This window comes from Pseudomonas sp. 32_A, from assembly GCF_017490905.1.
Classification (GTDB): domain Bacteria; phylum Pseudomonadota; class Gammaproteobacteria; order Pseudomonadales; family Pseudomonadaceae; genus Aquipseudomonas; species Aquipseudomonas inefficax.
Genome location: NZ_JAFGYI010000008.1, coordinates 1 through 114169, shown reverse-complemented (window position 1 = coordinate 114169; position 114169 = coordinate 1). Strand labels below are relative to the sequence as shown.

At 63.2% G+C, this 114169-nt stretch carries 103 protein-coding genes and 1 pseudogene (1 of these 104 cut by a window edge); 48 read left to right on the top strand and 56 right to left on the bottom strand.

All coding sequences use genetic code 11. The annotated features are described in order from the left end of the window. The 9 genes from J5M58_RS07435 to J5M58_RS07395 all read left to right on the top strand — a co-directional run. Positions 1-6: the 3' end of a RodZ family helix-turn-helix domain-containing protein gene (locus J5M58_RS07435; RefSeq protein ID WP_112250707.1), read on the top strand. 1056 nt of this gene lie to the left of the window's left edge; only the last 6 of its 1062 coding nucleotides appear in the window; its start codon lies off the left edge, out of view; it ends in the stop codon at positions 4-6. A gap of 2 nt (positions 7-8) precedes the next feature. Then, positions 9-1118: a flavodoxin-dependent (E)-4-hydroxy-3-methylbut-2-enyl-diphosphate synthase gene (gene ispG / locus J5M58_RS07430; protein ID WP_003257869.1), complete on the top strand. Its 1110-nt coding sequence runs from the start codon at positions 9-11 to the stop codon at positions 1116-1118. A 25-nt stretch (positions 1119-1143) separates the two neighbouring features. After that, the gene (hisS, locus tag J5M58_RS07425; protein WP_075043833.1) at positions 1144-2433 is read left to right on the top strand and encodes a histidine--tRNA ligase; all 1290 of its coding nucleotides are present in this window, start codon (positions 1144-1146) and stop codon (positions 2431-2433) included. A 39-nt stretch (positions 2434-2472) separates the two neighbouring features. After that, positions 2473-3111, top strand: a complete 639-nt coding sequence (locus J5M58_RS07420) for a tetratricopeptide repeat protein (protein ID WP_013971027.1) — start codon at positions 2473-2475, stop codon at positions 3109-3111. Continuing rightward, entirely contained in the window at positions 3112-4254 is a 1143-nt protein-coding gene (gene bamB, locus J5M58_RS07415; RefSeq protein ID WP_087503092.1) for an outer membrane protein assembly factor BamB, read from the top strand. A 117-nt stretch (positions 4255-4371) separates the two neighbouring features. Next, positions 4372-5835, top strand: coding sequence for a ribosome biogenesis GTPase Der (gene der / locus J5M58_RS07410; protein WP_114167747.1), 1464 nt, complete (start codon positions 4372-4374; stop codon positions 5833-5835). A gap of 295 nt (positions 5836-6130) precedes the next feature. Continuing rightward, positions 6131-7153: an RHS repeat-associated core domain-containing protein gene (locus J5M58_RS07405; RefSeq protein ID WP_207877714.1), complete on the top strand. Its 1023-nt coding sequence runs from the start codon at positions 6131-6133 to the stop codon at positions 7151-7153. A gap of 165 nt (positions 7154-7318) precedes the next feature. Then, on the top strand, positions 7319-8467 hold the full coding sequence (locus tag J5M58_RS07400) for a pyridoxal phosphate-dependent aminotransferase (RefSeq protein ID WP_112250711.1): 1149 nt from the start codon (positions 7319-7321) through the stop codon (positions 8465-8467). Beyond that, positions 8455-9246 (top strand): amidohydrolase, encoded by a 792-nt coding sequence (locus J5M58_RS07395; RefSeq protein WP_087503096.1) that lies wholly within the window; start codon positions 8455-8457, stop codon positions 9244-9246. Before J5M58_RS07400 ends, J5M58_RS07395 begins: the two co-directional genes overlap by 13 nt. A 130-nt stretch (positions 9247-9376) precedes the next feature. Here J5M58_RS07395 and J5M58_RS07390 read toward each other — a convergent pair whose 3' ends face one another. Together J5M58_RS07390 and J5M58_RS07385 are read right to left on the bottom strand one after the other, a co-directional pair. Beyond that, entirely contained in the window at positions 9377-11932 is a 2556-nt protein-coding gene (locus tag J5M58_RS07390; protein ID WP_207877738.1) for a sulfite reductase flavoprotein subunit alpha, read from the bottom strand. A gap of 274 nt (positions 11933-12206) precedes the next feature. Further along, the gene (locus J5M58_RS07385; RefSeq protein WP_207877712.1) at positions 12207-14519 is read right to left on the bottom strand and encodes a TonB-dependent siderophore receptor; all 2313 of its coding nucleotides are present in this window, start codon (positions 14517-14519) and stop codon (positions 12207-12209) included. 221 nt (positions 14520-14740) lie between these two features. On the opposite strand from J5M58_RS07385, the gene J5M58_RS07380 reads away from it, so the two are divergent. Together J5M58_RS07380 and J5M58_RS07375 are read left to right on the top strand one after the other, a co-directional pair. Then, a complete protein-coding gene (locus tag J5M58_RS07380; protein WP_133978441.1) occupies positions 14741-15421 on the top strand; it encodes a Fe2+-dependent dioxygenase in 681 nt (226 codons plus the stop codon). 3 nt (positions 15422-15424) lie between these two features. Beyond that, a complete protein-coding gene (locus J5M58_RS07375) occupies positions 15425-16174 on the top strand; it encodes a tetratricopeptide repeat protein (RefSeq protein WP_112250715.1) in 750 nt (249 codons plus the stop codon). A gap of 157 nt (positions 16175-16331) precedes the next feature. Here J5M58_RS07375 and J5M58_RS07370 read toward each other — a convergent pair whose 3' ends face one another. Then, positions 16332-17495 (bottom strand): type III PLP-dependent enzyme, encoded by a 1164-nt coding sequence (locus J5M58_RS07370; RefSeq protein ID WP_043208127.1) that lies wholly within the window; start codon positions 17493-17495, stop codon positions 16332-16334. Positions 17496-17988: 493 nt separating this feature from the next. Here J5M58_RS07370 and J5M58_RS07365 point away from each other — a divergent pair, with 493 nt between their 5' ends. The 3 genes from J5M58_RS07365 to J5M58_RS07355 all read left to right on the top strand — a co-directional run bounded on the left by J5M58_RS07365 (position 17989) and on the right by J5M58_RS07355 (position 22006). Further along, on the top strand, positions 17989-18486 hold the full coding sequence (locus J5M58_RS07365; protein ID WP_112250717.1) for a sigma-70 family RNA polymerase sigma factor: 498 nt from the start codon (positions 17989-17991) through the stop codon (positions 18484-18486). Positions 18487-18506: 20 nt separating this feature from the next. Next, complete coding sequence (locus tag J5M58_RS07360; RefSeq protein WP_112250719.1) at positions 18507-19469, top strand: FecR family protein; 963 nt, start codon at positions 18507-18509, stop codon at positions 19467-19469. A 107-nt stretch (positions 19470-19576) separates the two neighbouring features. Continuing rightward, positions 19577-22006, top strand: a complete 2430-nt coding sequence (locus J5M58_RS07355; protein ID WP_112250721.1) for a TonB-dependent siderophore receptor — start codon at positions 19577-19579, stop codon at positions 22004-22006. Positions 22007-22111: 105 nt separating this feature from the next. Here J5M58_RS07355 and J5M58_RS07350 read toward each other — a convergent pair whose 3' ends face one another. The 4 genes from J5M58_RS07350 to J5M58_RS07335 are packed head-to-tail and all read right to left on the bottom strand — an operon-like array spanning position 22112 to position 25557. Beyond that, positions 22112-23269: a betaine/proline/choline family ABC transporter ATP-binding protein gene (locus tag J5M58_RS07350; RefSeq protein ID WP_207877710.1), complete on the bottom strand. Its 1158-nt coding sequence runs from the start codon at positions 23267-23269 to the stop codon at positions 22112-22114. Next, on the bottom strand, positions 23266-23919 hold the full coding sequence (locus J5M58_RS07345; RefSeq protein ID WP_112250725.1) for an ABC transporter permease: 654 nt from the start codon (positions 23917-23919) through the stop codon (positions 23266-23268). Before J5M58_RS07345 ends, J5M58_RS07350 begins: the two co-directional genes overlap by 4 nt. After that, positions 23916-24830: a glycine betaine ABC transporter substrate-binding protein gene (locus J5M58_RS07340; RefSeq protein ID WP_133970423.1), complete on the bottom strand. Its 915-nt coding sequence runs from the start codon at positions 24828-24830 to the stop codon at positions 23916-23918. Before J5M58_RS07340 ends, J5M58_RS07345 begins: the two co-directional genes overlap by 4 nt. A gap of 13 nt (positions 24831-24843) precedes the next feature. Beyond that, positions 24844-25557, bottom strand: a complete 714-nt coding sequence (locus J5M58_RS07335; RefSeq protein WP_133970422.1) for an ABC transporter permease — start codon at positions 25555-25557, stop codon at positions 24844-24846. A 560-nt stretch (positions 25558-26117) separates the two neighbouring features. Between J5M58_RS07335 and J5M58_RS07330 the strand changes: the two genes are divergently transcribed. Beyond that, positions 26118-27701, top strand: a complete 1584-nt coding sequence (locus J5M58_RS07330; protein ID WP_003257876.1) for a peptide chain release factor 3 — start codon at positions 26118-26120, stop codon at positions 27699-27701. A 156-nt stretch (positions 27702-27857) separates the two neighbouring features. Here J5M58_RS07330 and J5M58_RS07325 read toward each other — a convergent pair whose 3' ends face one another. From J5M58_RS07325 to J5M58_RS07265, 13 genes are all read right to left on the bottom strand, one after another. Next, positions 27858-28937 (bottom strand): polyamine ABC transporter substrate-binding protein, encoded by a 1080-nt coding sequence (locus tag J5M58_RS07325; protein WP_207877708.1) that lies wholly within the window; start codon positions 28935-28937, stop codon positions 27858-27860. Between the two features lie 52 nt (positions 28938-28989). Next, positions 28990-29331, bottom strand: a complete 342-nt coding sequence (locus J5M58_RS07320; RefSeq protein WP_112250733.1) for a cupin domain-containing protein — start codon at positions 29329-29331, stop codon at positions 28990-28992. Between the two features lie 32 nt (positions 29332-29363). Next, positions 29364-30770, bottom strand: coding sequence for an FAD-binding oxidoreductase (locus tag J5M58_RS07315; protein ID WP_207877707.1), 1407 nt, complete (start codon positions 30768-30770; stop codon positions 29364-29366). Between the two features lie 64 nt (positions 30771-30834). After that, on the bottom strand, positions 30835-31644 hold the full coding sequence (locus tag J5M58_RS07310) for a nuclear transport factor 2 family protein (RefSeq protein ID WP_207877705.1): 810 nt from the start codon (positions 31642-31644) through the stop codon (positions 30835-30837). Between the two features lie 369 nt (positions 31645-32013). Further along, positions 32014-32982 carry a peptide ABC transporter ATP-binding protein gene (locus J5M58_RS07305; protein WP_112250739.1) on the bottom strand — a complete coding sequence of 323 codons (969 nt, stop codon included), beginning with the start codon at positions 32980-32982 and terminating at the stop codon, positions 32014-32016. Then, positions 32982-33950 (bottom strand): ABC transporter ATP-binding protein, encoded by a 969-nt coding sequence (locus J5M58_RS07300; protein WP_003257886.1) that lies wholly within the window; start codon positions 33948-33950, stop codon positions 32982-32984. The genes J5M58_RS07305 and J5M58_RS07300 overlap by 1 nt, the downstream gene beginning before the upstream one ends. A gap of 10 nt (positions 33951-33960) precedes the next feature. Further along, positions 33961-34887 carry an ABC transporter permease subunit gene (locus J5M58_RS07295; RefSeq protein WP_025337799.1) on the bottom strand — a complete coding sequence of 309 codons (927 nt, stop codon included), beginning with the start codon at positions 34885-34887 and terminating at the stop codon, positions 33961-33963. 10 nt (positions 34888-34897) lie between these two features. Continuing rightward, entirely contained in the window at positions 34898-35908 is a 1011-nt protein-coding gene (locus J5M58_RS07290) for an ABC transporter permease subunit (protein ID WP_012316108.1), read from the bottom strand. Positions 35909-35999: 91 nt separating this feature from the next. Beyond that, complete coding sequence (locus J5M58_RS07285; RefSeq protein ID WP_207877703.1) at positions 36000-37610, bottom strand: ABC transporter substrate-binding protein; 1611 nt, start codon at positions 37608-37610, stop codon at positions 36000-36002. Between the two features lie 77 nt (positions 37611-37687). Further along, positions 37688-39067 (bottom strand): OprD family porin, encoded by a 1380-nt coding sequence (locus J5M58_RS07280; protein WP_207877701.1) that lies wholly within the window; start codon positions 39065-39067, stop codon positions 37688-37690. Positions 39068-39300: 233 nt separating this feature from the next. After that, positions 39301-40893 carry an ABC transporter substrate-binding protein gene (locus J5M58_RS07275; protein ID WP_207877699.1) on the bottom strand — a complete coding sequence of 531 codons (1593 nt, stop codon included), beginning with the start codon at positions 40891-40893 and terminating at the stop codon, positions 39301-39303. A 146-nt stretch (positions 40894-41039) separates the two neighbouring features. Continuing rightward, positions 41040-42665: an ABC transporter substrate-binding protein gene (locus tag J5M58_RS07270; protein WP_207877697.1), complete on the bottom strand. Its 1626-nt coding sequence runs from the start codon at positions 42663-42665 to the stop codon at positions 41040-41042. Positions 42666-43136: 471 nt separating this feature from the next. Continuing rightward, positions 43137-43853 carry an SIMPL domain-containing protein gene (locus tag J5M58_RS07265; protein ID WP_015269044.1) on the bottom strand — a complete coding sequence of 239 codons (717 nt, stop codon included), beginning with the start codon at positions 43851-43853 and terminating at the stop codon, positions 43137-43139. 202 nt (positions 43854-44055) lie between these two features. On the opposite strand from J5M58_RS07265, the gene J5M58_RS07260 reads away from it, so the two are divergent. The 4 genes from J5M58_RS07260 (at position 44056) to J5M58_RS07245 (ending at position 48436) form a co-directional block, all read left to right on the top strand. Continuing rightward, positions 44056-45312, top strand: coding sequence for an ATP-binding protein (locus tag J5M58_RS07260; RefSeq protein WP_025337805.1), 1257 nt, complete (start codon positions 44056-44058; stop codon positions 45310-45312). After that, complete coding sequence (locus tag J5M58_RS07255; protein WP_025337806.1) at positions 45312-45872, top strand: response regulator transcription factor; 561 nt, start codon at positions 45312-45314, stop codon at positions 45870-45872. Before J5M58_RS07260 ends, J5M58_RS07255 begins: the two co-directional genes overlap by 1 nt. Before the next feature lie 207 nt (positions 45873-46079). Further along, complete coding sequence (locus J5M58_RS07250; RefSeq protein ID WP_112250747.1) at positions 46080-47021, top strand: AEC family transporter; 942 nt, start codon at positions 46080-46082, stop codon at positions 47019-47021. A gap of 56 nt (positions 47022-47077) precedes the next feature. Then, entirely contained in the window at positions 47078-48436 is a 1359-nt protein-coding gene (locus tag J5M58_RS07245) for an amino acid permease (protein ID WP_112250749.1), read from the top strand. Positions 48437-48556: 120 nt separating this feature from the next. Here J5M58_RS07245 and J5M58_RS07240 read toward each other — a convergent pair whose 3' ends face one another. The 6 genes from J5M58_RS07240 to gatC form a co-directional block, all read right to left on the bottom strand. Next, positions 48557-48928, bottom strand: a complete 372-nt coding sequence (locus J5M58_RS07240) for a carboxymuconolactone decarboxylase family protein (protein WP_207877696.1) — start codon at positions 48926-48928, stop codon at positions 48557-48559. 10 nt (positions 48929-48938) lie between these two features. Next, the gene (locus J5M58_RS07235; protein ID WP_112250753.1) at positions 48939-49982 is read right to left on the bottom strand and encodes a calcium/sodium antiporter; all 1044 of its coding nucleotides are present in this window, start codon (positions 49980-49982) and stop codon (positions 48939-48941) included. 60 nt (positions 49983-50042) lie between these two features. Further along, entirely contained in the window at positions 50043-50423 is a 381-nt protein-coding gene (locus tag J5M58_RS07230) for a septal ring lytic transglycosylase RlpA family protein (RefSeq protein WP_207877694.1), read from the bottom strand. A 143-nt stretch (positions 50424-50566) separates the two neighbouring features. Beyond that, the gene (gene gatB / locus J5M58_RS07225; RefSeq protein WP_207877692.1) at positions 50567-52012 is read right to left on the bottom strand and encodes an Asp-tRNA(Asn)/Glu-tRNA(Gln) amidotransferase subunit GatB; all 1446 of its coding nucleotides are present in this window, start codon (positions 52010-52012) and stop codon (positions 50567-50569) included. An 11-nt stretch (positions 52013-52023) separates the two neighbouring features. Next, positions 52024-53475 carry an Asp-tRNA(Asn)/Glu-tRNA(Gln) amidotransferase subunit GatA gene (gatA, locus tag J5M58_RS07220; RefSeq protein ID WP_112250758.1) on the bottom strand — a complete coding sequence of 484 codons (1452 nt, stop codon included), beginning with the start codon at positions 53473-53475 and terminating at the stop codon, positions 52024-52026. A 15-nt stretch (positions 53476-53490) separates the two neighbouring features. Next, positions 53491-53778 (bottom strand): Asp-tRNA(Asn)/Glu-tRNA(Gln) amidotransferase subunit GatC, encoded by a 288-nt coding sequence (gatC, locus tag J5M58_RS07215; RefSeq protein ID WP_056795914.1) that lies wholly within the window; start codon positions 53776-53778, stop codon positions 53491-53493. Between the two features lie 205 nt (positions 53779-53983). Between gatC and mreB the strand changes: the two genes are divergently transcribed. The 8 genes from mreB (at position 53984) to tldD (ending at position 65081) form a co-directional block, all read left to right on the top strand. Beyond that, positions 53984-55021: a rod shape-determining protein MreB gene (gene mreB / locus J5M58_RS07210; protein WP_003255163.1), complete on the top strand. Its 1038-nt coding sequence runs from the start codon at positions 53984-53986 to the stop codon at positions 55019-55021. A 165-nt stretch (positions 55022-55186) separates the two neighbouring features. Continuing rightward, positions 55187-56242, top strand: coding sequence for a rod shape-determining protein MreC (gene mreC, locus J5M58_RS07205; protein WP_207877736.1), 1056 nt, complete (start codon positions 55187-55189; stop codon positions 56240-56242). Beyond that, on the top strand, positions 56242-56730 hold the full coding sequence (gene mreD / locus J5M58_RS07200) for a rod shape-determining protein MreD (RefSeq protein WP_207877691.1): 489 nt from the start codon (positions 56242-56244) through the stop codon (positions 56728-56730). The genes mreC and mreD overlap by 1 nt, the downstream gene beginning before the upstream one ends. Before the next feature lie 33 nt (positions 56731-56763). Next, positions 56764-57363, top strand: a complete 600-nt coding sequence (locus tag J5M58_RS07195) for a nucleoside triphosphate pyrophosphatase (protein ID WP_112250762.1) — start codon at positions 56764-56766, stop codon at positions 57361-57363. Positions 57364-57417: 54 nt separating this feature from the next. Next, the gene (gene rng, locus J5M58_RS07190) at positions 57418-58875 is read left to right on the top strand and encodes a ribonuclease G (RefSeq protein ID WP_112250764.1); all 1458 of its coding nucleotides are present in this window, start codon (positions 57418-57420) and stop codon (positions 58873-58875) included. A gap of 82 nt (positions 58876-58957) precedes the next feature. Further along, positions 58958-62779 carry a YhdP family protein gene (locus tag J5M58_RS07185; RefSeq protein WP_207877689.1) on the top strand — a complete coding sequence of 1274 codons (3822 nt, stop codon included), beginning with the start codon at positions 58958-58960 and terminating at the stop codon, positions 62777-62779. 8 nt (positions 62780-62787) lie between these two features. Beyond that, positions 62788-63639 (top strand): carbon-nitrogen hydrolase family protein, encoded by an 852-nt coding sequence (locus tag J5M58_RS07180; protein ID WP_207877687.1) that lies wholly within the window; start codon positions 62788-62790, stop codon positions 63637-63639. 2 nt (positions 63640-63641) lie between these two features. Next, entirely contained in the window at positions 63642-65081 is a 1440-nt protein-coding gene (gene tldD / locus J5M58_RS07175; protein WP_112250770.1) for a metalloprotease TldD, read from the top strand. A gap of 139 nt (positions 65082-65220) precedes the next feature. On the opposite strand, the gene yjgA is transcribed toward tldD, so the two are convergent. Continuing rightward, the gene (gene yjgA / locus J5M58_RS07170; RefSeq protein WP_085623972.1) at positions 65221-65742 is read right to left on the bottom strand and encodes a ribosome biogenesis factor YjgA; all 522 of its coding nucleotides are present in this window, start codon (positions 65740-65742) and stop codon (positions 65221-65223) included. Positions 65743-65850: 108 nt separating this feature from the next. Between yjgA and pmbA the strand changes: the two genes are divergently transcribed. The 4 genes from pmbA (at position 65851) to J5M58_RS07150 (ending at position 69900) form a co-directional block, all read left to right on the top strand. Further along, on the top strand, positions 65851-67197 hold the full coding sequence (pmbA, locus tag J5M58_RS07165; RefSeq protein WP_207877685.1) for a metalloprotease PmbA: 1347 nt from the start codon (positions 65851-65853) through the stop codon (positions 67195-67197). 245 nt (positions 67198-67442) lie between these two features. Further along, positions 67443-67844, top strand: coding sequence for a hypothetical protein (locus J5M58_RS07160; RefSeq protein WP_025337819.1), 402 nt, complete (start codon positions 67443-67445; stop codon positions 67842-67844). Then, positions 67837-69213: a lyase family protein gene (locus J5M58_RS07155; RefSeq protein WP_112250774.1), complete on the top strand. Its 1377-nt coding sequence runs from the start codon at positions 67837-67839 to the stop codon at positions 69211-69213. Before J5M58_RS07160 ends, J5M58_RS07155 begins: the two co-directional genes overlap by 8 nt. A gap of 75 nt (positions 69214-69288) precedes the next feature. Continuing rightward, positions 69289-69900: a superoxide dismutase gene (locus tag J5M58_RS07150; RefSeq protein WP_112251137.1), complete on the top strand. Its 612-nt coding sequence runs from the start codon at positions 69289-69291 to the stop codon at positions 69898-69900. 445 nt (positions 69901-70345) lie between these two features. Here J5M58_RS07150 and J5M58_RS07145 read toward each other — a convergent pair whose 3' ends face one another. The 10 genes from J5M58_RS07145 to J5M58_RS07100 form a co-directional block, all read right to left on the bottom strand. After that, positions 70346-70618 (bottom strand): HPr family phosphocarrier protein, encoded by a 273-nt coding sequence (locus tag J5M58_RS07145; protein WP_112250776.1) that lies wholly within the window; start codon positions 70616-70618, stop codon positions 70346-70348. 19 nt (positions 70619-70637) lie between these two features. Further along, entirely contained in the window at positions 70638-71492 is an 855-nt protein-coding gene (rapZ, locus tag J5M58_RS07140) for an RNase adapter RapZ (RefSeq protein ID WP_112250778.1), read from the bottom strand. Between the two features lie 2 nt (positions 71493-71494). After that, a complete protein-coding gene (gene ptsN / locus J5M58_RS07135; protein WP_015269060.1) occupies positions 71495-71959 on the bottom strand; it encodes a PTS IIA-like nitrogen regulatory protein PtsN in 465 nt (154 codons plus the stop codon). Positions 71960-71971: 12 nt separating this feature from the next. Continuing rightward, complete coding sequence (raiA, locus tag J5M58_RS07130; RefSeq protein WP_003255135.1) at positions 71972-72280, bottom strand: ribosome-associated translation inhibitor RaiA; 309 nt, start codon at positions 72278-72280, stop codon at positions 71972-71974. A 79-nt stretch (positions 72281-72359) separates the two neighbouring features. Further along, positions 72360-73853 (bottom strand): RNA polymerase factor sigma-54, encoded by a 1494-nt coding sequence (locus J5M58_RS07125; protein ID WP_112250780.1) that lies wholly within the window; start codon positions 73851-73853, stop codon positions 72360-72362. A 175-nt stretch (positions 73854-74028) separates the two neighbouring features. After that, positions 74029-74754 (bottom strand): LPS export ABC transporter ATP-binding protein, encoded by a 726-nt coding sequence (gene lptB / locus J5M58_RS07120; RefSeq protein ID WP_003255132.1) that lies wholly within the window; start codon positions 74752-74754, stop codon positions 74029-74031. Further along, complete coding sequence (lptA, locus tag J5M58_RS07115) at positions 74755-75279, bottom strand: lipopolysaccharide transport periplasmic protein LptA (protein WP_112250782.1); 525 nt, start codon at positions 75277-75279, stop codon at positions 74755-74757. It lies immediately after the preceding gene. Further along, the gene (gene lptC, locus J5M58_RS07110) at positions 75266-75838 is read right to left on the bottom strand and encodes an LPS export ABC transporter periplasmic protein LptC (protein ID WP_046615766.1); all 573 of its coding nucleotides are present in this window, start codon (positions 75836-75838) and stop codon (positions 75266-75268) included. The genes lptA and lptC overlap by 14 nt, the downstream gene beginning before the upstream one ends. Before the next feature lie 8 nt (positions 75839-75846). Beyond that, positions 75847-76371 (bottom strand): HAD family hydrolase, encoded by a 525-nt coding sequence (locus J5M58_RS07105; RefSeq protein WP_207877683.1) that lies wholly within the window; start codon positions 76369-76371, stop codon positions 75847-75849. Positions 76372-76383: 12 nt separating this feature from the next. Next, positions 76384-77358 (bottom strand): SIS domain-containing protein, encoded by a 975-nt coding sequence (locus tag J5M58_RS07100; protein ID WP_003257920.1) that lies wholly within the window; start codon positions 77356-77358, stop codon positions 76384-76386. Positions 77359-77606: 248 nt separating this feature from the next. Between J5M58_RS07100 and J5M58_RS07095 the strand changes: the two genes are divergently transcribed. The 14 genes from J5M58_RS07095 (at position 77607) to J5M58_RS07030 (ending at position 88738) form a co-directional block, all read left to right on the top strand. Then, positions 77607-78416, top strand: coding sequence for an ATP-binding cassette domain-containing protein (locus J5M58_RS07095; RefSeq protein ID WP_207877682.1), 810 nt, complete (start codon positions 77607-77609; stop codon positions 78414-78416). Beyond that, positions 78416-79213: a lipid asymmetry maintenance ABC transporter permease subunit MlaE gene (gene mlaE / locus J5M58_RS07090; RefSeq protein WP_013971083.1), complete on the top strand. Its 798-nt coding sequence runs from the start codon at positions 78416-78418 to the stop codon at positions 79211-79213. The genes J5M58_RS07095 and mlaE overlap by 1 nt, the downstream gene beginning before the upstream one ends. Then, the gene (mlaD, locus tag J5M58_RS07085; protein ID WP_003257921.1) at positions 79213-79698 is read left to right on the top strand and encodes an outer membrane lipid asymmetry maintenance protein MlaD; all 486 of its coding nucleotides are present in this window, start codon (positions 79213-79215) and stop codon (positions 79696-79698) included. Before mlaE ends, mlaD begins: the two co-directional genes overlap by 1 nt. Positions 79699-79707: 9 nt before the next feature. After that, entirely contained in the window at positions 79708-80355 is a 648-nt protein-coding gene (locus tag J5M58_RS07080) for a phospholipid-binding protein MlaC (RefSeq protein ID WP_196179828.1), read from the top strand. After that, positions 80352-80654 carry a lipid asymmetry maintenance protein MlaB gene (locus tag J5M58_RS07075; protein WP_207877681.1) on the top strand — a complete coding sequence of 101 codons (303 nt, stop codon included), beginning with the start codon at positions 80352-80354 and terminating at the stop codon, positions 80652-80654. Before J5M58_RS07080 ends, J5M58_RS07075 begins: the two co-directional genes overlap by 4 nt. 117 nt (positions 80655-80771) lie before the next feature. Next, positions 80772-81011, top strand: coding sequence for a BolA family protein (locus J5M58_RS07070; protein ID WP_003255121.1), 240 nt, complete (start codon positions 80772-80774; stop codon positions 81009-81011). 23 nt (positions 81012-81034) lie between these two features. Next, the gene (gene murA / locus J5M58_RS07065; RefSeq protein WP_112250789.1) at positions 81035-82300 is read left to right on the top strand and encodes a UDP-N-acetylglucosamine 1-carboxyvinyltransferase; all 1266 of its coding nucleotides are present in this window, start codon (positions 81035-81037) and stop codon (positions 82298-82300) included. Between the two features lie 167 nt (positions 82301-82467). Next, positions 82468-83103 (top strand): ATP phosphoribosyltransferase, encoded by a 636-nt coding sequence (gene hisG / locus J5M58_RS07060; protein ID WP_207877680.1) that lies wholly within the window; start codon positions 82468-82470, stop codon positions 83101-83103. A 134-nt stretch (positions 83104-83237) separates the two neighbouring features. Continuing rightward, positions 83238-84563, top strand: coding sequence for a histidinol dehydrogenase (gene hisD / locus J5M58_RS07055; protein ID WP_207877678.1), 1326 nt, complete (start codon positions 83238-83240; stop codon positions 84561-84563). A 2-nt stretch (positions 84564-84565) separates the two neighbouring features. Further along, a complete protein-coding gene (hisC, locus tag J5M58_RS07050; RefSeq protein WP_112250793.1) occupies positions 84566-85612 on the top strand; it encodes a histidinol-phosphate transaminase in 1047 nt (348 codons plus the stop codon). Between the two features lie 237 nt (positions 85613-85849). Further along, positions 85850-86500, top strand: coding sequence for a FadR/GntR family transcriptional regulator (locus J5M58_RS07045; RefSeq protein ID WP_112250795.1), 651 nt, complete (start codon positions 85850-85852; stop codon positions 86498-86500). A 13-nt stretch (positions 86501-86513) separates the two neighbouring features. Continuing rightward, entirely contained in the window at positions 86514-87794 is a 1281-nt protein-coding gene (locus tag J5M58_RS07040) for an MFS transporter (RefSeq protein ID WP_207877676.1), read from the top strand. 178 nt (positions 87795-87972) lie between these two features. Continuing rightward, the gene (locus tag J5M58_RS07035) at positions 87973-88449 is read left to right on the top strand and encodes a nuclear transport factor 2 family protein (protein WP_112250798.1); all 477 of its coding nucleotides are present in this window, start codon (positions 87973-87975) and stop codon (positions 88447-88449) included. Continuing rightward, entirely contained in the window at positions 88442-88738 is a 297-nt protein-coding gene (locus tag J5M58_RS07030) for a GIY-YIG nuclease family protein (RefSeq protein ID WP_112250799.1), read from the top strand. Before J5M58_RS07035 ends, J5M58_RS07030 begins: the two co-directional genes overlap by 8 nt. Before the next feature lie 137 nt (positions 88739-88875). On the opposite strand, the gene yejK is transcribed toward J5M58_RS07030, so the two are convergent. Then, entirely contained in the window at positions 88876-89883 is a 1008-nt protein-coding gene (gene yejK, locus J5M58_RS07025) for a nucleoid-associated protein YejK (RefSeq protein ID WP_085624016.1), read from the bottom strand. A 369-nt stretch (positions 89884-90252) separates the two neighbouring features. On the opposite strand from yejK, the gene J5M58_RS07020 reads away from it, so the two are divergent. Then, positions 90253-90534: an HU family DNA-binding protein gene (locus J5M58_RS07020; protein ID WP_112250800.1), complete on the top strand. Its 282-nt coding sequence runs from the start codon at positions 90253-90255 to the stop codon at positions 90532-90534. Positions 90535-90584: 50 nt separating this feature from the next. Here the strand turns inward: J5M58_RS07020 and rlmF are convergent, their stop codons facing one another. From rlmF to J5M58_RS06995, 5 genes are all read right to left on the bottom strand, one after another. After that, positions 90585-91535 (bottom strand): 23S rRNA (adenine(1618)-N(6))-methyltransferase RlmF, encoded by a 951-nt coding sequence (gene rlmF, locus J5M58_RS07015; RefSeq protein ID WP_207877674.1) that lies wholly within the window; start codon positions 91533-91535, stop codon positions 90585-90587. Positions 91536-91697: 162 nt separating this feature from the next. Next, a complete protein-coding gene (locus J5M58_RS07010; RefSeq protein ID WP_207877672.1) occupies positions 91698-94544 on the bottom strand; it encodes a valine--tRNA ligase in 2847 nt (948 codons plus the stop codon). Positions 94545-94755: 211 nt separating this feature from the next. After that, on the bottom strand, positions 94756-95121 hold the full coding sequence (locus tag J5M58_RS07005; protein WP_112250802.1) for a DNA polymerase III subunit chi: 366 nt from the start codon (positions 95119-95121) through the stop codon (positions 94756-94758). 5 nt (positions 95122-95126) lie between these two features. Beyond that, the gene (locus J5M58_RS07000) at positions 95127-95558 is read right to left on the bottom strand and encodes a DNA polymerase III subunit chi (protein WP_207877669.1); all 432 of its coding nucleotides are present in this window, start codon (positions 95556-95558) and stop codon (positions 95127-95129) included. 47 nt (positions 95559-95605) lie between these two features. Then, positions 95606-97099, bottom strand: a complete 1494-nt coding sequence (locus J5M58_RS06995; RefSeq protein ID WP_112250806.1) for a leucyl aminopeptidase — start codon at positions 97097-97099, stop codon at positions 95606-95608. Positions 97100-97400: 301 nt separating this feature from the next. Here J5M58_RS06995 and lptF point away from each other — a divergent pair, with 301 nt between their 5' ends. Both lptF and lptG read left to right on the top strand, forming a co-directional pair. Then, positions 97401-98516 carry an LPS export ABC transporter permease LptF gene (lptF, locus tag J5M58_RS06990; RefSeq protein WP_015269075.1) on the top strand — a complete coding sequence of 372 codons (1116 nt, stop codon included), beginning with the start codon at positions 97401-97403 and terminating at the stop codon, positions 98514-98516. Next, the gene (gene lptG, locus J5M58_RS06985; protein WP_025337842.1) at positions 98509-99570 is read left to right on the top strand and encodes an LPS export ABC transporter permease LptG; all 1062 of its coding nucleotides are present in this window, start codon (positions 98509-98511) and stop codon (positions 99568-99570) included. The genes lptF and lptG overlap by 8 nt, the downstream gene beginning before the upstream one ends. Positions 99571-99752: 182 nt before the next feature. Here the strand turns inward: lptG and J5M58_RS06980 are convergent, their stop codons facing one another. From J5M58_RS06980 to J5M58_RS06920, 13 genes and pseudogenes are all read right to left on the bottom strand, one after another. Further along, positions 99753-100241 (bottom strand): RDD family protein, encoded by a 489-nt coding sequence (locus J5M58_RS06980; protein WP_112250808.1) that lies wholly within the window; start codon positions 100239-100241, stop codon positions 99753-99755. 90 nt (positions 100242-100331) lie between these two features. Beyond that, positions 100332-100544 (bottom strand): cold-shock protein, encoded by a 213-nt coding sequence (locus tag J5M58_RS06975; RefSeq protein ID WP_028631500.1) that lies wholly within the window; start codon positions 100542-100544, stop codon positions 100332-100334. Positions 100545-100902: 358 nt separating this feature from the next. After that, entirely contained in the window at positions 100903-102024 is a 1122-nt protein-coding gene (gcvT, locus tag J5M58_RS06970) for a glycine cleavage system aminomethyltransferase GcvT (RefSeq protein WP_112250810.1), read from the bottom strand. A gap of 27 nt (positions 102025-102051) precedes the next feature. After that, on the bottom strand, positions 102052-103428 hold the full coding sequence (locus tag J5M58_RS06965; protein WP_207877667.1) for an L-serine ammonia-lyase: 1377 nt from the start codon (positions 103426-103428) through the stop codon (positions 102052-102054). A gap of 150 nt (positions 103429-103578) precedes the next feature. Further along, the gene (gcvP, locus tag J5M58_RS06960) at positions 103579-106434 is read right to left on the bottom strand and encodes an aminomethyl-transferring glycine dehydrogenase (RefSeq protein WP_112250814.1); all 2856 of its coding nucleotides are present in this window, start codon (positions 106432-106434) and stop codon (positions 103579-103581) included. Positions 106435-106445: 11 nt separating this feature from the next. Continuing rightward, positions 106446-106829, bottom strand: a complete 384-nt coding sequence (gene gcvH / locus J5M58_RS06955; RefSeq protein WP_112250816.1) for a glycine cleavage system protein GcvH — start codon at positions 106827-106829, stop codon at positions 106446-106448. Between the two features lie 278 nt (positions 106830-107107). Next, positions 107108-108313: a sodium/glutamate symporter gene (gltS, locus tag J5M58_RS06950; protein ID WP_112250818.1), complete on the bottom strand. Its 1206-nt coding sequence runs from the start codon at positions 108311-108313 to the stop codon at positions 107108-107110. 107 nt (positions 108314-108420) lie between these two features. Next, positions 108421-109929 carry a sigma-54-dependent transcriptional regulator gene (locus J5M58_RS06945; RefSeq protein ID WP_112250820.1) on the bottom strand — a complete coding sequence of 503 codons (1509 nt, stop codon included), beginning with the start codon at positions 109927-109929 and terminating at the stop codon, positions 108421-108423. A gap of 184 nt (positions 109930-110113) precedes the next feature. Further along, entirely contained in the window at positions 110114-110482 is a 369-nt protein-coding gene (locus J5M58_RS06940) for a DUF5064 family protein (RefSeq protein WP_063911394.1), read from the bottom strand. Between the two features lie 54 nt (positions 110483-110536). Next, the gene (arcC, locus tag J5M58_RS06935) at positions 110537-111466 is read right to left on the bottom strand and encodes a carbamate kinase (protein WP_063911395.1); all 930 of its coding nucleotides are present in this window, start codon (positions 111464-111466) and stop codon (positions 110537-110539) included. A 180-nt stretch (positions 111467-111646) separates the two neighbouring features. Next, positions 111647-112657 carry an ornithine carbamoyltransferase gene (locus tag J5M58_RS06930; RefSeq protein WP_112250822.1) on the bottom strand — a complete coding sequence of 337 codons (1011 nt, stop codon included), beginning with the start codon at positions 112655-112657 and terminating at the stop codon, positions 111647-111649. 69 nt (positions 112658-112726) lie between these two features. Further along, a complete protein-coding gene (arcA, locus tag J5M58_RS06925) occupies positions 112727-113980 on the bottom strand; it encodes an arginine deiminase (protein ID WP_207877664.1) in 1254 nt (417 codons plus the stop codon). Positions 113981-114013: 33 nt separating this feature from the next. Further along, positions 114014-114169 (bottom strand): annotated as a pseudogene (locus J5M58_RS06920) (arginine-ornithine antiporter); the annotation flags it as partial.

Sequence of the window (114169 nt, the reverse complement as noted above, 5' to 3'; positions counted from 1 at the left end):
CAGTAATCATGCACGGCGAATCTCCGATCAAACGTCGCGAATCCCGCAAAATCTGGGTCGGCAATGTGCCGGTGGGTGGTGATGCCCCCATCGCGGTGCAGAGCATGACCAACACCGACACCAACGATGTGGCCGCCACCGTGGCGCAAATCCAGCGCCTGGTCGATGCCGGCGTGGACATCGTGCGCGTCTCGGTACCGGACATGGACGCCGCCGAGGCGTTCGGCCGCATCAAGCAACAGGTCAGCGTGCCGCTGGTTGCCGACATCCACTTCGACTACAAGATCGCCCTGCGCGTGGCCGAACTGGGCGTCGACTGCCTGCGTATCAACCCGGGCAATATCGGCCGTGAAGACCGTGTGCGCGCGGTGGTCGATGCCGCCCGCGACCGCGGCATCCCGATCCGTATCGGCGTCAATGCCGGCTCCCTGGAAAAGGACCTGCAGAAGAAGTACGGCGAACCGACCCCGGCGGCGCTGGTCGAGTCGGCCCTGCGCCACGTCGAGCACCTCGACCGCCTGGACTTCCAGGACTTCAAGGTCAGCGTCAAAGCCTCCGATGTGTTCATGGCCGTCGAAGCCTACCGACTGCTGGCCAAGCAGATCGTGCAGCCGCTGCACCTGGGCATCACCGAAGCCGGTGGCTTGCGTTCGGGGACGGTGAAATCCGCGGTCGGCCTCGGTATGCTGCTGGCCGAAGGCATTGGCGATACCATTCGTATCTCGCTGGCGGCCGACCCGGTCGAAGAAGTGAAAGTCGGCTACGACATCCTCAAGTCGTTGCACCTGCGCTCGCGCGGCATCAACTTCATCGCCTGCCCGAGCTGCTCGCGGCAGAACTTCGATGTGGTCAAGACCATGAACGAGCTGGAAGGGCGCCTGGAAGACCTGCTGGTGCCGCTGGACGTGGCGGTGATCGGTTGCGTGGTCAACGGCCCGGGTGAAGCCAAGGAAGCGCATGTCGGCCTGACTGGCGGTACGCCGAACCTGATTTACATCGATGGCAAGCCGGCACAGAAACTGACCAACGACAACCTGGTCGACGAGCTGGAAAAGCTCATCCGCCAGAAAGCGGCCGAAAAGGCCGAAGCCGACGCGGCGCTGATCGTCCGTGGCTGACACACAGAATTCGTAAGGACTTTTCGTGAGCAAATCGCTGCAAGCCATCCGTGGCATGAACGACATCCTGCCAGAACAGTCGCCGCTGTGGCGCTACTTCGAAGGCACCGTGGCCGGCCTGCTGGACACCTACGGGTACAGCCAGATCCGCACGCCGATCGTCGAGTTCACCGAGCTGTTCAAGCGCTCCATCGGTGAAGTGACCGACATCGTCGAAAAAGAGATGTACACCTTCGAGGACCGCAACGGCGATTCGCTGACCCTGCGCCCCGAAGGCACCGCTGCCTGCGTGCGTGCCGTGCTCGAACATGGCATCACCGGTAACGGTCAGGTGCAGAAACTGTGGTACATCGGCCAGATGTTCCGTCACGAGCGCCCGCAAAAGGGCCGCTACCGCCAGTTCCACCAGATCGGCGTGGAAGTGTTCAACCTGGACGGCCCGGACATCGACGCCGAGCTGATCATGCTGACCTGGCGCCTGTGGGGCCTGCTGGGCATCCAGGATGCGGTCAAGCTGGAGCTCAACAGCCTGGGCACCAGCGAAGCCCGTGCACGCTACCGTGACGCGCTGGTCGAGTTCCTCTCGGCGCGCCTGGAGCAACTGGACGAAGACAGCCAGCGCCGCCTGAAGAGCAACCCGCTGCGCATCCTCGACAGCAAGGACCAGAACACCCAGGCGGTGCTGGTCGGTGCGCCGAAGCTGGAAGACTACCTGGACGAAGAGTCGCGCGTGCACTTCGAGGGCCTCAAGGCCCGTCTGGATGCTGCCGGCATCCCGTTCGTGATCAACACCAAGCTGGTGCGCGGCCTGGACTACTACAGCAAGACCGTGTTCGAGTGGGTCACCGACAAGCTCGGCGCCCAGGGCACCGTCTGCGCCGGCGGCCGTTACGATGGCCTGGTCGAACAGATGGGCGGCAAGCCGACCCCTGGTGTCGGTTTCGCCATGGGCATCGAGCGCCTGATCCTGCTGCTGGAAACCCTGGGCAAGGTGCCCGAGTCCATCAGCCGCCAGATCGACGTCTACCTGTGCGCCTTTGGCGAACAGGCGGAGCTGGCCGGCCTGCGCCTGTCCGAAGGCCTGCGCGACCGTTTGCCGGGCCTGCGCCTGGCAGTCAACGCCGGTGGTGGCAGCTTCAAGAGCCAGTTCAAGAAAGCCGACAAGAGCGGCGCGCTGTTCGCACTGATCCTCGGTGACGACGAGCTGGCCAAGCAAGAAATCGGCTTCAAGCCCCTGCGTGGTCAGGGCGAACAACAGAACATTGCCTGGGATGCTCTGGCAGAGCACCTGGAAACCGCGATCGCGCAGGCGTAACGCGGTTCAACAAGCGAATAGGCGAAAAGGAGTATTGGGGTGTCGAGTACCGATGATGAACTGGCAGGGGTCAAGGACTGGTGGAACCGCAACGGCAAGCCGCTGCTGACCGGTGCCCTGCTGGCTGGCGTGGTGGTGTTGGGCTGGAATACCTGGCACAAGTACCAGAACAATCAGTCGCAAGGTGCCTCGCAGCTGTACCAGGCCTTGCTGGAAACCAGCCTGACGCCGACCGGCCAGCCTGACGCGACCAAGGTCGCGGAACTGGCCGGCAAGCTCAAGAGCGAGTTCGGCGGTACCGCCTACGCCCAGTACGGCAGCCTGTTCGTGGCCAAGGTCGCGGTCGAGAGCGGCAAGCTCGACGACGCTGCTGCCGAGCTGAAGAGCGTGCTGGACAAGCCGGCTGATGCCACCCTGGGCGAAATTTCGCGTCAGCGCCTGGCTCGTGTGCTGGCCGCCCAGAACAAGGCCGAGGACGCCCTCAAGCTGCTTGACGGCGATGCCGACAAGGCCTTCCTGGCCAGCCGCGAAGAGTTGAAAGGTGACCTGCTGGTGCAGCTGGGCCGCGCCGACGACGCGCACAGCGCTTACGAGAAAGCCAAGGCTGCGCTGTCCGATGAGGCGGCGGTCGGTGGCCTGCAATTGAAGCTGGATGACTTGGCCAAAGGGGACGCGTAAGTGATCGGTTGGAAACATGCAGCAGTGCTGACCCTGGCCGTACTGGCCGCGGGTTGCAGCAGCAACAGCAAGAAGGAACTGCCCCCGGCCGAGCTGACCAAGTTCACCGAGGAAGTGGTGCTGAAGAAGCAGTGGAGCCGTTCGATCGGTGATGGCCAGGGCGAGACCTACAACACCCTGGTGCCGGCCATCGAAAACGACCGTATCTATGCTTCCGACGTCAACGGCGAAGTCTTCGCACTCGACCGCATCAACGGCGACGTGGTGTGGAAGAAGGACCTCGAGCTGCCGGTATCCGGCGCTGTCGGCGTGGGCTACGGCCTGGTCATGATCGGCACCCTCAAGGGTGAAGTCATCGCGCTGGACTCCAGCACTGGTGAGGAGCGCTGGCGCTCCCGCGTGACCAGCGAAGTGCTGGCCCCGCCTGCCAACAACGGTGACGTGGTGGTGGTGCAGACCCAGGACGACCGCCTGATCGGCCTGGATGCCGCCACTGGCGACCGCCGCTGGATCTACGAAAACACCCCGGCCGTGCTGACCCTGCGTGGTACCGGCGCACCGATCGCCACCAATCGCCTGGCCGTCGCCGGCCTGTCCACCGGTAAGGTGGTGGCGGTGGACATCAACAACGGCGTGCCGGTGTGGGAAAGCCGTGTGGCGATTCCGCAGGGCCGTTCCGAGCTGGACCGTGTGGTCGATATCGACGGCGGTCTTCTGCTGTCGGGTGGTACCCTGTACGTCAGTACCTACCAGGGCCGCGTCGCGGGCCTGGACCTGGAAAGCGGCCGTGTGCTGTGGCAGCGCGATGCCTCCAGCTATGTGGGTGTCGCCCAAGGCTTCGGCAACGTCTACGTCAGCGAAGCTTCGGGTACTGTCGAAAGCGTCGACGAGCGCTCGTCCAGCGCCCTGTGGACCAACGACACCATGGCTCGCCGCCAGCTGACTGCACCTGAGGTGTTCTCCAGCTACGTGGCGGTGGGTGACTTCGAGGGTTACCTGCACCTGCTGAGCCAGGTCGATGGCCGCTTCGTCGGCCGTGAGCGTATCGACAGTGATGGCCTGCGTGCCCGCCCACTTGTGGTCGGCGACACCATCTACGTCTTCGGCAACAGCGGTAAGCTCGAGGCACTGACCATCCGCTGAAGCTATGCTTGAAGCCTTGGCGGGCTTCAAGCCGCGGCGCAGGACACGCCGCCCGAACTCCGGCCGCTGCCTTGCAGCGGCCTTTGCATTTTCAAGAATTCAAGAGTGGAGAGCCGAATGGTTCCCGTAATCGCCCTGGTGGGCCGCCCGAACGTCGGCAAATCCACCATGTTCAACCGCCTGACCAAGACCCGCGATGCCATCGTCGGTGACCTGTCGGGCCTGACCCGTGACCGCCAGTACGGTGATGCCAGCTGGCAGGGTCGTTCCTTCATCCTGATCGACACCGGCGGTATCACCGGTGACGAAGTGGGCATGGACGAGAAAATGGCCGAGCAGTCGCTCATGGCCATCGAAGAAGCCGACTATGTGCTGTTCCTGGTCGATGCCCGTGCCGGCATGACCGCTGCCGACCAGATGATCGCCGAACACCTGCGCAAGCGGAACAAGGAAGCGATCCTGGTTGCCAACAAGATCGACAACATCGATGCCGACGTCGCCCGCGCCGAGTTCTCGCCGCTGGGCATGGGCAACGCCATTCCGGTGGCCGGCTCCCAGGGCCGTGGCATCAACGCGCTGATGGAAGCCGTGCTTGGCCACATCCCGCGTGACCAAGTCGAGGAAGCGCTGGACGCCGAAGTCGCCGAAGGCGAAGAAGCGGTGCGTATCCCGGGCCCGAGCGAGAAGGATGGCATCAAGATCGCCATCATCGGCCGCCCCAACGTCGGCAAGTCGACGCTGGTCAACCGCATGCTCGGCGAAGAGCGCGTGGTGGTGTACGACCAGCCGGGTACCACCCGCGACAGTATCTACATTCCGTTCGAGCGCGATGACGAGAAGTACACCTTCATCGACACCGCTGGCGTGCGCAAACGCGGCAAGATCCACGAGGAAGTCGAGAAGTTCTCGGTGGTGAAGACGCTGCAGGCGATCAAGGACGCCAACGTGGTAATCTTCGTCATGGACGCCCGCGAAGGCGTGGTGGACCACGACCTGAACCTGCTGGGCTTCGCCCTGGAAGCTGGCCGTGCCATCGTCATCGCCCTGAACAAGTGGGATGGCATGCAGCCGGGCGAGCGCGACTACGTGAAGACCGAGCTGGAGCGCCGGTTGTTCTTCGTCGACTTCGCCGACATCCACTTCATCTCCGCCCTGCATGGCACTGGCGTGGGCAACCTGTACAAGTCGGTGCAGGCCGCGTTCAAGTCGGCGGTAACCCGCTGGCCGACCAGCCGCCTGACGCAAATCCTCGAAGATGCCGTGAGCGAGCACCAGCCACCACTGGTCAACGGCCGCCGCATCAAGCTGCGCTATGCCCACCTCGGCGGTGCCAACCCGCCGCTGATCGTGATCCACGGCAACCAGACCGACAAGATTCCCAAGTCGTACTCGCGTTACCTGGAGAACACCTACCGCCGCGTGCTGAAACTGGTCGGTACGCCGATCCGCATCGAGTACAAGGGCGGTGAGAACCCGTACGAGGGCAAGAAGAACACCCTCACCGATCGCCAGGTCAACAAGAAGCGTCGCCTGATGTCGCACCACAAGAAGGCCGAGAAGAAGCGTCGCGACAAGCGCTGATTCCGCGTCGACTTCTTCGCGGGTAAACCCGCTCCCACAGGTCCCCACAGTTTTCGAATTCTGTGAGTACCTGTGGGAGCGGGTTTACCCGCGAAGAGGCCCTTGAACCAGTATAACTTCCACCATCTTCAATCCTCCCCTGACAGCTCGATTCGCTATGCTCGAGCTCTTCTTCTATTGTCTCATCACGCCCATAAGCAGGGGCTGCTGACCCTGCCTGGTAAAAATGCTAGTTGTCCGTTGCTGTAGTCTTTGAAAGACTTGGGTTAAGTTGTCTGTCAATCAGGGGCTAAGTATGGAACTTCAGCGTAAAGCTTTGAGGCTGTTTTATTGTGGTCGTAATGTGCATGCGATCCTTCGTGATCAAGGTAGTGGTACTGTTTTTCGGGTCGGAGGGCAATTATTGGCCGAGTCGAGGAACAGTGCTGTAGATAGCATTGCCCTATTATCGGTTGATAACTCTGGCTCTGTAGTTGGCGTGGCGCATGAGAGTGGTCGGGAGACGTTTGATTATACCGCTTATGGCCATTGTTCCTCCCTTTCTTCGGGGCGCTCCTCGCTAGGGTTCAATGGTGAGTATTATGATGACTTGCTTCAAGGGTATATGCTGGGGAATGGCTACAGATTATTTAACGGTATGAGATTTAACTCCCCGGACAGTTTTGCACCTTTCAGGGTAATGAACGCATATGGGTATTGCAATGGGGACCCTGTCAATTATGTTGATCCTAGCGGGCATGCTCCGTGGGGGCTATTTTCTCGCAGATCCTATTTCAAGATGAAAAACGTGTTTAAAGATGTCTCGCGCTCTACCAAATCGATGAACAGTTTTCCTTTGATCGATTTTGATGAATCTGTACATCCGAACCGTATTGCCAGGACCATTGAAAACCACATGAAGGGAGTTAAGGAGCTGGGGGCCAAGCTGGAAAGTATTGGGGCGAAGGAAGGGAGCACCGCATTTCGTGTACTTGACCGTAAGTATAAACTCGGGCTAAGGGCGGCTAATTTTAGTGAGGCAGCGGAAACATTTACGAGTAATATGAAGATGTTGCAGGGTCGCCATTTACGCGCTCATGAGGACTACATCACTCGGGGTAACCATAATGCGCCGATTTATGGTGAAATCGCGGGTCGCGAGAAGCATATTGCGGTCTTGAAGGGTAGACGAATGAATGGTAGTAAATTTGATTATGACCTTTCGGATGCTGATTTACATAGTCTTGAACGGAGAAGGGAAATTCACAATCGTCCATACGATCTACAGATAGCGGAGCTTCAAAATGAAGTATACATATTGCGAGGAAAATTGCTTTGAAGTGGATACTCAATTAGACCCGTAACCCTGATGTGGGGAGCCCTGTCCCACCTGTGCTGGCGCCGAAACCAGTTGTCATTGGAGCACTCTGCTTTTTCCTGACCGCTCGATCCGCTATGCTCGGACTCCACCCCGTGCCGGATACCCCCCAGGAAAGAGGGCTCCATGATCCGCAGCAAACTGCCGAATGTCGGCACGACCATCTTCACCACCATGTCCCAGCTCGCCGTGCAGACGGGCGCGCTCAACCTGTCGCAAGGTTTCCCCGACTTCAATGGCCCGCAGGCGCTGCTCGATGCAGTCGGCCGGCATGTGGCCGCCGGGCATAACCAGTATTCGCCGATGACCGGCCTGCCGGCCCTGCGCCAGCAGGTCGCGGCCAAGGTCGCGCGGCTGTATGGCGCGCAGGTGGATGCCGACCAGGAAGTGACCATCACCCCTGGCGCCACCGAGGCGATCTTCTGCGCCATCCAGGCGGTGGTGCATGCTGGCGACGAAGTGATTGTCTTCGACCCTTGCTATGACAGCTACGAGCCGTCCGTGGAACTGGCCGGTGGGCGCTGCGTGCATGTACAGCTGAGCGACGGCGATTTCCGCATCGACTGGCAGAAGTTCAGCGATGCACTCAGCCCGCGCACGCGCATGGTCATCCTCAATTCGCCGCACAACCCCAGCGGTGCGCTGATTACCCGCGATGACCTCGACCAGTTGGCGCGGCTGATCGCTGACCGCGATATCTACCTGGTCAGCGATGAAGTGTACGAACACCTGGTCTACGACGGTGTGCGTCATGCCAGCGTGCTGGCCCACGAGCAACTGTACCCGCGTGCCTTCGTGGTCAGCTCGTTCGGCAAGACTTATCACGTCACGGGCTGGAAGACCGGCTACGTGATCGCCCCGCCGACGCTGAGCGCCGAGCTGCGAAAGGTGCACCAGTACGTCAACTTCTGCGGGGTGACCCCGCTGCAGTGCGCCCTGGCCGATTTCATGGCCGAGCACCCCGAGCATATCGATGAACTGCCGGCCTTCTACCAGGCCAAGCGAGACTTGTTCTGCGGCTTGCTGGAAGGCTCGCGGTTCCGTTTCACCCGTACGGCGGGTACCTATTTCCAGCTGGTGGACTATTCGCAGATCCGCCCGGACCTGAACGATGTAGACATGTCGCTGTGGCTGACCCGTGAGCACGGCGTGGCGACCATTCCGGTGTCGGTGTTCTACCAGCAGCCCATCCCCGAGCAACGCCTGGTCCGCCTGTGCTTTGCCAAACGAGAGGAGACGCTGCGTCAGGCAGCGGAAAGACTATGCGCGATCTGAGCACACTGCCGAACCTGAAAGTCGCCCTGGTGCAGACCACCCTGGCCTGGCACGACCGCGAGGCCAACTATGCGCACTTCGAGGTGCTGCTGGAGCAGGTGGGCGAAGTGGACCTGGTGATCCTGCCGGAAATGTTCACTACCGGTTTCTCTATGCAATCGGAAAGCCTGTGCGAGCCGGAGAATGGCCCGACCTACAAATGGCTGAAGGCCCAGGCGAAGAAGTACGACACGGTGATTACCGGCAGCGTGATCATCCAGGCCGCTGATGGCAGCCACCGCAACCGCCTGCTGTGGGCGCGGCCGGATGGCGAGATCCTGCATTACGACAAGCGCCACCTGTTCCGCATGGCCGGTGAGCACAAGCATTACACCCCTGGCGAGCGCCAGGTGCAGTTCGAGCTCAAGGGCTGGCGGATTCGCCCGTTGATCTGCTACGACCTGCGCTTCCCGGTGTGGAGCCGCGATGCCCAGGACACCGACCTGTTGCTGTACACCGCCAACTGGCCGGCTGCGCGCCGCCAGCACTGGAACCGCCTGTTGCCGGCGCGGGGTATCGAGAATCTGTGCTATGTGGCGGCGGTGAACCGGGTGGGCACCGACGGCAAGGGCTTTGCCTACTCCGGCGACAGCCAGGTGCTGGACTTCCAGGGTGAGAGCCTGCTCAGTGCCGGGGAGGCCGATGGGGTGTTCACCGCGGTGTTGAGCGCGGCGGAGCTTGCGGCCTACCGGGCCAAGTTCCCGGCCAACCTGGATGCTGACACCTTCGAGCTGCACTGATAGCCAGTACCGGCCTATTCGCGGGTAAACCCGCTCCCACAAGGTCCTCACAGATTCCGAAACCTGTGCAATACCTGTGGGAGCGGGTTTACCCGCGATGAGGCCGGTGCGGGCCTGCATCAACTATGAATCAGTACACATCCCGCCGATACCGCCCATCCTCGATCAGCTGCTGCACTAGCGCTTCACCGAGGACACCGTTGAGCGCCGCGTCCACCCCTGCCGCCATCCCTTGCAGGCTGCCGCAGACATACACACAGGCGCCTTCCGCCACCCAGCGCTTGAACTCTTCAGCCTGCTGCAGCAACACATCCTGCACATACACCTTCTCGGCCTGGTCCCGCGAAAACGCCAGGTCCAGACGTGCCAGGTCACCGCTGTCCAGCCAGCCTTGCAGCTCGCTGCCACATAGCAGGTCATGCGCCCGGTTACGCTCGCCGAACAGCAGCCAGTTGCGCTGCTCACCAGTATTCACCCGCGCGCGGAGCAGGCTGCGCAGGCCGGCCAGGCCGGTACCGTTGCCGATCAGTACCATTGGCGCAGCGCTTTGCGGCAGGTGAAAGCTGCTGTTGCGCCGCAAGCGCAGGCTCAGCATGCCATTCAACGGCAGGTACTCGGTCAGCCAGCCGGAACCCAGGCCCAGGCTGCCATCGGCATGGCGCTCCTGGCGCACGATCAGCTCCAGCACGCCATCGCTGGCGATCGAGGCGATCGAGTACTCGCGGCTGCCGATCGGCACCAGTGCATCGACCAGTGCTTGCGGCTGCAAGCCGACCAGGTGATCGCGCCGGGTCGGCAACTGGCGGCCGGCCAGGGCCTGGGCGAGGGTTTCGCCCAGGCCATTCACTTGCACCTTGGCCCCGGCGTCCAGCGCCATGCCATCGAGGAAGGTGTCGATCCTCGGCTGGCCATTGAGCGGCAGGATCTCCACCAGGTCGCCGGCTTCCCAGCTGGCGGGCTGTTCCGGTCGCAGGCCCAACAGGTACACCGGCTGGCCCTGGCTGCCCGGGTTGAGCAGTTCACGGTGCACCAGCGACCAGTTGCCGAAACCCGGCGGCTGCCAGGCGGTCACCGGCTGGGCACCGGTCAGTTGCGCCAGTTCCTGCTGCCACTGCTGCAGCGCGGCCTGGTCGGCGTTGTCCACTTCCACCGGGCTGAACGCACTGCTGGCACCGCGTTCACCCAGCCATGCCTGCAGGCGGCGGGCGAAGCCGCAGAAGTGCGGATACTGGCGGTCACCGAGGGCGAGCAGGGCATAGCTGAGGTTGTCCAGCGCCCAAGGCTGGCCGAGCACCTTGCGCTCGAAGGCGCGGGCGCTGTCGGGGGCTTCGCCGTCGCCGAAGGTGCTGACCACGAACAGCGCACGGCGGGCCTGGCGCAGGTCGCTTTCACCCAGTTCGGCCAGGGCGCGTACCTGCACTGGCAGGCCGGCGGCCTGAAGCTGCCCGGCGCTCTGCCAGGCCAGTTGTTCGGCAAGCCCGCTCTGGCTGGCAAAGCCGATCAGCCAGCTGTCGCCGCTGGCAGTGTTGCTGGTGACGTTGCCACGGGCCGCGCGTACCTGGCGCTTCTTGCGCCGGCGGTCGAGGTACAGCAGCCAGCCGGTGACGAAGAACAGCGGCATGGTCAGGCTGGCGATGGTGACGATGATGCGCCCCGGCAGGCCGAAGTATTCGCCCACGTGCAGGGCGTAGACGCTCTGCAGCAACTGGGCCTTGAAGGATTTGTCGGTGTAGCGGTCATGTTTTTTCACCTGGCCGCTGGCCGGGTCCAGCACCAAGGTATTGAAGGCACGCGGGTGGTCGGCGTTGTCCAGCAGGTAGAACAGGTTGGCTGGCCGGCCGCCTACCGGTGGCAGGCGCAGGTTGTACATGGCCAGGCCCGGGCCGGCGGCATCCTTGAGGTTGGCCCAGATCGCGTCGTAGTCGACCACCAGCGGCGGGGCGTTCTTGTCGATTTTCTGTGGCCCGTGGCGGCCACGGCCTTCGCCGTGCTTTTGCTGTTGGCCGGCGGCCGGCGCGTCGGCCAGCAGCTTGTTCAGGCCGTCGCGGTACCACTCGTAGGACCAGAACAGCCCGGTCAGGGCGAACAGCAGGTAGAACATCAGGCACCAGGTGCCGGCCACCGCGTGCAGGTCCCAGTTGAAGGCGCGGCCTTTCTTGGCCCAGTCGAAGGTCAGCCAGGTGCGCCAGTCCAGCGCCTTGCGCGGCCAGCGCAGGTACAGGCCGGAGAGGCAGAAGAACACCAGCATCAGGGTGCAGGCACCGGTGATCTGCCGGCCGCTGTCGCCCATGGCGAGGAAGCGGTGCAGGTTGAGCATGAGGTTGAAGAAGCCTTGCCCGGCCACTTCTCCCTTGAGTTCGCCGGTGTACGGGTCGGCATAGCGCAGCGGGCCGCGGCGCTCGCCTGGTGGCGGGGTGAAGGCGACCCGTGCGGCGTTGCCTTCGCGCACATCGACCCACAGCATCGCCACCTTGTCGTGTTGCTGGGCCTCGACCCGACGTACCAGCTCGGCCGGCGGCAACACGCCTTCGGCTCGCACTTCTATCTTGAGCACATCGGCATTGAACGCGCGCAGCAGTTCTTCCTGAAACGAGTACAAGGCCCCGGTGATGCCCATCAAGGCCAGCACCAGGCCAGCGGTGATGCCAAAGAACCAGTGCAATTGGAACAGCGTCTTCTTCACCACATGATCACCTTGTTTATGCCGCATGCCGCATGCCGCATGCCGCGCGGCGTGCATTATGCCTTGATACGCAAACGCCCCGCTCACGGGAATGAACGGGGCGGGGTGGGCTAGTCAGTCAGGCTTGTGTTGTCTGTACCGGCCTCTTCGCGGGTGAACCCGCTCCCACAGAGATATCACTGGACCTGAAGCCAGTGGAGTACCTGTGGGAGCGGGTTCACCCGCGAAAGGGCCGGCACAGGCGTAGCCCTCTCAAAAGATCAGCCCCGTCCTGAAATCAGAAGTGCACGCTGGTGGTCAGCAATGCCGTCCGCCCGGCCGCCTGGTTGGCGAAGTGGGTGGAGAAGGCCTTGTCGTAGTACACCTCATTGGTCAGGTTCTGCACGTTCAGCTGCAGGTCGACGTTCTTGGTCAGCTTGTAGGCGGCCATGGCGTCGTAGCGTACGTAGCTGTCGACCATGGTAGTGTTGGCCACGCTGCCGTACACGTCATCCACGTAGAACGCACCGCCACCAACGGTCAGCTTCGGCGTGATGGAATAGGTGGTCCACAGGCTGGCGCTGTTGTTCGGCGTGTTTGGCAGCTGGTTGCCGTCGTTGGCCTTGTTCACCGCGCCGCCGTCGATCTGGCGTGCTTCCATGTAGGTGTAGCCGGCGAATACCTGCCACTTGTCGGTAATCTTGCCGCTGGCCGACAGCTCGATGCCTTGCACGCGGGTTTCGCCGACGTTTTCGTAGGTGGTGGTGTCCACCTGGACACGGGCGTTTTCCTTCTCAGTGCGGAACAGTGCGGCGGCCAGGGACAGGCGCTGGTCGAGCAGGTCCCACTTGGTACCAATTTCGTAGTTGGTGGTTTCTTCCGGCTCCAGGTCGCTGCTCAGCAAGTTGCCGGCGCGGTCGGTGGTGTTGCCCAGCGGGTTGCCTTCCGTGCCTTCGCCCAGCATCGCACCGGGTGGCGTTGCCGAGGTGGCGTAGGAAACATAGATGCTGCCATTCTCGGTCGGCTTCCACACCAGGCCCAGTTGGCCGGTGACGAACTCGCTCGTATCCTTGCCTTTGGAAACCCCCCCCTTGCTGTTGACTACGGTGGCGCCGGTGGCGTCGTAGGTGCGGTACTGGGTATCGAAGTGGTCGTAACGCAGGCCCATGTTCAGCAGCCACTCGGGCGTCAGCTCGAGGGTGTCGAACACGTAGATTGCACGGGTGTTGCTTTTGGTGTCGGTGCCTGCGTAGTTGCGTGCGATGCTGCCGTTCCACGGATCATCCGGGTTCGGGTTGCTCAGCGAGGTGCAGTTGTAACCGCTGTTGGCACCGATCATGCCCGGGGTGCAGTTGGTGTTGGCAGCACCGCCCGGGACGGTGTCGGTATCGACGGTGTAGCTCGAACGCTTGCTCTCTTCACGGCTCAGCTCGATACCGGTCGAGAAGCTGTTCTTCATGCCGCCCAGATAGAACTCGCCGAACAGATCGGTCTGGTTGGTGGTGGTGGCGGTGTTGCCCACGCGGGTGTTGGCACGGCGCCAGACGCTGCCGTTGTTGACGTTGCCCTTGCTGTCGTCAGGCTGGGTCAGGATGTAGTCCTGCATGCTGTTGCCATGGCGCAGGGTGTTCTTGATGGTCAGCGAGTCTGTCAGGTCGTGTTCGATGGCGAAGGTGGCAATATCCACACGGCTCTTGCGGAAGTCGCGACCGGTCAGGCCATAGAAGTTGTCGCTGTCGCCGCCGTCGTACGGCTTGCTCGGGTGTGCCGAGGTGCGTGCGGCGCTGCCACCGGTTGGTATGGTGTACGGGATGCCGGAATCCGGCAGGTCGTCGCTTTCCAGGTGGTAGTAATCGAGGTTGACGCGGGTCGGCGTGCCCAGGCCGAAGGCCAGCGACGGGGCGATACCCCAACGGTCGTAGTTGACCTTGTCGCGGCCCGCGACGTTGCTTTCGTGGGTCATCAGGTTCAGGCGGCCGGCAACGCTGTCGCTGAACTGGTAGTTGCCATCGAAGGTGTAGCGCTGAGTCTGATCGCTGCCCCAGGTCCAGGCGCCATCCAGCGAGTTGCCCAGGTGCGCGCGTTTGCTCACCAGGTTGATGCTACCGCCAGCGGCACCACGGCCACCGATGGCCGAATTCGGGCCCTTGGCCACTTCCACCGATTCGATGGCGAAGATTTCACGGGTTTGCGCACCAGTGTCACGCACGCCGTCCAGGTAGGTGTCGCCCTGGGCGTCGAAGCCGCGAATGAACGGGCGGTCGCCTTGCGGGTTGCCGCCTTCGCCAGCACCGAAGGTGATGCCCGGCACGGTGCGCAGGGCATCCTGCAGGCTCAGGGCATTGGTATCTTTGATGACCTGCTGCGGGATCACGGTAATCGAGCGCGGGGTGTCTACCAGCGGCGCGGTGTACTTCTGCGAGGAGGCCTTGTCGACCTTGTAATCGGTGCTGGCCTGTTCAGCCTTGCCGTTGACGCTGGTGGCATCGAGGGTGATCGCGCTGCTGGCGGCCGGGTCGGCGGCGTAGGCCGACGAGGCGCTGAGGGCAACGCCGATGGCAGACACGATCAGGCGTGGTGAGCTCACTGCAGATGGTACGTACTGGCGCATTGCTAAGGCCTTCCCCAAGGTGTTAAGGCCGCGGATCTTAATGTAAGCAATAGTGAGTCACAATTGAGAGTCGTTACCATTCGTGAAGAATTTACAATCTTTACAATTTGCCTTTACGGTTTCATCAAGCTGAAACGTCTTAAGCGGCGAATGGGGCTTGTGAAGCGCAAAAGGGAATCAATATCATTGACGCCTTTACATTTTCCAACGGTAGTGCCGCCATGCTGCTTCACATCCCCGGCCTGTTCGACGCCGATGAACTGGCCCGTATCCGCGAGGCGCTGGAGCAGGCCGACTGGGCCGACGGCAAGGTCACGGCCGGCTACCAGTCGGCCAAGGCCAAGCACAACCTGCAGTTGGCCGAAGGGCACCCGCTGGCCAAGGAAATCGGCAGTGCGTTGATTGACCGCCTGTGGCAAAACCCGCGCTTCATGTCTGCAGCCTTGCCGCACAAGGTGTTCCCGCCGCTGATCAATTGCTACCGCGAAGGCGGCAATTTCGGCTTCCACATCGACAACGCCCTGCGCCAGCCCAAGGGCAGCCCGGAGCGGGTGCGTACCGACCTGTCCTCGACGCTGTTCCTCAGCGATCCGGACAGCTATGACGGCGGCGAGCTGGTGATCCAGGACACCTATGGCGTGCAGCAGGTCAAGCTGGCTGCCGGTGACCTGGTGCTGTACCCCGGCACCAGCCTGCACAAGGTCAACCCGGTGACCCGTGGCCAGCGTTACGCCGCGTTCTTCTGGACCCAGAGCCTGGTACGCGAGGACAGCCAGCGGGCGTTGCTGTTCGAGATGGACAATGCCATCCAGCAATTGACTGCCGATGTGCCGGACCACCCATCACTGCTGCAGCTGACCGGCACCTACCACAACCTGCTGCGCCGCTGGGCCGAGGTCTGAGCCGTGTCCTATCAGTTGCGGCGTGAAGAAGTGGTGGATGTGGCCGGTTTGCAGGCCATGCTGGAAGAAAGCCCTGGCAAGGCCGCCCAGGCGATCCTGGCTGCGGCGGGGCAGGGCGCGGTCGAGGCACAATTGCTGTTGGGGCAGATCCTCCTCGACGGGCGTGGCATCGAAGCGGACGCCAGCGTGGCCCGGCGCTGGTTCGGCATTGCCGCCCAGGGCGGCAGCGCAATGGCGCACAACATGCTGGGGCGTTGCCTGGAGCATGGCTGGGGTGGCAGCGCAGACCTTTCGCAAGCCGCCATCCACTATGCCCAGGCAGCCGATGCCGGGTTGGACTGGGGGCTCTACAACCTGGGCAACCTGTTCGCCACCGGGCGTGGCCTGCCGGCCAACCAGGCGCAGGCATTGGTGTGTTACGAGAAGGCCGCGCACATGGGGCATGCCAAGTCGATGAACCTGTATGGGCGTTACCTGGAGCAGGGTATCGCCACGGCGCCCAGCCCGGCTCGGGCGGTGCGCTGGTATCGGCGTTCGGCCGAGGCGGGGGATTTTCGTGGCATGTTCAGCCTGGGGCTGGTGCTGGTCGAGCGTGGGCAGGTGGCGGAAGCCGCGCCTTGGCTGGAGAAAGCACGGGTCGAGGGGAACATGAATTTCCTGCGCGCGGCACTGGTGACCTTGCAGGGTGCGGGGCCGGTGTTGATGGCCTTTGCGGGGCGGTATGCCGAGGAGATCGAACGGCGCGGAGCTTGAGGTTGCCTGTGCCGGCCCTTTCGCGGGTAAACCCGCTCCCACACGGTCCTCACAGATTCCGAAACCTGTGCAATACCTGTGGGAGCGGGTTTACCCGCGAAGAGGCCGGAACTGACAGCACACACATGAAAACGGGGCCTTGCGGCCCCGTCGTGCATTACAGGTAGTAGGCTTTCAGTGGCGGGAAGCCGTTGAATTCCACTGCGCTGTAGCTGGTGGTGTAGGCGCCGGTCGACAGCCAGTACAGGCGGTCGCCGATGGCCAGGTTCAGCGGCAGGCCATACTTGTAGTGCTCGTACATGATGTCGGCGCTGTCGCAGGTCGGGCCGGCGATAACCACTTCTTCGGTCTCGCCTTTCTTCTCGGTCCAGATCGGGAACTTGATGGACTCGTCCATGGTTTCGATCAGGCCGGAGAACTTGCCCACATCGGTGTAGATCCAGCGCTCGACGGCGGTGCGCGACTTGCGTGCGACCAGTACCACTTCGCTGACCAGGATACCGGCGTTGGCAATCAGCGAACGGCCCGGCTCGAGGATGATTTCCGGCAGGTCGTCACCGAAGTCTTCCTTCAGGAAGCGGATGATCTCTTCGGCGTAGGTTTCCAGGCTGTTGGTCCGGGTGATGTAGTTGGCCGGGAAGCCGCCACCCATGTTGATCAGCTTCAGTTCGATGCCGTCTTCTTCCTTCAGGCGCTCGAAGATCACCTTGACCTTGGCGATGGCTGCATCCCACACGCTGATGTCGCGCTGCTGCGAGCCCACGTGGAAGGAGATGCCGTAAGGCACCAGGCCCAGGTCGCGGGCGAGGATCAGCAGGTCCATGGCCATGTCGGTCTGGCAGCCGAATTTACGCGACAGCGGCCAGTCGGCGGTGGTGGAGCCTTCGGTGAGGATGCGCACGTACACTTTCGAGCCCGGGGCGGCCTTGGCGATGTTGCGCAGGTCGGCTTCCGAGTCGGTGGCATACAGGCGCACGCCTTTCTCGTAGAAGTAGCGGATGTCCTTGGACTTCTTGATGGTGTTGCCGTAGCTGATGCGGTCGGCAGTCACGCCGCGGCCCAGCACCTTGTCCAGCTCGTAGATCGAGGCGATGTCGAAGCTCGAACCTTTCTCTTTGAGCAGGTCGATGATTTCGACGGCCGGGTTGGCCTTGACCGCGTAGTACACCTTGGCGAACTCGAAGCCCGCGCGCAGGTCGTCATAGGCCTGGCTGATCATCTGGGTATCGATGAGTACGAACGGGGTTTCCTGCTTGTCGGCAAACGCCTTCATCTTCTGGAAGGTGTCACGCGCGAAATAGTCTTCGACCTGGATCGACATGCTCAGGGACTCCATGGGCAAACTGAAAATTTAAGTGGCTGCAAACTGAACGTCCTCCGTATCCCCACTTTGGTTCGCCTACTCAGTACTTGAGCCGGATGGATCGTTTCCAGCATGGACGTTCGGCGCGCACTTTAGGGCGTGAAGAATGCAGAATCAACAGGTAATCCGGGCCTGATCGGCGTCGATCGACGACCAGCCATTTGAATAACCGACTCGTGTGACCGGCTGATGTTCCCCGCAGTGTTTCAAGCGTAAAAAATTGTGGAATGGAACGCGTTGGCTCCTTCGCGGGTAAACCCGCTCCCACAGGGTTTCTGCTATCGCTGTGGGAGCGGGTTTACCCGCGAAAAGGCCTCAGGTGTTCATATTTATGGCCACATTCCCTGGCACTGCCGTGCATGAAAAAGACGATAAATTTTTTGTTACCGACTGGCGGAATTGCCGTACTTGATGAGAAACATTACTATTCGCACCCTTGTCTGCCTCCCTGATGACCCCGACCGTGTCCGGACCCAAAGGCTTCCTCGACCACTACCATGAGCTGATCGGCACCTGGACGCGCAAATTGCGCAGTCGACAGCAGGCCGAGGACCTCACCCACGATGCCTTTGTCCGGGTACTGGAAAACCCGCGCGAGCAGGTCGAACAGCCACGCGCCTACCTGCACCAGACCGCACGCAATATTGCCGTGGATGGTTTCCGTCGCGAGGACCGTCGCCAAGCCCTGGAGCTGGAAGCCTTCGACGAAGGCGTGGCCGGCCATGGTGACCCGGAGGCCTACATGCATGCCCTGGAACTGGCCGACAGCGTCGAGCGGGCGCTGGCGGAGTTGCCGCTCAATTGCCGGCAAGTGTTCATCTGGCAGAAGCTCGAAGGCCTGACCCAGGCCGAGATTGCCGAGCGCATGGGGCTGAGCAAGAACATGGTCGAAAAGTATATGATCCGCACGCTCCGGCATCTGCGTGAGCACCTGGATGTGTCGGCATGATGAGTCAGGAGACCTTTTCGATGAAACAGCACGGTACCGATACCGTCCGCGAGCAGGCAGCCACGTGGTTCGCCCGGGTGCAGGATGCGCCTCGCGATGCCGGGCTGCAGGCGCAGTTGCACGCCTGGCTGGAAGGTGATGCACGGCACCGTGAAGAGTACCAGCAGCTCGCCCGCCTTTGGCAGGCCGCCGGCTTCATCCCGCGCCAGCGCCTCGAAGCGCTGTGCCAGCCGGCCCCGGTACGCCAGTTGCCACGTCGGCGCTTCGTGCGCCAGGCCCTGGCTGCCAGCGTGGCCGCGCTGGCGTTGGGCCTGGGCTGGGGGGGCTGGCACTACCAGCAACTGAATCACCAGGGCAGCTTGCAGACCGCCTTCAACGAACGCCGCCAGGTCGAACTGCCGGATGGTTCGCACCTTGAACTCAACGGCGGCACCCAAGTGCAGGTCGCTTTCAGCGCCGGCCAGCGGCATGTCCGGCTGATTGCGGGTGAGGTGATGTTTACCGTCGCCCACGACAGTGGCCGGCCGTTCGTGGTCGACACTGCCCAGGGTAGCGTGACTGTCACCGGGACCCGTTTCGACGTTCGCCTGGACCCGGCCAGCACCCGCGTGGCAGTGGAGCAGGGCTCGGTGCGTGTGCAGGGCAAGGGCGCCTCGCTGGCGCAACTCACGACGGGCCAAGGCTCGCATATAGATGCGCAAGGCCAGGTGGCCGCGCCCTATGCGGTGAATACCGGTGCCCTGACTGCCTGGCGCAAAGGCAGGCTGGTGTTCGACGACGCCACCCTGGCCGAGGTGGTGGCCGAGGTTTCGCGCTACCGCAGTCAGCCGCTGCGGGTCGCCCCCGGCAAAGCCGCGCAGTTGCGGCTGTCCAGCACCTTCAGTACCGACGACACCGACGCGCTGCTGCGCGCCTTGCCGAGCATCCTGCCGGTGGCCATCAAGGCCCATGAAGATGGCTCGCGCGAAATAATCGCGAAATAGATTCAGGTTTTTTTCCGTTCGTTCGTCTTCCTCGCCAGCTGCAACTGCCAAGCATTTCCATTTGCATGCGGTTGGCGTTTATTCGGTATTCCAGGAAGTTCGACGACGTGAACAACAACAAGCCCTTCCCACGCTTCCGCGCCCTGGCGCTGGCCTTGGCGGTCAGTGCCGTGGCTGTCAACAGCCAGGCCGCAGAGGCCGGCAGCACCATCCAGATCCAGGCCCAACCGTTGGCTTCAGCGCTGAACCAGCTTGGCCAGCAGACCAACCTGCAGCTGTTCTTCAGCCCCGAGCTGGTGGCCGGCAAGCAGGCCCCGGCGGTATCCGGCCAACTGGCGCCCGAACAGGCGCTACAGCAGTTGCTGCAAGGCAGCGGCCTGACCTACGAAATGTCCCAGGGCGCCGTGATGGTCAAGCCGGCCCAGGCCGATGGCACCCTCACCACCGGCAGCCTGGAGCTGGCACCCACCGACATCAAGGTGGTGGGTGACTGGCTGGGCGATGCCCAGCAGAGCGTGGTGCAGAACCACCCCGGCGCGCGTACCGTAGTGCGCCGCGAGGCGATGGTGGAGAAGGGCGCAATGAATGTGCGCGATGTGCTGCGCGGCATCCCGGGCGTGCAGGTGCAAGACTCCAACGGCACCGGCGGCAGCGACCTGTCGTTGAACGTGGGCGTTCGCGGCCTGACTTCGCGCCTGTCGCCACGCTCCACGGTGCTGATCGACGGCATCCCCGCCGCCTTCGCGCCCTATGGCCAGCCGCAGCTGTCGATGGCGCCGATTTCCTCGGGCAACCTCGACAGCATCGATGTGGTGCGTGGCGCCGGCTCCGTGCGCTATGGCCCACAGAACGTCGGCGGGGTGATCAACTTCGTTACCCGGGCGATCCCGGAGAAGGCCTCGGCCGAGCTGTCCACCACCCTGGAAACCTCCCAGCATGGTGGCTGGAAACACACCGAGTCGGCCTTCGTCGGCGGCACGGCGGATAACGGCATGGGCGTGGCGCTGCTGTACACCGGGGTGAATGGCAACGGTTACCGTGAAAGCAACAACGGCAACGACATCGACGATGTCATCCTCAAGACCCACTGGGCGCCGACCGACGTTGACGAGTTCTGGCTCAACTTCCATTACTACGATGGCCGTGCCGACATGCCCGGCGGGCTGACCCAGGCCCAGTACGACAGCAACCCGTACCAGTCGTTGCGCGACTACGACTACTTCGCCGGCCGGCGCAAGGATGTGTCGTTCAAATGGCAACGGCAGCTCGATGACGCCACCCAGTTCGAAGTGCTGACGTACTACACCGACAGCTTCCGTGGCAGCAGCATTGCCTCGCGCGATATGAAGACCTTGTCGTCGTACCCGCGCAATTACCACACGTTCGCCATCGAGCCACGGCTGTCGCGGATCTTCTTCGCCGGCCCGACCACTCAGGAGGTCAGCGTCGGTTATCGCTACCTGAAAGAAGCGATGCGCGAGCAGACGACCCGCCTGGCGCTGATCGACAACGTGCCAACGCCAACCCCGAGCTCCGACGGCCATGTGTTCCAGGACCGCAGTGGCGGTACCGAGGCCAGCGCCTACTACATCGACGACAAGATCGATGTGGGTAACTGGACCATCACCCCGGGCATCCGCTTCGAACACATCAACACCGACTGGCGCGACCGCCCGGTGCTCGGCGCCAACGGCCAGCCGGTGGCGGAGAAGAAGCGCAGCATTACCAGCAACGAGCCGCTACCGGCGCTTAGCGTGATGTATCACATCTCCGATGCGTGGAAGGTGTTCGCCAATTACGAGACCTCGTTCGGCAGCCTGCAGTACTTTCAGCTGGGCCAGGGTGGTACTGGCAACAGCACGGCCAATGGCCTGGAGCCGGAAAAGGCCAAGACCTACGAGATCGGTACCCGCTATGACAATGGCGGCTTTGCCGGTGAGCTGACGGCGTTCTACATCGACTTCGACGACGAACTGCAGTACATCAGCAACGATGTGGGCTGGACCAACCTCGGCGCGACCAAGCACCAGGGTATCGAGGCCTCGGTGCGCTATGACCTGGACGGGCTGGACCCGCGCCTGGAAGGGCTGTCGGTGAGCGGCGGCTACACCTATACCCGCGCTACTTATGAAGGGGACATTCCTGGCTTCAAGGGCCGTGACCTGCCGTTCTATTCACGCCAGGTGGCCACTGCCGGCGTACGTTACGCGGTCAACCACTGGACCTGGAACCTGGATGCCTACGCCCAATCCAAGCAGCGCGCGCCGGGTACCGGGATCAATGCCGATGGCAGTTTCAACGGTGACTACATCACCGAGCCGAGTGCCGATGGCCAGTATGGAGATATTCCGGGCTACGTGACCTGGCATGCGCGCGGCGGGTATGAGTTCGGGCCGCAGATGTCCAACCTGAAGCTGGCGGCGGGGGTGAAGAACCTGTTCGACAAGCAGTACTTCACCCGCTCCAGCGACAACAATGCCGGCATCTATGTGGGTGAGCCGCGGACCTTTTATGTGCAGGCCAGTGTAGGGTTCTGACACCGCGTCGACTGCTTCGCGGGTGAACCCGCTCCCACAGGTACTGCGCAGGCCTTTAGTTTGCGCCGACCCTGTGGGAGCGGGTTTACCCGCGAAGAGGCCGGCTTAGGAAACCAGCGCCTCGGCCGGCGACACGATCGATGTCTTGGCCCCTCGCGAACGCCCCGAGCTCAGGTACGCCGCAATCGACTCCTGCGTCACCTCGCCCAAGAACACTTGCTCGGCATCCAGCACCGGCAGCCACGCCCGGTTGAACTCGTACATCCGCGACAACAGGATGCGCAAATGCTCATCATGCGCCGCCGTGGCATTGAACGGTCGCAGGAAGTCGCCACAGGTCCCTTGCTGGCGATGCATATCGCGCCGGCGCACGTAGCCCAGCGCCTTGTTCTGCGCATCGGTCACCACCACGTAGCGGCGGTCGTGCTCGTCCAGCAGCTCCAGCGCATCGCTTACCGGCGTCTGCGGGCTCACCGACGGCGCGTTGTCCGCCGCATCCTCCGCACGCACCAGCAGCAGGCGCTTGAGGGTGCTGTCCTGGCCGACGAAGTTGCTGACGAACTCATCCGCCGGGTGCGCCAGCAAGGTGTCCGGGTGGTCCAGCTGCAATAGCTTGCCGGCACGGAAGATGGCGATCTTGTCGCCCAGCTTGATCGCTTCGTCGATGTCGTGGCTGACCATGATCACGGTCTTGTTCAAGGCCCGCTGCATCTCGAAGAACTCGTTCTGGATCATCTCGCGGTTGATCGGGTCGACCGCGCCGAACGGCTCGTCCATCAGCAGTACCGGCGCTTCTGCCGCCAAGGCGCGGATCACGCCGATACGCTGCTGCTGGCCACCGGACAGCTCGCGCGGGTAACGCTGCAGGTACTGCTTGGGCTCCAGCTTGATCATGTGCATCAGCTCGCGGGCGCGCTCACGGCACTTCTGTTTGTCCCAGCCGAGCAGGCGCGGCACCACGGTGATGTTCTCCTCGATGGTCATGTTGGGGAACAGGCCGATCTGCTGAATGACATAGCCGATATGCCGGCGCAGGGTGACTTCGTCCAGCCCGGTGGTGTCTTCGCCATTGATGAACACCTGGCCAGAAGTGGGGGTGATCAGGCGGTTGATCATTTTCAGCGTAGTGCTCTTGCCGCAGCCCGAGGGGCCGAGGAACACGCAGATTTCCCCTTCGTTGACGGTGAGGCTTACCGAGTCCACGGCTTTGACGTCCTTGCCGTTGACGTTGAAGGTTTTGCTGAGGTTCTTCAGTTCGATCATGAGCGCAGTCCTTCTGGAGTCAGGGCACGTTGCAGGGTTTGCAGGAGCAGGTCGGCGATGATCGCCAGCAGGCTGACCAGCACGGCGCCGACCAGCAGCATCGACATGTCGCTGCGGCTGATGGAGGTGAGGATGAGTACGCCCAGGCCGCCGGCGCCGATGGTGGCGGCGATGGTCATCACGCCGATGTTCATCACCACGGCGGTGCGCACGCCGGCAAGTATCACCGGCACGGCGATGGGCAGTTCGACCATGCGCAGGCGCTGGCCGAAGGTCATGCCAATGCCGCGCGCGGCTTCACGGATGCCGGGTTCGACGTTGGTCAGGGCCAGGTAGGTGTTGCGCATGATCGGCAGCAGCGAATACAGGAACACCGCGGTAATCGCGGGTAGCGGGCCAAGCCCTTGGCCGAACCTGGAGTAGAACGGCAGCAGCAGGCCGAACAGGGCGATGGAAGGGATGGTCAGCAGCACGGTGGCGCTGGCCTGCAGCGGGCCGGCGAATGCCGGGAAACGGGTCATGAGGATGCCCAGCGGCACCCCGACCAGAATCGCCAGGCCCACGGCGACGCCCACCAGCATGATGTGCTGCCAGGTCAGTTGCAGCACCTGGGCCCAGTCCAGGTGGTTGAAAGTATCGATCAGGTTCATGGCTGGCCCTCGCTGTTCAGTGGGTGCTCACGCAGGAAGGTGGCGGCCACGGCAGTCGGGTTCTGGTGCTCGACATCGACCTTGGCGTTGAGCTGGCGCATGGTTGCGTCATCCAGCTGTTCGGCCAGTGGCTTGAGCAGGCCGGCCAGCTGCGGGTTGGCGTCGAGCACGGCTTTGCGCACCACCGGCGCGGCGGTGTAGTCGGGGAAGTAGTGCTTGTCGTCCTCCAGCAGCTTGAGGTCGAAGGCGTTCAGGCGGCCGTCGGTGGTGTACACCAGCCCGGCGAAAACCTGGTTGTTGCGCATCGCGGTGTACACCAGGCCACCGTCCATCTGGCGGATGTTGCGGCGGTCCAATGGCAGGCCGTACATCTCGCGCAGGCCGACCAGGCCATCGGGGCGGTTGGCGAACTCGGTATCCAGCGCCACCAGGTGGGTGTGCTGGCTTTCGGCTTGCAGTACCTCGTTGAGGTCGCTGATGGTGTTGACCTGTGGATAGGCCTCGGCCACTTGTTTGGGCAAGCCCAGCGCGTAAGTGTTGCTGAACTTCGACGGGGTCAGCCAGATCAGGTCCTTCTTCGCATCCAGCGCCTTCACCCTGGCGAAGGTTGCCTCGGCACTGGGCATGCGCTCGTCGATATGGTTGTACGACACCAGCGACACGCCGGTGTATTCCCACATCAGGTCGAGCTGGCCGGTTTCCTGGGCCTGGCGCGCGATATTGCTGCCAAGGCCGGTGGTGACGCGCACGTCATAGCCATTGGCGCGCAGGTATTGGGCGGTGATTTCGGCGAGTACGGTCTGTTCGGTGAACACCCGCGCGCCGATGCGGATCAGCGGTTTGTCCGCTGCCTGGGCAAATCCTGCGAACAGCAGGGCCGCGCCCAGCAGCAAGGCGATTCTCTTGTTCATACGTTCCCTATCTTTATTGGGCCAGGCCACGTTCCAGCCAGCGCTTGCTGGAGAAACTCACCGCCGCGTCCAGCGCCAGCGCCAGCAGGGCGGTGCAGGCGGCCCCCAGCAGCAGCTGTGGCTGGTTGTTCAGGGCGATGCCGGGGAAGATCAGGCTGCCCAGGCTGTTGGCGCCAATCAGGAACGCCAGGGGGGCGGTGCCGACGTTCAGCGCCAGGGCCACGCGCACACCGCCAACGATGATCGGCACGGCGTTGGGCAGTTCCACCTGCCACAGTTGCTGGCGCGGGGTCATGCCTATGCCGGTGGCGGCTTCCTTGAGCGAGGCGGGGACGTTTTTCAGGCCCTCGTAGGTGTTGCGCACGATGGGCAGGAGGGAGGCGAGGAACAGCGCGAAGATCGCGGGCCCGGCGCCGATGCCCAGGATACTCAGGGCGATGGCCAGAACGGCCAGGGGAGGGATGGTGTTACCAACGTTGAAGAACTGCATGAAACGCTCGGCTTTGTCGACCCGGTGCGGTCGACTCAAGGCAATGCCGGCAGGGATGCCCACGGCCAGCGCCGCCGCCATCGAAGCCAGCACCAGTACCAGGTGCGCTTGCAGGTAGAACCCAAGATCGTCGCGATAACGCGCGATCGTGTCGATGCCGATCCAATGGACCAGCAGGGCCAGGATGACGAGCACGGCGGCCCATCCCAACAGCCCTTTTCCGTAGCGTTTAGCCACAGGCGGACTCCTTGTGTAGTCGGCGAGCACACTTCTTGGTTGCCGACCAGTCCTGGCGGCGGGTGGTGTGTTCGCGAGTAGCAGCGTGACGCACGCCGAAGGCTGCGATCAGGCCATGAGCCGAACCCCGTCGGGCCCGAAAATGCTGATGAAAACAGCTCCCCAACCGAAGCGGGTTGCAGAGGAGTGGACGTCTCCGTGGGCGTAAAGGTTCCCATCTGGGGCGGCATTTGGCCAGCGTTAATCACTGCCCTTGCGGAAATTTGACGAGAAAAAACAGTGGCTTGATGCGCTGTAGGCGTTGAAACAACTGCCCTGTGGCCATTTGTCGTGATAAAGCGATTGCCTGGCGAACTTGTGGTGTCTGGACGGGCCCTTTCGCGGGTAAACCCGCTCCCACAGTGACCGCACCGCATTCGATACCTGTGCAGTACCTGTGGGAGCGGGTTTACCCGCGAAAGGGCCGGTACAGGCACCACGCATTCCTCAGGTTTTGGTCCCGGGCCCAACTTCAGGTATGATATCGCCCCTTTTTAATCCCCCAAGTCAGGCGATTTCCCATGACCAACCAGGCCGCCGAAGTCGCGAAGCGCCGCACTTTCGCAATCATTTCCCACCCCGACGCCGGTAAGACCACCATCACCGAGAAGCTGTTGCTGATGGGCAAGGCCATTGCTGTCGCCGGTACCGTGAAGTCGCGCAAGTCCGACCGCCACGCCACCTCCGACTGGATGGAAATGGAGAAGCAGCGCGGCATCTCCATCACCACCTCGGTGATGCAGTTCCCGTACCGCGAGCACATGATCAACCTGCTCGACACCCCCGGCCACGAAGACTTCTCGGAAGACACCTACCGCACCCTGACCGCGGTGGACTCGGCGCTGATGGTGCTCGACGGCGGTAAAGGTGTAGAGCCACGTACCATCGCCCTGATGGACGTGTGCCGCCTGCGCGACACGCCGATCGTCAGCTTCATCAACAAGCTCGACCGTGACATCCGCGACCCGATCGAACTGCTGGACGAGATCGAAGCGGTGCTGAAGATCAAGGCCGCGCCGATCACCTGGCCGATCGGCTGCTACCGCGACTTCAAGGGCGTGTACCACCTGACCGGTGACTACATCGTGGTGTACACCCCGGGCCACGGCCACGAGCGCACCGAAGCCAAGATCATCCAGAAGCTGGACTCGGACGAAGCCCGTGCCCACCTGGGCGACCAGTACGATTCGTTCGTCGAACAGCTGGAGCTGGTGCAGGGTGCCTGCCACGAGTTCAACCAGGAAGAGTTCATCAACGGCCAGCTGACCCCGGTATTCTTCGGTACCGCACTGGGCAACTTCGGTGTCGACCACGTGCTTGACGCCGTCGTCGACTGGGCGCCGCGCCCGCTGGGCCGTGTTGCCCACGAGCGCACCGTGGAGCCTGTGGAAGAGAAGTTCACCGGTTTCGTGTTCAAGATCCAGGCGAACATGGACCCGAAACACCGTGACCGCATCGCCTTCATGCGCATCTGCTCGGGCAAGTACGAGAAGGGCATGAAGATGCGCCACGTGCGGATCAACAAGGACCTGCGTATCGGTGATGCGCTGACCTTCTTCTCCTCCGAGCGTGAGCAACTGGAAGAGGCCTATGCCGGCGACATCATCGGCCTGCACAACCACGGCACCATCCAGATCGGCGACACCTTCACCGAAGGCGAGGCGCTGGGCTTCACCGGTATCCCGCACTTCGCCCCGGAGCTGTTCCGCCGCGTACGTCTGAAGGACCCGCTGAAATCCAAGCAGCTGCGCCAGGGCCTGCAACAGCTGGCCGAAGAGGGTGCTACCCAGGTGTTCTTCCCTGAACGCAGCAACGACATCATCCTTGGTGCGGTTGGTGTGCTGCAGTTCGACGTGGTCGCCAGCCGCCTGAAGGAAGAGTACAAGGTCGAGTGCGCCTACGAGCCGATCACTGTGTGGTCGGCCCGCTGGATTGGCTGTGACGACAAGAAGAAGCTCGAGGAATTCCAGAATAAGGCCATGGAGAACCTGGCCATCGACGGTGGCGGGCACCTGACCTACCTGGCGCCGACCCGCGTCAACCTGTCGCTGATGGAAGAGCGCTGGCCGGACATCAAGTTCCGCGCTACCCGCGAGCATCACTGATCTCGGGAGCTTGCTCCTGATTTCCAGGGCCTGCTCCTGGCTTCGAGAGTCTGCTACTGACCCTGTGGGAGCGGGTTTACCCGCGAATGCGATGTAGAATTTACCGACGCATTCGCGGGTGAACCCGCTCCCACAGGGGCCACGTTACGGCCGCATTCAATTCCCTGCCTTGATACTGGTCCAGATCCGCGTCCGAATACGGTCGATCTTGGCCGGCATTGCCTCCAGCGCATACAGCTTGCCCATCACCTCTTCGCTCGGGTAAATCATCGTGTTGCCCTTCATCGCCGGCTCAACCAACCCGTCCGCCTTGAGGTTGCCGTTGGCGTACTGCACATGGTTGCTAATGTTGGCCATCACCTCCGGCTGCAGCAGGTAGTTCATGTAGGCATACCCGGCCTTCTCGTCCGGTGCATCGGCCGGCATTGCCACCATGTCGAACCACATCGGCGCACCTTCCTTCGGGATCGAATACCCCACCTTCACGCCGTTGTTCGCTTCTTCGGCACGATTTTTCGCCTGCAACACATCCCCGGAGAAACCCACCACCACGCAGATATCGCCGTTGGCCAGATCGCCGGTGTACTTCGATGAGTGGAAGTAGCTGATGTATGGCCGCACCTGCATCAGCAGCGCCTTGGCCTTGTCGTAGTCCGCCGGGTTCTGGCTGTGGTGTGGCAGGCCCAGGTAGTGCAGGGCGATCGGCAACAGTTCGGGGCCGTTGTCCAGCACGGCGACGCCGCAGCTTTTCAGCTTGCTCATGTACTCAGGCTTGAAGATCAGGTCCCATGAGTCCAGCGGCGCGTGGTCGCCGAGCACCGCCTTGACCTTGTCGACGTTGTAGCCGATGCCGGTGCTGCCCCACAGGTACGGGAAGCCGTAATGGTTGCCCGGGTCGTTCACCTCCAGCGCCTTGAGCAGCACCGGGTTGAGGTTGTGCCAGTTGGGCAGCTGCGATCTGTCCAGGCGTTTCAGTGCCTTGCCCTGTATCTGCCGGGCCATGAAGTGGTTGGACGGAAACACCACGTCATAGCCGGAGTTGCCGGTCATCAGCTTGCCGTCGAGGGTTTCGTTGCTGTCGTAAACGTCGTAGGTGGGCACGATACCGCTGGCTTGCTGGAAGTTCTTCAGTGTGTCTGGGGCAACGTAGCTGGACCAGTTGTAGATCTTCACCGTTTCGGCGGCGCCGGCCACGCTGGCGGCCAACATCAGGGGGGCGAGAAGGAGCGTGCGCATGTCGGGGTTACCTTGCTTTGTCTGTTGTTATCGAAGGCAGGCGATCAGCGGATCAGAAAATAAGCACGTAGGTCTTGCGCACGGTCTCCTGGATATCCCAGGTGCCGGTGCTGTTGGCCGGTAGCATCAGTGCGTCTCCGGCTTCTATTGACAGGGGCTCGCCACCGTCCGGGGTGAAGGTGCAGCGCCCCTTGATGAAATGGCAGAACTCCTGCTGCACGATCTGCCGCCGCCAGCGCCCGGGGGTGCACTCCCAGATGCCGGTTTCGACGCCGTCGTTGCGCTCCACGCAGGTGACCGAGGTGATCGCCACGGGCTCGCAGAGTGGTACCGCAACGGGGTTGGAGCTATCGAGCACGGCGCTGTCGGTGTTCTTGAAATGGGTGATGCTCATGACCGGTAAATCCTGTGTCGGGAAAAGGGAAGTCAGTGCATGAAGCCTTCCATGAAGTCTGCGAGATTGCTGGCAAGGCGCCGCCTCCAAGGCGCACTTGCGGGGTTGGCGAGGGTCCGGTCCTCGTGGACGAAGCTCTGGATGATTGCGTTGTAGCCCAGCCAGCGGCAGGGCTCGGGTGGCCAACTTGCCAGGCTTGAAAGCGGGCGGTTGTCGAGCACCCAGGGTTGCGCGGTCAGTTCGTTGTGCTGGTTGAGGATCAGCGCCGCCAGGGTGCGCCCGCCCAGGTTGGTGGCGCCGACGCCTTCACCCCCGTACCCGCCCGCCAGGGCGATGCCGCGTTGACGGTCACAGAGCATGTGTGGGTGGAAGCGCCGCGCCATGCCCAGGTTGCCGCCCCAGGAATGGGTGATACGCACGTGCTTCAGTTGCGGGAACAGTTCGCTGAACAGGTAGCGGCGCAGTTGTATTTCCTGTTCGTCGAGGTTGAAGTTTTCGCGCAGGCGGCCACCGAAGCGGTAGCCACCACGGGCGCCGAATACCAGGCGGTTGTCGGCGGTACGCTGGCCGTAGGTGACCTGGCGACTGCTTTCGCTGAACGCCTGGCCCTGGTTCAGGCCGATCTGGTCCCAGGTAGACTCTGGCAGTGGCTCTGTGGCCACCAGCAGGCTCTGGACCGGCAGCTGATGTTTGCCCAATGGCGGCAGGCTGGCGGCGTAGCCCTCCACGGCGGGTACCATCCATTGGCAACGGATGCGCGCCAACGGCGTACGCACCTCACCCGGCTGCCAGTCGATGGCTGGGGTGTTTTCGTAGATGGGTACGCCCAGCGCTTCTACAGCCCGGGCCAGGCCACGCGCCAGCTTGGCGGGTTGGATGGTCGCGGTGTGCGGGCTGTAGATGGCGCCATAGGCATTGCTGACTCGCAATTGCGCGTCCAGCTGCTCGGGGCGTAGCCAGCGGTAGTCGTCCTCGCTCATGCCCTGACGGTAAAGATCGTCGAGGTAGGCGCGCAGGCTGCGCTCCTGTTCCGGGTAACGCGCGGCGCAGTACAGCACGCCGCCTTTGCGGTAGTCGCAGTCGATGCCTTCGCGTTGCAGCACGCTGTGCACTTCATCGGGTATGCCGTGCAGCAGGTCGATGCTGGCACGGCGTTGCTGCGGCGACAGGCTGGCCAACAGGCGGTCTTCGCCGAGCAGGTTGCCCATCAGCCAGCCGCCGTTGCGCCCCGAGGCACCAAAGCCGGCGATGTTGGCGTCGATCATGGCGATGTTCAGTTGCGGCGCCTGGCGCTTGAGGTAGTAGGCGGTCCACAGGCCGGTATAGCCAGCGCCGATGATGCACACATCCGCTACCAGGTCTTCACGCAGGGCCGGGCGGGTGCACAGTGGCTCTTCGAGCTGGTCCATCCACAGGCTGAGCGTGCGCAGGGGTTGCATCGGGTTCGGCTCCACATCCGTCAAGGTCTGTGGGCGATGCTAGTGGTGTCGGCAGGCGGCTGTCCTACGTGCGTGCACGCAGGGAAATTTGCTTCAGGTACGCCTTGGGCGTGAGCCCGGTATGTTCGCGGAAGCACTTGTAGAACGCCGACAGCGAGTTGAAACCTGCATTGAACGCCAGCTCGTCGATGGTGGCCTCGACGCTGTCGTCATCGAGGCTGGCCATCAGGTGCTGAAGGCGGGCCTGGTTGACGTAGCGGTAAAAGCTCTGCCCGAGCACCTGGTTGAGCAGGTAGGAGATCTGGTTGCGGCTGTAGCCACTGGCGTCGGCCACCTGCTGCAGGTCCAGCTCCGGGTCCAGGTAGGGGCGCTGACGCTGGAAGTAGTGTTCCAGGTCCTGGGCCATGGTCGATAGCTGTCGGGGAGACAGGCCCAGGCGGCTGGTCGCCGGGCGTGGGCCACTGCTGGTATGGCCACTGCCGTTCTGGCGAACCAGTGTGGCGTATTCGTTGACCCGCCAGATCAGGCCGTCCTTGACGGTGATCGCCTCACTGGACTGGAACGCCACCAGGCCATCGCCGCCCTGCACCGTGACCTGATACTGGATGAACGCGGTACAGCCATCGACGCGGATACGGTCGCTGTGGACGATGTCCTCGCCGGCTTCATGGGGCAGGCAGGCGCGTACATAGTCGCGCAGTTCCTGGTAGCCGAGCACGCGGTTCTGGAAGAAGTCGTGGTACTGGATGTCGGGATGGTAGAGCGCAATGACGCCGTCGAGGTCGCGGTGCTTCCAGCACAGGTGGTAGCGCAGCACGGTGTCGGCGGTGAGCGGAGCCTGCTCGGGGCCGTCGGGGAGGGTGGTGGCGGTCATGCGCCTGATAGTGCATTGCAGAACACCCAGCTGCAAGTGGGCGGATCCGGCATCTTGCACGGTTTTGCCAAGCGGCTTGGGAGGTAAGCTGTTGATTCGGCTGAGTATGATTTTTTGTCAGGGGTGGCATGGCGAGTGCACCGGTCTGTTCAACATCGAACAAGGAGAAAGGCCATGCGCTCGATACTACTGTGGATGATCGGGGTGCCGATTCCGGTGATTATCCTGATCTGGTTCTTTATGCATTGAAAAGCCGGGGCCGCTGTGCGGCCCTTCGCGGGTAAACCCGCTCCCACAGGGACCCCACAGATTTGAACACTGTGGAGAACCTGTGGGAGCGGGTTTACCCGCGAAGAAGTTCACGCCGCTCTAGAGAAACTGCTCCGCATAGTGACAGGCCACCTGCCGGGTACTCACCTGCCTGAGCGCCGGCACCTCCTTGGCACACCGTTCGGTCGCGTACGGGCAGCGCTTGTGAAACGCACATCCATCCGGCGGGTTCAGCGGGTTGGGCAACTCCCCGGCAATACGAATCTTCGGCTTCAGCGGATCAGGATGAATCGCCGGTGTCGCCGACAGCAGCGCCTGGGTATACGGGTGCAGCGGCTTCTCGTAGATATCTTCTTTCGGCCCCATCTCCGCCGGCCGCCCCAAATACATCACCAGCACCTGATCAGCCACATGCCGCACCACCGCCAGGTTGTGCGAGATGAACACATAAGCCGTGTTGAACTCCTTCTGCAAATCCATGAACAGGTTCAACACCTGGGCCTGGATCGACACATCCAGCGCCGAGGTCGGCTCGTCCGCCACCAGTACCTTGGGTTGCAGCATCATCGCCCGCGCCAGTGCGATACGCTGGCGCTGGCCACCGGAGAACATGTGCGGGTAGCGCTGGTAATGCTCGGGGCGCAGGCCGACCTGTTCCATCATCTTCTGCACCTTTTCACGCCGCTCGGCCTTGCTCAGCGAGGTGTTGATCAGCAGCGGCTCGGCCAGCTGGTCACCAATCTTCTGCCGTGGGTTGAGCGAGGCGTAGGGGCTCTGGAACACCATCTGCACGTCGCGGCGCAGTTGCTTGCGCTCGCTCTTGCTGGCGCCTTTCACTTCGGTGCCGGCAATTTGCAGCGAGCCGGACGACGGCTCTTCGATCAGGGTCAGGGCGCGGGCCAGGGTCGACTTGCCGCAGCCGGACTCGCCGACCACGGCCAGGGTCTTGCCGGCCTCAAGCTCGAACGACACGCCATTCAGCGCGCGGACCAGGGCATGGCCCTTGAACAGCCCGCGAGAGACTTCGTAATGCCGGGTCAGCTCCCGGGCGGATAGAACGACGGCCATCACGCCACCTCCTGGTTCAGCGGGTAGAAGCAACGCACCAGGCCATGGGCCTGCGGATCGAGGGGCGGGCGCTGGCGCCGGCAGTTGTCCTGCACGTACGGGCAGCGCGGTGACAGCAGGCAACCCACGGGGCGGTCGTAGCGGCCGGGGACGATGCCGGGCAGGGTGGCCAGGCGTTCGGCACCGATGCTGTGCTCGGGGATGGCCGCCAGCAACGCTTCGCTGTAGGGGTGGGCGGGCACATCGAACAGCTCCGGCACCTGGCCCACTTCCACGGCCTGGCCGGCGTACATCACGCACACCCGCCTGGCCGTTTCGGCGACCACGGCGAGGTCGTGGGTGATCAGGATGAGCGCCATGTTGCGCTCCTTCTGCAGGTTGACCAGCAGCTCCATGATCTGCGCCTGGATGGTCACGTCCAGCGCAGTGGTGGGTTCGTCGGCAATCAGCAGCTTGGGCTCGCCGGCAATCGCCATGGCAATCGCCACGCGCTGGCTCATGCCGCCGGACAGCTGGTGCGGGTAGGCGTCCAGGCGGCTTTCCGCAGCCGGGATCTCGACCTTCTTCAGCAGCTCCAGGGCACGCTGGCGCGCGGCCTTGCCCTTCAGGCCCAGGTGCTGGCGCAGCACTTCCTCGATCTGGTAACCCACGGTGTAGCTGGGGTTGAGCGCGGTCATCGGGTCCTGGAAGACCATGGCGATGTCCTTGCCCACCACTTTGCGTCGCTGGCGACCGCTGAGCTTGAGCATGTCGGTGCCATCGAAGGTGAGCGAGTCGGCGGTGATGCGCCCGGGCGCATCGATCAGGCCCATCAGGGCCATCATGGTCACGGACTTGCCCGAGCCGGATTCGCCGACGATGGCCAGGATCTCGCCGGCCTCCACCGTCAGGTCCAGGCCATCGACCACCGGTACCGCATTGGCGTCGCCGAAGCGCACGTTCAGGTTGTTGATCTGCAACAGTGACATGGCGTTCTCCTCAGGCGGCGTTCTTGAGTTTCGGGTCCAGCGCATCGCGCAGGCCGTCGCCCATCAGGTTGATTGCCAGCACACTGAGCAGAATGGTCAGGCCGGGCAGGCTCACCACCCACCAGGCGCGCTCGATGTAGTCGCGGGCCGAAGCCAGCATGGTGCCCCACTCCGGGGTCGGCGGCTGTACGCCAAGGCCAAGGAAGCCCAGGGCGGCGGCGTCGAGGATGGCCGAAGAGAAGCTGAGGGTGGCCTGCACGATCAGCGGTGCCATGCAGTTGGGCAGCACGGTGACGAACATCAGCCGTGGCAGCCCGGCACCGGCCAGGCGTGCGGCGGTTACGTAGTCGCGGTTCAGCTCGCCCATCACGGCGGCGCGGGTCAGGCGCACGTAGGATGGCAACGACACGATGGCGATGGCGATCACGGTATTGATCAGGCCTGGGCCGAGGATGGCGACGATGGCCACCGCCAGCAGCAGCGAGGGCAAGGCCAGCATCACGTCCATCAGGCGCATGATCGACGGGCCGAGCAGTTGCGGGAAGAAACCGGCCAGCAGGCCCAGCAGGATGCCAGGAATCAGCGACATCACCACCGACGACAGGCCGATCAGCAGCGACAGCCGCGCGCCCTGGATCAGCCGCGAAAGCAGGTCGCGGCCCAGCTCGTCGGTGCCGAGGATGAACTGCCAGCTGCCGCCTTCGAGCCACACCGGCGGGGTCAGCAGGAACTCGCGGTACTGCTCGCTCGGGTCGTGCGGGGCCACCCACGGCGCGAACAGTGCGCAGAACACCACCAGGCACATGAAGGCCAGGCCCATCACCGCGCCTTTGTTGCGCGCGAAGGCTTGCCAGAATTCTTTGTATGGCGAGGGGTAGAGCAGGCTTTGGTCCACCGGGCTGACCGGTGTGACGGATTTCGGAATCGGGCTAGTCATGGCGGGGGCCTCAGCGCTGATGACGGATGCGTGGGTTGGCCAGGCCGTAGAGGATATCCACGACGAAGTTGACCAGGATCACCAGGCAGGCGATCAACAGGATGCCGTTCTGGACCACGGGGTAGTCACGGGCACCGATGGCTTCGATCAGCCACTTGCCGATGCCCGGCCAGGAAAAGATGGTTTCGGTCAGCACCGCGCCGGCCAGCAACGTGCCGACCTGCAGGCCGAATACGGTCAGTACCGGGATCAGTGCGTTGCGCAGGCCATGCACGAACACCACGCGGGCCGGCGACAGGCCTTTGGCGCGGGCGGTGCGGATGTAGTCCTCGCGCAGTACTTCGAGCATCGACGAGCGAGTCATGCGGGCAATCACCGCCAACGGGATGGTGCCGAGCACGATGGCTGGCAGGATAAGGTGCATCACCGCGTCCTTGAACGCGCCTTCCTCGTCGCTGAGCAGGGTGTCTATGAGCATGAAGCCGGTCTTCGGCTCGATGTCGTAGAGCAGGTCGATGCGCCCGGATACCGGGGTCCAGCCCAGGCTTACCGAGAAGAACATGATCAGGATCAGGCCCCACCAGAAGATCGGCATCGAATAACCGGCCAGGGAAATGCCCATCACCCCGTGGTCGAACAGCGAACCGCGCTTGAGCGCGGCGATCACCCCGGCCAGCAGGCCGACGATGCCGGCGAACAGCAGGGCGGCGAAGGCCAGTTCGAGGGTGGCCGGGAACAGGGTGAGGAACTCGCTCCACACGCTTTCGCGGGTGCGCAGCGATTCACCGAGGTCACCCTGGGCCAGCTTGCCGACGTAGTCCAGATACTGGACCGGCAGCGGCTTGTTCAGGCCAAGGCGTTCCATGGCCTGGGCATGCATTTCGGGGTCGACCCTGCGCTCGCCCATCATCACTTCCACCGGGTCGCCGGGGATCAGGCGTATGAGCGCGAAGGTCAGCAAGGTGATACCGAAAAAGGTCGGTATCAGCAGGCCAAGGCGCCGGGCAATAAAGCTCAACATTGTCGGGGTTACCTCATCAGGCCGTGGGGCGATCAGCCCGCTACGGTGGTGCCGCCGGTTCCCGTGTGGGGTGCCGGCGGTCGTTGTTGTTCTACTTCACCTTGGTGGTGGCGAAGTTGTTGTTGGTCAGAGGGCTGACTACGTAGCCCTCCACGTTGTCACGCATGGCCGTGAACACCTTCGGGTGAGCCATGCTGATCCAGGGTTGGTCATCATCGTACACCTTCAATGCCTCGCTATAGAGCCTTGCGCGCTCGTCGTTGTCGATCACTTCGCGGGCTCGGCTGATCAGTTCCTGGAACTTAGGGTTGCACCAGCGCGCATAGTTCTCGCCGTTCTTGGCCGCCTCGCAACTGAGCAGCGGGCTGAGGAAGTTGTCCGGGTCGCCGTTGTCACCTGCCCAGCCAGTGGACACCAGGTCGGCTTCGCCCTTCTTGGCCCGGCGCAGCATTTCGGCCCACTCCATCACGCGGATATCCAGCTTCAGGCCTATCTGCTTCAGGTCGGCTTGCAGCATCTCGGCGGACAAGCGCGGGTTGGGGTTGGTCGGGCCGCCACCGTTGCGGGTGAACAGGGTGATCACTGTGCCTTCCGGCACCCCGGCTTCCTTGAGCAGTTCACGGGCCTTGGCCAGGTCGCGGGGCGGGTTCCTGTTCTCTCCGTTGTAGCCGATCATGCTCGGCGGGTACGGGTTCACCCCCACCTGAGCGTTACCTTTGCCAAACAGCTGGTCGACATGGGTCTGGCGGTCGAAGGCCATGTTGATGGCTTTGCGCACACGCACATCGCTCAGGTACTTGTGCTGGGTGTTCATCGAGATGTAGCCGGTGACCAGCGCTTCGGTCTCGGCAACCTTTAGCGTGGGGTCTGCCTTGATCGACGGCACATCCTCCGGCTTGGGGTACAACGCGACCTGGCATTCATTGGCGCGAAGCTTCTGCAAGCGCACATTGCTGTCGGTGGCGATGGCGAATATCAGGGCGTCGGCTGGTGGCTTGCCGCGGAAGTAGTCCGGGTTGGGTTTGAAGCGGACCTGGGCGTCTTTGTTATAGCGCTGGAAGATGAACGGGCCGGTGCCGATCGGTTTGCTGTTCAGCTCGGCGGTCTTGCCGGCCTTGAGCAACTGGTCGCCGTATTCGGCGGAGTAGATCGAGGTGAAGCCCATGGCCATGTCCCGCAGGAACGGTGCCTCGGGGCGGGTGAGGGTGATCACTACGGTGTGATCGTCGGTCTTGTCCACCGACTTGAGCAGGCTCTTGAAGGCCATGCTTTCGAAGTACGGGTAGCCGACACTGGTCTTGTCGTGCCATGGGTGCGCCGGATCGAGCTGGCGGCGCAGGCTCCACAGCACATCATCGGCGTTGAATTCGCGAGTGGGCTTGAAGTAGTCGGTGCTGTGGAACTTCACTCCCCGGCGGAGGTGGAAGGTATAGGTCAGTCCGTCCGGCGAGATGTCCCAGCCTTCGGCCAGCGCCGGCTGGACGTCGGTGGTACCAGGCTTGAAGTCGACCAGGCGGTTGAACAGCGTTTCGGAAGCGGCATCGAAGGTGACAGCTGTTGTGTACTGGACAACGTCGAACCCTTCCGGGCTGGCCTCGGTGCACACCACCAGCGGTTTGGCTGCCAGCTGCGTGGCGCCGCCCAGAAGCAGCGCGGTCAGGACCAGGCGCAGTGGACGCGATTTCATGAAAGCTCTCTGCATGGGTTGAAACTCCCTGCTTGCATTGATTCCAGCGTAGCCGCCACGGCCCGCAGCGAAGCAGGCCGTGGCGCCGGCGGTCAGAGAATGTTGAATGGAATGGTGGTAACCACCCGGAACTCGTCCAGGCTGCCATCGCCCTGGGCCTTGCTGGCGCGGTGCGCGGTGTAGGTGGCACGGATGCTGGTGTCTTTCAGCGGCCCACTCTGCACCGCATAACTGGTACCGAAGCCCCACTCGTAATGGGTTTCGCCATCCAGGCCGTTCACGTCATAGGCGGTACCGCGGTAATGGGTACCATCGATGCCCCAGCCGCGGGCGTTGTACAAGTTGAACTTCAGGCCCGGCACGCCGTACGGCGCCATGTTCAGCACGTAGGAAATCTGCAGCGATTTCTCGTTGGGTCCGTTGAAGTCCGACAGCAGCGAGTTGGCCAGGTAGATGCCGTTGGTTTCGTGCAGGTAGTCGAAGTACTCGTTGCCGTTGACCTGCTGCCAGGAGGCGCTGAGGGTGTGGGCCTGGTGGGTCAGGCCGAACGACAGGCTGTAGGTGTCGTTGTCGATCTCGCCCATCTTCTTGCTGCCGGCGTCGACGGTCTTGTAGTAGTTCAGGCCGGTGCTCAGGCTGAGCACCGCGCTGTCGCCGAGCACATGATTGGCGCCGAAGTAGTACTGGTTCCAGAAGTCGTCGACCTTGGTGGCGTACAGGCTGGTGCTCAGGCTCTTGAACGGCTGGTAGTTGATGCCGGCGGTGCTGGCGCGGTCGGTTTCCACGCCAGTGGCACTGTACTCGGTGCGGAACTTGCTGAGGCTCTGTTCGGTACGTGGCGAGACCCGGTCGAAAGTGCCCAGATCGAGGCTCAGGTTGTCGAATTCGGCACTGTGCAGGAATGCGCCCTGGAAGCTCGAGGGCAGGGCGCGGTTGCCGATGTAGGCGATCATCGGCGTGTCCACGGACTGGCGGCCGACGGTGAGGGTGGTGTTGGACACGCGCGCCTTGACGTTGGCAAGGCCCATCTTGCTCCACTGGCCGACCGGGTCGCCGTCGCTGTGGGTCAGGGTGCGGTTGTTGGGCCCTGCGATCGCTTCGCGGCTCTGCTGCAGGGCGATGGCGTTGTAGCCGGCGGCTTCGACGGCGAAACCGACGGTGCCCTGGGTGAAACCGGAGCTGTAGTTGAGGATGGTGCCCTGCACCCAGTTCTCGCGGCTGTGGGTGTCGTGGCGGGTGCCGTCGCTCTTGTAGTACTTCCACAGCGGGGCGCGTGCGGCGCGCTCGCGGGCGTACCAGTTGCGGGTGCTGCCGGACAGGCTCTGGCCGTCGACGAAGCCGCTGGCCTGCTCCTGCTCGCTGCTGCCTTTGAGGGTGATGGGCACGTAGTCCTGGCTTTGCGGGTCGGCCTGGGCCATGGTGGATAAGGCACTGATGGATAAAGCCAGTGCGGTCAAGGTGAATAGTCTCAAGGTTAAAGCTCCCTTTCTGTTCTTCTAGTTATTGCCTGGCCTTGTGGGCCGGGCTTCCTGCTGCGGTGTTGCCAGGGTTGCCCGGGGTCGCCGGGCAGAATCGGGGCGTTGTGTTGGCTGTGCCGGCCCTTTCGCGGGTAAACCCGCTCCCACAGGTGCACCACAGGTTTCGGCATGTGCGCCGTACCTGTGGGAGCGGGTTTACCCGCGAAGAGGCCCTTGAGGGCTAAAGATCAATCAACACTCACACCGGAAAAATCATTGCGCCCGAACGGGCTGACCTTGAACTCGGAAACCTTGACGCTGAGCGGTTGGTTGACCGTGGAGTGCGCCACCGGGGTAATCGGCACCTGTTGCTTGAGCCGCTGCTGGGCCTGCTGGTACAGGGCGGTGCGCTGCGTGCGGTCGGTGACTTGCTTGGCCTGCTTGACCAAGCTGTCGTACTGCGGATCGCACCACAGCGAGTAGTTGTTGCTGCCGATGGCATCGCAGTTGTAGAGGGTGCCCAGCCAGTTGTCCGGGTCGCCGTTGTCCCCGGTCCAGCCGATCAGGGCGATATCGTGCTCGCCGCTTTTCATGCGCTTGAGGTACTCACCCCATTCGTAGCTGACAATGCGCACCTTGAAGCCGAGCTTGCTCCAGTCGGCCTGGAGCATTTCCGCCATCAGCTTGGCGTTGGGGTTGTACGGGCGCTGTACCGGCATGGCCCACAGGGTGATCTCGGTGCCCGGCTTGACCCCGGCCTGCTGCAGTAGCTGTTTGGCCTTTTCCGGGTCGAAGGGCGCGTCCTTGAGGCTGTCGTCATAGGACCACTGGGTCGGCGGCATGGCGTTCACTGCCAGCTGGCCGGAATCCTGGTACACAGCCTGGATGATCGCCTGCTTGTTCACTGCCATGTCCATCGCCTGGCGCACTTCCAGGCGGTCGAACGGTGGGTGCTGGGTGTTGTAGGCGATGTAGCCGAGATTGAATCCAGGTTGCTGCAGCACCTGCAGTTTGCTGTCGGCCTTGAGCGCCGGCAGGTCGGCGGGGCGCGGGTGCAGGGTGACCTGGCATTCGTTGCGACGCAGCTTCTGGATGCGCACCGAAGGGTCGATGTTGATCGAGAACACCAGGTTGTCGATCTTCACATCCTGCGGTGACCAATAGGCCTTGTTGCCCTTGTAGCGGATCTGCGAGTCCTTCTGATAACGCTGGAACACGAACGGGCCGGTACCGATCGGTTGCTGGTTGATGTCGCTGGGGCGCCCGCTGGCCATCAGCTGTTCGGCGTACTCGGCAGAGAGGATGGAAGCGAAGCTCATGGCCAGGTTCTGGATGAACGCGGCATCGACGCTGTTCAGGGTGAACACCACGGTCAGTGGATCGGTCTTTTCGACACGGGCGATGTTCTTGTCCAGGCCCATGCTGATGAAATAGGGGAACTCGGTCGGGTAGGCCTGGCGGAACGGGTGGTTCTTGTCGAGCATGCGGTTGAAGGTGAACAGCACGTCGTCGGCGTTGAAGTCGCGGCTTGGTGCAAAGGCGTTGTTGCTGTGGAATTTCACCCCTTCGCGCAGGTGGAAGGTGTAGCGCAGGCCATCCTCGGACACTTCCCAGCGGGTCGCCAGGGCAGGGTGCACGGCGGTGCCGCCGCGTTCGAACTCGACCAGGCGGTTGTAGAGCGGTTCGGCGGCGTCGTTGTCGGTGGCGCTGGTGTACTGGGCGGTGTCGAAGCCGGCCGGGCTGCCTTCGGAGCAGAACACCAGGTTTTTGGCCAGCAGGGCCGGCGATTGGCTGATCAGGCCCAGGGCCAGCAGGGCGGAAAGGCGGGTGGTATGGCGCATGGAAAGTCCTTTTACGTCTGTTTGCGCCGCCTCGGGGTACGAATGGCGGCAACAGGTCGCCGACCCCGCTGCGGATGGCCGCGGGACGACATGAAGGGGTGCGAGGTTGGCGGGGCACCCGCCGCTCGGCGGGTGCCTTGGCTAGCCTATTTGTCCACGCTGACGCCGTAGAAGGAGTTCAGCGCGAACGGGCTGATCTTGAAGTCCTTCACCTTGGCGCTCATGGGCTGGTACACGGTGGAGTGGGCGATCGGGGTGATCGGCACCTGCTCCTTGAGGATGTGCTGTGCCTGCTGGTACAGCTCGGTGCGCTTGGCCTGGTCGGAGGTGGCCTTGGCCTGCTTGATCAGGTCGTCGTAGGGCTTGTAGCACCACTTGGAGAAGTTGTTGCCATTCATGGCGTCGCAGCCATACAGGGTGCCCAGCCAGTTGTCCGGGTCACCGTTGTCACCGCTCCAGCCAATCAGCATGGCGCCCTGTTCGCCGCTTTTGGAGCGCTTGATGTATTCGCCCCATTCATAGCTGACGATCTTCGCCTTGATGCCGACCTTGGCCCAGTCAGACTGCAGCATCTCGGCCATCAGCTTGGCATTGGGGTTGTACGGGCGTTGCACCGGCATCGCCCACAGGGTGATTTCAGTACCTTCCTTGACGCCGGCTTCCTTGAGCAGCTGCTTGGCTTTTTCAGGGTCGAACGAGGCGTCCTTGATGCTGTCGTCATAGGACCACTGGGTTGGCGGCATGGCGTTGACCGCCAGCTGGCCGGCACCCTGATAGACCGACTCGATGATCTTTTTCTTGTCCACGGCCATGTCCAGCGCCTCGCGGACTTTCAGCTGGGCCAGCGGGTTGGCCTCGTTGCTGCCCTTGACCTTGTCCATCACGTTGTAGGCGATGTAGCCGAGGTTGAAGCCGGCTTGCTGCGGCATCTGCAGCTTGGGGTCCTGCTTCAGCGGCTGGATGTCGGCCGGGCGCGGGAACAGGGTGACCTGGCACTCGTTCTTCTTCAGCTTCTGCATGCGCACCGAGGCGTCGGTGGTGATGGCGAAGATCAGGTTGTCGATCTTCACGTCATCGGGTTGCCAGTAGTCCTTGTTGCCCTTGAAGCGGATCTGCGCGTCCTTCTGGTACTTGCTGAACACGAACGGGCCAGTGCCGATCGGCTTCTGGTTGATGTCGGCGGCCTTGCCTTCCTTGAGCAGCTGGTCGGCGTATTCGGCGGACTGGATCGAGGCGAAGCTCATGGCCAGGTTCTGGATGAACGCGGCGTCGACTTCATTGAGGGTGAACTTGACCGTGTGTTCGTCGAGCTTTTCCAGCTTGGCGATGTTCTTGTCCATGCCCATGTCGGTGAAGTACGGGAACTCGGTGGGGTAGGCCTGGCGGAACGGGTGGTTCTTGTCGAGCATGCGGTTGAAGGTGAACAGCACGTCGTCGGCGTTGAAGGGGCGGGTGGGCTTGAAGTAGTCGGTGGTGTGGAACTTGACCCCTTCGCGAAGGTGGAAGGTGTAGGTCTTTCCGTCGTCGGAGACTTCCCACTTGGTCGCCAGGCCGGGGATGACTGCAGTGCCGCCGCGTTCGAACTGGGTGAGACGGTTGAACACGGTCTCGGCCGAGGCGTCAAAGTCAGTTCCTGTGGTGTATTGCCCCGGGTCGAAGCCGGCCGGGCTGCCTTCGGAGCAGAACACCAGGTTGGACGCGGCGAGGGCCGACGGTGCGGCGGAGAGCAAGCCTGCGCCTAGCAGGAACGGAATGACTGCGTGTTTGAGCATGGTGGCCTCATTGTTGTCATTTTTCGATTGAGGTGGCCTCGTGAGCCGACCTGCGGATACTTATGCAGGGGCTGTTCCCAATGCAATACGGGGAAGGATGATTGGCGCCAGAAAAGTGGTACGCGCGTACATGAATGTCGCATTGCTATAACTTTCAACGAAGTTGAACGTTTGCGCAGGCAAAATGATGGCTTTTTGCGGGAAATTTCGAGGCGGGGTTAGTGTAGGAAGCGCCTTTTTGGTGCGTAGGAAACTTCCGAAAATCCTAATTTGACGGACAACTGGATTCGCAAGCGATCCGCGTACCCTGTGGGAGCGGCTTTAGCCGCGAAGAATCCAACGCGGTGCATGGCACCGGCTGCGCCGGTGTTCGCGGCTAAAGCCGCTCCCACAGGGGTCCCTGCTAATTCAATGAGTTATGTGCCGTTCCATGAGAGCGGGCACGCCCGCTCCCACAGGTATTTCGTGGATCTAAGGCATCTGCACTTCGATCAGGCCATCGGCATTCATGCTCACTTCACTGGTCCCGGCCTCGATATCCGGCGCCGGCGCCGACTCATCAGCCCCCATGGCCTTCATTGCCATCGGCGCACTGCGCAGGTATGGGCGTGGGTAACCGCTGCTGTTCAGGTTCAGGCTGACCACTTTGTAGCCCTTGCCACCCAGCGCCTCGGTAGCCAATTGCGCGCGCGCCTTGAAGGCATCCACTGCATCCTTGAGCAGTGCATCCTCGCTGGCCTTGCGCGTAGCCGGGGCGATGGAGAAGTCCATGCCACCCATTTTCAGCTCCTGCAGCAGGTCGGCGGTCAACTGCGAGAGGGCCGGGAAGTTGGCGCTTTCCAGGCGCAACTCGGCGCGCTCGCGCCAGCCGGTGATCTTCTGGCCCTTGCTGTCATATACCGGGTAGCTGTTGCGGCTGCCCTGGCTGATCTTCACGTCCTTGACCTGGCGCGACTGCTGTACGGCCTTGTTCATGGTTTCGGTGATCTGTTTGGCGAGCTTGCCCGGGTCGGTGTTCTGCGCTTCGCTGTACAGGGTAACGACCATCAGGTCGCGCGCCACTTCCTTGCTGACTTCGGCACGCAGCGAGACCTGGTTGTAGCGCGGCTCATCGGCAGCCAGTGCCGGCAGGCTGGCGAGCAGGCCGCAGGAAAGGATCAGGGCGGTGCCGCGACGTGGGATTTGCATGTGGTACTCCTTGGCAATATAAGGCGTGGGTTGTGGTCATCCATTCCACGCATGGCCCATCAGACCGGCAACAGTGTAGTGGGTTCAAAAGTGCCATCATCAACCTGTGACAAAGTGTGGCGCTTTGCCGCATCGCTGCAGCAGGGCGCCCGGCTTCGGTATACTCCAGCCGATTTTTCTGGAGCACTCATCAGGAGAGCTCATGCTCGCCGCCGTACAACCGCTGTCTGCTACCCGCCAGAACCTCTGGCGCCTGACCGTCATTCGGGTCCTGGTCCTGGCTGCCCAGGCCGGCTCCGTGGGGGTCGCCTACTGGACCGAGCTGCTGCCCTTGCCCTGGCTGTCGCTGGCCGGCACCTTGGCCTTGTCTTCGCTGCTGTGCGCCTTCACGGCGCTGCGCCTGCGCCTGTCGTTGCCGGTCACCGAGCTGGAGTATGCCCTGCAACTGGCCTGCGACCTGCTGATCCACAGTGCCTTGCTGTATTACTCCGGCGGCTCGACCAACCCGTTCGTGTCGTATTACCTGGTGCCGCTGGCGATTGCCGCAGTCACCTTGCCGTGGTTGTATTCGCTGATCCTTTCCGGCATTGCCCTGACCGCCTACAGCCTGCTGCTGGTGCAGTTCTACCCGCTCGAAGGCCTGCCGATGGCGCGGGACAAGATGCAGGTCTATGGCATGTGGTTGAGCATTGCCCTGGCCGCCGCGGTGATCACCTTCTTTGCCGCGCGCATGGCCGAAGAGCTGCGCCGCCAGGAGCAGCTGCGTTCCGAGCGGCGTGAAGAAAGCCTGCGCGACGAGCAGCTGCTGGCCGTGGCCACCCAGGCCGCCGGTGCCGCCCATGAGCTGGGCACGCCGTTGGCGACCATGAGCGTGCTGCTGAATGAGATGCGCCAGGACCACGCCGACCCGTTGCTGCAGGAAGACCTGCAGATCCTTCAGGACCAGGTGAAGCTGTGCAAGGAAACCCTGCAACAGCTGGTGCGCGCCGCCGAAGCCAACCGCCGCCTGGCCGTGGTGGAGCAGGACGTGACGGCCTGGCTGGACGAAGCGCTCAACCGTTGGCACCTGATGCGCCCGGAAGCCAGCTACCGCTTCCAGCGCCTGCGTGACGGCCAGGTGCCGCGCCTGACCCCGCCGCCGGACCTGACCCAGGCGCTGTTGAACCTGTTGAACAATGCCGCCGATGCCTGCCCCGATGACCTTGAAGTGCGCCTGGACTGGGACGCCCATGACATCGTCATCAGCATCCGCGACCATGGCCCCGGCGTGCCACCGGCCATCGCCGAAGCCATCGGCAAACCCTTCATTACCACCAAAGGCAAAGGCTTCGGCCTGGGCCTGTTCTTGAGCAAGGCCAGCGTGACCCGTGCGGGCGGTTCGGTGAAACTCTATAGTCATGAACAGGGTGGCACCCTGACCGAACTGCGCCTGCCCTATGGCAAGCGAGGAGATGAATGATGAGCGAAGAAAACCAGGTCGAAGGCGAAGAGCTGCCGCACCTGCTGCTGGTGGATGACGATGCCACCTTCACCCGGGTCATGGCCCGTGCCATGAGCCGCCGCGGTTTCCGCGTGAGCACTGCCAGCTCTGCCGAAGAAGGGTTGATCCTGGCCCAGCAGGACCTGCCGGACTACGCCACGCTGGACCTGAAGATGGACGGCGACTCCGGGCTGGTGCTACTGCCCAAGCTGCTGGAGCTGGATCCGGAAATGCGCGTGGTGATACTGACCGGTTACTCGAGCATTGCCACCGCGGTGGAAGCGGTCAAGCGCGGCGCGTGCAACTACCTGTGCAAGCCGGCCGATGCCGATGATGTGCTGGCGGCGCTGCTGTCGGAGCACACCGACCTGGACACCCTGGTGCCGGAAAACCCGATGTCGGTCGACCGCCTGCAGTGGGAGCACATCCAGCGCGTGCTGAACGAGCACGAAGGCAATATCTCGGCCACCGCGCGGGCGCTGGGCATGCACCGGCGGACCTTGCAGCGCAAACTGCAGAAGCGCCCGGTTCGGCGCTGATTCAGTACCGGCCTCTTCGCGGGTAAACCCGCTCCCACAGGTATTTCACAAGCCTCCAGACCTGTGCAGTACCTGTGGGAGCGGGTTTACCCGCGAAAGGGCCGCAACTGACAGAAACTTCTCTTTATCACCCCGCGATCCCCGCAACTCCCGGCCGTTGGCGTATCATTAGCCCCCTAACGGCAACCCCTCCAGGATCGCTTGCGCATGCTTGCCCTTCTTATCCAGACACTGAACATCACGGCACCGGTCTTCGCCATGCTGTTCATGGGCGTGCTGCTCAAACGTATTCGCCTGATCGACGACAATTTCAACCGCGTTGCCTCACAGCTGGTGTTCAACGTGTGCATGCCGGCGCTGCTGTTCCTCGGCATCTATCACGCCGACCTGGCCACGGCGGTCAAGCCCGGTGTCCTTCTCTATTTCATCGTCGCCACCCTGGCCGGCTTCGCCATTGCCTGGGGCCTGGCCATCTGGCGCAGCCCGCTGGCCGACCGGGGCATCTATACCCAGGGCGCATTCCGCGGCAACAACGGAGTGATCGGCCTGGCCCTGGCCGCCAGTCTCTACGGCGACTACGGCATCTCCCTGGGGGCGGTGCTCGCCGGCCTGGTCATCCTCCTGTACAACTCGCTGTCGGCAGTGGTGCTGGCGGTGTACAGCCCGGACCTGAAGTCCGACCCGTGGAGCATCTGCAAAAGCATCCTCAGCAACCCGCTGATCATCAGCGTGCTGGTGGCCACGCCCATGGCCTACGGCCAGGTGCCGCTGCCCAACTGGCTGCTGACCTCGGGCGACTACCTGGCGCAGATGACCCTGCCGCTGGCGCTGATCTGCATCGGTGGCACGCTGTCGCTGGCGGCGCTGCGCGACAGTGGCAGGCTGGCCATCGACGCCAGCCTGGTGAAGATGGTCTGGCTACCGCTGTTCGGCACCCTCGGTGCCTGGCTGTGCGGCTTCCGCGGGGCCGAGCTGGGCATCCTGTTCCTGTACATCGGCAGCCCGACCGCAGCGGCCAGCTACGTCATGGCGCGGGCGGCCAACGGCAACCATGAGCTGGCGGCGTCGATCATCGTGATTACCACGCTGATGGCGGCGATCACCACCAACATCGGTATTTTCATCTTGCAGTGGGGCGGATGGATCTAGATCCTTGACTGCAAACAACACAAAAAACACAGCCTCACTGAGCTAAAGGACACTTCATGCAAGACCAGAGCACGCCCGAGCGGTTACAGCGCGGGCTGAAGAATCGCCATATCCAGCTGATCGCGTTGGGCGGGGCCATCGGTACCGGGTTGTTCCTGGGTATCGCCCAGACCATCCAGCTGGCCGGCCCCTCCGTCCTGCTGGGCTACGCCATTGCCGGCCTCATGGCCTTCCTGATCATGCGCCAGCTCGGTGAAATGGTGGTTGAAGAGCCGGTGGCCGGCAGCTTCAGCCACTTCGCCCACCAGTACTGGAGCGAGTTCGCCGGCTTCGTCTCGGGCTGGAACTATTGGGTGGTGTATGTACTGGTCGGCATGGCCGAGCTGACAGCGGTGGGTATCTACGTTCAGTACTGGTGGCCAGGCTTCCCCACCTGGGCGACGGCGGCGATCTTCTTCGTGGTGATCAACCTGATCAACCTGACCCAGGTGAAGGTATACGGCGAGATGGAGTTCTGGTTCGCCCTGGTCAAGGTGGTGGCCATCGTCAGCATGATCGGCTTCGGCGCCTGGCTGCTGAGCAGCGGCCATGGCGGCCCGGATGCCAGCGTGGCCAACCTCTGGCAGTACGGCGGCTTCTTCCCCAACGGCGTCACCGGCCTGGTGATGGCGCTGGCAGTGATCATGTTCTCGTTTGGTGGCCTGGAACTGGTGGGCATCACCGCCGCCGAGGCCGACAACCCGCGTCAGAGCATCCCCAAGGCCACCAACCAGGTGGTGTACCGCATCCTCATCTTCTACATCGGTGCCCTGGCGGTGCTGCTGTCGTTGTACCCATGGCAGAAGGTGGTGCAGGGTGGCAGCCCGTTCGTGATGATCTTCCACGAACTGGACAGTGACCTGGTGGCGACCATCCTCAATATCGTGGTGCTGACGGCTGCGCTATCGGTGTACAACAGCTGCGTGTACGCCAACAGCCGCATGCTGTTCGGCCTGGCCAGCCAGGGCGACGCACCGCGTCAGTTGCTGAAGGTAAGCCGTAGCGGCGTACCGCTGACCGCGCTGGGTGTGTCGGCTTTCGCTACCGGGCTGTGCGTGGTGATCAACTACCTGATGCCGGGCGAGGCCTTTGGCTTGCTGATGGCCCTGGCGGTGTCGGCGCTGGTGATCAACTGGGCGAGCATCAGTATTACCCACCTGAAGTTCCGCAAGGCCAAGCTGGCGGCCGGGATTACCCCGTTCTACAAGAGCTGGGGGCACCCGGTCACCAACTACCTGTGCCTGGCGTTCATCGTGCTGATCCTGGTGGTGATGTACCTGACCCCGCCGATTCGCATCTCGGTGATGCTGATCCCTGGGTGGATCCTGCTGCTGTGGGTGGCCTTCAAGATGAAGAAGGCTCGCCAGGCAAGGTAGGTAACACAGTACTGGCCTCTTCGCGGGTAAACCCGCTCCCACAGGTACCCCACAGGCCCTGAAACCTGTGCAGTACCTGTGGGAGCGGGTTTACCCGCGAAGAGGCCGGTACTGAAAAACCTATTTGTAACTGTCGATCACTTCCTGTGCCGCACGGAACGCATCGATCGCCGCCGGCACCCCCGCATACACCGCGCAATGCAGTAGCGCTTCGCGAATCTCCTCCACCGTACAGCCATTGTTCAACGCCCCGCGCACATGCCCCTTCAGCTCCTGCGGGCACTTGAGCGCTGTCAGTGTCGCCAGGGTAATCAGGCTGCGGGTTTTCAATGGCAGCCCGTCGCGGGCCCACACACTGCCCCAGGCATGTTCGTTGACAAAATCCTGCAGTGGCTGGGTGAAGTCGGTGGCATTGCCCAAGGCGCAGTCGACGAACGCATCGCCCATCACCTGGCGCCGAATCTGTTCGCCGGTTTTCTTGCTATCAGCCATGTTGTTTTCCTTAGTGTTGGCGGCGCCAGGCTCGTGCGGTGGTGTACAGCAACACCATGGCAAGCACCGGCAATACATAGAACAGCATCAACCGCTCCAGGCGGCCGGCCAGTGGCATGCCCATGGTAAACGCGGCTACATGCAGCCCATAAGCCAGGTACAGGCAGAGGAACACCAGGCCTTCGGCGCGGGTGATGCGGTAACCGGAATAGAACACCGGCAGGCTCAGCACAGCAACACCCAGCATTACCGGCAGGTCGAAGGCCAAGGCATTGGGTGAGATCGAAAGCGGCTCGGGCGTGACCAGTGCAGTCAGGCCCAGTACGGCCAGCAGGTTGAACAGGTTGCTGCCGATCACTGTGCCCACGGCGATTTCCCGTTCACCGCGCAGGGCGGCGATCAGCGCAGCGGCCAGTTCCGGCAGAGAAGTGCAGATGGCAACGACAGTCAGGCCGATGATGCGCTCGGACAGCCCCAGGTCGGTGGCCACCTCCACGGCGGCCTCCAGCAACAAGTGGCCTGCCAGGCTCAGCAGACCCAGGCCGGCCAGCACCTGCAGCAGCGTACCCGACCAGAAGCGCCCGGTACTGCTGGTGACGGTGGTCGGTGCGGGGTAGGTGCGGGCGTAGTGGCGCGACTGGTGCCAAAGCATTGCCAGGTAGCCGACCAGGCCGATCAGCAGTAGCCCTCCTTCGAGCCGGCCCAGGTGGCCGTTGGCGGATAACGCATAGACCAGGCCGCTGGCGACGATCATCAGGGGAATGTCCAGGCGCACCAGTTGCCGCGACACGCGCAGCGGGATTATCAGTGCGGCCAGGCCGAGAATGACCAGTACGTTGAAGATGTTGCTGCCGATCACGCTGCCCACCGCCACATCTGGCGCGCCCTGGTAGGCGGCCTGAAGGCTCACGGTCATTTGCGGGGCAGTGCTGCCGAAGGCCACCAGGCTCAGGCCGATGATCAGCGGGCGTACATGCAGGCGCTGGGCCAGGCGCAGGGATGCGCGCACCAGCAGTTCGGCACCGCCGATCAGCAACAGCAGCGCGATGCCCAGTTGCAGAAGGCTGAAGGTGGGAAGGGTAGCCAGGTCGAAAATGGTCGGACTCCTGTCGCGTCAGTCGCTAAGCCCTTGTAATCGCACGCGCGCGGTTCCGCTACGGATCATGCCGATTTTTTCTGCGGCGGCACGTGAAAGATCGATCAGACGGCCGCGGGTATGGGGGCCACGGTCGTTGATGCGCACCACGACGCTGCGTTGGTTGGCCAGGTTGGTCACTCGTACCCGGGTGCCGAAAGGCAGGCTGCGGTGTGCGGCGGTGAGGCCATGCTGGTTGAACGGTTCGCCGCTGGCGGTGCGTTTACCGTGGTGGCGAGCGCCGTAATAGGAAGCAGTGCCGGTCTTGTCGTAGCCGTCGGGGTCGACGTCGATGTCCTGGCTGGCGCAGCCGGCCAGCAGGGTGAAGAGGGCGAGGGTGCTCAGGGATCGCTTTAGCAACTCAGATGCTCCGATATGGCCCATTCGCGGCTAAAGCCGCTCCCACAGGTACACCACCGCTTCGAGAGCAGCGCTGTACCTGTGGGAGCGGCTTCAGCCGCGAACGAGGGCGAAGCCCTCGCAGGACTACAGGGATAAAACAATCACCCTTCGAGCTTGGCCTTGAGCAATTGGTTCACTTGCCCCGGGTTGGCCTTGCCTTTGGAGGCTTTCATCGCCTGGCCGACGAAGAAGCCGAACATCTTGCCGCGCTTGGCCTCGTCGGCTGCGCGGTACTGTTCGACCTGTTCGGCGTTGGCCGCCAGCACTTCGTCGAGCATCTTGTCGATCGCACCGGTATCGGTGACCTGCTTCAGGCCCTTGCTTTCGATGATGCTGTCGGCATCGCCTTCACCGGCGGCCATGGCCTCGAACACGGTCTTGGCGATCTTGCCGCTGATGGTGTTGTCGCGGATACGCAGCAGCATGCCGCCCAGCTGTGCGGCGCTGACTGGCGCCTGATCGATCTCGATGCCCAGCTTGTTCAGCAGGCTGCCCAGTTCGACCATGACCCAGTTGGCAGCCAGCTTGGCATCGCCACCGATCTTTACCACTTCCTCGAAGTAGTCCGCCTGTTCGCGGCTGGAAGCCAGCACGTTGGCGTCGTAGGCCGACAGGCCGTACTGGTTCTGGAAGCGCTCGACCTTCTGCGTCGGCAGTTCCGGCAAGCCGGCGCGGACGGTTTCGAGGAAGCTTTCCTCGATCACCACCGGCAGCAGGTCGGGGTCTGGGAAGTAACGGTAGTCGTTGGCTTCCTCCTTGCTGCGCATGGAGCGGGTCTCATCCTTGTTCGGGTCGTACAGGCGGGTTTCCTGTACCACCTTGCCGCCGTCCTCGATCAGGTCGATCTGGCGCTGGATCTCGCTGTTGATCGCGCGCTCGATGAAGCGGAACGAGTTGACGTTCTTGATCTCGCAGCGGGTACCGAACTCGGCCTGGCCTTTCGGGCGGATCGACACGTTGCAGTCGCAACGCAGCGAGCCTTCGGCCATGTTGCCGTCGCAGATGCCCAGGTAACGCACCAGCGCGTGGATCGCCTTGACGTAGGCCACGGCTTCCTTGGCGCTGCGCATGTCAGGCTCGGAGACGATTTCCAGCAGCGGGGTGCCGGCACGGTTCAGGTCGATGCCGGTGGAGCCGCTGAAGTCTTCGTGCAGGCTCTTGCCGGCGTCTTCTTCCAGGTGCGCGCGGGTTACCCCGATGCGCTTGATGGTGCCGTCTTCCAGGGCGATGTCCAGGTGGCCCTTGCCGACGATCGGCAGGTCCATCTGGCTGATCTGGTAGCCCTTGGGCAGGTCCGGATAGAAGTAGTTCTTGCGCGCGAACACGTTGCGCTTGCCGATCTCGGCATCGATGGCCAGGCCGAACATGCACGCCATGCGCACGGCTTCCTGGTTCAGTACCGGCAGTACGCCGGGCATGCCCAGGTCAACCAGGCTGGCCTGGGTGTTCGGCTCGGAACCGAATGTGGTGGCGCTGCCGGAGAAGATCTTCGACTGGGTGGCGAGCTGAGTGTGGATTTCCAGCCCGATCACAACTTCCCATTGCATGTGTGAATTCCTCAGAAGCCGTTGGGGGCGCGGGTGTGCCAGTCGGTCACTTGCTGGTAGCGGTGCGCGACGTTGAGCAGGCGGCCTTCCTGGAAGTATGGCGCCAGCAGCTGCACGCCGACCGGCAGGCCATCGACGAAGCCTGCCGGCATCGACAGGCCCGGCAGGCCCGCCAGGTTGGCGGTGATGGTGTAGACGTCTTCGAGGTAGGCGGCGACCGGGTCGCTGCTCTTGGCGCCGAGCTTCCAGGCCGGGTTTGGCGTGGTCGGGCCGAGGATCAGGTCGACGTCGTTGAAGGCGGCCATGAAGTCGTTCTTGATCAGGCGGCGGATCTGCTGCGCCTTGACGTAGTAGGCGTCGTAGTAGCCGGCCGACAGGGCGTAGGTGCCGACCATTATGCGCCGTTGCACTTCGACACCGAAGCCTTCGCCACGCGAACGCTTGTACAGGTCGGTGAGGTCTTTCGGGTTTTCGCAGCGGTAGCCGAAACGCACGCCGTCGAAGCGCGACAGGTTGGACGAGGCTTCAGCGGGGGCGATCACGTAGTAGGCCGGGATGGCGTGCTGCATGTTCGGCAGGCTGATTTCCTTGACCACCGCACCGAGCTTTTCCAGCTCCTTGACGCTGGCCTGAACCAGGTCGGCGATGCGTGGGTCGAGGCCGGCACCGAAGTATTCCTTCGGCAGGCCGATGCGCAGGCCCTGCAGCGAAGCATTCAGGCTGGCGCTGTAGTCCGGCACCGGCTCTTCGATGCTGGTGGAGTCCTTGGCGTCGAAACCGGCCATGCCTTGCAGCAGCAGGGCGCAGTCTTCGGCAGTACGGGCCAGCGGGCCACCCTGATCGAGGCTGGAGGCATAGGCGATCATGCCCCAGCGCGACACCCGGCCATAGGTTGGCTTGAGGCCGGTAAGGTTGGTCAGTGCCGCCGGTTGGCGGATCGAACCGCCGGTGTCGGTGCCGGTGGTGGCTGGCAGCAGGCGCGCAGCCACTGCCGCGGCCGAACCACCCGACGAGCCGCCCGGAACATGCTCGAGGTTCCATGGGTTCTTCACCGCGCCGTAGTGGCTGGATTCGTTGGCCGAACCCATGGCGAATTCGTCCATGTTGGTCTTGCCCAGGGTAACCATGCCGGCTTCGGCCAGCTTGGCGACCACGGTGGCGTCATATGGCGCCTTGAAGTTGTCGAGCATCTTCGAGCCGCAGCTGGTGCGTACGCCGTTGGTGCAGAACAGGTCCTTGTGGGCGACCGGGGCACCCAGCAGCGCGCCGGTTTCGCCAGCGGCGCGACGGGCGTCGGCGGCACGCGCCTGGCCCAGGGCCAGGTCTTCGGTGACGCTGATGAAGCTGTTGATCTGCGGGTCGAGCTGCTTGATGCGCGCCAGCAGGGCGCCGGTCAGCTCTTCGGAGGAAAACGACTTGTCGGCGAGTCCGCGGGCGATCTCGGCCAGGGTCAATTGATGCATGGCAGGCTCTATCCCTTACTCGATGACTTTGGGAACCAGGTACAGACCGCTTTCGGTCGACGGCGCGATAGCCTGGTAGGTATCGCGCTGGTTGCTCTCGGTGACCTGGTCGGGACGCAGACGCTGGCTGGCCTCCAGGGGGTGGGCCAGTGGCTCGATGCCGGTAGTGTCGACCGCTTGCATCTGGTCGACCAGCCCGAGAATGCTGTTCAGTGCGTCAGTAATGCGTGGCAGTTCGCCATCATTCAGGCCCAGACGGGCCAGATGGGCGATCTTTTCCACGTCGCAGCGTTCAAGCGCCATGGGGATCTCCAGGGGAAACAAAGACCGGAATTTGGGTCCGCAGTGAGGAACATGTCAGCTTTCTGGCGGTCTAACGGCCGCGAAATTCTGCTGGCTTGCTCGGAAAAACAGCCAATTTAACATATTGGCTCCTTGCCCAAAATCCCTGCCATTGTTAGAGTTTGCCGCACTTTTTTACCCACGCTTTCCCCAGGGTCACTTTCCCATGTTCAAGAAACTGCGTGGCATGTTTTCCAGCGATCTGTCCATCGACCTGGGTACTGCCAACACCCTTATTTACGTGCGTGAGCGCGGTATCGTCCTGAATGAGCCCTCGGTTGTTGCCATCCGTACCCATGGCAACCAGAAAAGCGTCGTCGCCGTCGGTACCGAAGCCAAGCGCATGCTGGGCCGTACGCCTGGCAACATTGCTGCCATTCGTCCGATGAAGGACGGCGTCATCGCCGACTTCAGCGTCTGCGAAAAAATGTTGCAATATTTTATCAACAAGGTTCACGAGAACAGCTTCCTGCAGCCGAGCCCGCGCGTGCTGATCTGCGTGCCGTGCAAATCGACCCAGGTAGAGCGCCGCGCCATCCGCGAGTCGGCCCTGGGTGCCGGTGCCCGTGAAGTGTTCCTGATCGAAGAACCGATGGCCGCCGCCATCGGTGCCGGCCTGCCGGTCGAGGAAGCCCGCGGTTCGATGGTTGTCGATATCGGTGGTGGTACCACTGAAATCGCGCTCATCTCCCTGAACGGCGTGGTCTATGCCGAATCCGTCCGCGTTGGCGGCGACCGCTTCGACGAAGCCATCGTCACCTACGTGCGCCGCAACTACGGCAGCCTGATCGGCGAGTCCACCGCCGAGCGCATCAAGCAGGAAATCGGTACCGCCTACCCGGGCGGCGAAGTACGCGAAGTCGATGTGCGCGGCCGCAACCTGGCCGAGGGCGTACCGCGTGCCTTCACCCTGAACTCCAACGAAGTGCTCGAAGCGCTGCAGGAATCCCTGGCGACCATCGTCCAGGCGGTCAAGAGTGCCCTGGAGCAATCGCCGCCCGAGCTGGCCTCGGACATCGCCGAGCGTGGCCTGGTGCTGACCGGTGGTGGCGCGCTGCTGCGTGACCTGGACAAGCTGCTGGCGCAGGAAACCGGCCTGCCGGTGATCGTCGCCGAAGACCCGCTGACCTGCGTCGCCCGTGGCGGTGGTCGCGCCCTGGAGATGATGGACAAGCACGCGATGGACCTGCTCTCCAGCGAGTGATCCCGCTCGCTGTCACGAGCGCCCGGTTTACAGGTAGCACACACAGTGCTACCTGTATGTGCTGGGCTGGCGCCCGTTCCGGGCGCCTTATCCGTCAACCCGCAACCAGGCTGGTGCGTTGTCCCATGTCCAATGACCTCCTGAGTCGTTCACGAGGAACGGCCCATTAAACCGCTTTTCTCCAAGGGCCCTTCGCTGGGCGTTCGCCTGCTCGTCCTGGTGGTGATGTCGGTCGCGTTGATGGTTGTCGACGCGCGCTTCGACGTGCTCAAGCCAGTGCGCAGCCAGATGGGCCTGGTGCTGATGGAGTCGTACTGGATCACCGACCTGCCGCAGCGTGCGTGGCAAGGTGTGGCCGGCCAGTTCGGCAGCCGCACGGAACTGATCGCCGAAAACGAAAAGCTCAAGACCGAAGCCCTGCTGCTGCAGGGGCGCCTGCAGAAGCTGGCGGCCCTGACCGAGCAGAACGTGCGCCTGCGCGAGTTGCTCAACTCCTCGGCGCTGGTCAACGAAAAGGTCGAAGTGGCCGAGCTGATCGGTGTCGACCCCAACCCTTTTACCCACCGCATCCTGATCAACAAGGGCGAGCGTGATGGCGTATTCCTTGGCCAGCCGGTGCTCGATGCCCGTGGCCTGATGGGCCAGGTGGTCGAGCTGATGCCGTACACTTCGCGGGTACTGTTGCTGACCGATACCACCCATAGTATCCCGGTGCAGGTCAACCGCAACGGCCTGCGCGCCATCGCCAGCGGCACCGGCAACCCGGAGCGACTGGAGCTGCGCCATGTGGCCGATACTGCCGACATCAAGGAAGGCGACCTGCTGGTCAGTTCCGGCATGGGGCAACGGTTCCCGGCCGGTTACCCGGTGGCCACGGTCAACGAGGTGATCCACGATTCCGGCCAGCCGTTCGCCATTGTTCGTGCCATCCCCACCGCCGCGCTCAACCGTAGCCGCTACATGCTGCTGGTGTTCAGTGACCGGCGTACCCCGGAGCAGCGCGCCACCGAGGCCGGCATGGCCCAGGAAGAAGCTGACCGCAAGGGCACTTCGGCCCCAGGCCAGCCGGCCACGACAGACGAGCAGGGTGCGCCTGCCGGTAGCGCGCCTGCCACACCAGCGTCCCCGGCAACCCCGGCTGCGCAGCCTGCAGTTCCGGTAGCCGCACCTGCCACGCCGGCTGCAGCGCCTGCCGCACCCGCCCAAACCCGGAGGCAATGATGGCTGCATCACGCCGCAACAACGGCTGGGTCATCTGGCTGACTTTCGCCATCGGCCTGCTGCTCAGCGTCTCGCCCATGCCGCAGTTCATGGAAGTGTTCCGGCCCATGTGGCTGGCCTTGCTGGTGTCGTTCTGGACCCTCGCCGTTCCGCACAAGGTCGGCATGACTACAGCGTTCGTGCTGGGCCTGGCCGAGGATGTGCTGTATGGCACCCTGCTGGGGCAGAACGCGTTGATCCTGACTCTCATCACCTTCCTGGTGTTGTCTCTGCAACAGCGCCTGCGCATGTTCCCCATGTGGCAGCAGAGCCTGGTGATCCTGGTAATCTTCGGCATCGCCCAGCTGATCCAGTTGTGGCTCAGCGCGCTCACCGGCAACCGCCTGCCCACCCTGGCGCTGGTCTGGTCGGCGGTGATCAGTGCCTTGCTCTGGCCGTGGATCAGTTTCGCCCTGCGCGACCTGCGTCGACGCTTGCATATCAACTGACGGCGCCGCCGCGACTGACAGGGAGATGTCTGCATGAACCCGCTATACCTGGCTTCCGGCTCGCCCCGTCGACGTGAACTGCTGACCCAGATCGGTGTGCCGTTCACCGTCATCAGTGCCCCCATCGATGAAACCCCGCTGCCCGATGAAGGTGTTTCGGCCTACGCCGTGCGTCTGGCACGTGCCAAGGCCGAGGCAGGCTTTGCCCGATTGCGTGGCCCTGGCGTGGTATTGGCTGCGGATACCGTGGTATCGGCACGCTGCCAGATTCTCGGCAAACCCCGTGATCGGGAACATGCCCTGGCCATGCTCGCCGAACTGTCCGATGACCATCATCAAGTGATCACTGCAGTGGCCGTGACCGATGGCACGCGCTGTCTCGACGTGTGCGTCGGCACCCATGTGTATTTTCGCGCTATCAGCCCACAGGAGGCTGAGCGCTACTGGGCTACCGGCGAACCGCTGGACAAGGCTGGAGGCTATGCAATCCAGGGCTTGGGTGCGGTTTTCGTCAGGGAGCTGATTGGCAGTTATTCAACCGTTGTCGGCCTTCCACTGTTCGAAACCGCCCGCTTGCTGGAGGCGTTTTCCATTCCATGCTGGCAGCAACACGAGGTATCAGCACCGCGCTAGCCAGCTACCCGACCGCGATCCATCATTACCGAATACCTTTGACGAGAGCCTGCCATGAGTGAAGAGATCCTGATCAACATCACCCCGATGGAGTCGCGCGTGGCGGTGGTGGAAAACGGGGTGCTGCAGGAAGTGCACGTCGAGCGCACCCAGCGCCGGGGCATCGTCGGCAATATCTACAAAGGCAAGGTGGTACGCGTGCTGCCGGGCATGCAGGCGGCCTTCGTCGACATCGGCCTGGAGCGCGCGGCGTTCATCCATGCCTCGGAAATATCCCAGCGCGAAGGCTCGGCGGTAGAGAACATCACCGCGCTGGTGCATGAGGGGCAAGCCTTGGTTGTGCAGGTGACCAAGGACCCGATCGGCACCAAGGGCGCGCGCCTGACCACCCAGCTGTCGATCCCGTCGCGCTACCTGGTGTACATGCCGCGCAGCAGTCATGTCGGCATTTCCCTGAAGATCGAAGACGAAGCCGAACGCGAGCGCCTAAAGCAGGTGGTCAGCGGCTGCATGGAAAGCGAGAACATCAAGGACGCCGGTGGCTTCATCCTGCGTACCGCCGCCGAAGGCGCACGCGCTGAAGAGATCCTGCAGGACATTCGCTACCTGCGCCGCCTGTGGGAGCAGATCGGCACCCAGATCAAGACCTGCGGCGCGCCGACGGTCATCTACGAGGACCTGGGCCTGGCCCTGCGCACCCTGCGCGACCTGGTCAACCCGAAGATCGAGAAGATCCGTATCGACTCGCGGGAAACCTTTCAGAAGACCACGCAGTTCGTTGGCGAGCTGATGCCGGAAATCGCCGACCGCCTCGAACATTACCCGGGCGAACGGCCGATCTTCGACCTGTACGGCGTCGAGGACGAGATCCAGCGCGCGCTGGAGCGCAAGGTGCCGCTCAAGTCCGGTGGCTACCTGGTGGTGGATCCGGCTGAAGCGATGACCACCATCGATGTGAACACCGGCGCCTTCGTCGGTCATCGCAACCTTGAAGAGACCATCTTCAAGACCAACCTCGAGGCCGCCACCGCCATCGCCCGGCAACTGCGCCTGCGCAACATTGGCGGCATCATCATCATCGACTTCATCGACATGGAAGACGAAGAGCACCAGCGCCAGGTGTTGCGCACCCTGGAAAAGCAGCTGGAGCGTGATCACGCCAAGACCAACATCATCGGCATCACCGAGCTGGGCCTGGTGCAGATGACCCGCAAGCGCACGCGGGAAAGCCTGGAGCAGGTGCTGTGCGAACCCTGCCTGGCCTGTCAGGGGCGTGGCAAGCTGAAAACCCCCGAGACCATCTGTTACGAAATCTTCCGCGAAATCCTGCGCGAGGCCCGTGCCTATCAGGCCGAGGGCTACCGCGTGCTGGCCAACCAGAAGGTGGTCGACCGGCTGCTGGATGAAGAGTCCGGTAACGTTGCGGAGCTGGAGGCTTTCATCGGCCGAACCATTCGTTTCCAGGTGGAGTCGATGTATTCGCAGGAACAATACGATGTGGTGCTGCTCTGAGGCCTTCTGAAATGCGCCGCGGGTGGCCCGGGCTGGAAAAACCGGGACGACGGGCCATCATGGATAAACGACCTGGAGGGCCATGGCCATGGGGCGTCTGACCCGCGTTCTTGTCGCCTTGACCCGCTGGGGGTTGGGTGCTTGCGCCCTGCTGGCGGTACTGGTGGCGCTGTATGTCAGCCTCGGCCGCGAACTGGTGCCGTTGGTGGCCGAGTATCGCGCCGATGTGGAGAGCAAGGCCGAGCAGGCTTTGGGCCTGCCCGTGCACGTGGGGGCCCTGGAAGGCCGCTGGAGCGGCCTGGCACCGGTGCTGCGGGTGCGCGACCTGCAACTGGGCGAGGGGGCCACGGCCCTGCGCCTGGACGACGTCAAGGTGGTACCAGATGTCTGGGCCAGCCTCACCGCCCGCGAAGTACGCCTGGCGCGTATTCAGTTGGGCGGCTTGCAACTGATCCTGCGCGAGAACGAGCAGGGCGCCTGGAGCCTCGAAGGCCTGCCGAAGAAGGACGATGCGGCGCTCGACCCTGCCGAGTTGTTGCAGCGCCTGCGCCAGTTGGGCCGCATCGATGTGTTCGACAGCCAGGTCACCCTGCACCCCTGGCAGCGTGACCCGTTGACCCTGACCTATGTGAGCGTCGGCCTGCAAGCCGGAACTTCGCGCCATGCCCTGGACCTGCGCGCGACCCTGCCCGATGGCCAACCCCTGTCGCTGAACCTGCGCAGTCGTGCGTCGGCCAACGCCTGGCGCGACGGCCAGGTCGAAGCCTACCTGAGCCTGCCACAGAGTGACTGGGCGCGTTGGCTACCGCCACGCCTGCTGGGCCAGTGGCATGCCGACGCCCTGCGGGCGGGAGGCGAGTTCTGGGTCGACTGGAGCAAGGGGCAGTTGCAGCAGGCCGTTGTACGCCTCAATGCACCGGAGCTGCACGGTGCCTATGCCGGGCGCAAGGCGGCCAAGCTGAACAACCTGGCCCTGGGCGCCTGGTTCCAGCGCCAGGAGCAAGGCTTCGATGTGGTGGTCGATTCCCTGGCCATGGATATCGGCAAGACCCGTTGGGAGTCGCATCTGCAATTGCAGCAGCGCCCCGGCGAGGATGCCGCTGCGGAAAGCTGGCAAGTGCAGGCCGACCGCCTGGACCTCACCCCGTTGACACCGCTGATCGATGCCCTGGCGCCGCTGCCGGACAAGGTCATGGCCGTGGTCGATGGCCTGAACGTGACCGGCGCGCTGCGCAATGTGCGCCTGGAAGCCCGGCCCAAGGCCGAGGGTGACCAGCGCCTGCAGTTCGAAGCCAACCTGGAGAAGGTCGGTTTCGATGCCTATCACAATGCTCCGGCAGCCGGTAACGTCAGCGGCAGCATCAGCGGTGACCTTGGCCATGGCGAACTGCGCCTCGATACCGATGCGTTCATGCTGCATCTGTACCCGATCTTCGCCAAACCCTGGCACTACCAGAAGGCCAATGCGCGCCTGACCTGGGCCTTGGACAAGGAAGGTTTTACCTTGGTCGCGCCATACCTCAAGGTACTGGGCGAGGAAGGCAAGATCGCCGGTGACTTCCTCATTCGCCTGCTGTTCGAAGAGGGCCGCGAGGACTACATGGACCTGCGCGTCGGCCTGACCGAAGGCGACGGCCGTTACACCGCCAAGTACCTGCCCGAGGTGCTCAGCCCCGCCCTCGACGAATGGCTGCGCAGTGCGATCGTCAAAGGCACGGTGGACGAAGGCTACTTCCAGTACCAAGGCTCGCTGAACCATGGCGTTGCGCCGGAAGCCCGCAGCATCAGCCTGTTCTTCAAGGTGCGTGATGCCGCCCTGGACTTCCAGCCGGGCTGGCCGCAGGTGCAGCACGTGGATGGCGATGTGTTCATCGAGGACAGCGGCGTGCGCATCAAGGCCCAGCGTGGCGTACTGCTCGACACCAAGGTCAGCGATGTGAGCGTCGATATCCCGCATGTCGACGAGGGCCAGCAAAGCCACCTGTACCTCGATGGCGACTTCGACGGCAGCCTGGGCGATGGCCTGAAGATCCTCAAGGAAGCGCCAATCGGCACTGGCGAGATCTTTGCCGGGTGGGAGGGCGAGGGGCCGCTCAAGGGCAAGGTCAAGCTCGACATTCCGCTGGCCCGCGGGCAGCGGCCGAAGGTGCAGGTGGACTTCGCCACCGACGATGCGCGGCTGAAGGTGGCGCCGCCGAGCCTGGAGTTGAGCCGCCTGAAGGGTGACTTCAGTTTCGATCTGGACAAGGGCCTGAGCGGCAAGGGCATCAGCCTGCAAGCGTTCGGCAAGCCGGTTACGGCGCAAATCACCGCCGAAGGCCAGCCCGGGCAGATGCAGACCCGCGTCAACGCCAGCGGCCAGGTGTCACTCAAGGCTCTGACCGACTGGCTGCAGTTCAAGCAGGCCTTGCCGGCTTCCGGCGACTTGCCGTACCAGTTGCAGGTCAGCTTGGGTAGCCGGGACAACCGCCTGCGTGTCGATTCCAGCCTCAAGGGCCTGGCCATCGACTTGCCGGCGCCCTTCGGCAAGGCAGCGGGTGATACCCGTGACACCCGTTTCAGCATGACCCTGCAGGGGCCGGAGCGGCGCTTCGATGTCGCCTACAGCGACCTTGCCCGCTTTGCCTACGCGGCACCGGCCGACAAGCTGGGCCAGGGCCGCGGCGAGTTGCTGCTGGGCACCGGCGACGCCCAGGTACCTGCCGGCCAGGGGCTGCGAGTGCGTGGGCACCTCGAGACGCTGGACCTGGCGCCCTGGCAGGAACAGGCAGCGCGCCTGGCCGGCGGCGACCCGGGCGGTAGCGCGCGGCAGAACCTGCAAGGCGTAGACCTGAGCATCGGCCAGCTGAAAGCTTTTGGCCTGGACCTGAACCAGGCTGTGGTGCGCCTGGCCCGTGGTGGCCCCGCCTGGGACTTGCGCCTCGACAGCAAGGAAGTCATCGGCAACGCCCGGGTGCCGGATGCCAAGGGCGCGCCAATGGTGGTGCGCATGCAGACCTTGCGCCTGCCCGCCGCCAGCGCCGAGGAAAAGCAGGCCGAGGAGGGTCCGGACCCGCTGGCTTCGTTCGACCCGCGCAAGGTGCCGGCGCTGGACTTGAGCATCGACAAGCTCTATCGCGGGGACGACCTTTACGGCAGTGCATCGCTCAAGCTGCGGCCGACCGCGCGTGGCGTGACCGCCAGTGATATCGACCTTGACTTCAAAGGCCTGCGTATTGATGGTGGTGGCGGCTGGGAAGGTGAGCCGGGCCGCACCAGCAGCTGGTACAAAGGGCGCCTGGACGGCAAGAACCTGGCGGACGTGCTCAAGGCCTGGGGCTTTGCCCCTACCGCAACCAGCCGCGACTTCCGTCTGGATGTGGATGGACGCTGGCCGGGTTCGCCAGCGTCGGTGAGCCTCAAGCGGTTCTCCGGCAGCATGGATGCAGCGCTGCGCACTGGCCAGTTCGTCGAGGTCGAAGGCAGTGCCCAAGCGCTACGGGTGTTCGGCCTGCTCAACTTCAACTCCATCGGCCGGCGCTTGCGCCTGGACTTTTCCGACCTGTTCGACAAAGGCCTGGCCTACGACCGGGTCAAAGGCTTGCTGGTGGCCAGTAACGGAGTCTACGTGACCCGCGAGCCAATCGCCGTGACTGGCCCGTCGAGCAACTTCGAGCTGGACGGTACTCTGGACCTGGTAAGCGACCGGGTCGATGCCAACCTGCAGGTAAGCCTGCCGGTGACCAACAACCTGCCGCTGGCGGCCCTGATTGTCGGCGCGCCGGCGGTGGGCGGGGCGCTGTTCCTGGTCGACCGGCTGATCGGGGACCGTGTGTCGCGCTTCGCCAGCGTGCACTACCGTGTCGAAGGTCCGGTGAAAGAGCCTAGAATCACATTTGTGAAACCTTTCGAGAAATCCCGCTAGGAGTGCCCATGAAGGCAGCTGTAATCCAGATGGTCAGCCAGGACGATGTGCTGGCCAACCTGCAGCGTGCCGGTGCCCTGCTGGAGCAGGCCGCGCTTGGCGGTGCGCGGCTGGCCGTGCTGCCGGAAAACTTCGCCGCCATGGGCCGCAAGGACGCCGCTGCCATCGGCCGCGCCGAAGCGTTGGGCGAAGGGCCGATCCTGCCATGGTTGAAACGCACCGCCCGCGACCTCAAGTTATGGATTGTCGCCGGTACCTTGCCATTGCCACCGGTCGGCCAGCCCGAAGCCAAGGCCCATGCCTGCTCGCTGTTGATCGACGAACACGGTGAGGTGGCGGCACGCTATGACAAGCTGCACCTGTTCGATGTGGACGTTGCCGACAACCGTGGCCGCTACCGCGAGTCCGATGACTACGCCCACGGCGCCCAGGTGGTGGTGGCTGATACGCCGGTGGGGCGGCTGGGGCTGAGCGTGTGCTACGACCTGCGCTTCCCCGAGCTGTACAGCGCACTGCGTGCCGCCGGCGCGGAACTGATCACTGCACCGGCCGCCTTCACTGCGGTAACGGGCGCGGCGCACTGGGAAGTGCTGGTACGCGCCCGGGCCATCGAGACCCAGTGCTACCTGCTGGCTGCGGCGCAAGGCGGGACTCACCCGGGGCCACGGGAAACCCATGGCCATGCGGCGATCGTCGACCCCTGGGGGCGCATCGTCGCGGAACAGGCGCAAGGTGGAGCGGTACTGCTCGCCGAGCGCGACATTGACGAACAAGCGTCCATCCGGGCGCGCATGCCGGTGGTATCGCACCGGCGCTTTTTCTCGCAGGGCGCGTTGCGGCCTGCGCACACCTCGGAGTGACTATGAGCCAGATGTTATCCACCGTCAGCGAGCAGCTCCTGGCCCCAGGCGGCTTGACCCTGGACAGCCTGCAGAGCGTGCTGGGTGAGTTGGCCGGCCCCGGCATCGACGCCGCCGACCTGTATTTCCAGGGGCAGATCTCGGAAACCTGGGCGCTGGAAGACGGCATCGTCAAAGAGGGCAGTTTCAACCTCGACCAGGGCGTGGGCGTGCGTGCCCAGTCCGGTGAAAAGACCGGCTTTGCCTACAGCAACGCGATCAACCTCGAAGCGCTGACCTCGGCCGCCCGTGCCGCCCGTTCGATCTCGCGTGCCGGCCAGAACGGCAAGGTGCAGGCCTTCCGCAGCCAGGATGTGGCCGCCCTTTATCCGGCGGACAACCCGCTGGATGTGCTCAGCCGTGCCGAGAAGGTCGAGCTGCTCAAGCGCGTCGACGCCGCCACCCGCGCCCTGGACCCGCGTATCCAGCAGGTCAGTGTGAGCATGGCCGGGGTCTGGGAGCGCATCCTGATCGCTGCGGCCGATGGCAGCCTGGCCGCCGACGTGCGTCCGCTGGTGCGCTTCAACGTCAGCGTCATCGTCGAGCAGAATGGCCGTCGCGAGCGGGGCGGGCAGGGCGGTGGCGGGCGTACCGACTACCGCTTCTTCACCGAAGAGCGGGTCATGGGCTATGCCCGCGAAGCGCTGCGCCAGGCCCTGGTGAACCTGGAGGCGATCCCGGCTCCGGCTGGTACCCTGCCTGTGGTGTTGGGTTCGGGCTGGTCGGGCGTGCTGCTGCACGAGGCTGTCGGCCATGGCCTGGAAGGTGACTTCAACCGCAAGGGCAGTTCGGCGTTCAGCGGCCGCATTGGTGAGAAAGTGGCGTCGAGCCTGTGCACCATCGTCGACGACGGCACCCTCGAAGGCCGCCGAGGCTCGCTGAGCGTGGATGACGAAGGCACCCCGACCGAGTGCACCACGCTGATCGAGAACGGAGTGCTCAAGGGCTACATGCAGGACAAGCTGAACGCACGCCTGATGGGCATGGCGGTGACCGGCAATGGCCGGCGCGAATCCTACGCGCACCTGCCGATGCCCCGCATGACCAACACTTACATGCGTGCGGGTGAAAGCGACCCGCAGGAAATCATCGCTTCGGTGAAGAAGGGCATCTACTGCGCCAACCTCGGCGGTGGCCAGGTGGACATCACCAGCGGCAAGTTCGTGTTCTCGACCAGTGAGGCCTACCTGATCGAAGACGGCAAGATTACCGCGCCGGTGAAAGGGGCAACCCTGATCGGCAACGGTCCGGAGGCGATGAGCCGGGTGTCGATGGTCGGTAACGACCTGGCGCTGGACAGCGGGGTAGGGACTTGCGGCAAGGACGGGCAGTCGGTGCCGGTGGGGGTCGGCCAGCCGACCTTGAAGCTGGATGCGATTACCGTGGGCGGTACAGGGGCGTGACGGCCATCTGGGACCGCTTTGCGGTCCTTTCGCGACGCAAGGCCGCTCCCACAGGGATTGCGCCATGCAGAAATGGCTGTGCACTTACTGTGGGAGCGGCCTTGTGTCGCGATTGGGTCGCAAAGCGGCCCCAGGGTGATCAGCGTAACCCGCGCTGCAGTTCGTCGAGGTCGCGGATGTACTTGAACACTTTGCGCGCGGCGGCAGGCGGCTTGTTCCGCGCCTTCTCGTGCTGGGCATGGCGTACCAGCGAGCGCAGCTGCTGGCGATCGGTGTCGGGGTACTCATTGACGAAGCGCTCGAGGTCTTCGTCGTTACCGTCGATCAGCCGGTCGCGCCAGCGCTCCAGGCTGTGGAAGCGCTCGTTGTACTGGCGAGTCGAGCTGTCCATCTGTTCGAGCAGGGCTTGGATGGCATCCAGGTCCTGCACGCGCATCAGCTTGCCGACAAACGACATGTGGCGTTTGCGGGCACCGTGAGCGGTGTGCTTGCTGGCTTCGGCCAGGGCCTTGCGCAGCTCGTCGGTCAACGGCAGGCGGGCCAGGGTATCGGCCTTGAGCGTGGTTAGGCGCTCGCCGAGTTCGACCAGCGCATGCAGCTCGCGCTTGATCTGGGTTTTGCTTTTTTCGCCGTCGAAGGCGTCGTCGTTTGAATCAACCATGGTGGCAGTCCGCTAGAAATCGCCGCCATGATAACCAGTCGGGGGCCGCTTGTCCGGCCCGGTCGTAGAATGACCCTCGCCGAACGCAGAATTTGAGTGGAGAGAACCATGAGTGCAGTCCAGAGCGTAGGTCCGAAAGACCTGCCAGCATTGCAGGAGCAGGTCGAGGCGATCATCGCCGAGGCGCGCCGCCAGGGGGCCAGTGCCTGCGAAGTGGCGGTGTCGCTGGAGCAGGGCCTGTCCACCACGGTACGCCAGCGTGAGGTCGAAACGGTCGAGTTCAACCGCGACCAGGGCTTTGGCATCACCCTCTATGTGGGCCAGCGCAAAGGCTCGGCCAGCACCTCGGCCAGTGGCCCGGAAGCGATCCGCGAAACCGTCACCGCCGCCTTGGCGATTGCCAGGCATACCTCCGAGGACGAATGTTCCGGCCTGGCCGACGCAGCGCTGATGGCCCGCGAGATCCCGGACCTGGACCTGTACCACGACTGGGACCTCGAGCCGGAGAAGGCCATCGAGATGGCCCTGGCCTGCGAGGCGGCGGCGTTCGACGCTGACCCGCGCATCCTCAACGCCGACGGCACCACCCTCAATACCCACCAGGGCTGTCGCGTGTATGGCAACAGTCATGGTTTCATCGGTGGCTACGCCTCAACCCGGCACAGCCTGAGCTGCGTGATGATCGCCGAAGGCGACGGGCAGATGCAGCGTGACTACTGGTACGACGTGAACCGCCAGGGCAACCTGCTGGCAGACCCGCGTAGCATCGGCGTGCGCGCTGCCCAGCGTGCCGCCAGCCGCCTGGGTGCGCGGCCGGTGCCGACGTGCGAGGTGCCAGTGTTGTTCTCGGCCGAGTTGGCCGGTGGCCTGTTCGGCAGCTTCCTGTCGGCCATCTCCGGCGGCAACCTGTACCGCAAATCCTCGTTCCTGGAGGGGACCATTGGCCAGCGGCTGTTCCCTGCCTGGCTGACCCTCGACGAGCGCCCGCATATTCCGCGGGCACTGGGCAGTGCCGCATTCGATGGCGACGGCCTGGCTACCTATGCCAAGCCGTTCGTCGACAAGGGCGAGCTGGTGTCGTACCTGTTGGGTACCTATTCCGGGCGCAAGCTGGGTTTGCCAAGCACCGCCAACGCCGGTGGCGTGCACAACCTGTTCGTCAGCCATGGGGTCGAGGACCAGGCGGCGCTGATCCGGCGCATGGGGCGCGGACTGCTGGTGACCGAGTTGATGGGACATGGCCTGAACATGGTGACGGGGGATTATTCCCGCGGCGCGGCAGGGTTCTGGGTCGAGAATGGCGAGATCCAGCACGCGGTGCAGGAAGTGACCATTGCCGGGAACATGAAAGACATGTTCCAGCAGATTGTCGCGATTGGCTGCGATCTTGAGACACGCAGCAACATTCACACCGGTTCGGTGCTGATCGAGCGGATGACCGTTGCTGGCAGCTGATCTTTAGCCTGTACCGGCCTATTCGCGGGTGAACCCGCTCCCACAAGTAATGCGCAGTCATCAAGTACGGCGCCGTCCCTGTGGGAGCGGGTTCACCCGCGAAGAGGCCGGTGCAGGCAGTAGAGATTTCTCAATGCAACAAAAAAGACCCGGCCCCCGCGCCGGGTTTTTTGTTTCATCATCTCCCTCTTGAAGTGATTATGTTTATCACTTAATAATGAATATCATTATCCAGTAACCCGGCGATGATGTTCATGAAACCCGTCCTCCGCGAACTGCCCTACCTGGAAAACTGGCGCTGGCTCAGCCGCCGCATCCGCTGTGCGCTCGAGCCCGACGAGCCGCGTCTGATCGAGCATTACCTGGCTGAAGGCCGCTATCTGGTGTGCTGCACCGAGACCTCGCCGTGGACGGTGGCACTGACCTCCTTCCGCCTGCTGCTGGATACCGCCTGCGACCGCATGCTGCCCTGGCATTGGCGCTGCCTGTGCCTGGACCAGGCCTGGCGCCCACTGCTGGACCTGCGCAACCTCGACCGCGAGGCGCAAAACCAGCGTTGGCAGCCCTATGCCCTGCAGTTGGCCAATTGCCGCCTGCTGCCGTCGATCTCTCCCGATGAACTGATGCAAGGATTTGATGATGAGTGATACCCGTATCGAGCGTGACAGCATGGGCGAACTGCAGGTGCCGGCCCAGGCCCTGTACGGTGCCCAGACCCAGCGCGCGGTCGACAACTTCCCGGTCAGCGGCCAGCGCATGCCGGCCCAGTTCATTCGCGCACTGCTGCTGGCCAAGGCCGCCGCAGCCAAGGCCAACGTCGAACTGGAGCAGCTGTCGAGCGCGCAAGGGCAGGCCATCGTAACCGCAGTCGAGCAACTGCTGGCGGGTGACTTCATCCAGCATTTCCCGGTGGATGTGTTCCAGACCGGCTCCGGTACCAGCTCGAACATGAACGCCAACGAGGTGATCGCCACGCTGGCCAGCCGCGTGCTGGGTGAGGCGGTCAACGCCAACGACCACGTCAACTGTGGCCAGAGCAGCAACGACATCATCCCGACCACCATTCATGTCAGCGCCGCTCTGGCCCTGCACGAGCAGCTGCTGCCTGCCCTGGCGCACCTGGTACAGGTGATAGAGGCCAAGTCGGCACAGGTGCATCAGTACGTGAAGACTGGTCGCACCCACCTGATGGACGCCATGCCAGTGCGCATGAGCCAGGTGCTCGATGGCTGGGCGGCGCAGATCAGTGGCGCCAAGGCACACATCGAAGCGACCCTGCCGAGCTTGCAGGCGCTGGCCCAGGGTGGCACTGCCGTGGGCACCGGCATCAACGCCCATCCACGGTTCGCTGCCGGTTTCGCCCATCAGCTCAGCGGCCTGACTCAGGTCGAGTTCACCCCCGGGCAGAACCTGTTCGCCCTGATCGGCTCGCAGGACACCGCCGTGGCCCTGTCTGGCCAGCTCAAGACTGCCGCCGTGGCGCTGATGAAGATCGCCAACGACTTGCGCTGGATGAACTCCGGCCCGCTGGCCGGGCTGGGCGAAATCGAACTGCAAGGTCTGCAGCCGGGCTCTTCGATCATGCCAGGCAAGGTCAACCCGGTGATCCCGGAGGCCACCGCCATGGTCGCCGCCCAGGTGATCGGCAATGACGCCACCATCGCCATCGCAGGCCAATCCGGCAACTTCGAGCTGAACGTGATGCTGCCGGTGATCGCCCGCAACCTGCTGGAGAGCATCGAACTGATGGCCAACGTCAGCCGCCTGCTCGCCGACAAGGCCATCGCCAGCTTCAAGGTCAACGAAAGCAAGCTCAAGGAAGCCCTGGCCCGCAACCCGATTCTGGTCACGGCGCTCAACCCGATCATCGGTTACCTCAAGGCCGCCGAAATCGCCAAGACCGCCTACAAGCAGGGGCGTCCGATCATCGATGTGGCGCTGGAGCATACCGACCTGTCGCGTGACCAGCTGGAAGCGCTGCTGGACCCGGAAAAACTCACTGCCGGTGGTATCTGACCCCGAGTCACGGCCCAAGCGCCAGCGATGGCCGCGTTGGTCATCGCCCAACCCATGCCTACGGAATTCACTGATATGCCCCATACCTTGCCTGCACTGCCTTACGCCTACACTGCGCTGGAACCGCACATCGACGCGCAGACCATGGAAATCCACCACTCCAGGCACCACCAGGCCTATGTCAATGGCCTCAACGCCGCCATCGAAGGCACCGAATGGGCTGAATGGCCGGTGGAAAAGCTGCTCGGCGCGGTCGGGCAATTGCCGGAAAACCTTCGTGGTGCAGTGATCAACCATGGCGGTGGGCACGCCAACCACAGCCTGTTCTGGACCGTGATGTCGCCGCAGGGTGGGGGAGAGCCGCAGGGCGCTCTGGCGCAGGCCGTCGACGCCCAGCTGGGCGGCTTCGCTGCCTTCAAGGAGGCCTTCACCAAGGCTGCGTTGACCCGCTTCGGCAGTGGCTGGGCCTGGCTCAGCGTGAGCCCGCAGAAAACCCTGGTGGTGGAAAGCAGCGGCAACCAGGACAGCCCGCTGATGCATGGCAACACGCCAATCCTCGGCCTGGACGTGTGGGAGCATGCCTACTACCTGAAGTACCAGAACCGTCGTCCGGAATACATCGGTGCCTTCTATAACGTCATTGACTGGGCGGAAGTGGAGCGCCGCTACCTCGAAACCCTGAAGTGAGTCTACCCGGTATGCGCTCTCAGATGATGTCTGTCAGCCGTGTGCGCCTGTTTCGCCTGGCGCTTGGGACTTTGCTGTTGCTGGCAGGCACTGCGCTGCTATTGGCGCGCGGCTTCGCCTGGTTGGACCTGGTCTGGCCAGCTTGGGGCTGTGCATCGGTTTGCGCCGGATGATGGGGTGTTCACCGGCTTCGCTGTGGGAGCGGCACATAACTCATTGAACTAGCGGGGACTCTGTGGGGGCGGCTTTAGCCGCGAACACCGGCTTAGCCGGTGCCATGCACCGCGTTGGATTCTTCGCGGCTAAAGCCGCTCCCACAGGGTACGCGTACCGCTTGCGAATTCAGTTCTCTACGCGATAGCGCAGCCCAAAGGACTGGGCAATCTCCCACAGGCGTTGTGCGCAAAAACGCTGTTCCCACACGGACCGTGCGGGCCAGCGAAATTCATTCGCCTTCGTCGAAGAAGTTGTTGATCAGCTCGACCAGCGCATCCATGGCTTCAACGTCCTGCTCACCTTCGGTATACAGGTGCACCTGGGTACCTTTGCCTGCTGCCAGCATCATCACCGCCATGATGCTCTTGCCATCCACCAGTTTGTCCGGTGCACGCCCAACCCTGACCTGGCAGGGGAAGCGGCCGGCAACGCCGACGAACTTGGCTGCCGCCCGGGCATGCAGACCCAGCTTGTTGATGATGGTGATTTCACGGGCGGGCATCGTGGGGCGGATCCTTGGGCTAGAGGTCGCGGTGGCGGACCTGGACGTTTTTCAGGGATTGCTGCAGCAACTGGCCAAGGCGCTCGGTGATGTACACCGAGCGGTGGTGGCCGCCGGTGCAGCCAATGGCAATGGTGACGTAGGCACGGTTGCTGGCGGCGAAGCGGGGCAGCCACTTGAGCAGGTAGCTGGAAATGTCGTTGAACATCTCTTCGACATCCGCCTGTGCGGCCAGGTAGTCGATCACCGGTTGCTCAAGGCCGGAGTGCTCACGCAGTTCGGGCTTCCAGTAGGGGTTGGGCAGGCAGCGCACATCGAACACCAGGTCGGCATCGACCGGCATTCCACGCTTGAAACCGAACGACTCGACCAGGAACGCCGTTCCAGGCTCGGGCTGGTTGAGCAGGCGCAGCTTGATCGAATCACGCAGCTGGTACAGGTTCAGGCTGGTGGTGTCGATCTTCAGGTCGGCCAGGTCTGCAATCGGCCCCAGTAATTCGCTTTCCACCCGAATCGCTTCCGCGAGCGAGCGGTCGGCATTGGTCAGCGGGTGGCGTCGGCGGGTTTCCGAGAAGCGCTTGAGCAGTACATCTTCGTCGGCATCCAGGTACAGCACGTCGCACTGGATATGCCGGGCGCGGGCTTCTTCGAGCAACTCGGGGAAACGCGTCAGGTGGCTGGGCAGGTTGCGTGCGTCGATCGACACGGCAACCTTGGGTTGCAGTAATTCGGTGTTGATCAGCGCATTTTCCGCCAGCTGCGGCAGCAGCCCGGCGGGCAGGTTGTCAATGCAGTAGAAACCGTTGTCTTCCAGGACATCGAGGGCGGTGCTCTTGCCGGAGCCGGACCGGCCGCTGACGATGATCAGGCGCATGTTCAGTGCTCGTTCTGTACGTCCAGGACAACCTGGAACAGGGCCTCGCTGCTGGTGGCCGCACGCAGGCGATCACGGACCTCCTTGCGATCGAGCATGCTGGCAATCTGGCGCAGCAGTTCCAGATGGGCATCGGTGGCGGCTTCTGGCACCAGCAGGACGAACAGCAGGTCCACCGGCGCGCCATCGATGGCGTCGTAGTCGATAGGCGCTTCCAGGTGCAGCAGGGCGCTGACCGGAGCGGAACATCCTTCAAGCCGACAGTGCGGGATGGCGATGCCGTTGCCGAAACCGGTCGAGCCGAGTTTTTCCCGGGCGACTAGTTTTTCGAAGACGTCCTGCATCTCCAGTTCGGGCACTTGTTCGGCGATGACGGTGGCGACCTTTTCCAGGGCGCGCTTCTTGCTGCCGCCCGGCACGTTCACGAGGGAACGGCCGGGGGTCAGGATGGTTTCAAGTCGGATCATGGATGAGGGGGATCAGCGGGCGGCTGCACCTTGCAGCAGGCTTTGCTGTTTTTCCTTGTGTTTTTTCAGTTGGCGGTCGAGCTTGTCGGCCAAGGCGTCGATCGCTGCATACATGTCTTCGTGTTCGGCGTTGGCAACCACTTCGCCGCCGGGAATCTGCAAGGTCGCCTCGACCTTCTGCTGCAGCTTCTCGACTTTCATGATGACCTGCACGTTGGTGATCTTGTCGAAGTGACTTTCCACGCGAGCGAGCTTTTCAAGCACATAATCGCGCAGTGGCTGGGTGACTTCTACATGCTGTCCACTGATATTGACTTGCATACAGCTTCTCCTTTGTTGCCCGTGCATAAAGAGGCAGGTCTTGCACCTGCCCCACAAACGCTGTGGCACATCTCAGGGGCTACATCAGTCGCTTGCGCTCGCTCGACGGTGCGATGCCGAGGGACTCGCGGTACTTGGCGACGGTGCGACGGGCTACCTGGATGCCTTGTGCCTCCAGTAAACCAGCGATCTTGCTGTCACTCAATGGCTTTTTCTGATTTTCCGCCGCAACCAGTTTCTTGATGATCGCGCGGATCGCCGTAGACGAGCATTCTCCGCCTTCGGAGGTGCTGACGTGGCTGGAGAAAAAGTATTTCAGTTCGTAGATGCCACGCGGCGTGTGCATGTATTTCTGCGTGGTTACCCGCGAAATGGTCGACTCGTGCATGCCCACCGCTTCGGCGATGTCATGCAGCACCAGAGGCTTCATCGCTTCGTCGCCGTGGTCGAGGAAGCCGCGCTGGTGCTCGACGATCTGCGTGGCCACCTTCATCAGGGTTTCGTTGCGGCTTTGCAGGCTCTTGATGAACCAGCGCGCTTCCTGCAGCTGGTTGCGCATGAAGGTGTTGTCGGCGCTGGTGTCGGCCCGGCGCACGAAGCCGGCGTACTGCGGGTTGACGCGCAGGCGCGGAATGGCCTCCTGGTTCAGCTCTACCAGCCAGCGGTCGCTGTCCTTGCGTACGATGACGTCGGGTACCACGTACTCAGGCTCGCTGGACTCAATCTGCGAGCCGGGGCGCGGGTTGAGGCTTTGTACCAGCTCGATGACCTGGCGCAGCTCGTCTTCCTTGATTTTCATGCGACGCATCAGCTGGCTGTAGTCACGGCTGCCGAGCAGGTCGATGAAGTCGCTGACCAGGCGCTTGGCTTCGGCCATCCACGGGGTGCTCGCGGGCAGCTGGCGCAGTTGCAGCAACAGGCATTCGCCAAGGGTGCGGGCGGCAACGCCGGCTGGCTCGAACTGCTGGATGCGGTGCAGTACAGCTTCGACTTCGTCCAGCTCGATATCCAGCTCCGGGTCGAAACCGGCGCAGATCTCCTCGAGGGTGTCTTCCAGGTAGCCCTGGCCGTTGATGCTGTCGATCAGGGTGACGGCGATCAGGCGGTCGGTGTCGGACATCGGGGCCAGGTTGAGTTGCCACAACAGGTGGCTTTGCAGGCTTTCGCCGGCCGATGTACGGGTGGTGAAGTCCCACTCGTCGTCGTCGTTGCTCGGCAGGCTGCTGGCACTGGTCTGGTAGATGTCTTCCCAGGCGGTGTCGACCGGCAGCTCGTTGGGGATGCGCTCGCTCCACTCACCGTCTTCCAGGGTGTCGGCACTGGTGGTGCTTTCCTGGAAGCTGTTGTCCTGGACTTCGGCGGCCGGCTTGTTTTCGGCGTTGTCCGCCATCGGGTCGCTGTTGTCGAAGTCGTCGCCGTCTTCCTGACGTTCGAGCATCGGGTTCGACTCCAGCGCTTCCTGGATTTCCTGTTGGAGGTCCAGGGTAGAAAGCTGGAGCAGGCGGATGGCCTGTTGCAACTGCGGGGTCATCGTCAGTTGCTGGCCCATTTTTAGGACGAGCGATGGTTTCATGGCTGGGGCTTAATACCTTGTTCGCCGGCGCGCATGCGCCATCCACTACACGAGGGCGCCGGGGCGCCGGATAAAGCAAGTTTTATGCCTTAAATTGTAGCGTTTGCCTAGAGTACCGTAACAACTTTACCCGGGTTGCAGGGCGATTTGCCGGTACTCCAGGCGCGTGCCGGGCTCAGAGCCGGAACTCGTGGCCCAGGTAAACCTCTTTGACCAGGTCGTTGGCCAGGATGGTTTCGGCGTCGCCTTCGGCGATCAGCCGGCCATCATTGACGATATAGGCGGTTTCGCAGATATCCAGGGTCTCACGCACGTTGTGGTCGGTGATCAGTACGCCGATACCCTTGGCCTTGAGGTGATGGATGATCTGCTTGATGTCGCCGACCGAAATCGGGTCGACACCGGCAAACGGTTCGTCCAGCAGGATGAACTTGGGTGCGGTCGCCAGCGCGCGGGCAATTTCCACGCGGCGGCGCTCACCACCGGAAAGGCTCATGCCGAGGTTGTCGCGAATGTGGCTGATGTGGAACTCCTGCAGCAGGCTTTCCAGCTCTTTGCGCCGGCCGTCGCGGTCGAGGTCCTTGCGGGTCTCGAGGATGGCCATGATGTTGTCGGCCACCGACAGCTTGCGGAAGATCGAGGCTTCCTGTGGCAGGTAGCCGATGCCGGCGCGGGCGCGACCATGCATGGGCTGGTGGCTGACATCGAGGTTGTCGATCAGCACGCGCCCCTGTTCGGCCTGGACCAGGCCGACGATCATGTAGAAGCAGGTGGTCTTGCCGGCGCCGTTGGGGCCGAGCAGGCCGACGATCTGGCCGCTGTCGATCGACAGGCTGACGTCACGCACGACCTGCCGCCCCTTGTAACTCTTGGCCAGGTGCTGGGCTTTGAGGGTTGCCATTTACTCGGCCTTCTTCTTGGGCTGGATCACCATGTCGATACGCTGACGCGGCGAAGTCACGTTGCCACCACGACCGGCGGTTGCCACCTGGGTCTTGGTGTTGTAGACGATCTTCTCGCCTTCGGTCGTGTTGCCTTCGTTCTCGACTTTGGCGCGGTCGGTGAGAACCACCAGGTCTTTCTGCGCCTGATACTGGATGGTCACGCCCCAGCCTTTCATCTTGTCCGGTTTGGCTGCGCTCTGCTGCTGCTCGAAGTAGGCCAGGTTGCCCACCGAGGTCACCACATCGATATCGCCGGAGGCGGAACGGGTGATGGTCACGGTGTTGCCTTTGATCATCATCGAACCCTGGGTGATGATCACGTCGCCGGTGTAGGTGGCCACACCCTGCTTGTCGTCCAGGTGGGCGTTGTCGGCCTGGATACGGATAGGCTGGTCACGGTCATTCGGCAGGGCGAGGGCGCTCGCGCTTCCCAGTGCTGCGCTCAGGCTGAGCAGAAGGGGGAGGGTTTTAACGAGCCTCATACTGTCCTCTTACGTTAGAGAGCAAGTCCATCTTGCCTTCTTTCAAATACGCTTTCATTCCTTTGCCCGTAGTTGTGCCACCGGCGCCGTCGATTCTAACGGCTTGCTCGGTCTGCGCATATTGCTTCTGCGGGAACACGGTCATGCGTGAGCTGGTAATGATCATTTCGCGTTGCTTTTCGTCGGTGCGGGCGACCCGTACGTTGTCGATCAGTTCGACTTCGCTGCCGTCCGGGTTGACTTCGGCGCGGGTGCTCTGCACATGCCAGGGGTATTCGGTGCCGCGATACAGGTGCAGGTCCGGCGTGGTCAGCAGAGTGATTTCACTGGCCTTGAGGTGCTCGACCTTGTCCGCGGTCATTTCGTACTGCAGCTTGCCGTCGGGCAGGAACTGCAGGCTGTGGGCGTTGACCGCATAGTAGTCGATGGCGCTTTCGTCGACCTGGGCCACCGGCTTGTCGAGGAAGCTTTCCGGGCTGACATTCCAGTAGCCGATCGCTACCAGCAGCGCGGCGATCACTGCGAGCAGCGCAATGTTGCGGGCTTTCTTGCTGAACATGGGCAGCCTTACAGGTAATTGGCGTTGGCAGCGTCCAGGGTGCCCTGGGCGTGCATGATCAGTTCGCAGAATTCACGGGCTGCGCCTTCGCCGCCACGTGCCTGGGTCACGCCATGGGCGTGCTGGCGAACGAACGGCGCGGCGTTGGCCACCGCCATGCCCAGGGCGACCCGGCGGATCACCGGGAGGTCGGGCAGGTCGTCGCCCAGGTAGGCCACTTGAGCATAGCTCAGGCCCAGTTCGGCGAGCAGGCCATCGAGCACCACCAGTTTGTCTTCGCGGCCCTGGTACAGGTGCGGGATGCCGAGGTTCCTGGCCCGGCGCTCGACCACCGGGGTCTTGCGCCCGCTGATGATCGCGGTGGTAACGCCCGAGGCCATGAGCATCTTGATGCCTTGGCCGTCGAGGGTGTTGAAGGTCTTGAATTCGCTGCCGTCCTCGAGGAAGTACAGGCGCCCGTCGGTGAGCACGCCGTCCACGTCGAACACTGCCAGCTTGATGTGCTTGCCGCGTTGCATGAGGTCCTGGTTCATTCCATTGCTCCTTTACATCACGCCGGCGCGCAGCAGGTCGTGCATGTTCAGGGCGCCGGTGGGGCGGTCCTCGCGGTCCACCACCACCAGGGCGCCGATCTTGTGGTCTTCCATGATCTTCAGGGCCTCGGCCGCGAGCATTTCGGCGCGGGCCGTCTTGCCGTGCACGGTCATGACCTGGTCGATCAGGGTGGTGTGGACGTCGATGTTGCGGTCCAGGCTGCGGCGCAGGTCGCCGTCGGTGAAGATCCCGGCCAGCTTGCCGTCGGCTTCGACGATCACGGTCATGCCCAGGCCTTTGCGGGACATTTCAAGGAGCGCGTCCTTGAGCAGGGTGCCGCGGGGCACCTGGGGCAGTTCGTCGCCGGCGTGCATCACGTTCTCCACCTTGAGCAGCAGGCGACGGCCCAATGCGCCACCCGGGTGCGAGAAGGCAAAGTCCTCGGCGGTGAAGCCGCGGGCTTCGAGCAGGGCAATGGCCAGCGCGTCGCCCAGCACCAGCGATGCGGTGGTGGAGGAGGTGGGGGCCAGGTTCAGCGGGCAGGCCTCTTGCTCGACGCGGGCGTCGAGGTTGACCTCGGCAGCCTGGGCCAATGGCGAGTCCGGGTTGCCGGTCAGGCTTATCAGCTTGATGCCCAGGCGCTTGATCAGTGGCAGCAGGGTGACGATTTCGGCGGTGCTGCCGGAATTCGACAGGGCAAGGATGACATCATCGCGGGTGATCATGCCCATGTCGCCATGGCTGGCTTCGGCCGGGTGCACGAAAAACGCCGGTGTGCCGGTGCTGGCCAGGGTGGCGGCGATCTTGTTGCCGATGTGCCCGGACTTGCCCATGCCGACCACGACCACCCGGCCCTTGCTGGCCAGGATCAGTTCGCAGGCCTTGACGAAATTGTCGTCGATGCGCGCCAGCAGGGCCTCTACGGCCTCGAGTTCCAGGCGCAGGGTGCGTTGGGCGGATTGGATCAGCTCGCTGGATTGGCTCATGTCGAAAAAGCAATGCCTGATGAAAAGGCGGCGATTATAGCTGCAATGAAAGAAACCCTCACGCTTTCGATTGCCGTGGTGAATGTCTCGCCAGCCTGTCGCAGGGCTGAACGAGTCGCTAGCCGACCTTGGGGCGGCGCTGTCAGCGGTGCTATAGTTCGCCGCTATTCGGCCTGCCAGGGGCGCTTGTGCCTTCCAGATGAAGGCCGACGTCCATTAGGACAAGGCTGCACTAGCAAGGAGTCTAGATGAGTGTGGATAGCGCCTACGCGGTCGAGTTGAAGGGGGTTACCTTCAAACGCGGTTCGCGCAGCATTTTCAGCAACGTCGACATTCGCATCCCGCGCGGCAAGGTCACCGGTATCATGGGGCCATCGGGTTGCGGCAAGACCACGTTGCTCCGCCTGATGGGCGCGCAGTTGCGCCCCTCCAGCGGTGAGGTCTGGGTTGCCGGGCAGAACCTGCCGACGTTGTCGCGCAGTGACCTGTTCGACGCCCGCAAGCAAATGGGGGTGCTGTTCCAGAGCGGCGCGCTGTTCACCGATCTCGATGTGTTCGAGAACGTCGCGTTCCCGCTGCGCGTGCATACCCAGCTGTCGGACGAGATGATCCGCGATATCGTGCTGATGAAGCTGCAGGCCGTGGGGCTGCGCGGTGCCATCGACCTGATGCCCGACGAGCTGTCCGGTGGCATGAAGCGCCGTGTGGCGCTGGCCCGGGCGATTGCCCTGGACCCGCAGATCCTCATGTACGACGAGCCGTTCGTCGGCCAGGACCCAATTGCCATGGGTGTATTGGTGCGTCTGATCCGCTTGCTGAACGACGCCTTGGGTATCACCAGCATCGTCGTTTCCCACGACCTGGCGGAAACTGCCAGCATCGCCGACTACATCTATGTGGTAGGTGACGGCCAGGTGCTGGGCCAGGGGACGCCTGACGAGCTGATGTGCTCGGACAACCCCCGTATTCGCCAATTCATGAAGGGCGACCCGGACGGCCCGGTGCCTTTCCACTTCCCTGCGCCTGACTACCGCGCCGACCTGCTGGGAGCGCGTTGATGCGCAGAAAATCCTTACTCGAACGCGTCCGCCTGCTGGGGCGCTCGGCCATCGACGTGCTGGCCGTGCTGGGGCGCTCCTGCCTGTTCCTGTTCCATGCGCTGATCGGCCGTGGCGGCATTGGTGGCGGCTTCCAGCTGCTGACCAAACAGCTGTACTCGGTGGGCGTGCTGTCGCTTGCGATCATCGTCGTGTCCGGGGTGTTCATCGGCATGGTGCTGGCGCTGCAGGGCTTCAGCATCCTGACCAAGTACGGCTCGGAGCAGGCAGTGGGGCAAATGGTCGCCCTGACCCTGCTGCGCGAGCTCGGCCCGGTGGTGACGGCGTTGCTGTTCGCCGGCCGTGCCGGTTCGGCGCTGACCGCAGAAATCGGCAACATGAAGTCCACCGAGCAGTTGTCGAGCCTTGAAATGATCGGCGTCGACCCGCTCAAGTACATCGTTGCGCCGCGCCTGTGGGCCGGTTTCATCTCGCTGCCGTTGCTGGCGCTGATTTTCAGCGTGGTCGGTATCTGGGGTGGCTCGTGGGTGGCGGTGGACTGGCTGGGCGTCTACGAGGGCTCGTTCTGGGCCAACATGCAGAACAGTGTTTCGTTCACCGACGACGTGCTCAACGGGCTGATCAAGAGCCTGGTATTTGCCTTCGTCACGACCTGGATCGCCGTATTCCAGGGGTACGACTGTGAGCCCACCTCAGAAGGGATCAGCCGTGCCACCACCAAGACCGTGGTCTATGCCTCGTTGGCAGTGCTGGGTCTGGACTTTATTCTGACCGCCTTGATGTTTGGAGATTTCTGATGCAAAACCGCACCCTGGAAATCGGTGTCGGCCTGTTCCTTCTGGCCGGGATCCTGGCGCTGCTGCTGCTCGCCCTGCGTGTCAGCGGGCTGTCGGCCAGCCCGAGCAGCGATACCTATAAAGTTTATGCCTACTTCGACAATATCGCCGGTTTGACGGTCAGAGCTAAAGTGACCATGGCCGGTGTGACCATCGGCAAGGTTACCGCCATCGATCTGGACCGTGATTCCTACACCGGTCGAGTGACGCTGCAACTGGACAAGTCGGTGGACAACCTGCCGACCGACTCCACGGCCTCGATCCTCACTGCCGGGTTGCTTGGCGAGAAGTACATCGGCATCAGCGTGGGCGGTGAGGACCAGGTGCTCAAGGACGGCGGGACCATCCACGACACCCAGTCGGCGCTGGTGCTGGAAGATCTGATTGGCAAGTTCCTGCTCAACTCCGTTGGCAAGGAACCGAAAGAAGCGCAACCGGCTAATTAAGGAGTTTCCATGATTTCGATCCTGCGACGTGGCCTGCTGGTCCTGCTGGCGGCCTTCCCCCTGATGGCAATGGCCGCGCAGTCGCCGCACGATGTGGTGCAGAGCACCACCACCGAACTGCTGGGTGAGCTCAAGGCCAACAAGGAGCAGTACAAGTCCAACCCGCAAGCGTTCTACGACACCCTTGACCGGATCCTCGCGCCTGTGGTCGATGCCGACGGTATTTCCAGAAGCATCATGACCGTCAAGTACTCGCGCAAGGCCACGCCTGAGCAGATGCAGCGCTTCCAGGAAAACTTCAAGCGCAGCCTGTTCCAGTTCTACGGTAACGCGCTGCTGGAGTACAACAACCAGGGTATCGTCGTAGACCCGGCCAAGGCCGATGACGGCAAGCGCGCCTCCGTAGGCATGAAGGTCACCGGCAACAATGGCGCCGTGTACCCGGTGCAGTACACCCTGGAAAATCTGGGTGGCGAATGGAAAGTGCGTAACGTGATCGTCAACGGCATCAACATCGGCAAGCTGTTCCGCGACCAGTTCGCCGACGCCATGCAGCGCAATGGCGGCGACCTGGACAAGACCATCGACGGCTGGGCCGGCGAAGTGGCCAAGGCCAAGCAGGCTGCCGACAACTCGCCAGAGAAGACCGTCAAATGAGTGAGGCCGGTGTAAGCATGGCCGAGCCGGGCGTGCTGCGCCTGGAAGGCGTGCTGGACTATCGCAGCGGGCCGGCCCTGCGGAAGCAGGGCAAGGCGCTGATCGCGGCCTGCCGCGAGGCGCAGATGGTGCTCGATTGCTCGGCAGTGCAGCGCTCCACCAGTGTCGGCCTGTCGTTGCTGCTGGCTTTCATGCGCGATGCCCAGGCCACCGGCAAGGGGTGCCTGGTGCGCGGCATGCCTGACGACATGCGGGAAATTGCCGAGGTCTATGACCTCGATGAAGTGCTGGCAACCTGATGGCCTGGCACGGATGATGGCCCCTCGGTCAGCGAAGCCCTCGTTGGGCTTCGCAGGCGAGGGGCTTTTTTGTATGATGGCCGACCCGTGCGCATCGGGCGCCGATTGAGGTTGAGCATGCAGGCCGTAGAAGTTAAAAGCTTCCTTGAAGAGAAATTGCCGGGTTCCCGGGTCGAAGTTGAAGGCGAAGGCTGCAACTTCCAGTTGAACGTGATCAGCGACGAGTTGGCTGGCCTGAGCCCGGTCAAACGCCAGCAGGCGATCTATGCTCACCTGAATCCGTGGATCGCCAATGGCAGCATCCATGCGGTAACCATGAAATTTTTCAGCAGCGCAGCCTGGGCTGAGCGCACCTGAGCCAACGTGGCGGCGAGATTCCAATGGACAAACTGATTATTACTGGCGGCGCTCGCCTTGATGGCGAGATCCGTATTTCGGGCGCGAAGAACGCAGCCCTGCCGATTCTGGCGGCGACCCTGCTGGCCGACGGCCCGGTCACCGTGGGCAACCTGCCGCACCTGCACGACATCACCACCATGATCGAGCTGTTCGGCCGCATGGGCATCGAGCCGGTGATCGACGAAAAGCTGGCGGTCGAGATCGATCCTCGCACCATCAAGACCCTGGTCGCGCCTTACGAGCTGGTCAAGACCATGCGCGCCTCGATTCTGGTGCTGGGCCCGATGGTCGCCCGTTTCGGCGAGGCCGAAGTGGCCCTGCCTGGCGGTTGCGCCATTGGTTCGCGCCCGGTCGACCTGCACATCCGTGGCCTCGAGGCCATGGGCGCGAAGATCGAAGTCGAAGGCGGCTACATCAAGGCCAAGGCGCCTGAGGGTGGCCTGCGCGGTGCGCACTTCTTCTTCGACACCGTCAGCGTGACCGGTACCGAGAACATCATGATGGCCGCAGCCCTGGCCAAGGGCCGCAGCGTGCTGCAGAACGCCGCGCGCGAGCCGGAAGTGGTCGACCTGGCCAACTTCATCAACGCCATGGGCGGCAACGTCCAGGGCGCTGGTACCGACACCATCGTGATCGATGGCGTCGAGCGCCTGGCTTCGGCCAGCTACCGGGTGATGCCGGACCGTATCGAGACCGGTACCTACCTGGTTGCCGCTGCCGTGACCGGTGGCCGCGTCAAGGTCAAGGACACCGACCCGACCATCCTTGAAGCAGTACTGGAAAAACTCAAGGAAGCCGGCGCCGACATCAACACCGGCGAAGACTGGATCGAGCTGGACATGCACGGCAAGCGGCCGAAAGCCGTCAACCTGCGTACCGCCCCGTACCCGGCGTTCCCGACCGACATGCAGGCGCAGTTCATCTCGCTCAACGCCATTGCCGAAGGCACCGGTGCAGTGATCGAGACGATCTTCGAAAACCGCTTCATGCACGTCTACGAAATGCACCGCATGGGCGCGCAGATCCAGGTCGAAGGCAACACTGCCATCGTCACTGGCGTCAAGGCGCTGAAAGGCGCCCCGGTAATGGCCACCGACCTGCGTGCTTCCGCCAGCCTGGTGCTGTCGGCGCTGGTAGCCGAAGGCGATACCCTGATCGATCGCATCTACCACATCGACCGTGGTTACGAGTGCATCGAAGAAAAACTGCAGATGCTGGGCGCGAAGATCCGTCGCGTACCGGGCTAGTAGCCCTTCGGCATACCGTGTGGGAGCGGGCTTGCCCGCGAATACCGGCAGAGCCGGTGCCATGCACCGCGCTGGTTGCTTTGCGGGCAAGCCCGCTCCCACAATGAATCAAATGCGGCCGGGCTCGACGCCCGGCCGGCAGTAGCCGCTTAAGGACCGACGTTCCAATGTTGACCATCGCGCTTTCCAAAGGCCGTATTCTCGACGATACCCTGCCGTTGCTGGCCGAGGCCGGTATCGTGCCGACCGAGAACCCGGACAAGAGCCGCAAACTGATCATCCCCACCACGCAGGACGATGTGCGCCTGCTGATCGTGCGTGCCACCGACGTGCCGACCTATGTCGAGCATGGTGCCGCCGACCTGGGTGTGGCCGGCAAGGATGTGCTGATGGAGTACGGCGGCCAGGGCCTATACGAGCCCCTGGACCTGCAGATTGCCCGTTGCAAGCTGATGACCGCTGGCGTAGTCGGCGCACCCGAGCCCAAGGGCCGTCTGCGCGTGGCTACCAAGTTCGTCAACGTAGCCAAGCGCTACTACGCCGAACAGGGCCGCCAGGTCGACATCATCAAGCTGTATGGCTCGATGGAGCTGGCACCGCTGATCAACCTCGCCGACAAGATCATCGACGTTGTCGACACCGGCAACACCCTGCGTGCCAACGGCCTGGAGCCCCAGGAACTGATCGCCACGATCAGCTCGCGCCTGGTGGTCAACAAGGCCTCCATGAAAATGCAGCACCCCCGTATCCAGAGCCTGATCGACACGCTGCGCGGAGCGGTCGAATCGCGACACCGCGGCTGACTCACTACCTTCTGTGCGCGACCTTCGCTGTCGCGCCCGTCTATCCGCGTCATAGCCATTTTTCTCGGGTGCCCGCGCGGATGGACTGGTAGCCTAGGGCGCCTGAGCATTCGCCATTAATCGAGGCCCTCGCCATGACCGTGTCCACTGCAATTGCCCGTCTCAACGCTGCTGATCCGGATTTCGCCCGACATCTGGATCATCTGCTGAGCTGGGAAAGTGTGTCCGATGACGCGGTCAACCAGCGGGTGCTCGACATCATCAAGGCCGTGCGCGAGCGTGGCGATGCCGCATTGGTGGAGTTCACCCAGCGTTTCGATGGTGTCGACGCCAAATCGATCGACGACCTGATTCTCGGTCGCGAGCGCCTGGAACTGGCCCTGACCCGCATTACCCCGGTCCAGCGCGAAGCCCTGGAAAAGGCTGCCAACCGTGTGCGCATGTATCACGAGCGGCAGAAACAGGACTCCTGGCAGTACACCGAGGCCGACGGCACCGTGCTGGGCCAGAAGGTCACCCCGCTGGACCGCGCCGGCCTGTATGTGCCGGGTGGCAAGGCGTCATACCCGTCGTCGGTACTGATGAACGCCATCCCGGCCAAGGTTGCCGGCGTGGCCGAAGTGGTAATGGTTGTGCCGACCCCGCGTGGCGAGATCAACGAGCTGGTGCTGGCGGCTGCCTGCATCGCCGGTGTCGACCGGGTGTTCACCGTCGGTGGCGCCCAGGCTGTCGCCGCGCTGGCCTACGGTACCGAAAGCGTGCCGCAGGTGGACAAGATCGTCGGCCCGGGCAACATCTACGTCGCCACCGCCAAGCGCCACGTGTTCGGCCAGGTGGGTATCGACATGATCGCCGGCCCGTCGGAAATCCTCGTGGTGTGCGACGGCCAGACCGACCCGGACTGGATCGCCATGGACCTGTTCTCCCAGGCAGAACACGACGAAGATGCCCAGGCCATCCTGGTCAGCCCGGACGCCGCCTTCCTCGACCGCGTTGCCGCCAGCATCGACAAGCTGCTGCCGACCATGGAACGTGCCGAGATCATCGAGAAGTCGATCAATGGCCGTGGCGCGCTGATTCAGGTGCGTGACATGCAGCAGGCCATTGAAGTGGCCAACCGCATTGCACCGGAGCACCTGGAGCTGTCGGTGGCCGAGCCGCAGGCCTGGCTGCCGCACATCCGCCACGCTGGCGCAATCTTCATGGGCCGCCACACCAGCGAAGCGCTGGGCGACTACTGCGCAGGGCCCAACCACGTGCTGCCGACCTCTGGTACCGCGCGTTTCTCGTCGCCACTGGGGGTGTATGACTTCCAGAAGCGTTCGTCGATCATTTTCTGCTCCGAGCAGGGGGCGTCCGAGCTGGGCCACACCGCCTCGGTCCTGGCCCGTGGCGAGTCGCTGACCGCACACGCCCGCAGCGCTGAATACCGCATCCTGACCCAAGAGAAGGGGAACTGAACATGAGTCGATTCTGGAGCCCCTTCGTCAAGGACCTGGTGCCTTACGTGCCGGGCGAGCAGCCCAAGCTGGCCCGCCTGGTCAAGCTGAACACCAACGAAAACCCCTACGGCCCGTCGCCCAAGGCCCTGGAAGCCATGCGCGGCGAGCTGAACGACAACCTGCGCCTGTACCCGGACCCGAATGGTGACCGGCTGAAGCAGGCGGTGGCCGAGTACTACGGCGTAACCCCGGCACAAGTGTTCGTCGGCAACGGCTCGGACGAGGTACTGGCGCACATCTTCCACGGCCTGTTCCAGCACGACGCGCCGCTGCTGTTCCCGGACATCAGCTACAGCTTCTACCCGGTGTACTGCGGCCTGTACGGTATCGCGTTCGAGCAGGTGGCGCTGGACCCACAGTTCCAGATCCGCATCGAGGACTACAACAAGCCCAACGCCGGCATCATCTTCCCCAACCCCAACGCGCCGACCGGCTGCCTGATGCCGCTGCAGGCGGTGGAGCAGTTGCTTCAGGCCAACCGTGATTCGGTGGTGGTGGTCGATGAAGCCTACATCGACTTCGGTGGTGAAACGGCGATCAGCCTGGTGGGCCGCTACGACAACCTGCTGGTTACCCAGACCCTGTCCAAGTCGCGCTCGTTGGCCGGGCTGCGGGTTGGCCTGGCGGTGGGCCACCCGGACCTGATCGAGGCGCTGGAGCGGATCAAGAACAGCTTCAACTCCTACCCGCTGGACCGTGCGGCGATTGTTGGCGCGGCGGCGGCGTTCGAGGACCGCGAGTACTTCGAGGAAACCTGCCGCAAGGTGATCGACAGCCGCGAGGTTTTGGTCGGGCAGCTGCAGGGCAAGGGCTTCGAAGTGCTGCCGTCGGCGGCCAACTTCATCTTCGCCCGCCATCCGCAAAAAGACGCCGGTGAGCTGGCTGCACGCCTGCGCGAGCAGGGCGTGATCGTGCGCCACTTCAAGCAGCCGCGCATTGCCCAGTTCCTGCGCATCACCATCGGCACGCCAGAGATGAACCAGGCGTTGATCGATGCGTTGAACTGACGGTATCGTCGCCGCTTCCACGGGGTAAACAGGCCCTGGAGAAGCAACTTTCTTTACTGACTGTGCTGGCCTCATCGCCGGCAAGCCAGCTCCCACAGGTACTGCACATGGCTTGAGGTCGGTGCGGTCAATGTGGGAGCGGGCTTGCCGGCGATTGCGTCAGTACAGGCAGCGCAATGACAAACCCCTTGCTCGCTAGTAAGCTAAGCTAATTCATCGGATGATTGGTTGAGTTACGTGAGCACCGAATTGAACAAGCGTTCACTGGTCGAGTTGGCCGTCGAGCGCATGCGCGAACGGATCATGCTTGGCGACTGGCAAGTCGGTCAGCGCCTGCCGACCGAGCCGGAACTGGCCGTGCAACTGGGCATCAGTCGCAACACAGTGCGCGAGGCCATGCGCGTGCTTGCGTTCAGCGGCCTGGTGGAGATCCGCCAGGGCGATGGCAGCTACCTTCGCACGGCCCAGGACCCGCTACAGGCGGTACAGGCGATGTCGCGCTGTACGCCCGAGCAGGCCCGTGAAACCCGGCACATCCTCGAAGCCGAGGCCATCGGCCTGGCTGCATTGCGCCGAACCGATGCCGACCTGCAGGCACTGCGTGATGCCCTGGCCAACAGTGCCGGGCATTTTCACGGTGATATCGATGCCTACGTGGCCTGCGACCTGGTGTTTCACCAGCGGCTGGTCGATGCCGCCCATAACCCAGCCTTGAGCGAGCTGTACCGGTACTTTTCCGGGGTGGTGGCGGCCGCGCTGCAGCACAACATGGCGACCGTGCCGCGCTGCCAGGCCACGTTCGACCTGCATGGGCAAATCCTTGCCGCCATCGAGCAACGCGATGCGGAGCAGGCCAAGCGCCTGAGCCGTACTCTTATCGAATCCTGACTCCGAGAAAGCCATGGCTGATTCCATCACCCGTAACACCCCGCCGAGCGAGCGGGACCTCGATGAGTTGCTGATCGACGCCGAGGCTGACGACGAGCAGGTCCAACAGCAGCCGGTACTACTGCAGCGGCCTTGGCTGTTGTTGCTGGGCCTGGTGCTGGTGGCATTGAACCTGCGCCCGGCATTGTCGAGCATGGCGCCGGTGCTGGGCCTGGTGTCCGAAGGCTTGGGGCTGAATGCCTCGCAGGCCGGTTTGTTGACTACCTTGCCAGTGCTATGCCTGGGCCTGTTCGCCCCGTTGGCGCCGGTGCTGGCGCGGCGTTTTGGCAGCGAGCGGGTGATTCTCGGCATCCTCGCCACCCTGGCGCTTGGCATCGTCGTGCGTAGTAGCCTAGGGGCTACCGGGGTGTTCCTCGGCAGCCTCATCGCGGGGGCCAGCATCGGCATCATTGGCGTGCTGTTGCCGGGTATCGTCAAGCGCGACTTCCCGCAGCACGCCGGCACACTGACCGGTGTCTATACCATGGCGCTGTGCCTGGGGGCGGCGATGGCGGCGGGGGCGACCGTCCCGCTGGCGCAGCATTTCGACGGCAGCTGGGCGCTGGGGCTGGGCTTCTGGGCAGTGCCGGCCCTGCTGGCCATGCTGGTATGGCTGCCGCAGGCCCGCCAGGGGCATGGCCTGCACAAGGTGGCCTATCGCGTGCGTGGGCTGTGGCGTGATCCGCTGGCCTGGCAGGTGACCCTGTACATGGGCCTGCAGTCGTCACTGGCTTATATAGTCTTTGGTTGGTTGCCATCGATCCTGATCGGCCGCGGCCTGAGCCCGACCGACGCGGGGCTGGTGCTGTCGGGGTCGGTGATCGTGCAACTGGTCAGTTCGCTCAGTGCGCCCTGGCTGGCCACTCGCGGCAAGGACCAGCGCCTGGCGATCGTGCTGGTCATGCTGATTACCCTGGCTGGCCTGTTCGGTTGCCTGTATGCGCCGCTTTCCGGGCTGTGGGGCTGGGCGGTGGTGCTGGGCCTGGGGCAGGGCGGTACCTTTGCCCTGGCGCTTACCTTGATCGTGCTGCGCTCGAAGGATGCCCATGTCGCTGCGAACCTGTCGAGCATGGCGCAGGGGGTGGGTTATACCCTGGCGTCGATGGGGCCGCTTGCGGTGGGGCTGGTGCATGACTTGACCGGTGGCTGGTCGGCAGTCGGGTGGATTTTTGCCGTGCTTGGGGTGGGTGCCATCGTGTTCGGCCTGGGGGCCGGGCGGGCGTTGCATGTGCAGGTGAGCAGCGAGAAAGTCTGAAGGGGGGGGTAGCAGTGCTGGCCTCTTCGCGGGTAAACCCGCTCCCACGGGAATCGCACACATCTTGAAGCAGTGTGGTACCTGTGGGAGCGGGTTTACCCGCGAAAGGGCCGGTACTGGCATAACCAACCGGGGCAGATTATCGTGCTGCTTTCATCCCCAGGACGGACCAGCCCCCATGAGCGACGCCAACCGCGACCTGATCACCCGCTTCTACCAGGCCTTCCAGCGCCTGGATGCCGAGGCCATGGTCGCCTGCTACAGCGACGATATCGTCTTCAGCGACCCGGTCTTCGGCACCTTGCGTGGCAAGGATGCAGGCGACATGTGGCGAATGCTCACCAGCCGGGCCAAGGACTTCACCCTGACCTTCGACAACGTCCGCGCCGATGAACGCACCGGGGCCGCACATTGGGTGGCCACCTACCTGTTCAGCCAGACCGGCCGCATCGTGGTCAACGATATCCAGGCGCGTTTCGTGATCCGTGACGGGCGGATCTGCCTGCACGATGACCAATTCGACTTGTGGCGCTGGTCGCGGCAGGCGCTGGGCGTGCCAGGCATGCTGCTGGGCTGGTCGCCGCTGGTGCAGAACAAGGTACGCCAGCAGGCGTTCAAAGGATTGCGCGCATACCAGCAGGCCCAGGGTGAGTGAATCCGTCCAGATCGCCGCCAGCAAACCTTGGTATGTCTACCTGGTAAGGGCGGCCAATGGTTCGTTGTATTGCGGCATCAGCGATGACCCGCAGCGGCGCTTTCTGGCGCACCAGAAAGGGCAGGGCGCGCGTTACTTCAAGACCAGCCCGGCCCAGGCGCTGGTGTATGTGGAGCAATGGCCGGACAAGGGCGAGGCGTTACGCCAGGAGCGGCTGGTGAAGCGGCTGCGCAAGTCGGCGAAGGAGGCGTTGGTTGCTTCCTATGGCGCAGTATTGGCTGCCAATTAGGGCCGCTTCGCACCCCATCGTCGCGGTTCGTCGCTGTGGCAAGCCAGCTCCCACTTCGACTGCATGGACCTCTGGCCTGTGCAGTACCTGTGGGAGCTGGCTTGCCGGCGATGGGCTGCCCAGCAGCCCCGGGGCCATCAGTCCTTGCGCCGCTTCAACTGATCCACCAAGGTGGTCGGAAGGCCCTTGATGATCAAGGTCCCTGCCTCTTCGTCATACTCGACCTTGTCCCCCAGCAGATGCGCTTCGAAGCTGATCGACAACCCCTCGGCACGCCCGGTGAAACGGCGGAACTGGTTGAGGGTGCGCTTGTCTGCGGGGATTTCCGGCGACAGGCCGTAGTCCTTGTTGCGGATGTGGTCGTAGAACGCCTTGGGCCGGTCCTCGTCGATCAGGCTGGACAGCTCTTCCAGCGTGACCGGCTCGCCCAGCTTGGTCTGGGTTGTGGCGTACTCGACCAGGGTCTGGGTTTTTTCGCGGGCGGACTCTTCCGGCAGGTCTTCGCTCTCGACGAAGTCACTGAAGGCCTTGAGCAGGGTGCGGGTTTCCCCCGGGCCGTCGACGCCCTCCTGGCAGCCAATGAAGTCGCGGAAGTAGTCCGAAACCTTCTTGCCGTTCTTGCCCTTGATGAACGAAATGTACTGTTTGGAGTTCTGGTTGTTCTTCCACTCCGACAGGTTGATGCGCGCCGCCAGGTGCAACTGGCCAAGATCCAGGTGGCGCGAAGGCATCACATCGAGCTCGGCGTTCACCGCCACGCCTTCGCTGTGGTGCAGCAGGGCGATCGCCAGGTATTCGGTCATGCCTTGCTGGTAGTGGGCAAACAGGATGTGGCCGCCGGTGGACAGGTTGGACTCCTCCATCAGCTTCTGCAGGTGCTCCACGGCCACGCGGCTGAAGGCGGTGAAGTCCTTTTCTTCGTCCAGGTACTGCTTCAGCCAGCCGCTCAGCGGGTAGGCACCGGACTCGCCGTGAAAAAAGCCCCAAGCCTTGCCTTGCTTGGCGTTGTAGCTGTCATTGAGGTCGGCCAGCAGGTTTTCGATGGCGTCGGAGGCGGCCAGTTCGGAATCGCGGGCATGCAGCACGGCGGGGCTGCCATCGGGCTTTTTGTCGATCAGGTGAACGATGCAATGACGGATTGGCATGGGATTCTCGGCGAGCTGCAAAAGTCGGCCAGTTTACCCCAGACGCAAGGCGATGCAGTGGCCGGATGTTGGCAGAAATATCGGTTGTTCGTTTTTTGTTCAAATTTGCGCGTTTTAAGCTAAAACCCCCGAAAAACCTGCATTAAATCGAAGCGCGCAGCGGATATTTATCCGTTCCTGTGGTAGCTTTGCGCGGTCTTGCGCCCTTGTGTGGCGCATTGCTGGCAGCGTGCTGTCGTCGTGTCGAACCAAACGTCGATTTGCGTATCTACATACGCGATTGGCGCGGCCCTCCACTTACAGGGGCTGGCCCGATAACGTCGTAGTTCGCTGCATAACCATCGAATTTGATAGGGAAGGAACACCACCATGGCATTGACCAAAGACCAACTGATTGCCGACATCGCCGAATCGATCGCCGCGCCAAAAGCCACCGCCAAGAACGCTCTGGAGCAACTGGGCCAGATCGTTGCCGACCAGCTGGAAAACGGCGCTGAAATCACTCTGCCAGGCATCGGCAAGCTGAAAGTCACCGAGCGTCCTGCCCGTACCGGCCGCAACCCTTCGACTGGCGCTGCCATCGAAATCGCTGCCAAGAAAGTCGTCAAGTTCGTTCCAGCCAAAGTGCTGACCGACGCCATCAACAAGTAATTGTTGAAGCTTTGACAAAACCGCGCCCGGCTTGCCCGGGCGCGGTTTTTTCATGCCTGGGTTTTACGCCCGGCGTGCCAGGCCTGGCGCGCGGCATCGTCGTGGAAGCTCCAGGCGACCATGCGGCTTTGCTTCTGCCCTTGGCCCATTTCGCTGATGCGCACGGCCTTGGCGCCCGCTTTCCTGAGCGCGGCCTCGATCCCCGGCAGGTTGCTGGCCTTGGACACCAGGCTGGTGAACCACAGTACCCGCTCGGCGTACTGCACGCTTTCACCGACCAATTGGGTGACAAAGCGGATCTCGCCGCCCTCGCACCACAGTTCGTTGTTCTGGCCACCGAAGTTGAGCACCGGCAGCTTGCGCCTGGGGTCCTGCTTGCCCAGGTTCTTCCACTTGCGCTGGCTGCCACGGGTGGCTTCGTCGCGTGAGGCATGGAAGGGCGGGTTGCACAGAGTCAGGTCGAAGCGTTCGCCCTCCTGCAGCAGGCCGCTGAGGATGTGAGCACGGTTGGCCTGCTGGCGCAGGGTGATGGCCTTGCCCAGGCCGTTGGCCTGGACGATGGCCTTGGCCGAAGCCAGGGCCACGGGGTCGATGTCCGAGCCGAGGAAGCGCCAGCGATAATCGCTATGGCCCAGCAGCGGGTAAATGCAGTTGGCTCCCACGCCGATGTCCAGCGCACGCACCTGGGCGCCCTTGGGGATCTCGCCGGCATTGTCCTCGGCCAGCAGGTCGGCAGCCACGTGGATGTAGTCGGCACGGCCGGGAATCGGCGGGCACAGGTAGTCGGCAGGTATATCCCAGTGCTGGATGCCGTACTGGGCCTTGAGCAGGGCACGGTTGAACACCCGTACGGCTTCGGGGTTGGCGAAGTCGATGCTGGGCTTGCCGTGGGGGTTGGTGATGGTGAAGCGCGCCAGGTCAGGGTGGGCCTTGATCAGGCTGGGGAAGTCGTAGCGGCCCTGGTGGCGGTTGCGCGGGTGCAGGGTGGGTTTTTCGGTCATGGTCGGTCCGGTGTTGCTGGCCGTGGGGCTGCTTTGCAGCCCTTTCGCGACACAAGGCCGCTCCTACAGGATTGCGGCGCCCTTCAGACCGGCGCCGTCCCTGTAGGAGCGGCCTTGTGTCGCGAAAGGGCCGCAAAGCGGCCCCAGCTTTTTCTCTAGTGATTAAAGCGCTGCAATCCGAGCATGCTGCTCGGTGAAGTTGGCCAGGGCCTGTTCGGACTCGGCCAGCTTGGCGCGCTCTTTTTCGATCACGGCAGGCGGTGCCTTGTCGACGAAGGCGGCGTTGGACAGCTTGCCACCCACGCGTGCCACTTCACCCTGCAGGCGCTGGATTTCCTTGTTCAGGCGCGCCAGCTCGGCATCCTTGTCAATCAGGCCGGCCATTGGCACCAGCACTTGCAGGTCACCGACCAGGGCGGTGGCCGACAGCGGCGCTTCGTCGGCATCGCCCAGTACGGTGAACGATTCGACCTTGGCCAGCTTCTTCAGCAGGGCTTCGTTTTCCTGCAGGCGACGCTGGTCGTCGGCGTTGGCGTTCTTCAGGAACAGCGGCAGCGGCTTGCCCGGGCCAATGTTCATTTCGGCGCGGATGTTGCGCAGGCCGACCATCAGTTCCTTGAGCCACTCGATGTCGCCTTCGGCGGCGGCGTCGATGCGGCTTTCATTGGCCACCGGCCACGGCTGCAGCATGATGGTCTTGCCTTCGATGCCGGCCAGCGGCGCGATGCGCTGCCAGATTTCTTCGGTGATGAACGGCATGAACGGGTGCGCCAGGCGCAGCGCCACTTCCAGCACGCGCACCAGGGTGCGGCGGGTGCCACGGGCGCGCTCGACCGGGGCGTTCTCGTCCCACAGCACCGGCTTGGACAGCTCCAGGTACCAGTCGCAGTACTGGTTCCAGATGAACTCGTACAGCGCCTGGCTGGCCAGGTCGAAGCGGAACTGCTCCAGCTGGCGGGTCACTTCGGCTTCGGTACGCTGCAGCTGCGAGATGATCCAGCGGTCGGCCAGCGACAGCTCGTAGGCTTCGCCGTTCTGGCCGCAGTCCTCGCCCTTGTCCAGCACGTAGCGGGCGGCGTTCCAGATCTTGTTGCAGAAGTTGCGGTAGCCTTCGACGCGGCCCATGTCGAACTTGATGTCGCGCCCGGTGGAGGCCAGCGAGCAGAAGGTGAAGCGCAGGGCGTCGGTGCCGTAGCTGGCGATACCTTCGGGGAACTCGGCCTTGGTCTGCTTGGCGATCTTCTCGGCAAGCTTGGGCTGCATCATGCCGCTGGTGCGCTTTTCCAGCAGGGCGTCGAGGGTGATGCCGTCGACGATGTCCAGCGGGTCCAGCACGTTGCCCTTGGACTTGGACATCTTCTGGCCCTGGCCGTCACGTACCAGGCCGTGCACGTACACGGTCTTGAACGGTACCTGCGGGGTGCCATCCTCGTTCTTGATCAGGTGCATGGTCAGCATGATCATGCGCGCAACCCAGAAGAAGATGATGTCGAAGCCGGTCACCAGCACATCGGTGGAGTGGAACTTCTTGAGGAACTCGGTCTGCTCCGGCCAGCCCAGGGTGGAGAAGGTCCACAGGCCCGAACTGAACCAGGTGTCGAGTACGTCGTCGTCCTGACGCAGGACCACATCGGCGCCCAGGCTGTGCTTGGCGCGCACTTCTTCCTCGTTGCGGCCGACATAGACCTGGCCAGCCTCGTCGTACCACGCCGGAATGCGGTGGCCCCACCACAGCTGGCGGCTGATGCACCAGTCCTGAATGTCACGCATCCAGGAGAAGTACATGTTTTCGTACTGCTTGGGCACGAACTGGATGCGGCCATCTTCCACGGCGGCGATGGCAGGTTCTGCCAGCGGCTTGGTGGAAACGTACCACTGGTCGGTCAGCCACGGCTCGATGACGGTGCCCGAACGGTCGCCTTTCGGTACTTTCAGGGCATGGTCGTCGATGCTCACCAGCAGGCCCTGGGCATCCAGGTCGGCGACGATCTGCTTGCGCGCGACGAAGCGGTCGAGGTTGGCGTACTGGGCCGGCAGGCGGGTGTCCACCTGCTCGTTGACGCTGCCGTCGAGGTTGAAGGCCTGCGCGCTGGCGAGCACGAAGGCGTTCTTGTCGAAGATGTTCAGCAGCGGCAGGTTGTGGCGTTTGCCGACTTCGTAGTCGTTGAAGTCGTGGGCCGGGGTGATCTTCACGCAGCCGGTACCGAACTCGGGGTCGCAGTAGTCGTCGGCGATGATCGGGATACGGCGGCCGACCAGCGGCAGTTCGACGAACTTGCCGATCAGTGCCTGGTAGCGCTCGTCGTTCGGGTTGACCGCCACGGCGGCGTCACCCAGCAAGGTTTCCGGACGGGTAGTGGCGACGACCAGGTAGTCCTTGCCTTCGGCGGTCTTGGCGCCGTCGGCCAGTGGGTAGCGCAGGTTCCACAGGTGGCCCTTCTCGTCGTGGTTTTCCACTTCGAGGTCGGAGATGGCCGTGTGCAGCTTGGTGTCCCAGTTGACCAGGCGCTTGCCGCGGTAGATCAGGCCGTCTTCATGCAGGCGCACGAAGGCTTCCTTGACCGCTTCGGACAGGCCGTCGTCCATGGTGAAGCGCTCGCGGCTCCAGTCGACCGACGAGCCCAGGCGGCGGATCTGACGGCTGATGTTGCCACCGGACTGGTCCTTCCATTCCCAGACCTTTTCCAGGAACTTTTCGCGGCCCAGGTCATGCCGGTTCTGGCCCTTGGCCTCGAGCTGGCGCTCGACCAGCATCTGGGTGGCGATACCGGCATGGTCGGTGCCAGGCTGCCACAGGGTGTCGCGGCCTTGCATGCGGCGGAAACGGATCAGGGCGTCCATGATCGCGTTGTTGAACCCGTGGCCCATGTGCAGGCTACCGGTCACGTTCGGCGGCGGGATCATGATGGTGTAGGACTCGCCTGCACCTTGTGGGGCGAAATAGTTCTCGGACTCCCAGGTGTTGTACCAGGAAGTTTCGATGGCGTGCGGCTGGTAGGTCTTATCCATGCGCGGCGGGACCCTGTGCATTTATTCGGGAAAGCCGGGAAGTATAACCAAGCTGGGGGCCGCAGGCGACAAGCTGCTGCTATCTGGCAGGGCAGGCATGGCCTCTTCGCGGGTAAACCCGCTCCCACAGAGACCTCACAAGTCTTAGGGCTCCTGCGATCCCTGTGGGAGCGGGTTTACCCGCGAAGCAGGCGCCGCCGAATTTTCAGGCTTACTCCGAACGCTTGATCAACCGCTCGATCCGCGCATCCAGCCGGCGCTTGATCTCGTTCTCGATATGCGGGGTAAAGTCATTGATCACATCCTGCATGATCATTTGCGCCGCCGCGCGCAGCTCGCTTTCCAGGTGCAGCAGGGTGTCCTGGCGGCGGGTCTGCGGGTCATCTTCGGGCTCGGCAGCTACCGGCTCGGCCGCTGGCGCGTGGTTGCCGGGCGCTTCTTCAAGCAGCAACGGGATCTGCTCCACCGTCTCGGTCAGCAGCGGTGGTTGCAGGTCGGCGTCGCCAAGCAGCTGGCGTATCGACTCGAGGTCATCGAGCAGATGGGCGGAGTCGGGCAGGGGGGAGGGCTTGTCCATCGTCGTCAAAGTCGCTGTAAGCGGTGGTCTTGCAGAGCATAGCCCTGTTCACGGTAGAAACGGAATCGTTCACGGGCCGATTGGCGGATGCCAGGCTCTTCAATGACGATTTCGGCCACCCGCTCGAACTGGCCGACAAAGCCCGGTACGCCCGTGCCCAGGTTGATCAACAGGTCGTGGTGGTCGCCCGCGCTGTCGGCCGCCAGGCCCAGTGCCACGCTGGCATCGGCATGCATTTCCGCGAGATCGTGGGGCACGAAGGCCTCGCCCTTGAAACGCCACAGGCGTTGATCCAGGTCGCTGCGCTGCTCGGCGTCCTGGCAGTGCAGGTAGACCCGGTGGCCGAGGCGCCAGGCCTTTTCGCACAGCTTGCAGGCGAAATCGAGCCGCGCCGACAGTGAGTCGGTTGGCAGGATGTAGAAATCTACTTTGCTCATGATGGTATCGCCGGCCGGTGGCGCGGGGCGCCACCGGCTTCATGGCGTCAGGCGCCGGCGCGGTCCAGCAGGTACTGGGTCAGCAGGGGCACAGGGCGGCCAGTGGCGCCCTTGTCCTTGCCACCGCTGACCCAGGCGGTGCCGGCGATGTCCATGTGCGCCCAGTCGTAGGCCTTGGCAAAGCGCGACAGGAAGCAGCCGGCGGTGATGGTGCCGGCCTTCGGCCCGCCGATGTTGCCCATGTCGGCGAACGGGCTGTCCAGTTGCTCCTGGTACTCATCGAACAGCGGCAGCTGCCAGGCACGGTCGTCGGCGCGCTTGCCGGCGTCGAGCAACTGGCCGACCAGGTCGTCGTTGTTGCCCATCAGGCCGGTGGTGTGGCTGCCCAGGGCGACGATGCAGGCACCGGTCAGGGTGGCGATGTCGATGACTGCCTGCGGCTTGAAGCGCTCGGCGTAGGTCAGGGTGTCGCACAGCACCAGGCGGCCTTCGGCGTCGGTGTTGAGGATTTCCACGGTCTGCCCGCTCATGGTGGTGACGATGTCACCCGGGCGGGTGGCGCCGCCGCTCGGCATGTTCTCGGCGCAGGCCAGCAGGCACACCAGGTTGACCGGCAGCTGCAGCTCGAGCACCGCACGCAGGGTGCCGAGCACGCTGGCGGCACCGCACATGTCGTATTTCATTTCGTCCATGCCGGCGCCAGGCTTGAGGCTGATGCCGCCGGTGTCGAAGGTAATGCCCTTGCCCACCAGCACGAACGGCTTGTCCGCCTTCTTGCCGCCCTGGTAGTTGAGCACGATCAGGCGTGGTGGCTGGTCGCTGCCCTGGCCGACGGCGTAGAACGCGCCCATGCCCAGGTCCTTGATCTTCTTTTCGTCCAGTACTTCGACTTTCAGCGCCTTGTGCGCCTTGCCCAGGTCCTTGGCCTGTTCGGCCAGGAAGCTAGGGTGGCACAGGTTAGGCGGCAGGTTGCCCAGGTCGCGGGTGAAGGCCATGCCGGTGGCGATGGCGCTGGCATGCTTGACGGCACGTTCGACCTCGGCCTGGCCGGCCTTGTCGGCCAGCAGGGTGATCTTTTTCAGCGCGCGCGGCTCGGCCTTCTGGCTCTTGAAGCGGTCGAACACGTATTCGCCGTCGAGCAGGGTTTCGGCCAGCAGGCGGTACTTGCCGTAGTGGGCGTCGCGGTTGCTGACCGCGATGTCGTCCAGGGCCAGCACGGCGTCGGTGCCGTTCAAGCCTTTGAGCACGCCGGCGACGCTGGCGACCAGTTTGCGCCAGGCGCGGTCGCCCAGGGCTTCGTCCTTGCCGCTGCCCACCAGCAGCACGCGCTCGGCCTTCAGGCCCGCGAGGTTCTGCAGGAGTAGGGTCTGGCCGGGCTTGCCGGCCAGGTCGCCACGCTTGAGCACGGCACTGATGGCACCTTCGCTGGCCTGGTCGACCGCCTTGGCCACGCTGCCGAGCTTGCGGTTTTCACCTACCGGGAGGACCAGGGTGGCGGTTTTTACGGATGCAGCAGCTACGCTTTTTACAACCAGTTCCATGTCAGGATCCCCGAATGATCGATACAGTCGGCGCTGTGTATTCCAGCGCTCTGGACGGGCCTGGCCGCGTAGTCGCGCGCCAGCGGAAAAGCTGCCAGTTTGAGCCTGCGGCAAGCGTGCTGACAACCCCGTTGTGCGCCTTCATGCGCGGCGAAGTGACAGGGGCGGTCAATCACAGGATAATGCGCGCACTTTACATGGAGGTTCGCCTTTGGCGAACCGGCATTGGTCTTGGCTGTACTAAGTCATTGTCTGGCGCCATTGATTGGCAGTCCGCCCTGACAACCCAGGAGTGTCTGGTTTGATCGTCTTTCGTTATCTGTCCCGCGAGGTCCTGGTGACCTTGAGCGCCGTCAGCGCCGTGCTGCTGGTGATCATCATGAGCGGGCGCTTCATCAAGTACCTGGCCCAGGCTGCCCAGGGTGTGCTCGACCCGAGCGTGCTGTTCCTGATCATGGGCTTCCGTCTGCCGGGCTTCCTGCAGTTGATCCTGCCGTTGGGGCTGTTCCTCGGCATTCTCCTGGCGTACGGGCGCCTGTACCTGGAAAGCGAGATGACCGTGCTGTCGGCCACCGGCATGAGCCAGCAGCGCCTGCTGGGCCTGACCATGGCGCCGGCCGCCCTGGTCGCCCTGCTGGTGGCCTGGCTGAGCCTGAGCCTGGCGCCGCTGGGGGTGGCCCAGGTGCAGCAGATCATCGCCCAGCAGGACGCCCTGACCGAGTTCGACACCCTGGTGCCGGGCCGCTTCCAGACCCTGCGCGACGGCTCGCGGGTGACCTACACCGAAGAGCTGTCGGATGACCGCATCAACCTGGCCGGGGTGTTCATTTCCGAGAAGCGCTTCAACCAGGACAAGACCAAGGACCGCGCCCCGTCGGTGCTGGTTGCCGAAAAAGGCCACCAGGAAATCCAGGCCGATGGCAACCGCTACCTGGTGCTGGAAAACGGTTACCGTTACGACGGCAACCCGGGCCAGGCCGATTACCGTGCGATCAAGTACGACACCTACGGCGTGCTGCTGCCCAAGCCGGAAGTCGCCGAGGAAGTGACCGACCGCGAAGCCATCCCCACTTCCGAGCTGATCGGCAAGAAGGGCCTGCGCGAGCGCGCCGAGCTGCAATGGCGGTTGTCGCTGCCGATCCTGGTGTTCATCGTCACCATGCTGGCGGTGCCGCTGTCCCGGGTCAACCCGCGCCAGGGCCGCTTCCTCAAGCTGCTGCCGGCAATTCTTCTGTACATGGCTTACCTGACAATGCTGATTTCCGTACGCGGCGCCCTCGAGAAGGGCAAACTGCCGATCGCCCTGGGCATGTGGTGGGTCCACGGCCTGTTCCTGCTGATCGGCCTGGGCCTGATGTACTGGGAGCCGCTGCGCCTCAAGCGCGCCGCCCGTCGTGCGGAGGTGGCCCATGGGTAAGCTCGACCGCTATATCGGCCAGAGCGTGCTGCTGGCCATCCTTGCCGTGCTGGGGATCATCCTCGGCCTGGCTTCGCTGTTTGCCTTCATCGACGAGATGAGCGACCTGAGTGACACCTACACGGTGATGGAGGCGGGCAACTTCGTCTTGCTGACCGCACCACGGCGCCTGTACGAAATGCTGCCGATGGCCGCCCTGATCGGCTGCCTGATCGGCCTGGGCAGCCTGGCCAGCAGCAGCGAACTGACCATCATGCGTGCTGCCGGGGTTTCCATCGGGCGCATCGTCTGGGCGGTGATGAAGCCGATGCTGGTGCTGATGCTGGTCGGCTTGTTGATCGGCGAGTACGTGGCGCCGGTGACCGAGAACAAGGCCCAGGCCGACCGTTCCCTGGCCCAGGGTGGTGGTGATGCGCAAAGTTCCAAGCGCGGCATGTGGCACCGCCAGGGCGAGGAGTACGTGCACATCAACGCCGTGCAGCCTAACGGCCTGCTGCTGGGTGTGACCCGTTACCGTTTCGACAGCGAGCGCAAGATTGTCACCTCGAGCTTCGCCCGCCGTGCACAGTACCAGGACGACCACTGGATGCTCAGCGATGTGCGCACCACATTCTTCCGTGGCGACCACACCGAAGTGGTGACCGCGCCGCAGGAGCGCTGGGACGTTTCGCTCACGCCGCAACTGCTCAACACCGTGATCCTGGCACCGGAGTCGCTGTCCATTACCGGGCTGTGGGACTACATCCACTACCTGTCCGACCAGGGCCTGAACAATGCCCGTTACTGGCTGGCGTTCTGGACCAAGGTATTGCAGCCGATGGTGACCGCGGCGCTGGTGCTGATGGCCATTTCCTTCATTTTCGGCCCGCTGCGCTCGGTAACCCTTGGCCAGCGCGTGTTCACCGGTGTGCTGGTGGGCTTCGTGTTCCGCATCGCCCAGGACCTGCTGGGGCCTTCGAGCCAGGTGTTCGGCTTCCCGCCGCTGCTGGCGGTGGTGATCCCGGCGGGCATCTGTGCGCTGGCCGGTGTGTGGTTGTTGCGCCGGGCCGGATAGTGGCCTGAGCTGCACAAAAAAGCCGACCTCAGGGTCGGCTTTTTCATGGGTGTTCGCTTGTGCTGGCCCCTTCGCGGGTAAACCCGCTCCCACAGGAATCGCACCGGTCGTGATGCCTGTGCTGTACCTGTGGGAGCGGGTTTACCCGCGAAGAGGTCAGCACAGGCAATACAAGTCTCAGCTCACTTCTTCTGCTTCGGCACCCGCACCAGCTGGCTTTCCGAATAGATGTCATGCCAACCGCGCTTGCGCTTGTCGACCAACACCCAGAAAAAACCCAACCCCAGGCACAGCCACGAGGCAATCGACACCACGAACCGCAGCAGCGCCTGCCACAGGCTGATGGCCGTGCCATCGGTGTTCTGCACGCGCACACCCCACACCTGCATGCCCAGGGTCTGCCCACCATGGGTCCAGAACTTGGCAAAGAAACCGAACAGGACGAACAGCAGCACGGTGGACAGCAGTGGGTCGCCGTCGAGTGCGCCAGCCTCGGTCAGCTCACGCATGCGTGCTTCGCCGATGATCGCCATCTGGATCAGCTTATAGGCGCCGGCCGTCACGATCAGTAGCGCCGTGCACAACAGGAAGTCATAGAACATCGCCGCCAGGCGCCGGCCCAGGCCGACCGGTGGAAAATCACCCTTGGGTGAAAGCAGAGGCTTGGACATGCAGAACGGCTCCAGAAGACGAAGCGGCTATTCTACGGGCAAAAAAAAGCCCCTGCACTTGGCAGGGGCTTTTTTGAAGTCGGGTTCGGCTTAGCCAAGAACCTGAACTTTGTCAGCTTGCAGGCCTTTCTGGCCCTGCACTGCTTCGAAGGAGACTTTCTGGCCTTCTTTCAGGCTCTTGAAGCCGTTGCCTTCGATAGCGCGGAAGTGCACGAACAGATCAGCACCGCTTTCTGGGGTGATGAAACCGTAACCTTTTTCGTCATTGAACCACTTGACGGTACCGTTCTGACGCTCAGCCATTGTCTTATTTCCTATGAAGCTTGAATTTTGATGACAGTTTCTTTTGCAATAACAGGAAGCAAAAGATTACTGGGCTGGGTTGCAGGAAAGTAAGAGACGTCGAACGGGTTGTAGCAGATTGCGGCTACTGGCCCAGGTCACGAACTGTTGCGACCCATGCAAACACAGTGCAGTGACTCTACGCCAACTCCCGAGCGAAAAACAAGCCCTTGGTCGTATGGAAAATCGGCCGTTTGCCGATAACCGACCGATTTGTCGGACACGGCATGGCGCCTGGCCTGGCGCCATGTTCCAAAAGTTATTGGACAGGTTCGAAAACGAATATGTCGAAGCTGACCGCAACCTTCACAAAGCAGCTTCAGCCCCGGTAGTAACGTTGTGTCACGAAAGGCATTTTGCTGACTTTCAAGGCAACCTTCTTTCCGCGCACAACGGCAAACAGTGGCGTGTCGATAGCAGTATGTTCACTATCGATATAACCCATTGCTACAGGTGCACCGAGTGTCGGGCCGAAGCCGCCGCTGCACACTTTGCCTACAGGTTTATCGCTTGCATCGACAATATCCGCGCCTTCACGTACTGGCGTACGCTCCTGCGGCAAAAGGCCCACACGTTTGCGCGCCACGCCATCGCGCTGGTGGGCGAAGATGGCTTCGGCACCCGGGAAGCCTGCGGCACGCGCGCCATCGGCACGGCGAACCTTGGAAATGGCCCACAGCAGGCTGGCTTCCACCGGCGTGGTCTCCGTGTTCATGTCGTGGCCATACAGGCACAGGCCGGCTTCAAGGCGCAGGGAGTCGCGCGCACCCAGGCCGATCGGCTGTACTTCGGGCTCGGCCAGCAGGCGGCGGGCCAAGGCTTCGGCGGCATGTGTCGGTACCGAAATTTCGTAGCCGTCTTCGCCTGTGTAGCCCGAGCGGCTGACGAAGCAGTCTTCACCGAGCAGTTTCACCGGGCGGAACTGCATGAAGGTCATGCCGGCCACTTCCGGCGCCAGGCGCTCCAGCACCTTGACCGCCGCCGGGCCTTGCAGGGCCAGCAGGGCGCGCTGCTCGAACAGCGACTGCACCTCGCAACGGCTGCCGATGTGCGCTTGCAGGTGGGCCAGGTCCTGCTCCTTGCAGGCGGCGTTGACCACCAGGAACAGCGTGTCGTCGCCCAGGTTGGCGACCATCAGGTCGTCGAGGATGCCGCCTTGCTCATTGGTGAACATGGCATAGCGCTGCATGCCCACCGGCAGGTCGATGATATCCACCGGCACCAGGCTTTCCAGGGCCTTGGCCGCATCGCCGCCGCGCAGGGTGATCTGGCCCATGTGCGAGACATCGAACAGGCCGGCCTGCTCGCGGGTGTGCAGGTGTTCCTTGAGCACGCCCAACGGGTACTGCACCGGCATGTCATAGCCGGCGAACGGCACCATGCGCGCACCCAGTTCCAGGTGCAGGGCGTGCAGTGGGGTCTTGAGCAGTGTTTCGGACATCGGTGACTCCTTGCTGTTGTTGTCGGGTCAACACTCGATGATGTTGACGGCCAGGCCGCCACGGGCGGTCTCTTTGTATTTGCTTTTCATGTCGGCGCCGGTCTGGCGCATGGTGCGGATGACCTTGTCGAGCGACACGTAGTGCTGCCCGTCGCCGCGCAAGGCCATGCGCACTGCGTTGATCGCCTTCACCGAGCCCATGGCGTTGCGCTCGATGCAAGGCACCTGGACCAGCCCGCCGATCGGGTCGCAGGTCAGGCCCAGGTTGTGTTCCATGCCGATTTCGGCAGCGTTTTCCACCTGTTGCACGCTGCCACCCATCACTTCGCACAGCGCCCCGGCGGCCATCGAACAGGCCACGCCGACCTCGCCCTGGCAGCCAACTTCGGCACCGGAGATGGAGGCGTTTTCCTTGTACAGGATGCCAATGGCTGCGGCGGTGAGCAGAAACCGCACTACCCCGTCCTCGTTGGCACCCGGTACGAAGCGCATGTAATAGTGCAGCACCGCCGGGACGATGCCCGCCGCGCCGTTGGTAGGCGCGGTGACCACACGCCCGCCATAGGCGTTTTCCTCGTTCACCGCCAGGGCATAGAGGTTGACCCAGTCGAGTACCGACAGGGCATCGCGCAGGCTGGCTTCGGGGTGGCGGCTCAGTTGGCGGTACAACGCCGGCGCCCGGCGCTTGACCTTCAGCCCGCCAGGCAGGATGCCTTCATGCTGGCAACCGGCTTCGACGCAATCCTGCATCACCTGCCAGATGCGCAGCAGCCCGGCACGGGTTTCCGCCTCGGGGCGCCAGGCTGCCTCGTTGGCCAACATTACCTGGCTGATCGATAGGTTTTGCCCGGTGCAATGGCCGAGCAGCTCCTTGGCGGTCTTGAAAGGGTAGGCCAGTGGTGTGCTGTCCTCGACGATGCGGTCGTGTCCGGCGGCGTCCTGGTCGACCACGAAACCGCCGCCCACCGAGTAGTACTCGCGGCTGCGGATTTGCAGGCCTGCCTCGTCGAAGGCGCGGAAGATCATGCCGTTGGGGTGGTAGTCCAGCGGCTTGCGGATCATCGCCAAGTGCTGCTTTTCGGTGAACGCGATGTCGTGCTCGCCAAGCAGGTTCAGCCGCCCGCTGTCGCGGATGGCCTGCAGGCGGGCGGGGATGGTGTCGGTGTCGATGACATCGGGGTGTTCGCCCTCGAGGCCCAGCAGCACGGCCTTGTCGCTGCCGTGACCCTTGCCGGTGGCGCCTAGCGAGCCGTAAAGCTCGGCCTTGACGCTGACGGTACGGGCAAGCAGGCCATCACGGCGCAGCCCTTCGGCGAAGCGCGCGGCGGCGCGCATCGGGCCGACCGTGTGGGAGCTGGAGGGGCCGATGCCGATCTTGAACAGGTCGAAGACGCTCAGTGACATGGGACCTCCTGCCAGAGATGCTGGGTGGACATTGAACCCTGTGGGAGCGGGTTTACCCGCGAATGCGGCGGTAAAGCCACAATCGTATTTGCGGGTAAACCCGCTCCCACAGGGCCCGCCATCCAAGGGTAGGTGGCGGGGGAGGGGCTATCAGGCGTCCTGATAGCTCTCGATCGACGGGCAGGCGCACACCAGGTTGCGGTCGCCGAACACGTTATCGACCCGGCCGACCGGCGGCCAGTACTTGCCTTCCACCAGGCTCGGCAGCGGGTACACCGCCTGCTCGCGGCTGTAGCCATGGGCCCATTCGCCAACCAGCTCGGCCGCAGTGTGCGGGGCGTTCTTCAGCGGGTTGTCGTCCTTGTCCAGGCTGCCGTTCTCGACCGCGCGAATTTCTTCGCGGATCTGGATCATCGCATCGCAGAAGCGGTCCAGTTCTTCCTTGGACTCGCTTTCGGTCGGTTCGATCATCAGCGTGCCTGCAACCGGGAAGGACATGGTCGGGGCGTGGAAGCCGAAGTCGATCAGGCGCTTGGCCACATCGTCTACGCTGATGCCGCTGGTGTCCTTCAGCGGGCGCAGGTCGAGGATGCACTCGTGGGCAACCAGGCCATTGCCGCCGGTATACAGAACAGGATAGTGCTCTTCCAGGCGACGGGCGATGTAGTTGGCGTTGAGGATCGCCATCTGCGAGGCACGCTTGAGGCCGGCACCGCCCATCATGCGGATGTACATCCAGGTGATCGGCAGGATGCTGGCGCTGCCGAACGGCGCGGCGCAAACCGCGCCCTCGGTGTTTTCCAGCTGCGCGTGGCCGGGCAGGAACGGCGCCAGGTGCGACTTGACACCGATCGGGCCGACGCCCGGGCCGCCACCGCCGTGCGGGATGCAGAAAGTCTTGTGCAGGTTCAGGTGCGAAACGTCGCCACCGAACTTGCCCGGGGCGCACAGGCCGACCATGGCGTTCATGTTGGCGCCGTCGATGTACACCTGGCCACCGTTGTCGTGGATGATCGCGCAGATTTCACCGATCGCTTCCTCGAACACGCCATGGGTCGACGGGTAGGTGATCATGATCGCAGCCAGGCGCTCGCGGTGCTCGATGGCTTTGGCGCGCAGGTCTTCGACATCGACGTTGCCGCGGGCATCACAGGCGGTGACCACCACGCGCATGCCGGCCATGTGCGCGGTTGCCGGGTTGGTGCCGTGGGCCGACGACGGGATCAGGCAGATATCGCGGTGGCCTTCGCCACGGCTGCGGTGGTAGGCGCGGATGGCCAGCAGGCCTGCGTACTCGCCCTGGGAGCCGGCGTTGGGCTGCAGCGAAACGGCGTCGTAACCGGTGGCGGCGCAGAGCATGGCCTCCAGCTCGGTGGTCATCTGCAGGTAGCCCTGGCTCTGCTCGGCTGGGGCAAACGGGTGCAGATTGCCGAACTCGGCCCAGGTGACCGGGATCATTTCGCTGGCGGCGTTCAGCTTCATGGTGCACGAGCCCAGCGGGATCATGCTGCGGTCCAGCGCCAGGTCCTTGTCGGCCAGGCGGCGCAGGTAGCGCATCAGCTCGGTTTCGCTGTGGTAGCGGTTGAATACCGGGTGCGCGAGGATGGCCGACTGGCGCAGCAGGGCGGCAGGCAGCAGCGAGCCGGTGCTGGCGGCCAGGGCGGTGAAGTCCGGCTGGGCCTGGTCGCCACCGATCAGCTGCCACAGGGCCTCGACATCGGCCTGGCTACTGGTTTCGTCCAGCGACAGGCCCACGTGGGCGGCGTCGATCTGGCGCAGGTTGATGCCCTGGGCGCGCGCCTTTTCATGCAGGCCGGCAGTGGCATTGCCGGTGGCCAGGGTCAGGGTGTCGAAAGCGCTGGCGCCCACTACCTGTACGCCTAGCGTTTTCAGGCCGGCGGCCAGGATCGCAGTCAGGGCATGGGTACGTTCGGCGATGCGCTTGAGGCCGGCCGGGCCGTGATACACGGCGAACGTGCTGGCGATGTTGGCCAGCAGCACCTGGGCGGTGCAGATGTTGCTGGTGGCCTTTTCGCGGCGGATGTGCTGTTCGCGGGTCTGCATGGCCAGGCGCAGTGCGGTCTTGCCGAAGCGGTCGATCGACACACCGACCAGGCGGCCCGGCATGTCGCGCTTGAATGCGTCACGGGTGGAGAAGTAGGCCGCGTGCGGGCCACCGAAGCCCAGTGGCACGCCGAAGCGCTGGGCGCTGCCGATGGCCACATCGGCACCGAACTCGCCCGGCGGGGTCAGCAGGGTCAGGGCCAGCAGGTCGGCGGCAACGGCGACCAGGGCATTGGCTGCGTGGAAGCGCTCGACCACTTCGCGGTAGTCGAACACTTCACCGTTGCTGGCCGGGTACTGCAGCAGGGCGCCGAAGAAGGCGCTGACATCGCTCAGCTCGCGCTCGTCGCCGACCACGATCTCGATGCCCAGCGGTTCGGCACGGGTGCGCAGAACGTCGAGGGTTTGCGGGTGGCAGTGCACTGAGGCGAAGAAGGCGTGGCTGGCCTTGTTCTTCGACAGGCGCTTGCAGAAGGTCATGGCCTCGGCGGCAGCGGTGGCTTCGTCGAGCAGCGAGGCGTTGGCGATCGGCAGGCCGGTCAGGTCGCTGATCAGGGTCTGGAAGTTCAGCAGCGCTTCCAGGCGGCCCTGGGAAATTTCTGGCTGGTACGGGGTATAGGCGGTGTACCAGGCCGGGTTTTCCAGCAGGTTGCGCAGGATCGGCGCCGGAGTGTGGGTGTTGTAGTAACCCTGGCCGATGTAGCTCTTGAACAGCTGGTTCTTGCCGGCGATGGCCTTGAGCGCGGCGAGCGCGTCGGCTTCGCTCTGGCCGTCGTGCGAGCCGAGCACGCTGGTGCCCTTGATGCTGTCGGGAATGACCGCGGCGGTCATGGCTTCCAGCGAGTCGAAGCCGAGGGCGGCCAGCATGGCCTGCTCGTCAGCGGCGCGCGGGCCGATGTGGCGGGCGATGAATTCGTTGGCGGTGCCGAGGTTGATGGTCATGGCGGGGTTCCTCAGGCGTCGTCGTTGGCTTTGATCAGGCGGTCATAGGCGTCCTGGTCGAGCAGGGCGGTGACTTCGCTGGCATCGGCGGGGATGAAGCGGAAGAACCAGCCTTCGCCCATCGGGTCTTCGTTGACCAGTTCCGGGCTGTCCTCGAGCTGGTCGTTGATCTGGACCACTTCGCCGGTCAGGGGCATGTACACACCGCTGGCGGCCTTGACCGACTCGACGGTGGACGCTTCGCTGCCTTTCTCATACTGCTGCAACTCTGGCAGTTGCACGAAAACCACATCGCCAAGGGCGTTCTGGGCGTAGGCGGTGATGCCCACGGTAACGCTGCCATCGGCTTCGACGCGCAGCCATTCGTGATCTTCAGTGAAACGCAACTCGCTCATGGGGAATCCTCGGGAAGCAGGGCGTTGGGCGCGGTGGCTCCGCGCTCTTGGGGTTGGGATTCCCTTAGCAAAAATGCGGCCAATCGGCAAAATCCGTTATAAATCAAAGTGTTAACTTGAATGCGTAATCATTTTGTCATTCTTGTGGAATGAAAACGCTACAGCGGATGGGGTATTGAAAAGGGTTTGGGGATCAAACCCTTGCACAGACGGATCTGAAGGACTCTGTATTGATTTCAATACGTTGTACCGAAATCAATACAGCGGGGTGTATGGGGTCAGCTTGCGACAAAAAACGGCAATGCCAGGTACAGCTTGATGATGATCACATTGATGATGTCGATGAAGAATGCACCCACCATCGGTACTACCAGAAACGCCAGCTGAGAGGGTCCGAAGCGGTGAGTCACGGCTTGCATGTTGGCGATGGCGGTAGGTGTGGCACCCAGGCCGAAACCACAATGCCCGGCTGCCAAGACCGCTGCGTCGTAATTGCTGCCCATGACCCGGAAGGTAATGAAGATTGCGAACAGCGCCATGAGCAACGTTTGTGCCGCCAGGATAATCAGGAAGGGCAGGGCCAGGGCTGCCAGGTCCCACAACTTGAGCGACATCAGTGCAATGGCCAGGAACAGCGACAGGCTGACATTGCCCAGCACCGAGACTTCGCGCTCGAACACTTGGTACACGCCCAGTGCAGAAAGACCATTACGCAACAAGACGCCAACAAACAATACGCAGACGAAAGTCGGCAATTCAAACGCTGTGCCTTGCAGTTGGCTATTCAACAAGGTGCCGCCAAGCAGACTGACCGATATCAGCGCCAACGTCTCGATGAATGAGAATGGCGTAATCAGGCGTTCCTTTTCAGGCTCTTCAAAGCCCTTTGGCAAGTGCGCTATCGCCTGATCGGCGCCGGGCGTTTGCACGCGCCTGATCAACAGGCGGGCGACCGGGCCGCCGATCAGTCCGCCCAGCACCAAGCCAAAGGTGGCGGAGGCCAAGGCCAGTTCCGAGGCGGAGGCCAGGCCATATTTTTCGCTGAAGGTACTGCTCCACGCCGCACCTGTGCCGTGGCCGCCGGATAGCGTGATGGAGCCGGTCAGCAGGCCCATAAGCGGGTCCAGCCCCAACATCGTGGCCAGGCCGATGCCCATGGCGTTTTGCACCACGAGCAAGCCGGTCACCACGACCAGGAAGATTCCGACCACGCGCCCGCCTTTTTTCAAGCTGGCGAAGTCAGCGTTCAGGCCAATGGTGGCGAAGAACGCCAGCATCAGGGGTGCTTGCAATGATGTATCGAACTGCACTTTCAGGTCGAAACTGCGCAAGGCCAGCAAGATCAGGGCAACGACCAGGCCGCCTGCAACAGGCTCGGGGATATTGTAGGTTCGCAGGACAGCGACACGTGTCACCAGCCCGTGGCCCAACAACAGCACCAGTGAGGCGGCGACTAATGTGCCGTAGAAGTCGAGGTCAAGCATGAGAGGCGCTCTCTCCATCAATTGGATGAGCGCCATTTTCGCAGCAGTGATTGTTGAAGTATTGGTCAGACCCGTAGGGGTAATCTGAAGTTAAGCGGTAAAAAGCCTCAGCTTCTGCCTGGAATACCGTATTTGCGCAAACGTTGCGCAATGGCGGTGTGCGAAGTTTGCAGACGCCCCGCCAGTTGCCGTGTCGACGGGTAACTGGCATATAACCGTTGCAACAGCTCACGCTCGAAATCCCCTACTGCTTGCTCCAGGCTCGCCACGTCGCCGTCCTGGCCACGCGCCACCGATGTCCCGGCTATGTCCAGGTCACCGATATCCACCAGGTTGCCTTCGCAGATCGCTGCCGCGCGGAATATCACGTTCTGCAGCTGGCGCACATTGCCCGGCCAAGGGTTGGCCAGCAGTGCCGAATGGGTGGCCGGGGTCAGCCGGCAGGGCGGGCGCTGGATCTGCGTGCAGGCCTGCTGCATGAAGAAATGCGCCAGCATCAGAATGTCGTGGCCACGCTCGCGCAGCGGCGGTACCTGCAGATTGAGCACGTTCAGGCGGTAGAACAGGTCTTCTCGGAAGCTGCCTTCGGCGACCATGCGCTCCAGATCGCGGTGGGTGGCGCTGATGATGCGTACATCCACCTTCACTTCGCGGTCGCCACCTACCCGGCGGAAGCTGCCATCGCTGAGAAAGCGCAGCAGCTTGGCCTGCAGGTACGGCGACATCTCGCCTATTTCATCAAGGAATACCGTGCCCTGGTTGGCCAGCTCCATCAGCCCCGGCTTGCCGCCCCGTTGTGCGCCGGTGAAGGCGCCGGGGGCGTAGCCGAACAGTTCGCTCTCGGCCAGGCTCTCGGGTAGCGCGGCGCAGTTCAGGGCCAGGAATGGCGCCGCGTGGCGGCTGCTGATGGCGTGGCAGGCGCGGGCTACCAGCTCCTTGCCGGTGCCGGTTTCGCCATGCACCAGCAGCGGTGCATCGAGCGCCGCCACGCGCAGCGCGCGGGCCTTGAGGGTGCGGATGGCCGGTGATTCGCCGAGCAAGGCATCGAAGCCTTCGGCATGGTCGTGGTGCAGGGCCGACAGGCGTTCGCCCATGCGCGTGGGTGGGTACAGCGTCAGCAGGCCACCGGCGTTGGTAATGGGAGTTGCATCCAGCAGCAGACTGTGGCCGTTCAGCTGCATTTCGCGCATAGGCAGGTGGAAGTTGTTTTCCAGCAGTGCCTGCAGCAGCGCCGGGTCGCCGAACAGTTCCCCTACCGAGCGCCCGGCCGATTCACGGCCGCACAGCTCGATCAGTGCCGGGTTGGCCAGCAGCACCTTGCCGGCGCTGTCCACGGCCAGCACCGGGTCGCTCATCGCTGCCAGCAGGGCATCGAGCTGCAGGTGTCGGCGTTGGCCGGGCAGGATGTCGACCACCTCCACCGATCGCACGCCATGCACCTCGAACAGCGCGTCGTGCAGTTCTTCGAGCACGGCGGGGCTGAGGGTGGGGGCGTCGATATAGACGTTCGGCGGGACCATCTCCACGGCGTCCAGGTTGAGGTTGCGGGCACCGAGCAGGGCGAGGACTTCCTGGGTGATGCCGACGCGGTCGATGAAGCTGACGTGGATGCGCATGGGGAGGGTGCGGTTGTGGCTGGGGAGGGCGGTAGTATGCCTCAACATTGTCGGGGCCGCTTTGCGGCCCATCGCGACGCAAGGCCGCTCCCACAAGTATCGCGCAGGCCTTGGGGTCAGCGGCCAACCTGTGGGAGCGGCCTTGCGTCGCGATGGGCTGCAAAGCAGCCCGCGGTTCTTGAAATCACTCCAGATGTTCAGGCTTGATCGGATCGCCCGACTTCACATCAAGCTTTTCGCGAATGTCCGCGAACATATGGTCATAAAGCTTGTGCGGCGAACTCAGGTTTTCGAATTTCTTCGGTGGCGTCAGGTACGACTGCGCCTTGCGGGTCAGTAGCATGAGGAAGCTGGGCAACACCTGGTCCTTGGCCAGGAAGAACTTTTCTTCCACTGGCTTGCCTTCGATGCTGCCATGCATCTTGAACTGGATGCCTCTGCCTTCCTTGGGATCCGACGCGGCCTCGTATTCGATGTTCAGGTCATAGCTGTGGTCGTTCTTGTTCAGCGCGGTGCGCTCGATGTGTACATGACCGGGCTGGTACTGGGCCATGGCGGACTCCTCTGGAAGGTGAAAATGGCGGGCCCATCGGCCCGCCCACTGCATTCAACGGTAGCTGATCCCTGGCTTGGCGGTGGACACCCGCGTACCAGCAGTGCCTTTGACGATGTCTTCGATGTTTTCCAGCGAACTGATCACCGCCACCTTGCCGGTATTACGGGCAAAATCGCAGGCCGCCTGCACCTTCGGCCCCATGGAGCCGGCAGCGAAGCCGAGGCGTTCCAGTTCGTCGGGGTGCGCCTGGGCGATGGCTTTCTGGGTCGGCTTGCCCCAGTCGATGTAGGCCGCATCGACGTCGGTGGCGATGATCAGCAGGTCGGCGTCCAGCTGCTCCGCCAGCAGGGCAGAGCACAGGTCCTTGTCGATCACCGCCTCGATGCCCTTGAGCTTGCGGTTCTCGTCGTACATGGTGGGGATGCCGCCGCCGCCGGCGCAGATCACGATGCTGCTCTTTTCCAGCAGCCACTTGATCGGGCGGATTTCGAAGATGCGCTTGGGTTTCGGGCTGGCTACCACGCGGCGGTACTTGTCGCCGTCAGGCTTGACCACCCAACCCTTTTCCTTGGCCAGGCGCTCGGCCTCTTCCTTGCCGTAGACCGGGCCGATGAACTTGGTCGGGTCCTTGAAGGCGGGGTCGTTGGCGTCCACTTCGACCTGGGTCAGCAGGGTGGCGAACGGCACTTCGAAGGCCAGCAGGTTGCCCAGTTCCTGTTCGATCATGTAGCCGATCATGCCCTCGGTCTCTGCACCCAGCACGTCCAGCGGGTAGGCCTCGTCGGGCTTGTAGGACAGGCCCTGCAGCGACAGCAGGCCCACTTGCGGGCCGTTGCCGTGGGCGATGACCAGCTCGTTGCCAGGGTGGATCTTGGCGATCTGTTCGGTAGCGGTGCGGATATTGGCGCGCTGGTTGTCAGCGGTCATCGGCTCGCCGCGACGCAGCAGGGCGTTGCCGCCCAATGCAACAACGATACGCATGGGGAATGTCCTTTAACGAAAGAAGGGAGCGCTGTTCTCTACCGGTATCGCCGCTCCCTTGTGGAAGCGGGTTTACCCGCGAAAGCGTCAGCCCATGCAGCGCGGCTGGTGCTACTGACGCATTCGCGGGTAAACCCGCTCCCACAGGGAACCGGGGTACCCGGCTTGTCGTGTCAGCCTTTACAGGTCAGCCAGCGTCGAAACCAGAATCGCCTTGATCGTGTGCATGCGGTTTTCTGCCTGCTCGAAGGCGATGCAGGCCGGCGACTCGAAGACGTCGTCGGTCACTTCGATACCGTTGGCCAGGTCCGGGTACTGTTCGGCGATCTGCTTGCCTACCTTGGTTTCGGAGTTGTGGAACGCCGGCAGGCAGTGCATGAACTTGGTCCGCGGGTTGCCGGTGGACTTCATCAGTTGTGTATTCACCTGATACGGCTTGAGCAGCTTGATGCGCTCACCCCAGGCTTCGATCGGCTCACCCATCGATACCCACACGTCGGTGTGCACGAAGTCCACACCCTTGACCGCGGCAACCGGGTCTTCGGTGAGGGTGATGCGCGCACCGCTTTCCTCGGCGTACTTGCGGCAACGCTCGACCAGGTCGTCATGCGGCCACAGCGCCTTGGGCGCGGCGATACGCACGTCCATGCCGAGCTTGGCGCCGATCAGCAGCAGCGAGTTGCCCATGTTGTTGCGGGCATCGCCCAGGTAGGCGTAGCTGATGTCGTGCAGTGGCTTGTCGCTGTGCTCGCGCATGGTCAGCACGTCGGCGATCATCTGCGTCGGGTGGTATTCGTCGGTCAGGCCGTTGAACACCGGAACACCGGCGAACTTCGCCAGTTCTTCGACGATTTCCTGCTTGAAGCCACGGTACTCGATGGCGTCATACATGCGCCCGAGCACGCGGGCGGTGTCCTTCATGCTCTCCTTGTGGCCGATCTGCGAAGAGTTGGGGTCGATGTAGGTAACGTTGGCGCCCTGGTCATAAGCGGCCACTTCGAAGGCGCAGCGGGTACGGGTAGAGGTTTTTTCGAAGATCAGGGCGATGTTGTTGCCCTTCAGGTGCTGCTGCTCGGTGCCGGTGTACTTGGCGCGCTTGAGGTCACGGGACAGGTCCAGCAGGTAGCGCAGCTCGCGGGTGGTGTGGTGTTCCAGGCTGAGCAGGTTGCGGTTGTGAATATTGAACGCCATGACATTTCTCCTTGAGTTTGGTGAACGCACCGGCCGCCGCTTCGTGAGGGCGGCCGGGGGTAATGGTCGTTAGTAGTCGATAGGGTCACGCACGATCGGGCAGGTCATGCAGTGGCCGCCGCCACGGCCCCGGCCCAGTTCGCCGGCGCTGATGGTGATGACCTCGATCCCGGCCTTGCGCAGCAGGGTATTCGTGTAGGTGTTGCGGTCGTAGCCAATGACCACGCCCGGCTCGATGGCCACCACGTTGTTGCCGTCATCCCACTGTTCGCGTTCGGCGGCGAAGCTGTTGCCGCCGGTCTCGACCACGCGCAGCTTGACCCCCAGTTGCTCGCCCACCACCTCGATGAACGACTTGTTGACGCGGCGTACATCCATGCCGTAAGGCTTGCTTTCGTCGGGGCGGATGATGAATGGAATGATCTCTTTCACCACTTCCGGGAAGACCGTGACCAGGTCGCGGTCGCAGAAGCTGAACACAGTGTCCAGGTGCATGGCGGCGCGGGACTTCGGCAGGCCGGCGACGATCACTTCCTTGACTGCGCCCTTGGCGAACAGGTTGCGCGCCAACTGGCCGATGGCCTGACGCGAGGTGCGCTCGCCCATGCCGATCAGCACGATGCCGTTGCCGATCGGCATCACGTCACCGCCTTCGAGGGTGGACTGGCCGTGTTCCTTGTCCGGGTCGCCGTACCAGACTTCGAAGTCGGCGTTGGTGAACTCCTTGTGGAACTTGTAGATGGCGGTGGTCAGCAGGGTTTCCTGACGGCGCGCCGGCCAGTACATCGGATTCAGGGTGACACCGCCGTAGATCCAGCACGTGGTGTCGCGGGTGAACTGGGTGTTGGGCAGCGGCGGCAGAATGAAGCTGGAGTGGCCCAGGTAGTCGTTGTACATCTTGACCACATCGGCGCCTTCGCTTTGTGGCAGGTCCTGGCCGGCCACGCCGCCAATCAGGAACTCGGCCAGATGGCGCGGCTCGAGGCCTTCGAGCCAGCTGCGCACTTCGTTGTTCAGGCCCACACCGACGGTGTCATCGGTGATCTTGCGGTCGAGGATCCACTTCAATGCTTCGGGTTGCTGCACGATATCGGTCAGCAGGTTGTGCATTTCCAGCACATCGACACCGCGCTCGCGCATCTTGGTGACAAAGTCGAAATGGTCACGCTTGGCCTGGTCGACCCAGATCACGTCGTCGAACAGCAGCTCGTCACAGTTGCTCGGCGTCAGGCGCTTGTGCGCCAGGCCCGGGGCGCAAACCATCACCTTGCGCAGTTTGCCGGCTTCGGAGTGGACACCGTACTTCTGTTTTTCAGCGGACATGATTTCATTCCTCCAGTTGAACGAAGACGTGGGTCAAAGAGTCAGGAAGCCGTCGTACAGGCCAAAGGCTGCCACCAGGGCGCCGATGACCACGGCTGCAAAGATCAGCTTTTCCACGTTGGTGAAGACAGGTTGGCCGACTTCACGCTTGGCCTTGGCGAACAGGATGGCGCCAGGTGCGTAGAGCAG

Excerpts from the sequence above, each read along its gene's own strand:
- der (WP_114167747.1), top strand. The coding sequence starts at position 4,372 with ATGGTTCCCGTAATCGCCCTGGTGGGCCGCCCGAACGTCGGCAAATCC.
- J5M58_RS07275 (WP_207877699.1), bottom strand. The coding sequence starts at position 40,893 with ATGCGCCATACCACCCGCCTTTCCGCCCTGCTGGCCCTGGGCCTGATC.
- J5M58_RS07035 (WP_112250798.1), top strand. The coding sequence starts at position 87,973 with ATGAGCGACGCCAACCGCGACCTGATCACCCGCTTCTACCAGGCCTTC.
- J5M58_RS07260 (WP_025337805.1), top strand. The coding sequence starts at position 44,056 with ATGCTCGCCGCCGTACAACCGCTGTCTGCTACCCGCCAGAACCTCTGG.
- J5M58_RS07100 (WP_003257920.1), bottom strand. The coding sequence starts at position 77,358 with ATGAGCCAATCCAGCGAGCTGATCCAATCCGCCCAACGCACCCTGCGC.
- J5M58_RS07155 (WP_112250774.1), top strand. The coding sequence starts at position 67,837 with ATGAGTGATACCCGTATCGAGCGTGACAGCATGGGCGAACTGCAGGTG.
- J5M58_RS06930 (WP_112250822.1), bottom strand. The coding sequence starts at position 112,657 with ATGGCGTTCAATATTCACAACCGCAACCTGCTCAGCCTGGAACACCAC.
- lptB (WP_003255132.1), bottom strand. The coding sequence starts at position 74,754 with ATGGCAACCCTCAAAGCCCAGCACCTGGCCAAGAGTTACAAGGGGCGG.
- J5M58_RS07075 (WP_207877681.1), top strand. The coding sequence starts at position 80,352 with ATGAGTGAGGCCGGTGTAAGCATGGCCGAGCCGGGCGTGCTGCGCCTG.
- lptA (WP_112250782.1), bottom strand. The coding sequence starts at position 75,279 with ATGAGGCTCGTTAAAACCCTCCCCCTTCTGCTCAGCCTGAGCGCAGCA.
- rng (WP_112250764.1), top strand. The coding sequence starts at position 57,418 with ATGAGTGAAGAGATCCTGATCAACATCACCCCGATGGAGTCGCGCGTG.
- J5M58_RS07010 (WP_207877672.1), bottom strand. The coding sequence starts at position 94,544 with ATGGATAAGACCTACCAGCCGCACGCCATCGAAACTTCCTGGTACAAC.
- gatC (WP_056795914.1), bottom strand. The coding sequence starts at position 53,778 with ATGGCGCTTGAACGCTGCGACGTGGAAAAGATCGCCCATCTGGCCCGT.
- J5M58_RS06945 (WP_112250820.1), bottom strand. The coding sequence starts at position 109,929 with ATGCGCATCCACGTCAGCTTCATCGACCGCGTCGGCATCACCCAGGAA.
- gatA (WP_112250758.1), bottom strand. The coding sequence starts at position 53,475 with ATGCATCAATTGACCCTGGCCGAGATCGCCCGCGGACTCGCCGACAAG.
- J5M58_RS06940 (WP_063911394.1), bottom strand. The coding sequence starts at position 110,482 with ATGGCCCAGTACCAGCCCGGTCATGTACACATCGAGCGCACCGCGCTG.
- J5M58_RS07160 (WP_025337819.1), top strand. The coding sequence starts at position 67,443 with ATGATGTTCATGAAACCCGTCCTCCGCGAACTGCCCTACCTGGAAAAC.
- J5M58_RS07300 (WP_003257886.1), bottom strand. The coding sequence starts at position 33,950 with ATGTCACTGTTGCAGATCAACAACCTGAACGTGCGCTTCGGCGACGCC.
- J5M58_RS07400 (WP_112250711.1), top strand. The coding sequence starts at position 7,319 with ATGATCCGCAGCAAACTGCCGAATGTCGGCACGACCATCTTCACCACC.
- hisD (WP_207877678.1), top strand. The coding sequence starts at position 83,238 with ATGACCGTGTCCACTGCAATTGCCCGTCTCAACGCTGCTGATCCGGAT.
- gcvH (WP_112250816.1), bottom strand. The coding sequence starts at position 106,829 with ATGAGCGAGTTGCGTTTCACTGAAGATCACGAATGGCTGCGCGTCGAA.
- J5M58_RS07395 (WP_087503096.1), top strand. The coding sequence starts at position 8,455 with ATGCGCGATCTGAGCACACTGCCGAACCTGAAAGTCGCCCTGGTGCAG.
- J5M58_RS07145 (WP_112250776.1), bottom strand. The coding sequence starts at position 70,618 with ATGCCCGCCCGTGAAATCACCATCATCAACAAGCTGGGTCTGCATGCC.
- J5M58_RS06995 (WP_112250806.1), bottom strand. The coding sequence starts at position 97,099 with ATGGAACTGGTTGTAAAAAGCGTAGCTGCTGCATCCGTAAAAACCGCC.
- J5M58_RS07310 (WP_207877705.1), bottom strand. The coding sequence starts at position 31,644 with ATGACCGCCACCACCCTCCCCGACGGCCCCGAGCAGGCTCCGCTCACC.
- J5M58_RS07290 (WP_012316108.1), bottom strand. The coding sequence starts at position 35,908 with ATGTTGAGCTTTATTGCCCGGCGCCTTGGCCTGCTGATACCGACCTTT.
- raiA (WP_003255135.1), bottom strand. The coding sequence starts at position 72,280 with ATGCAAGTCAATATCAGTGGACAGCATGTAGAAGTCACCCAGCCACTG.
- J5M58_RS07315 (WP_207877707.1), bottom strand. The coding sequence starts at position 30,770 with ATGCAACCCCTGCGCACGCTCAGCCTGTGGATGGACCAGCTCGAAGAG.
- J5M58_RS07020 (WP_112250800.1), top strand. The coding sequence starts at position 90,253 with ATGGCATTGACCAAAGACCAACTGATTGCCGACATCGCCGAATCGATC.
- ptsN (WP_015269060.1), bottom strand. The coding sequence starts at position 71,959 with ATGATCCGACTTGAAACCATCCTGACCCCCGGCCGTTCCCTCGTGAAC.
- murA (WP_112250789.1), top strand. The coding sequence starts at position 81,035 with ATGGACAAACTGATTATTACTGGCGGCGCTCGCCTTGATGGCGAGATC.
- J5M58_RS07005 (WP_112250802.1), bottom strand. The coding sequence starts at position 95,121 with ATGGACAAGCCCTCCCCCCTGCCCGACTCCGCCCATCTGCTCGATGAC.
- rlmF (WP_207877674.1), bottom strand. The coding sequence starts at position 91,535 with ATGACCGAAAAACCCACCCTGCACCCGCGCAACCGCCACCAGGGCCGC.
- J5M58_RS07000 (WP_207877669.1), bottom strand. The coding sequence starts at position 95,558 with ATGAGCAAAGTAGATTTCTACATCCTGCCAACCGACTCACTGTCGGCG.
- J5M58_RS07150 (WP_112251137.1), top strand. The coding sequence starts at position 69,289 with ATGCCCCATACCTTGCCTGCACTGCCTTACGCCTACACTGCGCTGGAA.
- J5M58_RS07365 (WP_112250717.1), top strand. The coding sequence starts at position 17,989 with ATGACCCCGACCGTGTCCGGACCCAAAGGCTTCCTCGACCACTACCAT.
- J5M58_RS07270 (WP_207877697.1), bottom strand. The coding sequence starts at position 42,665 with ATGCTCAAACACGCAGTCATTCCGTTCCTGCTAGGCGCAGGCTTGCTC.
- J5M58_RS07350 (WP_207877710.1), bottom strand. The coding sequence starts at position 23,269 with ATGATCGAACTGAAGAACCTCAGCAAAACCTTCAACGTCAACGGCAAG.
- pmbA (WP_207877685.1), top strand. The coding sequence starts at position 65,851 with ATGAGTGCAGTCCAGAGCGTAGGTCCGAAAGACCTGCCAGCATTGCAG.
- J5M58_RS07370 (WP_043208127.1), bottom strand. The coding sequence starts at position 17,495 with ATGTCGATCCAGGTCGAAGACTATTTCGCGCGTGACACCTTCCAGAAG.
- J5M58_RS07405 (WP_207877714.1), top strand. The coding sequence starts at position 6,131 with ATGGAACTTCAGCGTAAAGCTTTGAGGCTGTTTTATTGTGGTCGTAAT.
- J5M58_RS07105 (WP_207877683.1), bottom strand. The coding sequence starts at position 76,371 with ATGAACCAGGACCTCATGCAACGCGGCAAGCACATCAAGCTGGCAGTG.
- J5M58_RS07325 (WP_207877708.1), bottom strand. The coding sequence starts at position 28,937 with ATGCGCACGCTCCTTCTCGCCCCCCTGATGTTGGCCGCCAGCGTGGCC.
- mreB (WP_003255163.1), top strand. The coding sequence starts at position 53,984 with ATGTTCAAGAAACTGCGTGGCATGTTTTCCAGCGATCTGTCCATCGAC.
- mlaD (WP_003257921.1), top strand. The coding sequence starts at position 79,213 with ATGCAAAACCGCACCCTGGAAATCGGTGTCGGCCTGTTCCTTCTGGCC.
- J5M58_RS07125 (WP_112250780.1), bottom strand. The coding sequence starts at position 73,853 with ATGAAACCATCGCTCGTCCTAAAAATGGGCCAGCAACTGACGATGACC.
- J5M58_RS07305 (WP_112250739.1), bottom strand. The coding sequence starts at position 32,982 with ATGGCCGTCGTTCTATCCGCCCGGGAGCTGACCCGGCATTACGAAGTC.
- J5M58_RS07285 (WP_207877703.1), bottom strand. The coding sequence starts at position 37,610 with ATGCAGAGAGCTTTCATGAAATCGCGTCCACTGCGCCTGGTCCTGACC.
- J5M58_RS07345 (WP_112250725.1), bottom strand. The coding sequence starts at position 23,919 with ATGAACCTGATCGATACTTTCAACCACCTGGACTGGGCCCAGGTGCTG.
- gltS (WP_112250818.1), bottom strand. The coding sequence starts at position 108,313 with ATGCTTGACCTCGACTTCTACGGCACATTAGTCGCCGCCTCACTGGTG.
- lptC (WP_046615766.1), bottom strand. The coding sequence starts at position 75,838 with ATGTTCAGCAAGAAAGCCCGCAACATTGCGCTGCTCGCAGTGATCGCC.
- J5M58_RS07320 (WP_112250733.1), bottom strand. The coding sequence starts at position 29,331 with ATGAGCATCACCCATTTCAAGAACACCGACAGCGCCGTGCTCGATAGC.
- J5M58_RS07240 (WP_207877696.1), bottom strand. The coding sequence starts at position 48,928 with ATGGCTGATAGCAAGAAAACCGGCGAACAGATTCGGCGCCAGGTGATG.
- J5M58_RS07195 (WP_112250762.1), top strand. The coding sequence starts at position 56,764 with ATGAACCCGCTATACCTGGCTTCCGGCTCGCCCCGTCGACGTGAACTG.
- J5M58_RS07080 (WP_196179828.1), top strand. The coding sequence starts at position 79,708 with ATGATTTCGATCCTGCGACGTGGCCTGCTGGTCCTGCTGGCGGCCTTC.
- mlaE (WP_013971083.1), top strand. The coding sequence starts at position 78,416 with ATGCGCAGAAAATCCTTACTCGAACGCGTCCGCCTGCTGGGGCGCTCG.
- J5M58_RS07255 (WP_025337806.1), top strand. The coding sequence starts at position 45,312 with ATGAGCGAAGAAAACCAGGTCGAAGGCGAAGAGCTGCCGCACCTGCTG.
- J5M58_RS07070 (WP_003255121.1), top strand. The coding sequence starts at position 80,772 with ATGCAGGCCGTAGAAGTTAAAAGCTTCCTTGAAGAGAAATTGCCGGGT.
- J5M58_RS07250 (WP_112250747.1), top strand. The coding sequence starts at position 46,080 with ATGCTTGCCCTTCTTATCCAGACACTGAACATCACGGCACCGGTCTTC.
- gcvP (WP_112250814.1), bottom strand. The coding sequence starts at position 106,434 with ATGACCATCAACCTCGGCACCGCCAACGAATTCATCGCCCGCCACATC.
- gatB (WP_207877692.1), bottom strand. The coding sequence starts at position 52,012 with ATGCAATGGGAAGTTGTGATCGGGCTGGAAATCCACACTCAGCTCGCC.
- J5M58_RS07185 (WP_207877689.1), top strand. The coding sequence starts at position 58,958 with ATGGCCATGGGGCGTCTGACCCGCGTTCTTGTCGCCTTGACCCGCTGG.
- J5M58_RS07380 (WP_133978441.1), top strand. The coding sequence starts at position 14,741 with ATGCTGCTTCACATCCCCGGCCTGTTCGACGCCGATGAACTGGCCCGT.
- J5M58_RS07385 (WP_207877712.1), bottom strand. The coding sequence starts at position 14,519 with ATGCGCCAGTACGTACCATCTGCAGTGAGCTCACCACGCCTGATCGTG.
- J5M58_RS07040 (WP_207877676.1), top strand. The coding sequence starts at position 86,514 with ATGGCTGATTCCATCACCCGTAACACCCCGCCGAGCGAGCGGGACCTC.
- tldD (WP_112250770.1), top strand. The coding sequence starts at position 63,642 with ATGAGCCAGATGTTATCCACCGTCAGCGAGCAGCTCCTGGCCCCAGGC.
- arcC (WP_063911395.1), bottom strand. The coding sequence starts at position 111,466 with ATGCGTATCGTTGTTGCATTGGGCGGCAACGCCCTGCTGCGTCGCGGC.
- J5M58_RS07360 (WP_112250719.1), top strand. The coding sequence starts at position 18,507 with ATGAAACAGCACGGTACCGATACCGTCCGCGAGCAGGCAGCCACGTGG.
- J5M58_RS07265 (WP_015269044.1), bottom strand. The coding sequence starts at position 43,853 with ATGCAAATCCCACGTCGCGGCACCGCCCTGATCCTTTCCTGCGGCCTG.
- J5M58_RS07245 (WP_112250749.1), top strand. The coding sequence starts at position 47,078 with ATGCAAGACCAGAGCACGCCCGAGCGGTTACAGCGCGGGCTGAAGAAT.
- J5M58_RS06975 (WP_028631500.1), bottom strand. The coding sequence starts at position 100,544 with ATGGCTGAGCGTCAGAACGGTACCGTCAAGTGGTTCAATGACGAAAAA.
- yejK (WP_085624016.1), bottom strand. The coding sequence starts at position 89,883 with ATGCCAATCCGTCATTGCATCGTTCACCTGATCGACAAAAAGCCCGAT.
- J5M58_RS07180 (WP_207877687.1), top strand. The coding sequence starts at position 62,788 with ATGAAGGCAGCTGTAATCCAGATGGTCAGCCAGGACGATGTGCTGGCC.
- rapZ (WP_112250778.1), bottom strand. The coding sequence starts at position 71,492 with ATGCGCCTGATCATCGTCAGCGGCCGGTCCGGCTCCGGCAAGAGCACC.
- hisG (WP_207877680.1), top strand. The coding sequence starts at position 82,468 with ATGTTGACCATCGCGCTTTCCAAAGGCCGTATTCTCGACGATACCCTG.
- J5M58_RS06965 (WP_207877667.1), bottom strand. The coding sequence starts at position 103,428 with ATGTCACTGAGCGTCTTCGACCTGTTCAAGATCGGCATCGGCCCCTCC.
- J5M58_RS07340 (WP_133970423.1), bottom strand. The coding sequence starts at position 24,830 with ATGAACAAGAGAATCGCCTTGCTGCTGGGCGCGGCCCTGCTGTTCGCA.
- J5M58_RS07295 (WP_025337799.1), bottom strand. The coding sequence starts at position 34,887 with ATGACTAGCCCGATTCCGAAATCCGTCACACCGGTCAGCCCGGTGGAC.
- hisC (WP_112250793.1), top strand. The coding sequence starts at position 84,566 with ATGAGTCGATTCTGGAGCCCCTTCGTCAAGGACCTGGTGCCTTACGTG.
- J5M58_RS07095 (WP_207877682.1), top strand. The coding sequence starts at position 77,607 with ATGAGTGTGGATAGCGCCTACGCGGTCGAGTTGAAGGGGGTTACCTTC.
- J5M58_RS06980 (WP_112250808.1), bottom strand. The coding sequence starts at position 100,241 with ATGTCCAAGCCTCTGCTTTCACCCAAGGGTGATTTTCCACCGGTCGGC.
- gcvT (WP_112250810.1), bottom strand. The coding sequence starts at position 102,024 with ATGTCCGAAACACTGCTCAAGACCCCACTGCACGCCCTGCACCTGGAA.
- mreD (WP_207877691.1), top strand. The coding sequence starts at position 56,242 with ATGGCTGCATCACGCCGCAACAACGGCTGGGTCATCTGGCTGACTTTC.
- lptG (WP_025337842.1), top strand. The coding sequence starts at position 98,509 with ATGGGTAAGCTCGACCGCTATATCGGCCAGAGCGTGCTGCTGGCCATC.
- yjgA (WP_085623972.1), bottom strand. The coding sequence starts at position 65,742 with ATGGTTGATTCAAACGACGACGCCTTCGACGGCGAAAAAAGCAAAACC.
- ispG (WP_003257869.1), top strand. The coding sequence starts at position 9 with ATGCACGGCGAATCTCCGATCAAACGTCGCGAATCCCGCAAAATCTGG.
- J5M58_RS07330 (WP_003257876.1), top strand. The coding sequence starts at position 26,118 with ATGACCAACCAGGCCGCCGAAGTCGCGAAGCGCCGCACTTTCGCAATC.
- arcA (WP_207877664.1), bottom strand. The coding sequence starts at position 113,980 with ATGTCCGCTGAAAAACAGAAGTACGGTGTCCACTCCGAAGCCGGCAAA.